Below are 111953 nucleotides of genomic sequence, written 5' to 3'. Positions count from 1 at the left end.
AGCCGCAGAAGCCGATCATCCACGACAACCGCAAGGTTGATCCGAAGACCGGCCAGGCCCGCCACCCGGACCAGGAGCGCCACGCCGCAGGGGACACAGGCTCCGGGGACGCCCTGTCCCAGGCGGAAGACATCCTCAACAGCGTTGAGGTGCCGGCCGCGGAGTCCGTGGCCCAGGGTGCGGACCCGGCCGAAGCGGAGGAGCTCAGGAACGACCTCCGCCGCCTGCAGGCCGAGTACGTCAACTACCGCAGGCGTGTCGAACGCGACCGCGCAGTGGCGGGGGAGATGGCCGTCATCGGCGTCCTGAACTCCCTGCTTCCGGTACTCGACGACGTCGACGCCGCCCGCCAGCACGGCGACCTGACGGACGGCCCGTTCGCCGCAATCGCAGCCAAGCTGGAGAACGCGGTGAAGACGTACGGCCTCGTGCGCATCGATGAGACCGGCGTGGAGTTCGACCCCACGATCCACGAAGCCCTCATCCAGCAGCCCGGCCCGGACGTCGAGATCGACACCGTCAGCCAGGTCCTGCGCTCGGGCTACAAGTCCGGCGACCGTGTGCTCCGCGCAGCACAGGTCATTGTGGCTGTACCGGCCTAGCATTACCTTCGGTGGTTGAGCCTGTCGAGACTTCGGCAGGCTCAACCACCGACCCATTACTTTTGAAAGGAACGCCATTGGCTAGCCAGGACTGGGTGGACAAGGACTTTTACAAGATCCTTGGCGTCGCCAAAGACGCTTCCGAGGCCGACATCAAGAAGGCCTACCGGAAGCTCGCGCGGCAACACCACCCGGACACCAACGCCGGGGATACCGCTTCCGAGAAGAAATTCAAGGACATCTCCGAGGCCTATTCCGTGCTTTCCGACGCCGATGAGCGCCAGCAGTACGACGCCATCCGGGCCATGGGAGGCGGCGCACGCTTCGCCCCCGGCGGAAGCGGCGGCGCCGGTGGCGGCGCAGGATTCGAGGACCTCTTCGGCGGTCTCTTCACCGGCAACGCCGGCCGCCATTCCGGCGGGTTCAGCACCTCCGGCGGCATCCCGCCCGAGTTCGCCGATTTGTTCGGCGGTGGCGGCGGCGGACAGTCGTTCCAGCGCGGTCCGCAGAAGGGCTCGGACCGCACCGCGTCCACGAGCATCTCCTTCGCAGGCTCCATCCGCGGCACCACCATCGGGCTGCGTGAACCGGACGGCGAAGTCATCGACGTCCGCATCCCGGCCGGCATCAAGGACGGGCAGAAGGTCCGCGTTCGCGGCAAGGGCCAGTACGGCCCGGCCGGCAACGGGGACCTTATGGTCACGGTCTCGGTGAAGACGCACGATTTCTACGTCCGCGACGGCGACAACCTGCGCATCCACGTTCCGGTCACCTTCCCGGAGGCTGCCCTGGGCGCCGACATCGAGGTCCCGACCATCGACGGCGACAAGGTCAAGGTCCGTGTTCCGGCCGGGACACCGTCGGGCCGCACGCTCCGGGTCAAGGGCCGCGGCGTCAAGCACACCAAGGCGACCGGCGACCTGCTGGTGACCATCGACGTCGCCGTTCCGCGGAAGCTGGGCAAGGAAGCGGAGGACGCCGTCAAGGCCTTCGCCGCCGCCACTGCCGGCGAGGACGTCCGCGCCGAACTGGCTGCCAAGGCAAGGCTCTAGGAACGGGCCCTGCCATGGCCATCGAGTTTGACTTCGACCAGCCGATCTTCGTCATCTCCGTCGCCGCGGAACTGGCGGACATGCACCCGCAGACGCTGCGGCAGTACGACCGGCTGGGTATCGTCTCGCCGAGCCGTGCGCCAGGCAAATCCCGGCGGTACTCGCAGCGGGATGTAAACATGCTCCGCGAGGTACAGCGGCTCTCGCAGGAGGGCGTCTCGCTCGAAGGCATCAAGCGGATCCTCCAGCTCGAGAACCAGGTGACCGCCCTGCAGCGCCGGGTTATTGAACTGACCGAGGAACTGCAGCGCCGGCCGCAGGCCCTGGACTCCCGCATATTCGCGGCCGGAACAGCCGGCGACGTGGTCAGCCTTGCCCGTGGAAAACGCCCCCGCGCCCGCTCCCAGGCCCTTGTGGTGTGGAAGCCGCGCGGGACGGGGTTCGAATTCCCGAAGGGCTGACCAATCCCTGCAACCTTTCCACGGGCCCGCAGCCCTGTCCACGTGGTTGCCGGCCGGGACTGAGTACTCCGCCGCGTTTGTCGAGTAGTCGCGTTCCAGAAAGACGGGTACCGCCGATCCGTGACTTCCGGAGGTCCAGGCCCGTTGAATTGGACGGGTAAGCACGTCTGATTGTCGGGGGGCAATGATGATTGGTTCAATGAAGCTGTACAGACCCGTCGCTGCGGTGCAGGCGGCTAAGCCATGAGCTCGGGACTGCAAACGGTCGCGGTCTTCGCGGGATCGCTGCCGGGTTCCATTCTGATGTCGCTCGGGCAGACCCTGGTGCTGGTCTGCGTCTGCTTCGACATGGTCCGTGTGGTGTCGGTGCCACGGTCCCGCCGCCGCTTTGTGGCCAACACCGTGTTCACGACACTCGCGTTGCCCTCGATCCTGGTCATGGCGGTCATCGTGCTGATCGATGCCGCGTCCGGGGCATGGCAGGACGTGGCCGCCGGCGTCTTCATCCTGGTAGCTGTAATTTTCCGCTGGCGCCACAACGGCGATGAAGACAGCTGGTGGACGGGGAAGGGCAAGAAACTTGCCCGCTGGCTCCGGAACCAGACGGCCGTACGGTCCGCGATCGCACCGGCCGCCGCCTGAGCCCCGCAACGCGGGGTCACTTCGAGCCCATCCCGAGGGGTTTTATGGGCGCGAAGTGACCCCGCGTTGCTGTGGTGGCCGTCAGTAGCTGGCGGGGGTGCCGATAGGCTCAACCACCGGGCCCGGCGGGATGTATTCTGCGGCGAGTGCCTCGGAGCCGCGGGCCAGCAGGGCCACATCGGCGCCCACCAGGAAAAAAGCTGCCCCGGCTGCGAGATAGGCGCGGGCCGTTGCCGGGTTGAAAGCGTTCACGCCAGCGGGTTTGCCGGCCGTTGTGGCGGCGGCGAGACAGTGTTCGACGGCGGCGCGCACCTGGGGGTGTTCCTGCTGGCCCAGTAGCCCCATGGAGGCGGCAAGGTCGGAGGGCCCCAGGAAGATCGCGTCCACGCCGTCTACGGAGAGGATGTTCTCCACTGAGGCAACGGCGGCAACGGACTCGATCTGGACGGTGACGCTGACGGTGTCGCTGGCCCTGGCCAGGTAATCGGGGATCCGGTTCCAGCGCGCGGCCCGGGCCAGGGCGGAACCGACGCCGCGGACGCCGTGCGGCGGGTAGCGGGTGGCGGCCACGGCGGCCTCCGCCTCGGCTGCCGAGTTCACCATGGGGATCAGCAGGTTCTGGACGCCCAGGTCCAGGTACTGCTTGATGAGCACGGTGTCGTTCACCGGCGGCCTGACCATCACCTGGACCGGATACCCGTTGACGGCTTGGAGCTGGGCGAGGATGGATTCGAGTCCGTTGGGGCTGTGCTCGGCGTCGATCAGGAGCCAGTCCAGGCCGGAGCCGGCGCAGAGTTCTGCCACCAGGGCGCTGCCGGCGCAGACCCACATTCCGGCAAGGGGGCGGCCGGCAGCGCCGGTTTGGTTGCGCAGGGCGTCCCGGAAGGTGGGGTCTGGTTCTACTCGAAGCGGCATGTGATGCTCCCTAGCGGTCCGTAGTCGGCGTGGACGGTATCGCCCTTGTACACCCAGAGGGGCCGGGTGAACGAGCCGGCGAGGATGATGTCGCCGGCCGACATGGCGTCGCCGTGGGCGGCGATCTTGTTGGCGAGCCAGTGCACGCCGTTGGCCGGGTGGTCCAGGACCCCTGCGGCCACGCCGGTTTCCTCCACGGTCTGGTTCTTGTAGAGGATGGCGGAGACCCAGCGGAGGTCCACGGCGTCGGGACGGACGGGGTTGCCGCCCACCACCATGGCGCCCATGGCCGCGTTGTCGGCGATGGTGTCCACGATGGTCCTGCCTTCCATTTCGATCCTGGAGTCCAGGATTTCGAGGGCCGGCACCACGTAGTCGGTGGCGTTCAGGACGTCGAAGATGGTGCAGCCGGGTCCGGACAGGTCCTTCTTCAGCACGAACGCCAGTTCCACCTCCACCCGGGGATGGGCGTAACGGTCCCACTCCACGGAGCAGCCGGTCTCGAGGACCATGTCATCGAAGATGGCGCCGTAGTCCGGTTCGGTGATGCCGGTGGCGGCCTGCATGGCCTTGGACGTGAGGCCGATCTTGCGGCCCACGAGCTGCCGGCCGGCGTCCTCATTGCGCCGCCGCCACAGCTGCTGCACGGCGTAGGAGTCCTCCACCGTCATATCCGGGTAGCGGGCAGTCAGGCGGGGGATCGGGGTCCGGCTGCGGCCGGCTTCCAGCAGTTCGTCTGCGATGGACTCGATCGTCTTGGCATCCAGCATGGCTACAGCTGCGCGCCGAGCTTGAACCCGGTCTTTTCCCCGGCGTGGCCATCCCCGTCCTTGCGGGTGTAGGAGAACCCGTCGGCCCCCACGGTCACGGCCATTTCGCTTTTTTCCTCGCGGATGATGACGGGCTGCGGGTTGCCGTCGAGGTCCAGGACCAGAGAGGCCTCGGTGTACCAGGAGGGGACGACGGCGTTGCCCCACCAGTCGCGGCGCTGGTTGTCGTGCACGTCCCAGGTGATGGTGGGGTTGTCCGGGTCGCCGGTGTAGTAGTCCTGGGTGTAGATCTCGATGCGGTGGCCGTCCGGGTCCAGGATGTAGAGGTAGAAGGCGTTGGAGACGCCGTGCCGGCCGGGGCCGCGTTCGATCCGGTCGCTGATGCGCAGGGCGCCCATCTTGTCGCAGATCTGGATGATGTTGTGCTTCTCATGGGTGGCGAACGCGACGTGATGCATCCGGGGGCCGTTGCCGCCGGTCAGGGCGGTGTCGTGGACGGTCTGCTTGCGGTGCATCCAGGCCGCGTAGGTGACGCCGTCGGAGTCCTTGATGTCCTCGGAAACGCGGAAGCCCAGGTCCTCGAGGTACTTGCGGCCGCGCGGGACGTCGGGGGTGACCTGGTTGAAGTGGTCCAGCCGGACGAGTTCGCCGGCGGAGTAGAGGTCGTAGCGCTGGGTGAGGCGTTCGACGTGCTCTGTCTCGTAGAAGAATTCGTAGGGGAAACCCAGCGGGTCCTCCACCCGGACGGAGTCGCCGATGCCCTTGGTGAATCCTTCCGTGCGGCGTTCGGTGCGGCAGCCCAGTTCCTTGTAGTAGGCCTCGGCGGCGTCGACTTCGGCGGGGGACTTCACCCGGTAGGCGAAGGCCGCGACGGCGGCGATGGGGCCCTTGCGGAGCACCAGGTTGTGGTGGATGAACTCCTCGAGGGAGCGCAGGTAGATGTTGTTCTCGTCTTCTTCGGTGACGTGCAGGCCCAGGAGGTCCACGTAGAACGCGCGGGACTTGGCGAGGTCGGTGACCACAATTTCCATGTAAGCGCAGCGGACGATGTCCGGAGCCGGGACGGTGGGGGTGGGGACGAAGTTTGTCATGAGGTTCTCTCTTCTTTGAGGTGGGGTCGCGTGGCGCTTAGGCGCCGAATTTGGGGGTGTGCACCGTGCCGAGGGTGATGTGCACGGCCTGCTGGTCGGTGTAGAAGTCGATGGAGCGGTAACCGCCCTCATGGCCCAGCCCGGAGGCCTTGACGCCGCCGAACGGTGTGCGGAGGTCACGGACGTTGTGGCTGTTGAGCCACACCATGCCGGCCTCGACGTTCTGCGAGAAGTTGTGGGCGCGGGTCAGGTTCTGGGTCCAGATGTAGGCGGCGAGGCCGTACCGGGTGTTGTTCGCCAGGGCGAGGGCTTCGTCGTCGTTGTCGAACGGGGTGATGGCAACCACCGGGCCGAAGATCTCCTCCTGGAAGATCCGGGCGTCCGGGGCGACGTCGGCGAACACGGTGGGGGCGATGTAGTTGCCCTCCGGGAGGTGGTCAGGGCGGCCGCCGCCGGCCAGCAGCCGGCCCTCGGACTTGCCGATCTCCACGTAGGAGGCCACCTTGGCATAGTGCTCCGGGTGGACCAGCGCGCCAACCTCGGTCTTGGGGTCGTGCGGGTCGCCGACCACGATCTTCTTGGCGCGGGCGGCGTATTTGGCGCAGAATTCCTCGTACACGGCCCGCTCCACCAGGATCCGGGAGCCGGCGGTGCAGCGTTCGCCGTTGAGCGAGAAGACCCCGAACAGGGCGGAATCGATCGCGGCGTCGAGGTCGGCGTCGGCGAACACGACGCACGGGGACTTGCCGCCAAGCTCCATGGACAGGCCCTTGAGGTTGGCCGCGGCGTTACGGAAGATTGTCTGGCCCGTGGTGGTTTCACCGGTGAAAGAGATCAGCGGGACGTCCGGGTGCTTGACCAGCGCGTCGCCGGCTTCCTCGCCGAGGCCGTTGACCAGGTTGAACACGCCGTCGGGCAGGCCGGCGTCCTTGAAGATCTGTGCCCAGAGCGAGGCGGAGAGCGGGGTGAATTCGGCCGGTTTCAGGACCACGGTGTTGCCGGTGGCGAGCGCGGGGGCGAGCTTCCAGGATTCCAGCATGAACGGCGTGTTCCAGGGCGTGATGAGGCCGGCGACGCCGATCGGCTTGCGGTTGACGTAGTTGATCTGGGCGCCGGGGACCTTCATGGCGTCGTCGAACTGGGCCACTATCAGGTCCGCGAAGAAGCGGAAGTTCTCGGCCGCGCGCAGTGCCTGGCCCTTGGCCTGGGTGATGGGCAGGCCGGTGTCGAAGGTCTCGAGCTCGGCGAGGCGTGCCTCCTGGGCTTCGACGGCGTCGGCGATCCGGTTCAGGATGCGGGCCCGTTCGCGGGGCTTCATCCGCGGCCACGGGCCGTTGACGAACGCCTCGCGGGCGGCGGCGACGGCGAGGTCGATGTCTTCCTTCTGGCCGGCCGCGGCGGTGGCGTAGTTGGTGTTGGACACCGGGTCCAGGACGTCGAAGGTTTTGCCGCCCACCGAATCAACGAATTCGCCGTTGATGTAATGCTGGATGTGGGTGGGAAGGCCCTGCGGAACGTAGTGGGTGGTGGTAACAGGAGCGGTAAACGTCATTGTTGTCTTCCTAACTGATATTGCAACGCGGGGTCACTTACGGCCCATGCGGGCCCCCTCAATGGGCGCTAAGTGACCCCGCGTTGCTTTGGGCAAGGTACGCGTCCAGGGTGGCGGAGCGGTGGAGGCGGGCGGCCTTTTCGATGTCATCGGTGCCGGCGCCGGTTTCGATGAGCTTCAGCAGCGCCTCGTGCTCGTCCACCGACTCGTGGGCGCGGCCGGGGACGAAGCGGAACGTTGAGGAGCGGAGGGACGCGAGCCGGTTCCAGCCCCGCTGGACGAGGTCCAGGATGTGCGGATTGGGACAGTGCTCGAACAGGATGCTGTGGAAGTCCTGGTTCAGCGCGGTGAAGCGGACCGGATCGAAGTGCTCCAGACACTCCCGCATCTCGGCGTTCACGGCGCGGGCGCGCGCAATGTCCGCCGCCCCCATCAACGGAGCCGACAGGGCCGTGGCGGCGCCCTCAATGATGCTCAGCGTCTGCATCGTGTACAGGTATTCGGTGGGGTCGATGCCGGCCACGGTGGCGCCCACATTCCGCTCGAACTTGACCAGGCCCTCAGCCTCGAGCCTGCGGATGGCTTCACGGACCGGCACCACGCTGACGCCCAGGTCCTCGGCGATCTTTGCCAGCACCAGCCGGTAGCCGGGGGAGTACGTCCCGTCGACGATGCGGGCTTTGACGGCGGCGTAGGCCTGCTCGGACTTGCTGGCTGTGTGCGCGGCAGCGTTTGTGCCTAGGTCAGCGGCTATGTCAGCCATTGGTTTTGCCGGCTTCCCATTCCTCGTAGCTTGCCCGCCATTTGGCGTTCAGCGGGTAGAGGCCATCCACGCTGTGGCCCTGCTGCACCATCTCGGCGATGAACGTTTCCTCACGCTCCTGGACGATGGAATCGTCCGCGAGCTCTTCGGCCAGCGCCGGGGGGATCACCAGGATGCCGTCCGAATCGGCCACGATGATGTCCCCGGGCTGCACGGTAGTGCCGCCGCAGGCGATGGTGATGTCCGTGTCCCACGGGATGTGCCGGCGTCCCAGGACGGCGGGGTGCGGGTTGGCGTAGTACGTGGGCATGTCCATGGCGGCCACGGCGGAGAAGTCACGTACGCCGCCGTCGGTGATGATGGCGGCGGCGCCGCGGACCTGGGCGCGGAGGGCCAGGATGTCGCCGAGGGTGCCGGTGCCCTTTTCGCCCCGGGCCTCCATAACGAGGATTTCGCCCTCGTTGACCGAATCGATGGCCTTCTTCTGGGCGTTGAAGCCGCCGCCGTGGGACTTGAAGAGGTCTTCGCGGTTAGGCACGTAGCGCAGGGTCCGCGCCAGGCCCACGATCCGCTTCTCCGGGCGGGTGGAGGTAAGGCCGTCGATGCTGACGTTGTTCAGGCCGCGCTTGCGCAGCTGGGAGGACAGCGTGGCGGTGCAGACGCTTTCCAGCTTCGCCTTCAGCTGCGGGGCCAGGACCGGGACCGGCGCCTCTGGTTCCAGGACATGCCCGACGGCCGCGAGCCCTGCCGCTTCACGAGAGCCGTAGGCTTCCTCCCGCTGGAGATCATCGGCCCTGGGCCCAGCACCGAAGTCAGCGAACGGCGTCGAGCCTTCCTCCACCCGGGTGGCCAGCCGGCCGCTGGAAAGGCCGGCGGCGCCGCCCGCCGTCGTGCTGTCAGCGCTGACTTCAACCTCGACGACGTCGCCCGGCTGGGCGACGGAGGCACCGGCCGGTGTGCCGGTCAGAATGATGTCACCCTCCTCGAGGGTGAGCAGCTGCGAGAGGTCCGCGATCAGGCGGGCGAACGGGAACAGCAGGTCCCCGGTGGTGTCGTCCTGGACCAGATCGCCGTTGTGCCAGGTGCGGATGCGGAGTTTGGCCGGGTCGACGGCGTCCGCGGCAATCAGGCCCGGGCCCACGGGTGTGAAGCCGTCGCCGCCCTTGGACCGGAGATTGGAGCCCTTGTCCGCGTAGCGGAGGTCGTAGACGCCGAGGTCGTTGCTGGCGGTGACCCACTCGACGTGGCGCCAGGCGTCCTCGATGCCCACGCGGCGGGCGGGTTTGCCGATGATCAGCGCGATCTCGCCCTCGTAGCCGAGGAGTTCGCAGCCGGCCGGGCGCTCCACCGTTGATCCGCTGAAGGCCAGGGAGGATGACGGCTTCAGGAAGTAGGAGGGCTGCTCGGGGGTACGGCCCCGCTGGGCCGCCCGGCTGGGGTAGTTGATATGCACCGCGATGACCTTGCGGGCCGCGGCCAGGATGTGGTCGGTGACCTGTTCCAAGAGTTACTCCTCATCGAGTACGAAATCGTATACGAAACACTATGTCCCGGGAACTGTCGAACGTCAACCCCTGTTCTTGGGAGTTTTCAAAGCGCTTGTAACGCACGTCATACCTGCCGTACAGTTGTGGATCGCAGCTAGATTTCGATTATCGAACACCTAGTTCTAATATCGAACACCAAAGACGGCGCCAGGCCGCCACACAACGAAGTGAGGAAAGCCCGTGCAGTTCCACCACCACGGTTACGTATCCGGTGACCCGCGAGTCCAGCCGGTCGCCGGCGTCGGCATCGATCGGCCCACGCAACTTCCTGACCAGGTCGACGTGCTCATTGTGGGCAGCGGGCCCGCGGGCATGCTCACGGCCGCGCAGCTGTCCCAGTTCCCGGGCGTCACGACGCGGATCGTGGAGCGCCGCGGCGGGAGGCTCGCCATCGGCCAGGCCGACGGCATCCAGGCCCGGAGCGTCGAGACCTTCCAGGCCTTCGGCTTCGCCGAGCGGATCATCGCCGAGGCGTACCGCATCACCGAAATGGCATTCTGGAAGCCGGACCCGGCGGACCCTTCCCGCATCGTCCGTGCCGCCCGCGCCGTCGACGACGCGACGGGCATCAGCGAATTCCCGCACCTGATCGTCAACCAGGCCCGCGTTCTGGACTACTTCGGCGAGTTCATGGCGAACTCGCCCACCCGCATGTCGCCCGACTACGGCTATGAGTTCCGCAGCCTGGAGGTCGCCGACGCGGGCGAGTACCCTGTCACGGTGACCCTCGTCCACACGGCCGGGCCCGACGAGGGTCAGGAGCGCACCGTCCGGGCGAAATACGTTGTCGGTGCCGATGGCGCGCGGAGCAAGGTTCGGGAGTCGATCGGCTGCACGCTCGCCGGCGACAAGGCAAACCACGCCTGGGGGGTCATGGACGTCCTCGCCGTCACGGATTTTCCGGACATCCGCACGAAGTGCGCGATACAATCCGGCACGGGCGGCAGTATCCTGCTGATTCCCCGCGAGGGCGGCCACCTCTTCCGCATGTACGTCGACCTTGGCGAGGTCCCGCCGGACGACGCCGGCGCAGTGCGCAGCACCACGATCGAGCAGATCATCGCCAAGGCGAACGACATTCTCCACCCCTACACGCTCGACGTGCGCAACGTCGCCTGGCACAGCGTGTACGAGGTTGGCCACCGCCTCACCGACCGGTTCGACGACGTACTCCCGGACCAGCGCGGCAACCGCACGCCGCGCGTATTCATCACCGGCGACGCGTGCCACACGCACAGCGCCAAGGCGGGCCAGGGCATGAACGTCTCCATGCAGGACGGCTTCAACCTGGCCTGGAAGCTCGGACACGTGCTGGAGGGCCGCAGCCCGGAGAGCCTGCTGTCAACGTATTCGGCCGAGCGCCAGGTCATCGCGAAGAACCTCATCGACTTCGACAAGGAGTGGTCGACGCTCATGGCGAAGAAGCCCGAGGAATTCAACAGCCCCTCCGAGCTCGAGGACTTCTACGTAAGCACCGCCGAGTTCCCCGCCGGCTTTATGACCCAGTACGCCTCCTCCATGCTCATCGCTGCGCCCGTCCACCAGGCGCTGGCCTCCGGCTTCACCATCGGCAAGCGCTTCAAATCCGCGCCTGTTGTGCGGGTCTGCGATACAAACCCGGTGCACCTCGGCCACCAAGCCGCCGCGGACGGCCGCTGGCGCATCTACGTCTTCGCCGACGCGGCCGCTCCCCAAACCGGGCAGCAGGGCACGGCGTTGCCGGTTGCCGACTTCGCCGAGTGGATTGCCAACTCGCCGGAATCCCCGCTCGCCGCCACCCCCGAAGGCGCCGACCGAGACGCCTGGTTCGACGTGAAGGTCATCTACCAGCAGGACCACACGAGTATCGACATCGGTGCCGTCCCGGCAGCGTTCAAGCCGCAGGTGGGGCCGTTCCGGCTCACCTGCCTGGAGAAGGTCTACGCCACCGATCCGGCGGCGGACATCTTCGAACTGCGCGGCCTCGACCGCGGGGGCGTAGTTGTGGTGGTGCGACCGGACCAGTACGTGGCCAACGTCCTGCCCCTTGCGGCGACGACCGAGCTCGGCGCGTTCTTTGCGCCCCTCCTACGGGCAGGCAACCGCGCCCCCGAATTCCAGGATCACGCGGGCTAAGCGGCGGTCCGGGCACCCTGCCGACGGCGTGGTGACGCTCCCGCCCAGTTGCTTCTGGCCGCACCTCTGCGCACCCTCGGAATCCCGCGGTTCCTGGGGTGGAGGCGGGGCCCGGCACCGAGTAACTGGGATGGAGCGTCGTCACCCGGGAAGCAGGGACGAATCCAGAAAGTCCCGCCCCGCCCCCGCCCAAATCCATTGCTCAGACCAATTCCGCTGCGGAAAACGTCCCATGACGCGCAAACGGTACAGCGCTGCGGGTATACCCGCAGCGCTGTAGCGCTTGCGCGTCACCAGCCCGGATCCGTAGCGAATTCAGCTCAACGCTGCGTCGAAGAAGGTGTTCGACGCCGGGAAGCCGCACTTTTTGTGCGCGGCGGAGCCCTCAGCTTGTGGCTGCTTGCCCGGTCCGGTAGTCGGCGGCGGCATGTGCCAGGCATATGGGGTGACCCGGAGGCCGGGGCGGACTGTCCCCCGGCCGCCGTCGTCGCAGGCTACTCCCGACCGGTCAGCCGTTGATCACCTGCGGAACGCCGAGGGCTTTGAGGCCTTCGACGCCGAACTCGAGACCGTAGCCTGACTGCTTGGCTCCGCCGAAGGGGATCCTCGGGTCCACGGCGCCGTGTTTGTTGATCCACACGGTGCCGGCTTCGAGGCGGGCCGCCACTTTCCGTGCTTCGGCCGGATCGGAGGACCAGACGGAGGCTCCGAGGCCGACGTCGAGCGCGTTCGCCATGGTGACTGCCTCGTCCACGGTGCGGTAGCGGATGATAGGCAGGGCGGGTCCGAACTGTTCCTCGGCGACGAGCGGGTTGTCATTGTCGATGTCCGCCACCAGGGTGGCGGGGTAGAAATGGCCGGGCCGGTCCGCATCCGGGTTGCCGCCGAGCAGGATCCTGGCCCCCGAATCGCGGGCGGCATCGACCAGCCGGGCCACGATGTCGTACTGCTGGCGGTTCTGCAGCGGGCCGAGGACATTGTTCTCGTCGAGGCCGTTGCCCATGGGCATGGCAGCGGCGACGGTGGTGAGTTCGGCGCAGACGGCGTCGTAGATGTCGCTGTGGACGTAGAGGCGCTTGAGGGCCGCGCAGGTCTGGCCGGTGTTGATGAAGGCGCCCCAGAACAGGCCCTCGGCGATCGCTTTCGGGTCGGCGTCGGGCAGGACGATGCCAGCGTCGTTGCCGCCGAGCTCCAGCGTGAGGCGTTTGACGGTGTCCGCGGAGGATTTGATGATGGCCTTGCCGGTGGCGGTGGAGCCGGTGAACATCACCTTGCCGATCGCGGGGTGCCCGGCCAGGGCTTCACCGACGTCGCGGCCGCCGCTGACCACAGTCAACAGGCCTTCGGGGAGCTCCTCGTTAAGGACCTTGGCCAGGGCCAGGACGGACAGCGGGGTGAATTCGGAGGGCTTGACCACCACGGCATTGCCCATCCGCAGGGCCGGGGCGATCTGCCAGACGGTGATCATCATGGGCCAGTTCCAGGGACCGATCGCCCCGACGACGCCGATGGGCCGGTAGCGCAGTTCGGCGCGGGTTTCGCCGTCGTCCACCACGGTTTCCGGTTCCAGCGGGGTGCCGGCGGCGGCGCGCAGCCAGGCGGCGCAGGCGCCGACCTCAAACCGCGCGTTGGGTCCGTTGAGGGGCTTGCCCTGCTCGCGGGAGAGCAGCCGGGCCAGTTCTTCGGCGGAGCGTTCGACGGCGTCGGCGGCCCTCAGCAGCGCGGCGCTCCGGGCGTCGTGGCCCAGCGCCGCCCACGCCGGCTGGGCAGCTGCGGCGGCGGCAACCGCCCGTGCGAGGTCCTGAACGGTGTGGACCGGCGCTTCGCCGACGACGGCACCGGTGGCGGGGTCAAAGACGGTCCGGGTTTCGCCGGCGTTCGGGGTGATCGAGGCCAGGAGGGCGTCGTAGGTTTCCAAGGGGGTACTCCACTTCGAGTAGGCAAGGCGCACCGGCCGGCATGGCCTGAGGCTATGCCTCGAGTCTGCCCGCCCGGCAGGAAGCCGTCTTGTGAATCCGCGAACGGCCCTTGGCCTGAGGCGCACAGTTGCGGCCTCTTCCGCGAGCCCGGGCCGACGCCTGCACTGGGCGTCACTGCGCTCAGGCACAACAACTGATCGCTGCAGGACAAGGCACGGCCCGCGACCGCTGGCATGCTGGATTTCAGGTGCCTGAAACCACTGCCCGGCACTATTTCCCCAGCGCTCATGACCGTTAAGAAGGATCCAATGAGTATTTCGAATTCCGAGTCCCGGACCACTGAAGCCGCTCCACGCAAGGAGCATTCAACCGCCCTCCGTGCCGGCAGCATCGGCGTGATGGGCATCCTGTTCTTTGTCCTGTCCGCCCAGGCGCCCCTCACCGGGATCGTCGGGGCGTCCCCCCTGGCGGCCGCGCTCGGCAACGGCGCCGGCGCTCCTGGCGCCTACCTGATTGTCGGCATCGTCATTGTGATCTTTGCAGTGGGATTTGTCGCCATGAGCCGGAAAATTCAGGCGAATGGCGCCTTCTACGCCTACGTGACCGCCGCGTTTGGGCGACAGGTCGGTGCCGGCGCGGCCTGGCTGGCCCTGCTGGCCTACAGTACGGTGCAGGCCGCCATGTATGGACTCTACGGTGCCGCCTTCGCCGGCCTGCTGGCCTCGGTCGGGGTCGGCATTCCCTGGTGGCTGCTGGCCCTGGTCACAATGGCCGGCGTGCAGGTGCTTGGTTCGCTGAACATCGAACTCGGCGCCCGGGTCCTGGCCGTGCTGGTGGGACTGGAAGTTGCCGTCCTGCTGATGTTCGGGTTCACCGTCCTTTTCCGCGGCGGCGGCCCCGAGGGGCTCAGCATCGCGGCGTCCTTCTCCCCGGAAGCCATCGCCAGCGGCGCCCCGGGCGTGGCCATCATGTTTGCCGTGGCCTCCATGTTCGGCTTCGAATCCACGGCAATCTATTCCGCCGAGGCCAAGGACGCCCACCGCACAGTGGCCCGGGCCACTTACGTGTCGGTCGGGGTCATTGCCGTGTTCTTCTCCTTCATCTCGTGGATGCTGGTCAGCTACTACGGCCCGTCCCGGGTGGTTGACGCGGCCGGTGCGGCCTTGGAGTCCGGGGACTCCACCGCTTTTGTCCTGGCTCCCATGGTGGAGTTGTTCGGACCGTGGGCGGGAATCACCACCGGCATCCTGCTGGTCACGTCCCTGCTGGCCGGAATCATCGCCTTCCACAACGGCATCAACCGCTACCTCCATTCACTGGCGCTCCGTGGCTCCCTGCCCGGCGTCCTGGCCCGGACCAACCGGCACCACGCGCCCGCCGCAGCCGCCTGGGTCCAGACCGCCACCGCCGTCGTCCTGGTGGCACCCTTCGCCGTACTGGCCCTGGACCCGGTACTGACCCTGTTCTCCTGGTTCAGCGGGCTGGCTGTCGCGGCGCTGCTGGTGCTGTACATGCTGTGCTCGGCCGCCGTCGTCGGGTTTTTCCGCCGGGAACGGGCGGACGGACAGCTCTGGCAGACCCTCATTGCCCCAACGCTCGCAGCCCTGCTTCTGGCGTGGGTCCTGTACCTGGTGGTCAGCAATTTCACGTCGCTGATCGGCGGCAGTGCCGAGACTGCCGTGGCGCTGCTGGCGGCGGTCCCGGTGGTGTTCGCAGCCGGCGTGCTGGCGGAGCGGCACGTGGAGAAGCGTGGGGCGCAGCTGGTGCCCTGAGGCCCTTTCGGCCCACCTGCCAGAGTTCATAAACGGAGCTGAGCCGGCACATCGGTTCGAACACGGATGTGCCGGCAGGCGACGGCGGCACGGCCGTCCCTCCGGCGCAGGGGCTGATGAAGCCGGTCCCCCACCGGGTCTCAGGCGCCGCGCCGCCAGTCGGTGGGTGATTCACCGAAGGCGTCCCGGAAGGTGCGGCTGAAGTGGGCCGCATCCAGGAAACCCCACCGGGCGGCGACGGCACCCACGGACTTTCCGGAGTGGAGCGGGTCCCGCAGTTCCCGGCGCGCGCCTTCCAGCCGCTGGCTCCGGATCCAGCTCGCAACGGTTGTCCCTGATTCGTGGAACACGTTGTGCAGGTGGCGGGTGGAGATGAAATGGGCCGCGGCGATGGTTGCCGGCGACAACAGGGGATCCGCCAGGTGTGCCTCGATGTACTCCCGGACGGAGACCGCCAGCAGCGCCTGGGGTTTCATCCGGTCCGGCGCGATATCCATTTCCGCATGCAGCATGGTGGAGACCAGGTCCAGGGCATTGGTGGCCAGCCGTGAACCGCTGGGGCCGCTAAGGACCTCAAGATTTTCCGCCAACTGCCCGATGAACTGTCCCACGATGCCGCTGAGTCCGGCTCCTCCGGCCAGCCTGACGGCCGAGAGCTGCCCGACGTATTCCGGCGGCAGCGAGAGCGTGTCGCAGGGGAACATGACCACCATCATCCGCGCCTGCTCCTCGAACGCGAGGGTGTAGGGGCGATTGGTGTCATAAATGGCCAGGTCGCCCGGGCGGAGGAGTGCCTCGCGGTTGTCCTGGATCAGCAGTCCGGTGCCTTGGAGTTGCAGGTTCAGCTTGAAGTAGCGCTGGCCGGACTGGGCGATCAGCGCCGCGGTGCGGTGGACCGCGTGGCCTGTTGCGGTGACTTCCACAATAGACATCCGGTCCAGCACCCGGGACCGCATCTTGCCCTGGAAGCCGTCGGCGTTGTCGGTGTCCGCCACGAGTGGCACGAACGATTCCGCCACCAGGTGCCGCCAGTGGTCGAAGGAGACGGCCTCGTTTGTGCGGAGGTCTTGCTGGGTGGTGGGTGCAGTCATCGACAATCCTGACGCCGGAAACAATCCAAGGACTGTGTCGCGGGACACAGTCCTTCGAGGATAGCTCCGCGGCGGTGCGGTTGTCATCTTTTTTCGACAGTCGGCGAAAAAAGATCCGGCGCCCTAGGAGGAGGGCGGCGCGATCAGCCGGAGGTAGTTCTCAATCTGGCCGGCCAGGGCGGAGTTGTCCTGGCCGGCCGGCGCCAGGGCTGCTGCAATCTGGGCGCCAAGCATCATGTTCAACAGCTGGTCGGCGATTGCTGCGTCGGTGATGGCTGCGCCGATCTCGCCAGCCGCCCGGGCGTCGGAGAGATAGCCCAGCATGGCTGCATGCCACTCGTCCATGGACGCCTGGTGGATGGCTGCCTTGGCGTCGTCGTTGATGGCCTTCTGCCAGAACGGGATGACGATCCGCGCTTCGTTGACCCGTTCTTCATCCAGCGGGAGAACTTCGTCGCAAAACGCCCGCAGTGCCGACAGTCCCGCTTTGCCTTCGGTGCCGTTGGCGATGCGCTGGTTGGTCCGGTTGAATACGTGGCTGAAGGCGAACTCCAGCAGGGTGTCCTTCGTGGGGAAGTACGGCTTGAGGGCCCCGTTGGCGAAGCCCGCCTCCAGGGCAATCTCGCGCATGGTGGCGCCTTCAATGCCCAGGCGGGCGATGATCCGCCACGTGGCATCCACCAGTTCCAGCCGGCGCTCGTTATGGTCAACAATCTTTGGCACGGCGGCCGCTCCCCGGAAATATTTTGCATCTGACTCTTGTGAGCCATCTTACGGACCGTTATTCTCTACAACTATAGAAAATAAAAAATCCCGACCGGCCACGGTCCCGGACAAAGGTCACCCATGACGCTTGCACCTGTTGACACAGCCACCCCGTACCGCCTGGCATCAGGCGCCGAAATCACCGAAGTGCAGGCGATCCTGCGCGCCGCCGGACACCTGGGTCCGGAGAAGCGCATCGCGTACCTGGGCCTGCTGGATCCGGTCCGCGGCGCTGCTGCCGCAGGCGCCACCGGCGCTGCCTCCGAAGCTGAGGACCGCCGGTTCCGCATCTTTGTCCATGACACCTCCGGCGGTGCGCCCACGGACGCAGTGGTCTCGTTGACCCGGCAGGAGGTGGTGTCCGCCGTCCAACTGGACACCGCCGTCACCGGCGAACTCCCGGTCCTGGAGGAAGAATTCGAGGTGGTGGAGGCGCTCCTCGCCGCGGACGAGCGCTGGCTCGAGGCGCTCGCAGCGCGGGGGCTCGACGTCGGAAAGGTCCGTGTCGCGCCACTGTCTGCCGGCGTCTTCGAGTACCCGGAAGAAAAGGGGCGCAGGATCCTGCGTGGCCTGGCCTTCGTACAGGATTTCCCCGAGGACAGCGCCTGGGCGCATCCCGTGGACGGTCTCGTGGCGTACGTCGACGTCGTCAGCAAGACGGTGACGCAGGTGCTGGACACCGGCGCAGTGCCGGTTCCCGCCGAACACGGCAACTACACGGACCCTGAACTGACAGGGCCACTCCGCACCACGCAGAAACCCATCAACATCACCCAGCCGGAAGGGCCCAGCTTCACCGTCACGGGCGGGAACCACATCGAGTGGGAGAAATGGAGCCTCGACGTCGGCTTCGATGTCCGCGAAGGGGTGGTGCTGTACAACATCGCCTTCCAGGACGGTGACCGCAAGCGGCCCGTCATCAACCGGGCGTCCATCGCCGAAATGGTGGTCCCGTACGGGGATCCCTCGCCGATCCGGTCCTGGCAGAACTACTTCGATACCGGTGAATACCTTGTGGGTCAGTACGCCAACTCCCTGGAACTTGGCTGCGACTGCCTCGGCGAGATCACCTACCTCAGTCCCGTCATCAGCGACGCTTTCGGCAACCCCCGGGAGATCCGCAACGGCATCTGCATGCACGAGGAAGACTGGGGAATCCTGGCCAAGCACAGCGACCTCTGGACGGGCATCAACTACACCCGCCGCAACCGCCGCCTGGTGATCTCCTTCTTCACCACCATCGGCAACTACGACTACGGCTTCTACTGGTACCTCTACCTCGACGGCACAATCGAGTTCGAGGCCAAGGCCACCGGCGTCGTCTTCACCTCCGCCTTCCCGGAGGGCGGATCGGACAACATCTCCCAGCTTGCCCCGGGCCTGGGCGCCCCCTTCCACCAGCACCTGTTCAGTGCCCGCCTGGACATGGCGATCGACGGCTTCACCAACCGGGTGGAGGAGGAGGACGTGGTCCGGCAGCCCATGGGGCAGGGCAACGAGCGCGGCAACGCCTTCTCCCGGAAACGCACGGTGATCGCCCGCGAATCCGAGGGCGCGCGCGAGGCCGACGCCCGCAACGGCCGGACCTGGGTCATCTCCAACCCGCAATCACGGAACCGCCTCGGGCAAGCCGTGGCCTACAAGCTCCATGCCGAAGGCCAACCCACACTGCTGGCAGACCCGGAGTCCTCCATCGCCCGGCGCGCCGCGTTTGCCACGAAGGACCTGTGGGTGACGCGGTTCGCCGCCGAGGAACGGTACCCGACGGGCGACTTCGTGAACCAGCATTCCGGCGGGGCGGGTCTGCCGGCCTATGTTGCGCAGGACCGGGACCTGGACGGCCAGGACATCGTTCTCTGGCACACCTTCGGACTGACCCACTTCCCGCGTCCCGAGGACTGGCCCATCATGCCGGTGGACACGGCCGGCTTCAAACTCCGGCCGGAAGGCTTCTTTGACCGCAGCCCCGTGCTGGATGTGCCCGCGAGTGCACAGCCGGCCGGCGGCCACTGCCACAGCTAGTCCGGCAGCCGTGACGGCCGCAGGAACATTGGGCCACCGGGCCGGGCTGGCCGGCCTCGTCTTCCATTCCCGGATCTGCGCCGCCGTGACGGCAGCGTCGTGCCTCGCGCACCTGTGGCTGGTCGCCGGGAAGCAGCACGGGATGTGGCTGAACCTGCTCATGCTTGCCATGGTGGCGGTGTGCCTGCCGTGCGCGGTGCATATCTGGCGTCACGGACGGGCCAGGTCCCTTCGCCAGGTCATGGCCTCGGCGCTGGCGATGACCGGGGTGCACGCGCTCCTGCTCCTCGGTGCGGGGTCCGGCGCCGGGGCATCGGGCCACATCCACCATGACACCGCTGCCGCGGCGGCCGCGGCAGCGGGAGCGGCAGCGGGAGCGGCGGAAGCGGGCGCCGGCGCGTTGCTGGCGGTCATCGTACTGGAAATGACGACGGCGCTTCTCGCCGCGACGGTCCTGGCCCGGCTCCGGGCGCAGCCCGGCCGCTGAATCGCGTCAGTCGTTGAAGAGCCCGGCCAGGTCATCCGCCGTCAGCGCGCCGCCGGCGCGGCATCCACCGGGGCGGCGTGGTGGATGTCGTGCGCCCGGACCAGTACGTGGCGAACGTCCTGCCGGTGCCGGCGACCGTGCCCCCGAATTTCAGGATCACGCGGGCTAAGCTTCGGCACGGGCACCCCTGCCGAAGGAGTGGCGACGCTCCTGCCCAGTTGCTTCCGACCGCACCTCCGCATGCCCGCGGAATCTCGCGATTCCCGGGCGCGGAGGTAGGGCCGGCGCCATGTAACTGGGATGGAGCGTCGCCACCCGCGAGCAGGAACAGCGCAGATGTCCCGCCTGGACCCCGCGTCCCCTCCGCTCAGACCAACTCCGCTGCGGAAAAAGTCCCACGACACGGCGCCGACCCAGCGCTACGGGTATACCGCAGCGCTGGGCCGGCGCCGTGTCACGAGCCCGGACGCGTAGCGAATTCGGCGTAACGCTGCCTCGAAGGAGGTGTTCGACGCCGGGAAGTAGTACTTCGGTGCACGGCGAGGGCTCTAGCCTTGGCTGCTTTCGCGGTCCGGTATTCGGCGGCGTCATAGACGGAGCCCAGCGCCCGGACCGCGTCAGTCGTTGAATAGCCCGGCCAGGTCATCCGCCGTCAGCGCGCTGCCGCTGAGGGCATCGCCTTCCATAACATCGGCGAACAGCTTTGACTTCCGGGCCTTGAGTGCCATGACCTTCTCCTCGATGGTGTCCTTGGCGACCAGCCGGTAGACCATCACATTGCGGGCCTGCCCGATCCGGTGCGTCCGGTCCACGGCCTGGGCCTCCGAGGCCGGGTTCCACCATGGATCCAGCAGGAACACGTAGTCCGCCTCCGTCAGGTTCAGCCCGAAACCGCCGGCCTTGAGGCTGATCAGGAACACCGGCGCCGCGCCGTTCTTGAACTCGTTGACGACGTCGGTGCGGTTGCGGGTGCTGCCGTCGAGGTAGCAGAACTCGATCTTTTCCTCGACGAGCCGTTCCCGGACCTTGCCCAGGAAACCGGTGAACTGGCTGAAGATCAGCGCCCGGTGCCCTTCCGCGACGAGGTCTTCCAGCTGCTCGAACAGCACATCGAGCTTGCTGGACCGCACCCCGGACAGGGACGGGTCGATCAGTGAGGGGTCCAGGCTGAGCTGCCGCAGCAGTGTCAGCGACTGGAAAATCGTGAAGCGGTTCTTGTTGACGTCATCGATCAAGCCCAGGATCTTCTGGCGCTCGCGCTGCAGGTGCGTCTGGTAGACCTTCTGATGCCGCGGATTCAGGACCACCTCCAGGATCTGCTCCTGCTTCGGCGGCAGATCGTGGATGACCTGCTCCTTGGTGCGGCGCATCATGAGGGGACGGACCCGGCGCCGGAGCTTGTCCAGCTGCGTCCTGTCCCCGTTCTTCTCCACCGGCTTCTGGTAGTACTCGGCGAACCGCTTGGGGCTGGAGAACAGCCCGGGCGCCACGATCGAGGTCAGCGCCCAGAATTCCATCAGGTTGTTCTCCAGCGGGGTGCCGGTGATGGCCAGTTTGAAGGGTGCGGGAAGCTTCCGCGCGCACTGGTAGGCCTTGGACTGGTGGTTCTTGACGAACTGGGCCTCGTCCAGGACCAGGCCGGCCCATTCCTTCGAGGCGTAGGCGTCGTAGTCGATCCGGAACAGGGCGTAGGAAGTGATGATGATGTCCGCGCCCGCCATCGCCTCGGCGGGATTCGAGCCGCTCTTTGCGAAGGTCTCGCCGATGGCGAGGACCGTCAGCCCGGGGGCGAACCGCGCGGTTTCTGCCTCCCAGTTGCCCACGACACTCGTGGGGGCGACCACGAGGAAAGGCGCAGCACCGGCACCGGTGCCGGCGGCAGCACCGGCATCGGACTCCATGCCGGCTTCGTGGGCGGTGTCAGTGCTCCCCGGGGCGGCGTCCTTGGCGGCTTCCTTGGCGGCGCAGATCAGCGCCAGCGCCTGGACGGTCTTGCCCAGGCCCATGTCATCGGCAAGGACACCGCCGAGTCCGTGGCGGTAGAGGAAGCTGAGCCAGTTGAAGCCTTCCAGCTGGTACGGGCGCAGCTCGGCGTTGAGCGTCGAGGGCAGCGGCAGCCCCTTCACCCCGCCCTCCAGCAGCCCGCCGACGGCGTCGCGCCAGGCCGCGGCCTGCTCGTCAACAATGCCGAGCTGCGCGAGCTCGTCCCAGAGACCGGCCTGGAAACGGCTGATCTGCAGCGGCGCATCCTTGTTGTCCTGCAGTTCCCGCGCCTCTTCAATCAGGGCCCGCAGCTGGTGCAGCTCGGGCAGGTCCAGGGAGAAGTAGGCCCCACTGGGGAGCAGCATCTTGGTCTGGCCGGCCGCCAGGGCGGAGAAAACGGCCGCGAAGGACACCGGCTGGCCCTCCAGAGAAATCTGGATGCCGAGGTCGAACCAGTCCCGCTGCTCCGTGGCCTTGGTGGAGATGGACACCACGGGCGCCTCGTCGGCCTCCCGGTAGTCGGCGATCTCGCCGGCGGTATCCACGGCGACCCCGGGGACCTCGCGGAGCACAGGGAGCAGCTCCTCGGTGAAGGCCAGTGTGTCCAGGCCGCTGAGTTCAGCCGAGCCCGCAAGCCGCGGTGTCCCCCAGCCGCCGGTTGCCGACTCGCCCAAGGCCGGCACAACATCCCACGGCTGCCCGACGGCCTCCAGGATGCGCGCCTCCGCCGGGTCGTCCCGGTAGCCGTGGTCACCCGGGTGGCGCCAGAGGGGCTGGGCCGTGACGAGGTTTCCGGACTTGTAGTGCCATTCCCAGTGCAGCCGGACGCGGTGGTCCGCGCCGTAGTTGGCGAGCAGGGACAGGGTGGGGACAGCCAGCTGCGGAAGCTCCACGGACTCGTCCGACGCCGTGACCCGGGCAGACTGCTTGAGCTTGGGGTAGAAGCCGGTCAGGAAGCGGCTCTCGTCCCGGGCCGGGATGTGCAGCGTGGTTCCCGCGGTGACGAAGGTCAGCAGTTCCTCACTCAGCCCGTTTTCCAGCGGAGCAAGCGTGATGACGGAGTCCGAGGGCGCGGCGCCGGGCAGGGTGTCTGCCCCGGAGGTCAGGAAGATCCCGTGGGCGGGGCGGCCGATGGTCCCGACCGAGGAAGGATCGACGACGAACCCCTCCACCGTGATGGTCGGGGCGAGCGACAGACCGCTGCTGCCGTCCCCGGCCGCGGCGGCAGGAGCTACGGAACCGGCGTCCCCGCCGGGAACGCCGTCCGCAGGAACCGGCGCGGCGCCGAAGCGGGCCAGGTTGAGTCCGACGGCGGCAGGTTCCTCCACGAGCCTCACCGGCTCCAGGCCGCGGCTGTGGACCAGCGCGACGCCGATCTTCTGCGCCTGGGCCAGCAGGCTCCACAGGTTCTTGCCTGCATAGGTATTCAGTCCCAGCCAGGGCGCGCTGCCGGTGTGCTGGCGGTTGGCCAGGACCGTGTGCGAGGCGAGGAACTCCTGCATCCACTCGACGTGGGCCTCGTTGCATTCGCGCCGGTAGTTCAGGTAGCTCAGGGTGTTCCACGAGACGTCGCCGCGGATCCACTTGCCTTTTGCGCCCATGATCACGGGCCGCGCCTTGAGCTGGCGGACGCTGCGGAGCGGATCCCGGCGGCCGGTGTAGGAGAAGTGCGGTGCGGGTTCCTCGACGTCGAACTGCAGCGCCAGCGGGATGCCGTTGGTGGACTGCGTGATGCCGGGGCGCGCAATGAGCGGGCTGAGGGCCTGCTCCCAGTCGGGAACATCCAGCGGCTCGGCCTGCCGTGCGAGCCGGGTGGCATCGGCGGGGGCCAGCAACCGGACGCGGGTGGCGGGGTTGTCCTCGGCCGCGAACAGCAGCGCGGCGACATGTTTGCAGTCTTTTCGAACCGGACAGCTGCAGACACCCACGGTGCAGCTCCAACCGCCTGCCTTGCGGACCAGCTTGGCGGTGGTCGAATAGGGCACGTCGGAGCCGCCGCGTACCTTGCCGAGCATGAGCCCGGTGGCGGCGTCGAAGGAGATTCCGGAAACGCGGCTCCCCATGGCGTAGGCCAATCCGGCCGCGAGGGAGCGGTCGTTAATTGCGGGTGTCTGTATTGCCAGTGCCGCACTATCGTCCGGATGGGATGGCATTGTGCGCACTACTTTCAGCAGTTGGTCATCTGATCCATCTTAGCGAGCCTGGACGGGTCCCTCGAACTTCGCCGGCAGCAGCCCGTGCCGCGCGGCCACCCCGGCCAGGCACGCCGGACGGCCGGAACACCCAAACTTCGTCTGACGTTCAGCTCCGGCTCAGCCGCGGGCCGGCCCGTGCAACATACCTTGGAGGGGTCCGGAGCGCCACCAGCCTTCAGCAGTGAGGAATTCCCATGAGCAACGGCCTTTCCACCACCGTTTCCAGCGCCACACCCGCCCCGGTCCTGACCAGGGAAAGCATCAGCGGCAGCGACGCTGACGCCGTCGACGCGAACGTAGACGTGGTCAACGCCATGTACGCGGAGCTGCTCGACATTGACGAGATCGCCCCGAACGCACTGCGAAGCTACTACGTGGACTTCTACCTGACCCAGTCGCTGGGCGGCGGGTTCGCCCAGTACGTGTTCACCGCGCCGGAACGCGAGGACATTGACGCCTACATCCGCGAAGGGCTCGAAGCGATGGGAGCGGCCGGGCATCTGGATCTCTTCAACCGCACCGCGGACGCCTTCGACTCACTCTCCGAGGAGGAAGCAGACGCCTATCTTGACGGCGATGCCGACACTGGGAACGGCGACCCGGATGGCGTGCAGGACGCCGTGCAGCCCCTGGAAGAACTTGACCGCGAGTTCGAGTCACTGCTGGAAACCGAGGACCTCATCCGGCTCAACGCGGTCTGGCTCCGGGGCCAGGCGGACCTCCTGGTCCTTGACGACGAGGAACTTGATCTCCACATCGCCGAGCGGGTGTCGCGGATCCCCAACCTCGCGGAACGCCAGGCCGAGGCCGCGGAGGACGATCTGCAGGACGCCCCGGAGTTTGAGCTGATCATCCGTGAACTATGCAACGTGGCGGGCCACACACTGGTGAAGATCACCATGGGTGACCCCAACTATGACCGCGACGGCCAGCCCGCCCTGGCCTGGCATTTCACCACGGACCAGGGCGAGTACCTCATGGTGGAAGACGACGATGAGGCCTTCATGATCCACCCGGACACCAAGGAAATTGTGGCCGCGGTCGAATTCGCGGACGACGACGACTAACCGGCGTCCGTCCGTCGTCAGCTAGGAACCGGCGGCCGTGGTGATCATTTCACCGGAGGGTGCCACGAGGTACCAGACGCTGTTGACGCCCTGGCCCAGGATGTCCCCGGCCGCCTTGTCCTTGGCGAAGTAGTAGACCGGCAACCCGTTGATCGTCAGCTGCATCTTGCCGTCAGGGGTGGTGATGGTGCCCACCTTGCCGGTGACGCCGTCGACCGTGGGTGTGGCAGAGGTGGTGACGACCGGCGGCCAGGCGGTGAGGCAGCCGCCGGTGCAGGTGCTCGTTCCCGAGTCCTTGACATCTTTCGTGTAGTAGTAGACGCTCATGCCCTTGCCGTCCACCACGATCTGCCCGAGCTTGGAGGATGCCACCTTGAGCTCCGCGGCCGCGGCTGCCGGAGAGGACGCCGGTGCCGAACTGGCGGCGGCGCTGGGGGACGTCGTCGCAGGCGCCGACGTCGTCGAGGTGCCGCTGCCCCCGGCACAGCCGGAAAGTAGTGCGGCAACGGCGAAAGCTGACAGGCCAATGCTGAGGTGCTTCTTCATCTGCTGCTCCTTGACTCGTGCCGGCCAACTCAGAGTCCGGCCCTAACCCATACGACGCCGCCGGGTGAACAATGGTTCAGGGCGGGGTGGTGAACTTTTCCGCCGCCCCGAACGTCGTACGGGGCAGAAGAGGGCAGAGGGCGGAGCAGGGAGGTAAGGGCATGTCGCTGGACGAGGACGTCGTCGCCGCGATTTACCGCGATCACGGGACCGCCCTTCGGCGATTCGTCCTCGGCGCCTCCCGCGATCCGCAACTGGCCGACGACGTCGTGCAGGAGACCGTGCTGCGCGTCTGGCAACAGGCACCGCAAATCACGGGGAGCCTGCGCAGCTACCTGTTCAGGACAGCCCGCAACATCATGATCGACAACTACCGCAAGGCCCAGCGGCGGCCGCATGAAGTGACCGAACGCGACATGGCCGATCCCGCCGACGGTGCCGAACGGGTGGACGAACTCCTCAACAGGATCCTGATGGAAGAGGCGCTGCTGCGGCTCAGCGCCGAGCACCGGGACGTCCTGATCGCGCTCCATTACCGCCGCTACACCGTCCAGGAGGCATCGGCCAAGTTGAACATTCCAAGCGGCACAGTGAAGTCCCGGGCGTTCTACGCCGTGCGGGCGCTCCGGACGATCCTTGACGAGATGGGGGTGCAGCGGTGAACCAGACGGAAGTCCACCAACTGCTCGGGGCCTATCTGCTCGGCGGGCTGGAAGCGGACGAGGCCGCTCTTTTCGAGCAGCATCTGGGCTCATGTTCGGACTGCCGGCTGGAGCTCGATGAACTGGCCAGCCTCCCGGCGCTGCTGGACGCGGTTCCGGTGCCCGACGCTCTCGCCCTTGGCGCCGCGGCGGGCCGCGAGCCGGCCGCCCCGGGCCCCGAGGCGGTTCCGGTGCCGCGGCGGCTCCTGGATGAGTTGTCCGCCCGGCGCCGGAACGTCCGACGCCGGTGGTCGGCGGCCGTGGTGGCCGTGGCCGCGGCGTGCCTCGCCGTCGGGGTCCTGGCCGGACCGGTGTTCAACCAGCCGGCTAAACCGGACGCCAGCTACTCGGTCCAGGCGGGCGACGGTCTGCAGTTCACGGTGGGGCTGGTCAAGAAGACGTGGGGTACCGAGCTCGCGGTCGACGGCCGGAGCTTGCCGGTGGACGGAACATTCTCACTCTGGGTGAAGGACCGCGACGGCGGTGAGGACCGCGCGTGCGCGTGGACGGCGACCCCCAGCGGCAAGGTCAAGATCACCGGCGCCACCCCCGTGCAGCTCGCCAGCATCGCCAGCGTCGAGGTGCGGAACGGGCAGCAGCAGACCGTGGCCGTGATCGCCGTTCCGCGGGCGTAGTGGGCGGCTCCAGTCTGAAAACCGCACCGCGGCTGGCGGAGCTTTACCGGTCCGGGGACCTCGTCCTCGCCCTGGCCGAGCAGGTCAACGCCAAGGGCGCGAGGCTCACCCTCTACCCGGGAGCCAGCTGGACGGTTGACCAGCCCCGGGTCTCCGCCAACCCCCTCGACACCGTGGACAGCCTCGTGACGGAAGGCGAAGTGGTGGTGGTGCGGTTCCTGCGGGAAAGCGGGGCCGTGGCCTTGTCATTGCTAGACGTCGACGACGACGACGACGCCGGCGCCGGCGTCGTGGAGGCGCCCGCGCTCCTGGCGGGCGGTACCCCCTGGCTGCGGCCCGGCCGGCACCTCACCGAGCAGCCCACCTCGGGCCGGACGTTCGACGCCGAAGCCGCGGGCGCCCCGGGGGCTCGAACCGAAGACGCGGCACACCGGACTTCCGGCGCCGCAGCCGGCCCGTCTCCCCGGCCGTCGGCTGCGCTGATGAGCACCCAGCTCCAGCTGGAAGCCGAGCGGAGGAAAGTCGCCCCCCTGCAAGAACTGGTCGCCGCTGCCAGCACGGCCGGGGCGGGACTCGTCAGCCTCCAACTGAAGCAGGACGCCCTCCGCCAGGAACTCGCGGCGGAACAACAGATCGCCGAGTCGGCCAGGGCGGCGGTGGAGGACGCGGAGGTCCGTCTCTCCCGGCGGCAGGAAGAACTCCTCGACCTCCGGGCCTACAAGCGCCGGACGCAGCCGGCGCTCAAACGTGCCATGGCCGGCGGTTCGGAGGCGCTCTTCGCGACAGCCGCAGAACGCGTGCGGCACGATGTGTACCTCGCCTGGGCCAGGAACGTTCCGGCGGTGGACAAGGCACGGCAGGCGCTGCCCGCGGACTGGACGGTCGGCCGGGAGTTTGCGGCGACCCTCTACGGCTTTACCGAGCCCGGGGTTGAGGCGAAGGCGCTGAAGGCAACGGTGGAGGTACTGACCGGGATGGCGGAGCGGAACGCGGCGCGGGAGGTCCATGCGCTGCGGTCGACCCCGGGCGGCGACTCTGCCCAGCTGGTGCGCGCGGACGGGGCCAGATGCTACCGGGCAGCGATCGAGCAGAAGGTGGCATCGGCCCGGCGGCTGCACTTCTGGCGTCTGCCGGACGGATCGATGGAGCTGTCGCGGGTCGTGGTCCACGACGACTTCAAGCCCTGAGGGATCCCGAATGGCGGCAGGGCGCCGGGGAACGCAGGACGCCCGGGAACATTGCCCGGATCCGTTGGCGGGCGGGTCAGCTTGCGGGACCGGTCAGGACCTGGCCCGCCCGCAGGACCGTGACCAGCCCGAAGTCGGCGTCCACCGCCACGATGTCGGCGCGCATGCCCGCCCGCAGGCTCCCGGTCTCACCGTCCAGGCCCAAAATCCGGGCCGGGACAAGCGTTGCCGCCTTCACGGCATCGGCGGGGCTCACCCCGGCCTCAATGGTCCGGCGGACGACGTCGAGGAGCGTTGCCGTGCCGCCGGCGAGGGCGCCGTTGCTCTGCAGGGCGGCCACGCCGGCGCGCACCACAACGGCCGAGGGCCCGAGCGCGTAGTCGCCGTCGGGCAGCCCGGCCGCCGCCATGGAATCGGTCACGAGGGCCACGTTGTCGGCACCGACCAGCTCGAAGACCATCCGGACCGTCTCAGGGTCGAGGTGGACGCCGTCGCCGATGAGTTCGACGGCGACGGCGCCGGCGGCGGCCAGCCGAAGGCAGGCCGCTACCGGTCCGGGGCTCCGGTGATGCAGGGGCGGCATACCGTTGAAGAGATGCGTCACCGTGGGGCGGGCAGCCGTCCCGAAGAGGCCGGTCCCGGGCTGGCCCGCCCCGCCTGCGCCGGAGTTCGCCGTGAGGAGGTCAGCCGCCTCCGTCAGGGATGCGGCGGTGGTGCGGGCGTCGGCGTCGGTATGACCCAGCGAGGGCGTGACGCCCTGCCCGGCGAGCATCTTGACCAGCTCGCGGGCCCCGGGAAGTTCCGGGGCATAGGTCATGGTCTTGAGGGCGCCGCCGGCCGCCTCAAGCAGTTGGCGGAGCAGCTCCGGATCGGGGTCCCGGAGCCAATCGGGGTTCTGCGCTCCGCAGCGCACGTGGGACAGGAAGGGGCCTTCGGAATGGACGCCGGCGATGAGCCCCTCGGATACCAGGGCCCGGAGCACACCGAGTCCCCGCAGGAGCTCGCCAGCCGAGGCGGTGACCAGGCTGGCCAGCAGGGTTGTGGTCCCGCTGCGGTGCAGGAAATCCACGGCGTCCCGGCAGGCCTGGCCGTCCGAGCTGGGGAAGCTGCCGCCGGCCGCGCCATGGCAGTGGAGGTCGATCAGCCCGGGAAGGATCCGGCTGCCGGGCGGGAGGGAGAGTTCCGCCGCACCATCCGGCGCCGCGCCGCCAAACGCCACGGCGTCAAAGCCGTTCCGGGGTCCGGCATACGCGATTCTGCCGTTGGCCACGGCCACGACGGAGTCAGCATAACTGGCACCGTGCGTCACCATAGCCCCGCGCAGGACGTAGTGCCCGGCCGCGGTGGCGTCTAGGGATTCCGGGCTGTTCATGGGTGCCTTTCAGGAGCGAAGCGCGGCGGTGACCCGCCACTGACGGCGGCCGGATGTGCGGCGGGCTTCCGGGAGGAGACTATGGCAGGGCGGCGGGAGCCCCGCCGTCGGGCGCTACATCTTGGCGAGTTTGGCGCGGACAACCATGAAGACGCCGTAGCAGATCAGGCCGATCCCGACGGCGGCCAGCATGTACATGCCGAACGGCTGCTCGCGCAGGCCCTTCAGCCCGCCGTCGAGCCCGGTTGATTCCTCGGGACGCACCTGCACCGTGGCGATGATGATCAGCAGCCCGGCCAGCAGCAGGGCGATGCCCTTTGCCGCATAGCCCGCCACGCCGAGGACCGTCACCGCGGTCCGTGCCTTGGCCGAGGCCGGAAGCCGGAGGTGTTTGGCGAAGGACTGCCGGAAGCCGCGGATGGCGTAGACGATTCCGGTGACCGCGACGGCAGCGCCGATGGCGAGCAGGAGTGCGTAGCCGCCGGGGGCCTTCATCACGGAGACCGTGAGGTCGCTCGTGGAGGAGCTGTGGTCCTTGCCGACGCCGCTGGCGAAGGACGCGAGCGTCACCGCGAGTCCGGCGTACACCACTGCCTGCAGGGCGGCCTTGAGCTTCTTCCCCAGCTTCTTCTTGGCGGGGAGATGCTCGAAATCGAAGATGGCATCGCTGGTCGCCCAGAGGGCCAGTGCCACGCACGCGGCGAAGGAACTCCACAGGAGCAGGGGCCCTGCCGGCTGGCTGGCCAACTGCTCGACTGCCCCGCTCACATCCGCCTTGCCCTCGCCACCCAGGGCGAGGCGGATCGCAACCAGGCCCACCAGGAAGTGCAGGACGCCGCTCACGGCAAACCCTGCCCGGGCCACCAGCTCGAGGGACCGCGAGTTGGTGATCTCTTCGGCCGCGTCGGCGGCGTCTTCTAGTTCTCTTTTGATGATCGGTCCTTAGGACGATTCGTCACTGGCGCCGCATATGACCTCCGGCGCAGTCATCTCCCGTAATCGTGCCACGGAAGAGTGCCCGCTGACAGCACTGAATAATCGGGTGGCTTCGACGTCGCCCCGCGGCGCCCCGCGGCGCTTAGCGGCGGCGGTAGCTGAGGTCGAAGATGAGGCGGCCGGCCTCGTGCGCCTTGTTCTCGAAGCTGGTCAGGATGCGGCCGTCGAATCGTGGCGCCCAGCCGCCGGCGTCGTCGGTGCCCTCGTTCGGACCGGTGTGTTCGGTGCTCACCGGTGCCCGGCCCTCCTTGACGGGGGCCCCGCCCACGAGGGATTCGACGCCGGATTCCCACACCCGGGTGAGGGGGCTTTCGGCGCCGCTGCGCTGGCCGTCGTGCAGGTTCTCGAAGTCAGGGGAGTCCGCCAGGACCCCGCGGACGTGGACGGCGTAGTTGGACCAGTCCGTCGCGATGCGCCAGATGCCGCCCGGTTTGAGGGCGCGCGAGGCAAGTTCGGCGAATTCCGGCTGGATGAGGCGGCGCTTGTGGTGCCGGGACTTGTGCCAGGGGTCCGGGAAGAAGATCCACAGTTCCGTCACGGAACCGGCGGGCAGCATGGTGGCGAGCACCTCGGGGGCATTCGCCTCCACGACGCGGACGTTGCCCAGGCCGCGGCTGTTGATCTTGATCAGGGTGTTGGCGAGCCCCGGTGTGTAGACCTCGACAGCCAGGAAGTCCGTGTCCGGGTTCTCCTCCGCCGCATGGCACACGGCGTCGCCGAGTCCCGAGCCGATCTCGACGATCAGGGGTGCCCTGCGGCCGAACTCGGCCTCGGCGTCGAAGACGTAATCCGGGTGCACCGAGGTATTGGCGATGTGGCGGGGGACCTCGACGGCCCAGCGGTCCGAATGCTCCTCCCAGGCGGCCTGACGCCGGCCCTGCAGGCGGGTTCCGCGGCGCACAAAGCTCACCGGCCGGCCGCCGTAGGTACCGAACGAGGCCTGGCTGCCGGGCGTCACCGGACGCGATGGCTCCGGCGTCTGGGGCGTCTGGGGGGATTCTGGGGATTCACTCATTCCTTCCAGAATAGTGGAGTTCCGGCAGGGCAGGGGAGCCCTGCCAGGGTGGGCGACGGGGCCGTTGCCGGTGTTCGTGGCAGGGGCGGCGGCCGACGGCCTGCCAGAATGGGGCGGTGACCGTACCAAAGAGCGCCCCGGAGTCCGCCGGCAGCAGCCCCGCCGCCGAAGAAAGCCGCAGCACGCTCGTCGACGCGGAAATCGACGATGTCCCCGCGGCCGGGCCCACCCGGGTCGGCAGCCGCCGCGCGCTGGCCTATCTGGGCGTGTGCCTGGTCCTGATCGGGCTGAACCTCCGCACCGTTTTTTCCAGCTTCTCCGCGGTACTCCCCGAGGTGACGGCCGACGCCGGGCTGCCGGGCTGGGCCGTCGTCGTGCTCACCACCGTGCCGGTGACTCTGCTGGGGGTATTCGCCCCGCTCGCCCCTGTCCTGGCCCGCCGCTTCGGCGCGGAACGGGTCCTGCTCGCAGCCATGGCGGTGCTGACCTCCGGCCTGCTGCTGCGGCCCCTGGACGCCGGTGGCGCCGGGCATCTTCCGGCGCTGTTTCTCGGAACGGCGGCCTGCGGTGCCGCGATCTCGCTCTGCAACGTGCTGCTCCCCGGCCTCGTGAAGCGCGACTTCCCGCACCGGCTCGGCCTGATGGGCGGCCTCTACACGACGGCGATCTGTGCCTCCGCGGCCCTCGGCGCCGGTTTCACCTACCCGGTCTTCAGTGCGACGGGGGAGTGGACGGCGGCGCTGTGGTTCTGGGCGCTCCCCGCCGGCGCCGTTCTTCTGCTGTTCCTGCCGCTGGCCATCCGGCAGCGGCACAGCCGGCACCAGCAGGCGGCCGACGGTGTCAACGTGTGGCGCTCGGGGATCGCCTGGCAGGTGACGATCTTTATGGTGCTGCAAGCGATGATGTCCTTCAGCGTTTTCGCCTGGCTGGCCCCGATCCTGCGCGAACGCGGGGTGGACGGCGCCACGGCGGGGCTGATCGTCTCGGCCTCGATCGTGCTTCAGATGCTGGGTTCCTTGTTCGCCCCGGCCCTGGCGGCACGGTTCCGGGACCAGCGGGCGATCAACACCGTGGTGGCGCTTATGACCGGCGGCGGCTTCGCGCTGAGTATCTTCGGCCCGCTGGAACTGATCTGGCTGTGGACCGGGCTCCTGGGCCTGGGCCAGGGCAGCCTGACCGCTGTGGCCCTGACCATGATCATGCTCCGCACCCGGGACGGCCACACTGCCGCGCACCTGTCCGGCATGATGCAGGGCGTCGGCTACGGGCTGGGCTCCACCGGCACCCTGCTGGTGGGCCAACTGCACCAGTCCACCGGGTCCTTTGCCGCGGCCGGGGTGCTCTTCCTCGTCGTCGGCTCGCTGGCCGCCGTGTTCGGTTACCGCGCCGGGCGGAACCGCTTCATCGCCTGACCCAACTAACTGGAAGCAGGGGCCGTTTTGAGCGCCCAAAGCGGCCCCTGCTGCCAGTCGCTTGAGGGGGGAGCGCGCGAGGGGCCAGGATCAGCCTCCTGGCCCAACCGGCTGTCAATTATTGTCGTCGTGCGGCCCCAAACGCTAACAACGGCGGGCTACTTGGCTGCGGCGACGGCCGCGGCCGCGGCTTCGACGCCAGCGAGCAACTGGTCCAGCACGTGCTCGTAGTGCGCGGCGCTGCCGTAGCCTGCCAGGGAGCCGGCGGCGGCGAGGCTCAGCGGATACTCCGGGGGAGCGGGGGGCAGCGGGGCCGAGGTGTGGTCGCCCCGGCTGCGTGCCAGCACGAACGATGACCAGCCGTAGTTCAAGGCGATGAGGCCGCTGAACGTCGCGACGGCGTCGTCCCCGGCGATGCCTCCGCGCCCGAGGATCATCAGGGCCGTTTCGCCGATGGGCAGTGCGTTCGGGCCGGGGTAGGGGTGGCCGATGAGGGCCCCGATCGCCCAGGGGTGGCTGCTCAGAAGCTCGCGGTGGTGCCGTGCAAAGGCGCGCAGCTCGTCGATCCAGCACTCCGACGCCGGCGGCGGGCTGAAGCGCCCGAGCACCCGGTTCAGCAACGCGTCCACCAGGTCGTCCTTGGTGCCGAAGTACCGGTAGAGCGCCATCGGGGAGGCCTCCAGCTCGGTGGCGACGGCGCGGATGGTCAGGTTTTCGAATCCCCGGGCGGCGACCCCTTCGGCCGCGTCGAGGATTGCCTCCACGGTGAGGGTGTTGCGGGGGCGGCGGGTGCTGCGGGGTGCTGCGCGGAGGTCATGCGGCATGGTCCAGCCTTCTTCGGTCAGCTCTTGTGTACATCGTACGTTATGGCTTAGTGTACAACGTATACAAACGAGCGTGTAGGAGGCTGACGATGTCATGGATCCGTTGGGCACTGACTTTCCTGGGATTCCCGCTGGGCGGCTGGCTGGCGGCCGTCCTGATCGGCCCGGTCCACGGGCCGGTCACGGCCGCCGGCGCCGGAGCAATCGCCGGCGCCGCCATCGGCCTGGCCCAATGGTGGGCCCTCCGGCCCCGTGTGGGATGGGACTGGCCCGCCGCCACCGCCGCCGCAATGGCGGGCGGAAGCGCCATTGCTGTTGTAGTGACCGGAGCCGCAACGACTCCCGGCGCGCTGGCGCTGGGCGGTCTGGTGTCCGGGGCTGTTGTGGGTGCGGCCCAGGGCATCGTCCTGCGCAAGGGGCCCCGTGTCGGCGTGATCTGGGCGGCCGCGGTAGGCCTGGGCTGGGCCGCGGGCTGGTTCGTCACGGCCAACGTCATCATTGATGCGGAACGGGGCTACGTCATCTTCGGATCAAGCGGCGCGGCGGTCGCCACCGTGCTGACAGGCCTCGTGCTCCGCCGGATCCTCGGTCCGGCCGGGAAGCCCGCCGTGCCGCCCGCTGCACCAGCCGCGGCGGGGTCCGTCTGATGAGTGCCGCCGTTACCGCCGCCGTGCTGCTGATCGCGTTGCCGGTTGCATTCAATGCAGCCTTCGCCTTGCTGGCCGCCAGGTTCGACTACCCGGATATCCTGCGCCGGCCCACTGCAGAGATTCTTGAACGCTTCCGCAAGGGCGGTTCCGGATTGGTGCTCCTCTGGTGGGCGTTTGCCATGACGGCCGTTCTGCTGGCGCCGCTGGCCGTTCTGCTGGCCGCCGCCCTCGACGGCGCCCACCCGGCCCTGCTCGGCGCCGGCGTCACGGTGGGGGTGCTGGCCGCCGTCGTACAGTTCCTGGGGCTGATCCGCTGGCCTTTCCTCGTCCCCTACCTCGCCCGGGCCGACGCCGAACCGGGTGCGACGGCCGCCCGCCGGGAAGCGATCGACGTCGTCTTCCAGTCCTTCAACAGATATCTGGGCGTAGCGGTCGGCGAGCATCTCGGGTTCCTCTTCACCGGAGCCTGGAGCATTCTTGTCGGCGCGGCCATCACCCAGGGCACTGCGGTGCCCGGCTGGCTCGGCCTGGTGGGAATCTCAGTCGGCGCCGTGCTGGTTCTCTGCTCACTCGAATTCGTGGGTGCCTTCGAGCTGCGGGGCTGGAAACTCGCCGGGACGCTGACGCCGGTCGCCTACGTGCTCTGGTCGCTTTGGCTCGCCGCCACCGGTGTGGCGCTACTGATCTGAGCAGCCACGGGTTGCTCTGCCGCCGTTTCCCAGCGCCGCGGTCCGGTGCCGCCGCCGCCCAGCCGGTCGTCGGGGTTTTGCAGCCGGCAGGTCTTGAGGCTCAGGCAGCCGCAACCGATGCAGCCCTCGAGGTCGTTGCGCAGGTGTTCGAGCGCCGCGATCCGGGCGTCGAGCTCGGACCGCCACCGCCGCGAGAGCCGCGCCCAGTCCCGCTTCGTCGGGGTCCGGCCCTTCGGCAGGGAATCCAGTGCGGTCCGGATGTCCTTCAAGGGGATCCCCACGCGCTGGGAGACGCGGATGAACGCTACCCGGCGCAGCACGTCCCGCCGGTACCGCCGCTGGTTCCCGGCGTTGCGCGCGGACGAGATCAGTCCGTTGCGTTCATAGAAATGCAGGGCCGACGGCGCCACACCGCTGCGCTGTGACACCTCGCCGATGCTCAGCGGGTGGTGCGCCCCGCCCGCCAGCTGTGGCATGCTTCCCCTTTAGCCAACGCTCACGTTTCCGCCGAAAAATCCCCGGCAGAACCTCCGGAGGACGGGCCTTGACCTCAACGTTAGTTGAGGTTCTACGGTTGCGTCCATGACTATTGATCAGGCCACGCCCTTGCCCAGTCCAGCGCCCGCTCCGTCCCTGGAGTCAACCGGCATTTTCCACCGCGACTACCTGCTGGTGACGCTGGGCGCCTGTGCCCTCGTGTTCCTGGCCGCCTTCGAATCCTTGGCGGTGACCACGATCATGCCGCTCGTCAGCCGTGTGCTGGACGGGGCGTCCCTCTATGCGCTGGCTTTCGCCGGCCCGCTCGCCACCGGTGTCATCGGCATGGTGGCCGCCGGAAACTGGTCCGACCGGCGCGGCCCGGTGGGGCCCCTGTACGCGTCCGTGGCCATGTTCGTGTTGGGCCTGCTGGTCGCGGGAACAGCTGGGAGTATGCCCGCGCTAGTGGCCGGCCGGCTGGTCCAGGGGCTGGGCGGCGGTGCCATGACGGTGGCGCTGTATGTGGTGATCGCCCGGGTCTATCCGCCGCAGCTGCACCCGAAGATCTTCGCCGCGTTTTCCGCAGCCTGGGTATTCCCCTCGCTGGTGGGCCCCTTCGCCGCCGGCCTCGTGGCGCAGCTGGTCAGCTGGCACTGGGTGTTCCTCGGCGTGGTGGGGCTCGTGGTGCCGGCCCTGCTGATGATTGTGCCGGCTCTGCGGGGACTGCGGGGCACGCCGGACGGTGCAGGCCCGGTGCGGGGAACCGGCCGCACCGCTCGGGAGGACATGTCCACTCCTGCTCCGCGCAAGGCCTGGGGCTATGGGAGGCTGGCCTGCGCCGTCCTCGCGGCCCTCGCCGTGCTCGGCCTGAACCTCTCCGCAGGGCTTCCGGCGGCCGGCGGCATCGTGGCCGTGGCGGCCGTCGTCGTGGCCCTCATCGCCGTCCGCCCTCTTGTGCCGCGCGGCACGCTGACCGCCCGCCGCGGCCTCCCCAGCGTCATCCTCACCCGCGGCCTGGCCTCTGCCGCGTTCTTCGGCGCTGAGGTCTACCTGCCGTACCTGCTGGTGGAACGCTACGTCTTCTCGCCCACGTTCGCCGGCCTGACCCTGACCGGCGGCGCCGTCGCCTGGGCTGCCGGCTCCGCGATCCAGGGCCGGCTCGGGGCGCGGCTGGATCACCGCCTCGCGGTCCGGATCGGTGCGGCCCTCGTGCTCGGCGCCGTCGTCCTGGTGCTGGTGACCACGGTGCTCAGCTGGCCGGCCGCCGTTGCGATCACCGCCTGGGTGTTCGCCGGAGGCGGCATGGGGCTGATGTATGCGCGCCTGAGCGTGATGACCCTGGCCCTGTCCAGCAAGGAAAACGAGGGCTTCAACAGTTCGGCGATGTCCATTTCCGACTCGCTCGGCGGGGCGCTGTCCCTCGCCACGACGGGAATCATCTTTGCCGCGGCCACGACGACGGCGGCGTCCTTCGGCGGGGTCTTCGCGCTCACCGCGGTGATCGGCGTCGCCGCCGTCGTGGTCGCCCCACGGGTGTCCGCGCCGAAGGCGTCCGGCTGACCCATCTGACTAGCAGCAGGGGCCGTTTTGAGCGCCCAGAACGGCCCCTGCTGCGAGTTAGTTGGGGAAGGGGGTGTTTTGGCGGGCGCTTCGCTCAGCGCGCTTCCAGCCGAGTGGCGCGCAGCACGGCGTCGGTCAGGGCGGCCGCAGCGCCGTCGGGACCGATGGCGCTGCGTTGCCGGGTATCCACAACGTCGAGGCTCCACTCGGGCGCCTCGATCCCCAGTTCTACCGCCAGTTCCTCGGCGGTATAGAACCGTTCCGGCGCATGATGCTGCCCCCACGGCGGCAGCCCGTCGGGGTGGTGGCCGACCACCAGCAGGGTGCCGCCCGTCCGCACCGCCGCGGCGGCCAACTGCAGGGCCTGCTGCCAGGGCATCACCGTGGAATGCAGGAACTGGGCCGTGACCAGGTCGAACAGTTGCGCCGGAACCCAGGTGGCCAGATCCTGCCGCACCCACTCGATGGTGGCGCCGTGTCCCTTTTCCTGCGCGTGGGCCGCAGCGCGTTCAAGGGCGACGGCGGAAACATCCAGCGCCGTGACCGTCCAGCCCCGGCTGGCGAGCCAGATGGCGTCGGCGCCCTCGCCGCAGCCCAGGTCGAGGGCCGTGCCCGGAGGAAGGTGCGCGGCCTCGGCGATCAGCTGCGGATTGGGCTGCCCGCTCCACACCCTGGGGCGGCCGCGGTACCTCTCATCCCATAGCTGGGCCGCGGTGGCCTTGCTCTCGCCGTCGTTGTGCTGGTTCTCCGTCACGGTTCTCCTTCGGATCGTTCACCTCATCATTGCAGGCGCGGGGCGGCCGGACACAGGAAGATCACCGCGCGGAAACGCTGCCGAAACCTGGGTGGGGAATGCTGGGGCCAGGACGCTGGGACGAGGGGAAGGAAAAGGTCATGAATGTCGAGGAAGCAGTTCAAATCCATGCCTGCGCGGAGCTCTCCGTCGGGGACGAGATCGAGGCCTGGCACAACGGGAGGCTGTTCCACCGCGGCCGGGTGAGCCAAACGATTGCCTCCCTGGACCTGTTCTGGATGGTCGATTCGAGGACGGGAGCGCGGAGGCTGCTCGACGTCGGGACGCTGGTGATCCTGCGGTCCGCGGTAACGGTGCCGGCCGACCCCCGCGGTGTCCTGTTCCATGCCCCTGATCTGCGCGATGCGGGCCGGACCGGCGTCGGATGGTAGGCTGGTGGAACTTGATGTGCAGTGATGCCCACTCTAGATTCGGTTGATCAGTCCTGATTGGCCGGTTCCCCTGCTGGATTCCTCCCGGAATCCGATCGCAAGGAGTGGGTTTTTTCATGTGAGAGGCACATCCTGCGTCGATGAACGCGTTCTATTTGGTCCCAGCCGCCGCTCCCGAGTGGCAGCCCGGTTGATCACCTGACTTTTCTTCGGCGAACCCCCAGGCCAACCGGCACCGGGGGCCGATATCCGCACGGATACCGCCTGAAAGACTTCTAACATATGACTACTTTTGCTGCCCTCGGCACGCCCAAGGCGCTTGCCGACACCCTGACCGCCCAGGGAATCCTGGAACCGTTCCCCATCCAGGTCAAGACCCTCCCGGACACCCTGGCCGGACGCGACGTCCTGGGCCGCGGCCGCACCGGCTCCGGCAAGACCATCGCTTTCGCCATCCCGCTTGTAGCACGACTCGCTGAGCGGGAGGCCAAGCATTTCCGCAAGCCGGGCCGTCCCATGGGCCTGGTCCTTGCCCCCACCCGTGAACTGGCCACCCAGATCAACGCCACCATCGAACCGATGGCCAAGGCCATGGGCCTGACCACCACCGTGATCTACGGCGGCATCTCCCAGGCCCGCCAGGAAAAGGCGCTGCGCGCCGGCGTCGACATCGTTATCGCCTGCCCGGGCCGGCTGGAGGACCTGATCCGCCAGCGCATCCTGACCCTCGAGGCCGTCGAGATCACAGTCCTGGACGAGGCCGACCACATGGCCGACCTCGGCTTCCTGCCGGTGGTCAAGAAGCTCATGGACATGACCCCCGCCCAGGGCCAGCGACTGCTCTTCTCCGCCACCCTGGACAACGGCGTGGACAAGATCGTCCAGCGTTACCTGTCCAACCCGCTGACCCACTCCGTGGACGATCCGCAGGCCGCGGTGACCACCATGGAACACCATGTGCTGGTCGTCAACGACCAGACCGTCAAGAAGCAGCTGATCGTCGAGCTCGCCTCGGGCGCCGGCCGCCGGATGCTCTTTATGCGCACCAAGCACCATGCCCGCAAGCTTGCCAAGACCCTGACCGACGCCGGCATCCCCGCCGTCGATCTCCACGGCAACCTCTCGCAGAACGCCCGTGACCGCAACCTGGCCGAGTTCTCCTCCGGTGACGTCCGCGTCCTGGTGGCCACCGACGTCGCCGCCCGCGGCGTCCACGTTGACGACGTCGAACTGGTCATCCACGTGGATCCCCCCACGGAACATAAGGCATACCTGCACCGCTCGGGCCGAACGGCACGCGCAGGCTCCGACGGCACCGTGGTCACGCTGACCCTGCCGGAGCAGCAGTCGGACGTCAAGAAGCTCATGAAGGCTGCCGGCGTCGAGGTCAACTTCGAGCGCGTTACCGCCAACTCCCCGCTGGTCGCCCAGCTGGTCGGCGAAATGGCAGACAAGATCGATCCGCGGACCCGCGCCGCGCTGCTGGCCGCCAAGTCTAACCAGGGCGGCGGCAGCTCCACCGGCGCGAACGCCGAGCGCAAGCGCGCCCGCCGCACCACCCAGGCTGCACCCACCGCGGGTGGCCGTGGCGGCCGTGGCGGACGCGGACGCGTCGGAGCCGAGGCTCCCCGCACCGATCTTCCCCGTGCCGAGCGCCGTGCCGTGGCTTACGAGGGCCAGGCAGCCGCCCGCAACGCTGCAGAGCGTGTCCTCGAGAAGAACGAAGACCGGATGGATGCCGAGCGCGCCGAACGCCGCAGCGCCCGGGGCCGCTCAACTTCCTATGGCACGCACCGCAACGATGTTCCGGCTGCAGGCGGCCGTGCCTCGGCCGGCCGCGGCTCGGACGGACGCGCCGCAGAAGGTCGCAGCGACGCCCGGGGCGCTTCGGCTCCCCGCAGCGGCGCACCCCGCAGCGGTGCACCGCGCACCGGCGGCGCTCCCCGTACGGGTGGCGCAACCGGCGGTGCGCGCGGCGGACGTCCGGCGACGGGCCAGCGTGCAGGTGCCGGCGCCAATTCCGCTGGAAGCAAGACCGGAACCAACTCGGCTGTCTGGTCCTCCAACACCGGCGGCACCTCGGGCGGTTCCTACGCAGGTGGCGGCAACGGCCGCTCAGGCGAAGGCCGTCCGGCACGCAGCGGCGGCCCCCGCCGCGCCTCCGCTCCGGCGTCGAACGAACGCCGCAGCCGCTAAGGCCCGGTTCCGCTACACAAAGTAACCGGCGCTACGCTAAATGCCGGTCGCTACGGGAATTCCCGCAGCGACCGGCATTATGCGCATCGCAGGCGGCGAAGCGCATCGCAGGCGACGAAGCGCAGCGCCGAGCTGCAGGCCTACCAGCCGCGGGCGCGCCACTCCGCCAGGTGCGGGCGTTCCGCACCCAGGGTGGTCGGCTTCCCATGGCCCGGGTGCACCACAGAGTCATCCGGGTACACGGCGAATAGCCGCTCGCCCACATCGGTGATGAGCTGGGCGAAGCGTTCGGGATCCTTCTGGGTGTTGCCGACACCTCCCGGGAACAGCGAGTCGCCGGCGAAGATGTGCGCCGGGCCCTCCGGGTCCTGGTACACCAGCGCGATTGAGCCGGGGGTATGGCCGCGCAGGTGCACCGCTGTCACGTCGAAGCCGTCGAAGTTGCCGACGTCCCCGTGGTCCAGCAGTACATCCACCGGAACGGGCAACTCCGGGGCGTCATCCGTCCCGGCCGCGGTCTTCACACCGGTGGCCGCCACCAGGCCCGGCAGCGCACGGACGTGATCCCAGTGCTGGTGGGTGGTGGCAACCAGCGCCAGCGTCGGCGTCGCGGAGGTATCCGCGGCGGCGTCCGCCAGCACCCCCTGGATGGCGGCCAGATCATCGGCCGCATCGATCAGGAGCTGCGCACCGGACGCCTTGGCCGTGAGCAGATACACGTTGTTGTCCATCTCGCTGACCGAAATCCGGCGGATGGTGATGTCACGTAACGAGTGAATGAGCGAGTCCATGGGCTTCAGTCTACGGATCCGCTATTCACGGCCCTGGGACACCCAGCTGGGGTCCGCCGAGCGGGAGCCGACGACGGCGTCCGCTGCGGCGTCGAGCTTCTCGAGTTGCGCTGCGGTGACGTCGAGCGTGAGGGCGCCCAGGTTCTCGTCGATCCGGTGCGCCCTGCGCGTGCCGGGGATGGGGACCACGGGCAGTCCCAGCTTCCGGCCCTGGGCCAGGAGCCAGGCGAGCGCCACCTGGGCAGGAGTTGCATCCTGCCCGGCGGCGGTAAGTTCAGCCGCGACTGCCTGCACGGCGGCCACCACAACCTGGTTGGCGTCGGCGGCGTGCGCGGCGAAGCGCGGGATGGTGCGGCGGAAGTCGTTGCTGCCCAGCGTGGATGCGTCCACGGTGCCGGTGAGGAATCCCCGGCCCAGCGGCGAATAGGGCACAAAGCCCACCCCGAGCTCGGCTGCAGCGGGAACCACGTTGCGTTCCACGTCGCGGCTCCAGATGGACCATTCACTCTGGACCGCGGCGATCGGGTGGATGCTGCTGGCTTCCCGCAGCTCCCCGGCCGTCACCTCAGACAGGCCAAGATGCCGCACCTTGCCGGCCTGCACAAGCCCCGCCATGGCCTCCACGGTTTCCACTATCGGAACGCGGAGGTCACGGCGGTGCATGTAGTAGAGGTCGATGGTGTCCGTGCCCAGCCGTTGCAGGCTGCGGTCCACGGCCTGCCGCACGTAGGCGGCGTCTCCCCGGATGTCCGTGTAGCCGGTTCCGGGCGTGCCCACGAGGCCAAATTTGGTGGCGAGCTGCACGTCGCCCCGACGCTCCTTGAGCAGCCGGGCAATCAACTCCTCGTTGCTGCCCCCGCCGTAGATGTCCGCCGTGTCGATGAAGCTGATGCCGGCATCCACCGCGTGGTGCAGGGTCTTGAGGGCCTCGGCCGGGTCCACTTCCCCGTACACCGGGGTCAGGGCCATGCCGCCGAACCCCACGGGACTCACCGCGAGGCCGTCGCCGAGCCGGACTGCTGCTGCATTCATCTTCGGTCTCCATTCGCTGGTTTTCCTGCGGACCTGCCGTCCCTGCCAAGAACTCCGCCCGGCTTGGGAGTATTCCAGCGCTCCTGCCCGGTTGCTTTCGGCGCACCCCCGTCATCCTCGCCGTGCCACGGCGTGTCGGCCCGGATAGAGTGTGTGGCCGCGGACTAACCGGGAGGGAGCGTCGGGGGAGCCCCAGATTCCCGGGCCGGCAGCAGCTTCAGTCCCACGGCGCAGCCCACGATTCCGGCGATGAACAGCAATTTCAGCGGACTGGCCGGTTCGACGCCGGTCGCCATGGCCCAGCCGACCGTCAGGGCCGCGCCGGCCCCCACCCAGACGGCGTAGGCCGTGCCAAGCGGGATGCTTTTCACGGCCAGACCCAGCCCTGCCAGGCTCAGGGACGCCGTCACCGCAAAAACCACCGTGGGCAGCGGCCGGGTGAAGCCGTCGGACAGGCCCAGTGCCGTGGCCCAGACCGCCTCCAGCACGGCGGAGGCGAGCAGGATGAGCCAGGCCAGGGTCGTACCCGGCGCCTTGGTTGCCAGTTTCGTCCTACGCTTCGCGGCCATGGTTACGCCACCAGCTTCAGGCCGGCAACGCAGGCGACGATCCCGCCGAGCAGCAGGATCCGCCCCGCCGTCGCGGGCTCAACTTTGGTGAACATGGCGTAGGCGGAGGTCAGCACCACGCCGACCCCCACCCACACGGCGTAGGCGGTACCGGTGGGGATGGACTGCATCGCGACGGCCAGCCCACCCGTGCTGGCCATTACGGAGACAAGGAAGAGAACGGCAGGCGCAATCCGGCGGCGGCCCTTGGCCTGCGAAGTCCGGTGCAGGGCTGCTGCCCAGACGGCTTCCAGCGACCCGGAAAGGATAAGAATGATCCACGGCATAACGGCTCCTGTGGCCAGTCTTGTCGCGTGCCGGGTACTGAACCGTCGTCCGGAGGCCCATAAGAAGGGGCCCTGAAACCCAGCTTAGCAACGCCCCAGCGGAGAGGCGAACGTCCCGTCTCCGGCGGCGATACAGGAAGGGCTACTCCGTGACCCGGTCGATGGAAACGACGGCGAGGAAACCGCGGCCCAGGATTTCCGGCGTCGCGGTGTCCGAGCCGACGACGGCGTCGTAACGGTTAAGTGTTCGGGGCTCGACGGCGGCAGCCGGCGCCGCGCCAGCGTCGGTCTCTGCGTCCTTTCCGGATCCGGTGCCTGCAGCGCCCGGGCTGGTGGTGGCCTGGCCCTGCAGCAGGATGCCGAGCTGGCCTTCGAATATGGGGTGCGCGCGCTTCTTGGAGAGTTCGATGATCGAGGTGTAGCCCTTGAACGCGTCGGTGCGGGTGATCACGAACAGACCGCGGATGTCGCCGGTGGGCAGGGCCGCGTCCGAGTCGGCGTCGCCGGAGAACCGGAATGGCCGGTACTTCTCCAGCGGGTGCTCGGCGCCGTCGACGGTCAGCAGCAGCAGGTCGCCGTCGATCACGGTGAGGACGCGGTCCATGCCGGGGAACGCGGAAAACGCGCCGGCCTTGGATACGTCGGCGATGCTCACCCGCCAGCCCCAGCCACCGTCCTGTTCGGACGCGTCCAAGGGATGGCTGGCCAGTTCGCGGCTCACCCCGCCGCCGTTTCGCCAGGGGTGGGCTTTCAGCTCGGCAAAGCGGATGATCTCCATGCCTCCAGCCTATCCGCCGGGCCGGTGACCTCCGGGCTGCGCCGCCGTGCCACGTCATCTCGGCGCCGGCCGCGCGGTCCCGCCAACGTCCTTGCTAACCTCGGAGGCAGATACGCTGCAGAAGGAGCCGAATGTTTGTCAAGGTATGCGGGCTCAGTACCCCCGAGTCGGTGCGAACCGCGGTGGAGGCGGGGGCGGACGCCGTCGGCTTCGTCCTGACCCGCAGCCCCCGGGAAGTGACCCCCGCGCAGGTCCGGGAGCTCCTGGCCCAGGTCCCCGCCGGAGTCTCCGCAGTGGGCGTCTTCCGGCACGAAGCCGCATCAGACGCCGTCGCGGTGGCCCGTGAGGCAGGCCTCGGATGGGTGCAGCTGCACGGCGACCGCACCGCGGCGGACGTGCAGACCGTGCACGACGCCGGCCTGAAGCTCATCCGCGCGGTCACCATGTCCGCCGCGCCCGGGGCGTTCGCCGGCTGGGGCGAGGAGATGTTGCTGATCGACGCCGCCGTGCCCGGCTCCGGCGAAGCCTGGGATTACGCCTCGGTCCGGGCCAGGGGCCTTGGGGGCCTGGCGGGGGTGGCGGGCCTTGGGGGCAGGAGTTGGCTGCTGGCCGGCGGGCTGGATCCCGTCAACGTCGCGGACGCCGCGGCGCGGGCCGGCGCCTGGGGCGTGGATGTCTCCTCCGGCGTCGAATCCTCCCGCGGGGTGAAGGACCTGGCCAAGATCCGCGACTTTGTGGCGGCAGCCAAGGCCTGACCTGGCTGTCCGGCCTGACCGGGTTGTCCGGAGGCGGTGGCCCGAAAAACACCGGCAGGAATGCGGCCGGGTCCGGCCGCGTTGGCCCAATCATGAAGCGCATCGGTTTTTTGTCCTTCGGGCATTGGGGCCCCGGCGAGGGCTCCCGCACCCGGACGGCCCGCGACGCCCTGCTGCAGGGCATCGAACTGGCCGTCGCCGCCGAGGAACTGGGCGTGGACGGAGCGTACTTCCGGGTGCACCACTTTGCCCGGCAGCAGGCGTCCCCGTTCCCGCTGCTGGCCGCCGTCGCCGCGCGGACCAGCAGGATCGAAATGGGAACCGGCGTGATCGACATGCGCTACGAGAACCCCCTGTATATGGCCGAGGAAGCAGCGGCGACGGACCTGATCAGCGGCGGCCGGCTGCAGCTCGGCATCAGCCGCGGATCACCCGAACCCGCCCGCGACGGCGCCGCCGTCTTCGGCCATGTGCCGGCGGACGGAGAGACGGCCGCGGACATGGCGCGCCGGCACGCGGCCGTGTTCCGCCGCGCCATCACCGGAGCAGGCATGGCGGAAGCGGAGCCTCGCTACGCGGGCGGCGGGTCCGGGCTGCTGCCGGTCCAGCCGCATTCGCCCGGGCTCAGCGAACGGATCTGGTGGGGCGCCGGCTCGCGGGCCACCGCCGTCTGGGCCGCGGAACAGGGCATGAACCTGATGAGCTCCACGCTGCTGACCGAAGACACCGGTGTGCCCTTCGACCAACTCCAGGCCGAGCAGATCAGCCTGTTCCGGCAGGCCTGGGCCGAGGCCGGCCACACACATGGGCCGCGGGTTTCGGTCAGCCGCAGTGTCCTGCCGATCGCGGACGGCGAGGACCGGCATTACTTTGCCCTCAGTGCGCTGCGGGAGGGGAGGGACCAGGTCGGCGTGATTGACGGACTCGTGGCCCGCTTCGGCAAGAGCTACGTCGGCGAGCCGGATGCCCTGGCCCAGGCGCTGGCTGCCGATGCTGCCGTCCAGGCCGCCGATACCTTGCTGCTCACGGTCCCCAACCAGCTCGGCGTGGACTTCAACGCCAAGCTGCTCGGCACCGTGGTCCGGCACATCGCCCCGGCGATCGGCTGGGCGCCGGCAGGGACGGCCGGGACAGCGAAAGGCTAGCCGGGCCGCGGCGCCGTGGCTAGCATGGCTCCTTGGGGGAGTACCCCGAAGATCGCGGCGGGTTGGGCCCGCCACCCGTTCGAAGGAGACCGTTGTGACTCTGCCCGAAGGTTTGACCGCCGGCATCTGGACACTGGACATGTCCCACAGCGAGGTCGGATTCAGCGTCCGCCATGCCGGCATCAGCAAGGTCCGCGGCCGCTTCAACGAGGCAACCGCGGAGGCGCGGGTGCGGGATTCGCTCGCGGATGCCAGCCTGCACGCGAGCATCAGGACCGCGAGCTTTGATTCCGGTGACGCCAACCGCGACGCGCACGTCCGCGGCGCCGACTTCTTCGACGTCGAAAAGTACCCGGAAATGACGTTCCGCGCCACGGGGATCCGGGGCGACGGCGAGGACTACGTGCTCACCGGAGACCTGACCATCCGCGACGTCACCAGGCCGGTGGAGCTCGAAGTCGAGTTCACCGGCGTCGCCGTGGACCCCTTCGGCGCCACCCGCGCGGGGTTCAGCGCGGAGGCGGATATCAGCCGCAAGGCGTTCGGCCTGACCTGGAACGCGGCCCTCGAAGCCGGCGGGCTGCTGGTCAGCGACAAGGTAAAGATCAACGTCGAGGCCGCCCTGGTGAAGCAGGCCTGACGGGCTGGCCCGTCAGGCGTTCAGAAGAGCAGCAGGACAAAGCCCCCGGCCGTGGAGATGATACCGACCCAGGTGAGGATCCAGCCGATGACCCAGGCGGCGTTGTCCGGCCTGGGCGGTGCCAGCCCCCACCGGGAGGGGTGGCACACATCGTAGAAGAGTACGACGTCGGCCCCCTCCACCAGCCCGTGCGACTCGGCGGCGGGGAGCAGGGAACGGTGGTCGGCGTCCTGGCCGTCCGTCCAGCGATAGCCCGTGAAACCCCCCGCGCTGAACACCTCCCCGGTGGTTTGGATCCATCGGCAGCGCCTCCGCATGACGATCCAGCCCCAGGCCAGAAGGGGCAGACCCAGGACGAAACCCACCCAGGTCATAACTTCCAGAATCGCGCCGAAAGCGCCTCCGCCCGTGGTCATCCGAAAGACCTGGTCCGCAGCGTCAGCGCGTGCTGAGCGCGCGGCGCAGGAAGAAAGCGATACCGGCGGCCACGAGGACCAGGAGGCCCACGTAGAGCAGGAACTGGACGGCTTTCACGGCCAGGCCAACGGCCAGCAGGATGGCGGCGACGATCAGGGCAAGCTTCAGGAATGCGGGCATGGTTCCAGTATTGTGCGGATCCGGGTCTGCGCAAAGCTCCGGGCACTGGAATGACGTCCTGGCACGCGAATTCAGGGAAGGTTCAGGGCCAACCCCTAGCCAGGATCTGTCCCCGGCGGGAGAGAATAGTGCCATGAAGACACTGCTTAACATCATCTGGCTGCTCTTTGGCGGCCTTTGGCTGGCGCTCGGGTATTTCGTGGCCGGGATTATCTGCTGCCTGCTGATCGTCACCATCCCGTGGGGGCTCGCGTCATTCCGCATCGCGTCCTACGCGCTCTGGCCCTTCGGCCGCACCGTTGTGGACCGCCCGGGCGGCACCGGATTGTTCTCGCTGCTGGGGAACGTCATCTGGCTGCTCGTGGCCGGCATCTGGATCGCGATCGGGCATGTGGTCACCGCGTTCGCCATGGCGGTCACCATCATCGGCATCCCGCTGGCCATTGCCAACCTCAAGCTCATCCCGGTGTCCCTGATGCCGCTGGGCAAGCAGATCGTCCCCAGCGACAGGCCGTTTGTGACGGGCTACAGCAAGGCCTACCGCTAACCCGAATCGAGGAGGAACACCGCAATGTCTGAGCATGCCGCCGCCGAACCTGCAATGCCTGCGCATGGAGTTTCCCGGGGGAGTGCCCCGGATGATGAGCTGACGCTGGTCATTACGCGCGAGTTCCAAGTATCGATCGCCAGCGTATGGTCCGCCCTGACCGACCCGGACGAGGCTCCGGCCTGGTGGGGTCCGCGCGGCTTCCACACCCCGCGTGAGAGTGTCGATGCCGATCTGGAGGTCGGCGGCCTCTACCGGGCCTGCATGATCCAGGACAGCACCGGGCAGGAGCACTGGTGGAGCGGCGTCCACACGGACATTGAACCGCCGAACCTCTTCGTGTTCACCCATGCGTGGGACAAGCCGGATGGCACACGCGGCCACGAGACCGAGGTGACGTTCGAGCTGGAGGAGATCGACGGCGGCACCCGGATGACCTTCCGGCAGGGCCCGTTCGACACCCTCGAAAACCGGGACGGCCAGGGCCAGGGCTGGCGGGAGTCCTTCGACCGCCTGGCCGAGCATCTCCGGCGGAGCGCCTAGAAACCAAGCAACGCGGGGTCACTTAGCGCCCATAATCCGGGCTTGGATGGGCGCTAAGTGACCCCGCGTTGCTGTTAGGGGGCTGTTGGCAGGGTGCGGCGGTGGCCGCTCACGCGAGCTCGCCGTTCAGGTTCCGGTGCGCCGACTCCTGCCACAGTGCCCGGCCCCGCGGGGTGTGGAAGAGCGGGTCCAGCTCTAAGAGCTGACGGACGACGACGGCGCGCCCGGCGGCGAAGTCGTCGTCGCCGATGTGCGCAAAATCCTGCCGGACGGCGGCCAGATACCGGGCGTAGGCGGCCGGCTCCCCGCCCAGTACGGACAGGTCCGCGTCGCTGAGCAGTGCGGCAGCCCCGTCGCCGGGCTTCGGGCGGTGGTCCGCGGTCATCCGCACCAGCCGGGCCACCTCGTCCACCTCGGCGCCGGGGAGCCCCGCATGGGCAAGCCGGTCCTCGGCCAGCCGCGCGGACTCCTCCTCGTCCTGGCCCGCAATGCCGCGGTAGACGGCGTCATGGAACCAGGCGGCGAGCAGCACAGTGCGGGGCGGATCGGAGGGCCCCGTCAGCAGATCCAGGGCCTCCAAAACCGCCAGCAGGTGCGTGCGGCCGTGGTACTTCCGGTGCTCCTCGCCCCAGCGGTCCAGCAGATCGAGGAAGAGCGCGTCGTGGCCCGGCAGCACCTTGTTCCACCGGGTCAGCAACGGGAGTTTCAGTGAGCCGCTGCGCCGCCGGGCCGGGATCCGCAGGCCGCTCGCGATCAGCTTGCGGACCAGGATCCGGCCTTCCACCGGGGCGGCGCCGGCCGCCACGAGGGTAGCGTACCGGGCCTCGGCGACGTCGTAGTGGTCGCCGTCGAACGCCCGCTCCGGGACGCCGGCCGCCGCCGCGAAGGCGTGCAGCTCCTCAAGGGAGGTGTCCGAGATCAGGTGCGAGAAGTGCGTCCCGTGCGCCGGCCAGAGCGGAGGGTCAAGGTAAATGGCCATGGAGGAAGCGTAGCCCGCGGATCAGCCCTGGCTGGCGTCGGTGGCGGCGGTATCGGACTGCTCTTCCTTCGGTGTCCGCGCACGGTGCGGTTTGGAGCGCACGCCTTCGCCCTTTTCATTCAGCCGCGTCTCGTGCTCGGCCTCCGCGATGGCCTCGGGAGTGATGCTCCCCCCTGAGTTCCAGGCCTTGATTGCGGCCCAGCCCACCGCCACGAGGGGAACGGCAAGGATGGCGCCGATGATGCCGGCGAGGATGGTGCCGGCGGTGAGGGCCAGCAGGATGACGAGGGCATGGACGTTGAGCGCCTGGCCCATCACAACGGGCTGCAGGAAGTTGCCCTCCAGTTGGTTGACGACGATCACCACGATGATGACGATCAGGGCCGCGAGTGGACCGTTGGCGACCAGCGCAACAAGCGCAGCGAGGACGCCGGCCAGGGTGGCGCCGATCAGCGGGATGAAAGCGCCGATGAACGTCAGCGCGGCGAGCGGCAGGGCGAGCGGCACCCCCATGAGCACAAGCGCCAGGCCAATGAAGAACGAATCCACCAGGGCCACGATGGAGGTTCCGCGCACATAGCCGCCGAGCACATTGAGGCTCCGCTCCCCGGCCCGGCGAGCCTTCACCAGGTTCTTACCCTTGAACGCCCGCAGCACAAAGGCCCAGATGCTCTCGCCGTCCTTCAGGAAGAAGAACAGAATCACCGCCATGAGCAGGGCGCCGGTGATGAAGTTGCCGGCCGCGCTGAGCCCGGAGATGGCGCCCGCGCCGACGGTGCTGCTCGTGGCGAAGTCGACGACGGCGTCGCGCGCCTGCTGGATCTGCCCGTCATCGACCGGAATGGGGCCGGTCCGCACGAAGGCATAGACCCGGTCGAAGCCCTCTGTGGCTTTACTGGCCAGTTCCCCGGCCTGACCGACGATGGCGAAGACGATGCCGGTGATGAGGCCGCCGAACGCCAGCAGGAGCACCAAGAACGAGAGTGTCGTGGCGGCGGTGCTGGGCCAGCCCCGGCGGCGCAGCCAGTGGACGAAGGGTGCGATCGCGGCGGCGAGGATCAGTGCCAGCAGCGCGGGAATCACCACGAGCCGCACCTGGATCAGGGCATAGACCACAACCACTGACAGGACCAGCAGCAGCAGGACCTGGGCGGTCCTGGTGCTGGCGCGGCCCAGGCTGTCGTTCCAAGGGGTTGTCTTTTCCGGACTGGCCATGCTGTTCTGTCTCCCACTGTCGGATGGTCATGTTGCTTACCAACCGTCTCACAGCCCGGGGGCGCACGGCCGGAGACAGGCCCACGGACGGCCCGTCCCGGTCGGCAACCAGCTGCCGGAATCCCGGGCCGGGCAGGTGCCGGGCCGACTCGATAGTGACGTCCCGCCCCTCCCCAAGATTTTAGGACCGAAGCGGCCGACGGGGCTACGGGAATCGCCCCCGATGCGGCAAACGCCCCACGGATGAATCGAATTTGCGGATACATTTCCGCCAGAAGTCCGCAGATGCGGGTTAGAGTTTCTGTATGCCTAATATTCGCGTTTCCGAGGCCGCACGGTTCCTGGGCGTCAGCGATGACACCATCCGCCGCTGGACCGAGAACGGAAGCCTGACTCCGCTCAAGGACGACGCCGGGCGGCTCGCCGTGGACGGTCTGGAGCTCGCCCGACTTGCCCGGGAACAGGCCCAGCTGCCGGATGACCCGGCCAGGACGGGTAGTTCGGCCCGGAACCGCTTTGTCGGGCTGGTCACCGCGATCACAGCGGACAAAGTGATGGCCCAGGTGGAACTGCAGTGCGGGCCCTTCCGGGTTGTATCGCTGATGAGCAGCGAGGCCGTGCGCGAGCTCGGCCTGGAGCTCGGCTCGGTGGCGACCGCCGTCGTCAAGGCCACCACGGTGATCATCGAGACGCCGAAAGGGAAGGGCATCGTATGACGCGCACCGGAAGGACCGCCGGACTGGCCCTTGCCCTGTCTGTGGCCGCGGCGCTCGCCGGCTGCGGCGGGCAGGGTTCGGCCGGGTCCGGTTCGGCCGGGTCCGGTCCGGGCGGCGCCGGCGAGACGCTCACCGTCTTCGCCGCTGCCTCGCTCAAGGCACCTTTCACCGCGCTCGCCGCCACGTTTGAGGAAACGCATCCGGGCACTAAGGTGCGGCTCAGCTTCGCCGGTTCCTCAGACCTGGCAGCCCAGCTCGGACAGGGAGCGCCGGCGGACGTGTTCGCCTCGGCTGATGCGAACACCATGGCCAAACTAAGCAGCACCGGCCTGGTGGACGGATCAGCCAGGGACTTCGCCAGCAACGTCCTGGCCATCGCCGTGCCGCCGTCAAACCCCGCGGCCATCCGGGGCCTCGCGGATCTGGCCGGCCCCGGCGTAAAGGTTGTCATCTGCGCGCCCCAGGTTCCCTGCGGCGCCGCCACGAAGATGGTCGAAAAGGCTGCCGGCGTCACCCTGAAGCCGGTCAGCGAGGAGTCGTCCGTGACCGATGTCCTGGGCAAGGTCACCTCGGGCGAGGCCGACGCCGGGCTGGTCTACGTCACGGATGTCCGGGCAGCCGGGGACAAGGTCACGGGAATCGCCTTCGCCGAGTCGGCCGGGGCCGTGAACGCCTACCCCATCGCCGTGCTGCGGAGCAGCAGGAACAAGGACCTCGCCGCAGCCTTCACCGCCCTGGTCACCGGCGCCGGGGGCAGGAAGATTCTCAGCGACGCCGGATTCGGTCCACCGTGAACGGTCGCGGCGCGGAAGGCCATGCGTACAGCGGGATCCCCCGCTGGGTGGTGGCCCTGGCCGCCGCCGGGGCGCTGTTTGTGCTGCTGCCGCTCGCGGCCATGGTGGCCAGGGTCAACTGGGCGCAGTTCATCCCGCTGCTCACTTCGGAGGCCTCCCTCACCGCCTTGGGACTGAGTCTCCGCACGGCAGCAGCGAGTACCGTCCTGTGTGTGCTGTTTGGCGTGCCGCTGGCCCTCGTGCTGGCCCGCGGCGACTTCCCCGGCCAGCGGCTGCTGCGCTCCTTCGTGCTGCTGCCGCTCGTGCTGCCTCCGGTCGTGGGCGGCATCGCTTTGCTGTACGCCTTCGGCCGGCAGGGGCTGCTGGGTAAGAGTCTCGAAGTGGCAGGAGTCCAGATAGCCTTCTCCACGACCGCGGTGGTGCTGGCCCAGACGTTCGTTGCCCTGCCGTTCCTCGTGGTCAGCCTCGAAGGTGCGCTCCGCACGGCCGGCAGCCGGTACGAGGCCGTCGCCGCCACGCTCGGTGCGCGCCCCTCCACGGTGCTGCGCCGGGTCACGTTGCCGCTGGTCCTGCCGGGACTCGCCTCCGGGGCCGTGCTTTCCTTCGCCCGCAGCCTCGGCGAATTCGGGGCCACGCTCACCTTCGCCGGCAGCCTCCAGGGAGTCACCCGCACGCTGCCGCTGGAAATCTACCTGCAGCGGGAAACCGACGCCGACGCCGCCGTCGCGCTCTCCCTGTTGCTTGTCACGGTGGCGGTGATCGTCGTCGGGCTCACGTACCGGAGCCCGGCACCGGCCGGGTCCCGCAGCACAGGATCCCGGCATGCGGTGGCCCGCGACGCCGGCCAGCGCGACCCGGTGACGCCATGACGTTCACTATCGACGCCGCCGTCGCCGACCGCCGCTTCGAGGTCGCGTTGAGCCTGGGGCCGGGCGAGACGGTCGCCGTGCTGGGGCCAAACGGGGCCGGCAAATCCACCCTGCTCTCGGTGGTCGCCGGGCTGCTTCGCCCGGACACCGGCCGGGCCGAGGTGGACGGCAAAGTCCTGTTCGACCTGGGCCCCGGGCGGAGGACCTGGACCGCACCGCACCGCCGCGGAACCGCTCTGCTGGCCCAGGAGCCGCTGTTGTTTCCGCACCTGAGTGCGCTCGAAAACGTGGCCTTCGGGCCCAGGAGCAAGGGAATTCCCAAAGCAGAAGCGCGGGAGACCGCCCGGCACTGGCTCGCCGAGGTCGACGCCGGCGAGCTCGCCGCCCGGCGGCCCGGCGAACTGTCCGGCGGCCAGGCCCAGCGTGTTGCGGTGGCCCGGGCCCTCGCCGCGAACCCGGAGCTGCTGCTGTTGGATGAGCCGATGGCGGCCCTGGACATCCATGCGGCCCCGCGGCTGCGCCGGCTGCTGAAACGGGTCCTCGCCGGGCGCCGGGCTATTGTCGTCACCCACGATGTCCTGGACGCCTACATGCTCGCGGACCGCGTGATCGTGATGGAGGGCGGCCGGATCGCCGAGGAGGGCCCCACCCGGGAGGTGCTCCGGCGCCCGCGGAGCAGCTTTGCCGCCGGACTGGCCGGGCTGAATCTTGTGTCCGGAACCGTGACGCCCGTCGGCATCCGGTCCGGCGGGGGCCTCGAGTTCGCCGGCCAGCACGACGGCCCGCTCGTCGCCGGGCAGGCAGGCGTGGCGGCGTTCCCGCCGTCGGCCGTGTCCGTCTTCCTGGCCGAGACGCACGGGAGTCCGCGGAACTCGTTCCCGGTGACCGTCACGGATCTGGAGCCGCACGGGGACCAAATCCGGGTCCGCGCCGGCGAGCTGTCCGCGGACGTAACCCCTGCTGCCTCCGCCGACCTCGGCCTTACTCCCGGCCTTGCGGTTTACTTCGTGGTCAAGGCCGCGGCGGTGTCCATCTATCCGGCGTGACGGCGGCTGGGCGGCGTTTGGAAGCGGCCGGCTGTGGCTGGCTACCCGCGGTCCTTGCGGACGGGATGCTGGCTGACGATTGAGACCCGGTTGAACGCGTTCATTGTGATCACGAGCCAGCTGATGGCGGAGAACTCCTCGTCCGTGAGGTGCCTGCGGGCCGCGGCGCCCTCGTGCTCGCGGGCGCGGGCGTCCGAGATGTTGGTGATGGCCTCCGCCAGGGTCAGGGCGGCACGTTCCTTCTCGGTGAACAGGGCTGTGTCACGCCAGGCCGGAAGCACGGTAAGGCGCTGGGCGGATTCGCCGTTCTTCACTGCATCGCCTACGTGGAGGTCCAGGCAGTAGGCGCAGCCGTTGATCTGCGAGATCCTGACGTTCAGCAGTTCGATCAGCGTCCGGTCCAGCCCCGCTTCTTCTGCTGCCTCCTTGGCCTTCAGCCCGAGCCCGTTGAGCGCACGCCAGGCCGCGGGGTGCTCCTTGTCCAAAAAAACGCTGCGGGTGGTGTGGTGCTGCGCTGCCGCTGTCTCATCCATGGTCAAAAGACTACCCATGGGAAACACCAAACGGTACGTGACAGATCTGTCACATGTGTGACAGGATGCATGAACAGTGAAATCCCCTGCAGGAGCGGTTCCCCCGGCCGCTCCACGGAGTTGGTCCCGACATCGCACCAGCCCCCATCATTCGGCGGTCGGCTCCTTGGGGGAGCCGACCGCCGAATGGGTTTAACGTGGTTTAGCGGGTTTAGCGGGGTTGGGGGGCTTGGGCCGGTTTGGCAGGCGGGGTTGACGGCGGCCCGGGCTCGGCGTACGCACCAGGCGATCCGTAGGGACATGCCCATTCCTGTGGTCCCATCCGTAGGGACATGCCCATTCCTGTGGTCCCATCCGTAGGGACATGCCCATTCCTGTGGTCCCATCCGTAGGGACATGCCCATTCCTGTGGTCCAATCCATAGGGACATGCCCATTCCTGGGCCCCGACGGTGGACATATTGGGACTATGTCCAGCGGCCCGGGCCTACGGGGGGCATGTCCCGCGGGTGTGCAGGCTGGCCCAGGGCTAGCCCTCGGATGCCCCGGGGGGACGTGCCCATTCCTGTGGCCCCATCCGTAGGGACATGCCCATTCCTGGGCCCCGACAGTGGACATATTGGGACTATGTCCAGCGTTTCCGGTCAGCGGAGGGCATGTCCCGTGGTGCACGCGAGGTCCGCGCCGGCGGCAGCCATCGCCGCCGCGTCGCCGGCGACGAAGATGCCGGCAAAGTGGTCGGCATAGTCACCCAGATCGGGGTCGATGGAACCGACGACGGCGTAGACGGGTACCGCCGTGCATCGGGCCAGGATGGCCGCGATGATTTTGCCCTGACCCGTCTGGGAGTCCAGCCGGCCCTCGCCCACGACGACGGCGCTGCAGGCCGACAGCCGGGCATCGAAGTCGAGCAGGTCCAGGACGAAATCCGCGCCGGAGACCAGAGTGGCCCCGTAGCGCGCCCACATTCCTCCGGAGAAGCCGCCGGCCGCACCGGTGCGGTCCACCGGGCGCGGATCGCGGCCGAAGTCGCGGGCAAAGCCCTCTGCCTGCAGTTCGAGCCGCCGGGCCAGCACCGCGACGGTGTCCGCATCCGCGCCCTTCTGCGGCCCGAAGACCCGTGCGGCGTCGGAGAAGCGCGTGGTGACATCGCTGAGAATCACCACCTCCGCGCCGTGGAGCCCGCCGCGGTCCTCAATCGCCGCGCTAGCGCCGGAGCCGCCGTCGCTCGTGGCGGAACCGCCGGCCGCCACCAGGATCCGGTTGGCCCCCAACCGGGCGGCTTCGGCCATCAGCACGCCTGTTCCGTAGGTGCCGGCGGTCAGCGGGTTCCGCTCCCGGCTTGAGGGTAGGTTGAGCCCGCTGGCGAAGGCGAGCTCGACGACGGCGGTGCCGTCCGCGGTCAGGCCGATCGCCGCGTCAATGGCGTCACCCCACGGACCTTCGGTGCCGACCAGATGTTGCCGGGCGCCCAGCCCCCGGACCAGCACGTCAAAGGTCCCCTCGCCGCCGTCGGCCACGGGCAGCTCGATGGCCTCGCCGCCGGCGGCGCGGATCCCGGCCGCAATATGTCCGGAAACCTCGACGGCGGTAAACGTCCCCTTGAAGCTGTCCGGGGCAACCAGGATGCTCATTCGCTCAGAAACCAACCTTGTCGCGGCCCTTGAGCTGCAGCATTTGCCGGGCCTCGTCCGGGGTGGCGATCTCGAAGTTAAGGGCTTCGAGGATGGCGCGGATCCGGGTGACCTGCTGGGCGTTGGACGTTGCCAGCTGTCCGGGGCCGATCCAGAGCGAGTCCTCCAGCCCCACCCGGACGTGGGAGCCCATGGCTGCGCCGATCGTGGCCAGCGGCATCTGGTTCTTCCCGGCGCCCAGGATGGACCACTGGTAGGCGTCGCCGAGGAGCCGGTCCGCGGTGCGGCGCATGTGCATGAGGTCCTCGGGGTGCGCGCCGATCCCGCCGAGCAGGCCGAAGACCGACTGGACGAATAACGGGCCCCTGGCCAGGCCGCGGGCGTGGAAGTGGGCCAGGTTGTTCAGGTGCGAAATGTCGTAGCACTCGAACTCGAAGCGGGTGCCGTTTTCGTTGCCGATGCCCAGGATGGTCTCGATGTCCTGGAAGGTGTTCTTGAAGACAAGGTCGCGGCTCTTTTCGAGTCCTTCCCGCTCCCAGTCGTGGCCGAACTCGGTGAATCGGTACAGCATCGGGTACAGCCCGAAGTTCATCGAACCCATGTTGAGGGACGCCAGTTCGGGCTTGAACAAGGCCGCCGGCTGCATGCGCTCCTCGACCGTCATATGGGGCGAGCCGCCGGTGGTGATGTTGATGACGGCGTCGGTGTTGCGCTTGAGTTTGTCCAGGATCGGGGCGAAGTGCTCCGGGTCCTGCGACGGCCGGCCGTCGCGGGGATCGCGGGCGTGCATGTGCACGATTGCGGCGCCCGCCTCGGCGGCACCGATGGCGGCGTCGGCGATCTCATCCGGGGAGACCGGCAGGTATTTGGACATGGACGGGGTGTGGATGGCGCCGGTGACGGCGCTCGTGATGATCACTTTGCGTGCAGCAGCCATGGGAAGGCCTCCTTTGGGTGGGCGAAATTTTCCGGGTGGAGTCCGGGCGGACCGGTTCAGTAGAGTTTTTCGGTGTTCCCGTCGACGGCGAGTGCCTGGCCGTTGACATTGCGGGCCAGGTCGCTGGCAGCGAAGGCAGCCATATTGGCGATGTCCTCGGCCTCGATCAGGCGTCCCAGCGAGGACTGGCCGAGATACAGCGCGGACACCTCATCCTCCGGCAGTTCGAGCATGCGGGCCTTGGCAGCGATGACCGCGTCGATGCGCGGGCCGTTGACGGCGCCGGGGCAGATGGCGTTGACCCGGATCCTGTCCGGTCCCAGTTCGATCGCGAGGGTCTTGGTCAGCCCGATGACGGCCCACTTCGACGCCGAATAGGCGCTCCGGCCGGCCATGCCCAGCCGCCCGGCGGCTGAGGAGAGGTTCACGATCGAGGCGTTCCGGCTCTGCCTCAGCATCGGCAGGGCATGCTTGATGCAGAAGAACTGGCCATGGATGTTGACGTCGAAGGTCGCCTTCCACGCCGCGCTGTCCAGAGTTTCCAGCGGACCGGTGGGGCCGGCGATGCCCGCGTTGTTGATGAGGATGTCGAGGCCGCCCAGTTCCTCGTTGACCGTCGCCATGAGCTCGCGGACCTGGTCTTCGTCGGAGACGTCGCTGACGGCCGCGGAGAGGCCGTTGACGCGGGCCTTCCCGACGGCGTCGAGATCGATGTCGGTGACGAAGACGGTGGCGCCGAGTTCGTGGAACTTGTTGGCGATGGCCAGGCCGATGCCGTTGGCCCCGGCGGTGACCAGGACTCGTTGTGAGCTGAAATCCATGAGTATTCCTTGCATTGGTGTGGCTGGCGGGACCGTGCGTCAGCGCGACGGGTCAGTGCGATGGGTCAGTGCGCGGCCGGGGCGGCCAGGGGCTTTTCGGCGCCCCGCTTGAGCAGCAGCGAGAGCAGGGCGCCGATGATGCACATACCGACGATGAACCAGAGTCCGGAGAGCTTGGAGCCCGTGACGTCCTGCATGAGGCCCATGACGTACGGGCCGAGGAAGCCGCCGCAGAGGCCGATGGTGTTGACAAAGGCGATGCCGCCGGCGAGGGCGGCGCCGGTGAGGCGGGTGGCGGGGTAGGTGAAGAGGATCGGCTGCAGGGCGAAGAAGTTGAAGGCCGCGAGGCAGAATCCGATCATGCCAAGCACGGGGCCGCCGATGGCGCCGAGCGCGAAGCCGGCGATGATGCCGATCATCGTGCCGGTGACCAGCAGCCGGGAGCGCCGGCCGTCGGTGGCGAAACGGGGGACCAGCAGTGCGCCGGCGGCGGAGAAGATCCACGGAATGGCGGTGAGCAGGCCGATCTGCAGCGGGGTGAGCTTGCCGTAGGTGCCGATGATGGAGGGCAGGAAGTAGGACAGGGCGTAGACGGCGATCTGGTGGGTGAAGTAGATGCCGACCACCAGGAGGATCTGCCGGTCCTTGAGGACATCGCGGAGGCGGTGGTTGCCGGAGGCTTCCGCGCCCGCCTTCTCTTCGGCAGCGATGCGGGCTTCGAGATCCGTGGCTTCCTCCCGGCTGAGGAACGTGGCCTGGGTGGGTCGGTCCGGGAGCTTCTTCCACACAACATAGGCCAGGAGGCAGGCGGGCAGGCCTTCGACGATGAACATCCACTGCCAGCCGTGGAGCCCGGCGAAGCCGTCCATCGTGAGCAGGAGTCCGCCCAGAGGGGCGCCGACGATGTTGGCGATGGAGACGCCGAGCAGGAACATGCCGTTGGCCTTCGCACGGTCCTTCACCACGAACCACTGCGTCAGGAAGTACATAACGCCGGGGAACAGGCCGGCCTCGGCCACGCCGAGCAGCATCCGCATGATGTAGAAGGACCACTCGCCCTGGACGAAGGCCATGCCTGCGGAGATGATGCCCCAGGTGATCATGATCCGCATGATCCAGAAGCGTGCGCCCACCTTGTGCATGATCAGGTTGGACGGGATCTCGGAGAGGGCGTAGGTCAGGAAGAACAGGCCGGCGCCGATTCCGAAGGCCGTGGCGGAGAGGCCGAGGTCGATCTCCAGGCGGTCCTTGGCCATGCCGATATTCGTGCGGTCCAGGAACGCCATGATGTAGGCGCCGATCAGCAGCGGCATAACCTTGCGGATGATCACGCCGTTTATTTCCTGCGGTGTACGCATCTTCGTTGGTGCGGATACAACTGACATGGGTCTTCGTCCTTGAATTGGGGGCCAGTGTTCGTGGCTGGAGCGGTCAGGATGGATGGGCAGGGGGAAGGCGGTGCAGCCCCGCGGAAACCAGGTCGGCTGGCCGGCGGCGGAATGCGCGGGGTGAGGGCTAGCTGGCGGCCGGTGTGCAGCCGCAGGTCCGGCCGATATGCAGGCGGTGCAGGCACACTTTCGAGGTGTACGTGCGGGAGGGGGCTTCGATGCGTTTGAGCAGCATGGTGAAGGCCTCGTGTGCCATTTCCTGCTGCGGCTGGACAATGCTGGTCAGATTGATGAGCCCGGAGCGGCTGTGCGGAAGGCCGTCGCAGCCGGCGACGGCGACGTCTTCCGGAATGCGAAGTCCGCGGGCCAAGGCGTACTCCATCACGCCGATAGCCAGTTCGTCGCTCCCGCACACCACGGCCTGCGGCGGTGTGCCCGCGGAGAACAGGCGCTCGGCAGCAAGCCGCCCGCCTTCGTTGTTGACTCTCGTGCTGATCTTGCGGTCACCGCTGATAGCGACGCCGGCTGCGGCCGCGGTACGGACAAAAGCCTGTTCACGGGCCAGCGACGCGGTGGAGAAGCGCGGGCCGATCACGGTGGCGATCTCTGTGAAGCCGTGGCTCAGCATGTGCTGCATCAACGCCGTCGCCGCGGCGTCGTCGTCGATTCCGACAAAGTCGGAGTCCAGGAAGTCGGCACGGCGCGAGAGGCAGACATAGGGTATCCGGGCCGCCCTGAGGGTGCGGAGGGCCGTAGCATCATCCCTGAGCGACGCCGCCAGGATGATGCCGTCCACGTTGCGGTGGGCGAGCGTCGCGGTGACCTGGGCGAGCACTTCCGGATCGTCCTGGGTCGTGGCGACGAATACTTCATAGCCGGACTCGGCGGCGGCCGAAATGATGCCCTGGGCCCAGCGCGGAAACATCGGGTTGATGATGTTCGGCAGGATGAGGCCGATCACGCGCGTCCGCTGGATGTCGGTCGTGTGTGAGGAATTGCGGGGCCTGAATCCCAGCTCGTTCGCCACATGGATGATGTGACGGCGGGTTTCCGGTGAGACGCCACCCTTGCCGTTAAGGACGTAGGACACTGCCGCGGAGGAAACCCCCGCGGTCCGGGCCACCGCGGCGGCAGACACTGGCGGGGCCGGGCGGCCGGCGGCGCTTTTAGCGTACTCGCTCATGTCCTGCTCTCCTTTGCATCATTACCGGCCCCTGTGACCTCAGTTACATTAGGAGTAGTACAAGTGTTAAGCAACGTTAAGTGAATCCGAACCACCCCGGCCCAGCCCGGCACTGGTCCGCAGGGGGGCATGCTCATTCTTCCGGTCCAATCTGAAGGGACATGTCCACTCCTGGGTCCGGAGAGGGGACATATTGGGACTATGTCCATTGGCCCGGGTGTGCAGAGGGCATGTCCATTCCTGCGGCCCGGGCGTGGGAGGGCATGCCCGTTCCAGGGCCCGGCACCGGTCCGCAGGGGGGACATGCTCATTCTTCCGGTCCAATCTGTAGGGACATGTCCACTCCTGGGTCCGGAGAGGGGACATATTGGGACTATGTCCATTGGCCCGGGCGTGCAGGGGGCATGTCCCCTGGGTGCGCCTGGCGCCCGGGGCCGTCCGCCCCTAGACAGTCGTTTCGCTGTGGGCAAACATGGAGCCGAAGGACCACAACGCAAAGTTGAGCGGAGTAGACTCAACTTTGATATCAACATCAGCTCGAAAGGAGCTCTCTTTGGACGCCAAATTCACCACCAAGAGCCAGGAGGCTCTTTCGGCAGCAGCCATGAACGCCTCGACGGCAGGGAACCCGCAACTCGAACCTGCCCATCTGCTCAAGGCGCTGATGGACCAGCGGGAAGGTGTCGCCGTCGCGCTTCTCCGCGCCACCGGCACCGATCCGGATGCGGTCAGCGTCCAGGCGAGCACCGCCATCAAGGCCCTACCCTCGACGTCGGGCGGCTCCGTGCAGCAGGCGCAGCTGTCCCGGAACGCGATGCAGTCGATCAAGAACGCCCAGAATGAGGCTGAGCGGCTCGGCGACAGCTTCGTCTCCACCGAGCACCTGCTGCTGGGCCTGTCCGCCGGGAGCGACAACGTTGGCAAGCTGATGCGCGATGCCGGTGCCTCCCACGAGGCCCTTCTCGCCGCGCTGCCGGGCGTCCGCGGGGACCGCAAGGTGGATAGCGCGGACCCCGAGAATACCTTTCAGGCGCTGGAGAAGTTCGGCACCGACCTCACCGCGGTTGCCCGCTCCGGAAAACTGGATCCGGTGATCGGACGCGACGCCGAGATCCGCCGGATCATCCAGGTCCTGAGCCGCCGCACCAAGAACAATCCCGTCATCATCGGCGAGCCCGGCGTCGGCAAGACCGCCGTCGTCGAAGGACTCGCCCAGCGGATCGTGGCCGGCGACGTGCCCGAAAGCCTGCGCGGCAAGACCCTGATCGCCCTGGACCTCGCGTCCATGGTGGCCGGCGCCAAGTACCGCGGCGAATTCGAGGAACGGCTCAAGGCCGTCCTGGAGGAAATCAAGGGTTCGGAAGGGCAGATTGTCACCTTCATCGACGAGATCCACACGGTGGTGGGCGCGGGCGCTTCGGGGGACAGCTCCATGGACGCCGGCAACATGCTCAAGCCCATGCTGGCCCGCGGCGAACTCCGCCTGATCGGCGCCACCACGCTGGACGAGTACCGCGAAAACATCGAGAAGGACCCCGCCCTGGAACGCCGCTTCCAGCAGGTCTTTGTCGGCGAGCCGAGCGTGGATGACACCATCGGCATCCTGCGCGGACTCAAGGAACGCTACGAGGCCCATCACAAGGTGGCCATCGCCGACTCCGCCCTCGTCGCGGCCGCCACGCTGTCCAACCGCTACATCTCCGGCCGGCAGCTGCCGGACAAAGCGATCGACCTCGTGGACGAGGCCGCGTCCCGGCTGCGCATGGAGATCGACTCCGCCCCGGAGGAAATCGACCAGCTGCGCCGCGCCGTGGACCGCCTGACCATGGAGGAGCTTGCCCTGGCCAATGAAAAAGACGCAGCATCCGTGGAACGGCTCGCCGCCCTCCGCGCGGACATGGCGGACAAGAAGGAAGAGCTGGCCGCCCTCAACGCCCGCTGGGAAGCCGAGAAGGCGGGCCTGAACCACGTGGGCGATCTCAAGGCCCGGATCGATGAGCTGCGCTCCGCCGCCGAGAAGTACCAGCGCGAAGGTGACCTCGAGGCCGCCTCCCGCATCCTCTACGGCGAACTCCCCGCCCTCGAACGGGAACTGAACGCGGCCGCCGAGGAAGAATCCGCCCGGGTGGCCGGCGGCGGCGCGAAGCAGGATCTTATGGTGGCCGACGAGGTCACCGCGGACGATATCGCCGAGGTGATTTCGGCCTGGACCGGCATCCCCGCCGGGCGTATGCTGCAAGGCGAAAGCCAGAAGCTGCTGGAGATGGAGCATGTGCTGGGGGAGCGCCTGATCGGCCAGTCCACGGCTGTCACCGCGGTCTCCGACGCCGTGCGCCGGGCCCGCGCGGGGATCAGCGATCCCAACCGCCCCACCGGCTCCTTTCTGTTCCTGGGCCCCACAGGCGTCGGCAAGACCGAGCTCGCGAAGGCCCTCGCGGACTTCCTGTTCGACGACGAACGCGCCATGGTGCGGATCGACATGTCCGAGTACTCGGAGAAGCACTCCGTCGCCCGCCTGGTGGGCGCCCCTCCCGGCTACGTGGGATACGGGGAAGGTGGCCAGCTGACCGAGGCCGTCCGCCGTCGTCCGTACTCCGTGGTGCTGCTGGACGAGGTCGAGAAGGCCCACCCGGAGGTATTCGACATCCTCCTGCAGGTGCTCGACGACGGCCGTCTCACCGATGGCCAGGGCCGCACCGTGGACTTCCGCAACGTGATCCTGGTCCTGACGTCCAACCTGGGCAGCCAGTTCCTGGTGGACCAGACCCTGGCTGCCAATACCAAGCGCGAAGCCGTCATGGCCGCCGTCCATGCCTCCTTCAAGCCGGAGTTCCTGAACCGGCTCGATGAAGTGGTGCTGTTCGATCCGCTCAACGTCGAGGAACTGTCCCGGATCGTGGAACTGCAGGTCAAGGAACTGGGCGAGCGGCTGAAGGGCCGCAGGCTCAACCTCGAAGTCACCGAGGGCGCCCGCGCCTGGCTCGCGGTGACCGGTTTCGACCCGGCCTACGGCGCCCGGCCGCTGCGCCGGCTGGTGCAGCGGGAGATCGGCGACCGGCTGGCCAGGGCCATCCTGTCCGGCGAGATCGCCGACGGGGACTCGGTGCTGGTGGATACCGCCCCGGACCTGCAGGAACTCACCATGGGCGGTGCGCAGGCGTCAGACCGGCCCGACGGCGGCGCGGCCACCGGCAGCGGGCTCTCGGTCCGCCGCAAGGAGTAAAGCCCGTTAGGGGCGCAGCGACTCCATGATGACGTTTCCGGTGGAAGCGGTGACGTAGCAGTCCACGCGCCGGTCGCCCTTGTCCCAGCTGGTGGAGCTCGGGTAGGCGGTGCGCTGCATTAGCTCGTAGCTGGTGGCGGCCGCCGTCAGTTGCGCCCCACGGCAGGTCTCGCGGCCCTTGTCCTTCAGAGCCGTCAGGCCGGGATACGAATCCGAGGCCTGGTAGTGCTCGATTGCGATGAGCTGGGCCGAGTGGCCTACCGAGCAGTCCACGACGGTGGACGTCGGGGCGTCCGGGTCGAAGTCCTTGAAGCAGTCGCCGAGCTGGAAGTCCAGGGCGCCGATGCCTTCCAGCGGGAGCGGGCCACGGCTCGCCGGAGCGGAGGACGAGGTTCCGGCGGCGGCGGGGGAATTGGCCGCGGCGGGCTGCTTCGTTCCGGCGCCAAGGGAGGCCAGCCACCAGATGATCAGCCCCAGCACCGCGAGAGCGGCCACAGCGGCGCCTACTTTCGCGAGACCCTGGCGTTGAACCCAGCCGCCAAGCTGGGATGCCCGCTCCGAGACCAGCTTGCCCGCGCCGGCGACGGCGGTTCCGGCACCGCGGGCGCCCCGTCCACGCCTGCGGACGCTCTCCCTGCTGACCGGCGGCACGGACCGGCGGACAGGGGCAGGGGCAATGGGAGCGAACGGGGGCTCGGAGGGCAGGGGAGCCGACGGCGGCACGGCAGGCGGCACCACCGGCGTCGCGGACGTCGGCGGCATCGAGGGCCGGGGAGGTACCCCGGGCGGTGCCGCGGGGGTGGACCGCTGGCCGGATTCACCGGCACGGGGAACTTCAGGCAGCCCGGCGTCGCCGTGCCTTGCGTTCTCTTCGGTCACTGAGAATTCACCACTTCCGTGCGTCTTTGCCGCGGCTGGACGCCCGGCGGTGGGGCCGGTTTCCGGGAGCCCACTACGGAACTCTATCTAAGATGCCCGGCGGCCTGCATGCCGACGGGGGACCGTCCGGAGTCGGGGCGCGCGCAACGCCGTCCGCGGCGGCCGGCCCGGGGAGCAGTTACCGCTGAAAGCATGTAATCTAGGTGTACGACAAATTGACCAAACATTCCGGGGCCTCACTAACGCCAATGGTGACCACCTCCGGTCCGAGTACAAAAGGGGGTCACGCCATGGGGCGCGGCCGTCAAAAGGCAAAAGCTACCAAGCAGGCTCGGGATATTAAGTACTACTCCCCGAACACTGACTACTCTGCTCTTCAGCGTGAGCTCAAGAGCACTGAGGGTCATGCACCGAGTCGATTCCCGAGTGAGCCTGTTGAGCCGGATTATTCGGCCTATGTGGATAAGTACGCGGACGATGTGGAAGAGGACGACGACGAGGTAGATTCCCGTCGGATAGGTTAGTCGACACTTCTTTCCGGCATGCCCTTCCGTTAGCGGATTGCCGACCACACGATTCAGGCCCGCCGGCCACTCCCAGCTCGGGTGTGGACGGCGGGTTTTCTGCTGCCCGGATCTTTCCGCCGGCCACGTGCCGCGCAGTTGTCCCTGCAAGGCCCCCAGGCTAGGTTGAAGCTGCCGGTTCCACCCGGCCCCGCACCACGATTGTTCCAGAAGGACCGTCATGACCACGCGCACGGGGTTTGCCGGAGGCGATCTCTGCTGGACGGACCTCCAGACCAGGGACGTGGAGGCGACGAAGGCCTTCTACGCGGCGGTCTTCGGCTGGCGGTACGAGGATCTGCCCATTCCCGACGGGCGCAGCAACGCGAACGCATTCGTAGGCGACGGCCTGGTAGCCGTGGACGCCCCGCAAAATCCCCGGCAGGAAGCCGCCCGGCGGCGGCACATACACCACGGCCTGGTGGACGGCACGGAAGTGGCCGGAATCGCCGCGCTCCGGGAGCACGCGATGCCGGGCAGGCGGGTCAGGCGTAGGCGTTGACCAGCCGGACGGCGCCGCCGTCGACGCCCTTGGCGCCCTGCACGTAGTCCGGGCCGGTCTTGATGATGGAGTCCGAATTTTCTTCGACGGTTCCCATGATCCAGGCCGGCAGGCCGCGGTCGTTGAGGCGGTTCACCGCGGCGTCGGCGACGTCGGCCGAGACGATCGCGACCATGCCCACGCCCAGGTTCAGGGTGCGTTCGAGGTCCGCCAGCGGGACGTTGCCCAGCTCGGAGACCAGCTTGAAGATGGCCGGCAGTTCCCACGTGGCGCGGTCCACGGTGGCCAGCAGCCCCTGCGGCAGGACACGGGCCAGGTTGGCGGCCAGACCGCCGCCGGTGACGTGGCTGAAGCCGTGCACACCGTGGGCCGAGTTCACCGGGAAGGTGCGGGCCAGGTCCAGGCAGTCCGCGGCGTAGACGCGGGTCGGCTCCAGGAGTTCCTCGCCCAGGGTGCGGCCGAGCTCGGAAACCTGGCGGTCCAGAGCCCAGCCGGCGTGGTTGATGACGCGGCGGACCAGCGAGTAGCCGTTGGAGTGCAGGCCGGAGGAGGCCATCCCGATCACAACGTCGCCGGCGCGGACGCGGTCCGGGCCGAGCAGATCGGCGGCCTCGACAACGCCGGTGGCGGCACCGGCGACGTCGTACTCATGCTCACCCAGCAGGCCCGGATGCTCGGCGGTTTCGCCGCCCACCAGGGCGGTGCCGGCGACGGAGCAGGCGGCGGCGATGCCGCGGACGATGTCCGCGATGCGCTCCGGGACAACCTTGCCGCAGGCGATGTAGTCGGTCATGAACAGCGGCTCGGCGCCCACCACCACGATGTCATCGACCACCATCCCGACAAGGTCGAAGCCGATGGTGTCGTGGATGTCCATGGCCTGCGCAATGGCCACTTTGGTGCCGACGCCGTCGGTGGAGGTGGCCAGCAGCGGGCGCTTGAAGGTGAGCAGTCGTGAGACGTCGTAAAGGCCGGCGAAACCGCCCACCCCGCCGATCACCGAGGAGTTGTGGGTCGCCTTAACGGCACCCTTCATAAGTTCGACGGCGCGGTCACCCGCTTCGACGTCGACGCCGGCGGAGGCGTAAGTGATGCCGGCGGCGTTCTGGGCGGCGTTCATGTCGGCGGCCGGGGAGGCGGAAGTCATACGGGCTCTTTCTTGTCGGCGGCAAGCCTGTCGGCGTCACGGTGTGGTGCGACGGCACGGTCGGCGGTGGTGACGCGGTCGGCGTCGGTGAGCAGTTCCTCGAACTCGGCGTCCGGGCCCGGATCGCAGCCGGTGGCGCCGGCTTTCCCGGCCGGATCCTCGTCGGTCGTGATACCGGCGGCGGCTTCGGCGGCGGTTTCCGGCGCTGCGGCGCCGAGGGCGGCGTCTCCGGCCGCGGGAAGGCCGCCGAGGTCGGTGCGTTCCAGCAGGTTCTTGCCCAGCTTGTCCGAGCCCGGGAGCGCGATGGGGTACTTGCCGGTAAAGCACGCGGTGCAGAGGCGTTCACGCGGCTGCTGGGTGGCGCCGATCATGCCGTCTTCGGAGATGTAGGCCAGGGAGTCGGCGCCGATGGCCTGGGTGATTTCCTCGACGGTGGCGCCGTTGGCGATCAGCTCGGCGCGGGAGGCGAAGTCGATGCCGTAGAAGCACGGCCACTTCACCGGCGGGGAGGAGATCTTGATGTGGACGCTTGCTGCGCCCGCTTCCCGGAGCATCCGGACGATCGCGCGCTGGGTGTTGCCGCGGACGATCGAGTCGTCCACCACCACCACGCGCTTGCCGCGGATGACGGATTCCAGGGCGTTGAGCTTGAGCCGGATGCCGAGCTGGCGCAGGGTCTGCGAGGGCTGGATGAACGTGCGGCCAACGTAGGAGTTCTTGACGAAGCCGTGCGCGAAGGGGATGCCGGATTCCTCGGCGTAGCCCACCGCCGCGGGGGTGCCGGACTCCGGAACGGGGATGACGATGTCCGCTTCCTGGGTGTTTTCGCGGGCCAGCTGGCGGCCCATTTCTACCCGGGATTCGTACACCGAGCGGCCCGCAATGGAGGCGTCCGGGCGGGCGAGGTAGACGTACTCGAACACACAGCCGGCCGGCGTCGCCTCCGCGAAGCGCTGCGAGCGGACGCCGTCCTCGTCGATCGCGATGAACTCGCCGGGCTCGATCTCTCGGATGAAGCTCGCGCCGACGGTGGCGAGGGCGGACTGTTCGGAGGCGACAACCCAGCCGCGTTCCAGCCGGCCCAGGCACAGCGGGCGGATGCCATAGGTGTCGCGGGCCGCGTACAGGGTGCCTTCATCCATAAAGACAAAGCAGAAGCCGCCCTTGATCTTGGGCAGCAGTTCCATGGCGGTCTGTTCGAGGGACTTGCCCTCTTCGCCCTCCAGCAGAGCGGTGACCAGGGCGGTGTCCGAGGTGTTGCCCTGCTTCATTTCGCCGCTGACGTGGCCGCCGTTGCGGTCCATGATCATGGCGTTGAGCTCGGCGGTGTTGGTCAGGTTCCCGTTGTGGGCCAGGGCCACGGTGCCCGTGGCGGTTGCGCCCAGGGTGGGCTGGGCGTTGGCCCAGTGGCTGGCGCCGGTCGTGGAATAGCGGCAGTGGCCGACGGCCAGGTGCCCGGTCAGGGTGTTCAGCGTGGTCTCGTCGAAGACCTGGGAAACAAGGCCCATGTCCTTATAGACGTTGATCCGCTTGCCGTCGCTGGTTGCTATGCCAGCCGACTCCTGACCGCGGTGCTGCAGTGCATACAGCCCGTAATAGGTGAGTTTTGCAACCTCTTCACCGGGAGCCCAGACCCCGAAGACGCCGCAAGCGTCCTGAGGGCCTTTTTCGCCAGGGAGAAGATCATGAGAAAGTTTTCCATCGCCGCGTGCCACTGGTTGATTATCTCACGTCGTGCGCCGGGTCTTTCCCGGCGGCCGGTTTATGACCTGAGCCCGGTGCTGTACGCCGTCTCACGGCCCGGTGTGGTCCTCGGATTCGGGCACGGACTCGACGACGGCGTGCTCGGCGCGGCGGACGCTCAGGCGGTCGAGGATGAGGGCGGCGACGGCGCCAAGGACAGCGCCGCCGGCGGCACACAGGATCAGGAAGAAGCCGAAGACGGCGTTGCGATCCCAGCTTTCATCGCCCGGGAGGCCGTAGGCCAGGAAGGCCGCGGCAGCGACGCCCGCAAGGGAGCCCAGGATCAGGAACGGCACGTATTTCGGCGCACGGCGGACGGTCACCTCGCGCCGTTCGGGGACGTGCTGCTCGCCTGCGGTGCCGGGGACTTCGGGGGTAGACATGCCGTTAAGCCTACTGCCACGGCAGGCATTGCTCCGGCCGGGGCCCTGGGGCCACACTAAGGGTGGGGGAGGGCAAGGATGAGCCAAGGAAGCGCCATGTCAGCCTCAGCCGAGCAGATCCGGAACCAACAACGCGGCATCTGGGATGAGTTCTCCGCCGGCTGGCGGAAATGGGACGCGGAAGTGCTTGGCTGGCATGCACCCTTCGGTGACGCCCTCATCGAAGAGGTCCGGCTCCGCCCGAATTCCAGAGTGATTGACGTCGCCTCCGGCACCGGTGAGCCGGGCCTGACCGCGGCCTCCCTCGTTCCGGACGGCAGCGTGACCCTGACCGACCTGTCGGAGGGTATGCTCCGGGTAGCGGGAGAGAAGGCCGCGGCCAGGGGGCTGGACAACGTGCGCACCGCCGTCTGCGATGTCGCCGCCCTGCCGTTCGAGGACGGCAGCTTCGATGCGGTCCTCTGCCGCTTCGGCTTTATGTTCTTCCCGAGCCTGTCCGGCGCCCTGCGCGAGATGGCACGTACGGCCGGACCGGGCGCACGGATCAGCGCCGCCGTCTGGAGCCGGGCAGCGGAAAACCCGTGGGCCGGCCTGATCCTGGGCACGATCGCCCGGCACACCGAACTTCCGGTGCCCCCTGCCGGAGCGCCGGGGCTGTTCCGCTGCGCTGCCCAGGGATACATGACGCGGGTCTTCGAGGATGCCGGCCTCCGCGACGTGACCGAACGGAAAATCAGCACCGACATGGTGCACGCGTCCCCGGAGGTCTACTGGGAATTTATGACCGACGTAGCCGCTCCCGTCGTGCTGGGCCTCGCCAACGCGGATAAGGCGTCCCGGGAGCTGATCCGCAGCGACGTCTTCCAGATGTTGTCCCGCTATGAGTACGACGGCGCCATCCGGCTCCGCTCGACGGCGACCATCGTGGCAGGGACTCGGGCGTAGCGGCCGGGCGAACATGCCGGCCCGGCCGGACGCGGCTAGATGCCGAGCGCGTCCTTCAGCGCCGCGACGTGCCCCTGGGCCTTGACCTGGTACTGGGCCAGCGTCACCTTGCCCCCGGCGTCGAGCACCACGGTGGAGCGGACGATGCCTTCGGCGATCTCGCCCCGGACCAGTTTCTCGCCCCACGCGCCGTAGGCCAGCGCCACCGCGTGGTCCTCATCGGCGAGCAGCGGGAACGTCAGGGCGAAGTCGCCGGTGAATTGGGCCAGGGCTTCCGGGGCATCGGGGGAGATGCCGAGCACCTCATAGCCGGATCCCTGCAGGGCGGCCAGGCTGTCGCGGAAATCGCAGGCTTCGGTGGTGCAGCCCGGGGTGGCGGCCTCCGGGTAGAAATACACAATGACGTTCTTGCCGCGGTAGGCGGCCAGCGAGATCTGCTTCCCCTCTGCGTCCGGCAGCGTGAATTCCGGTGCGGGAGTTCCGGGCTGGAGCTTGACGGTGACATTGGTGCTCATCGAGTGTCCTTCTGGAGATGGATGTTGGGGGTTTTTGTACACAACACCGGTGGCTGGTGCCGTATTCCGGAGCGTCTTCCGGGAGCCCAGGGTACGGGCCGGGGCGGCTTTGGGGCCGCCGGCGTCGAAAGGTACGACGGCGGCCGGCGTTTCGTGTCGAAGTGTCCCGGCTAAGGGACGTCGGCGAGCCAGCTGAACGCCGTGGCCGCGGGTTCCCGGTATTCGAGCGAGATATAGCCCGTGTAGCCGAGTTCGCGGCTGCGGGCGATCCAGGCGCGGAGCGGGAGGGTTCCGGTGCCCGGGGCGCCGCGGCCGGGGTCGTCGCCGATCTGGATGTGGCCGAAGTCCCGGGCATGGCGCTCGATCACTGCCGCGACGTCGTCGCCGTTCACCGACAGGTGATAGAAATCGGCGAGGAGCCTTAGGTTCTCCGCGCCGGCTTGTTCCCTGACCCGCGCGATCACCGTGAGGGCGTCCTCGGCGGTGCGGAGCGGGTATTTCGGGGCGCCGCTGACCGGCTCCAGCAGGACGGTCCCGCCGAACCGCCCGACGCCGGCCGCGGCGGCCGCGAGGTTCTGCACGGCGAGCTCGTCCTGCCTGCCCGAGGATTCGCCGTCGATCCGGTTGCCGTACAGGGCGTTGAAGGCCCGGCAGCCGAGGCGTTCGCCGATCCCGGCGGCGGCGTCGACGTTGTCCAGGAACTCCGTGGAGCGGGCGGGCCAGGAGGCCAGGCCGCGGTCGCCGCCGGGCATGTTCCCGGCGTTGAAGTTAAGCCCCGTCAGCTGCACGCCGGCGTCGGTGATGGCGCGCTCGAAGGCGGTGGTTTCCGCGTCGGCGGGGACGGACGACCCGAATGGCCACCAGAACTCGATCGCGTCGAATCCCGCCGCCTTCGCCGCAGCCGGCCGCTCGAGGAGGGGCAGTTCGGTCAGCAGGATGGAGCAGTTGACTGAATACGTCACAGTGGGTTCCTTCCGGAGTGGGCGGGAACTGCATCCAGCGGGGAGCCGCCGCATTCTTCGGGAACATCGACGGTGCCGGCGAACGGCATCCCTACCGCTTCGTAGGGTCCTTCCGGGCAGCCAGCCCCACCAGCGCACCGACGCCCAGGCCGATCAACAGACCCGTGAACGGCTTATCGGCGCTGGCAACTCCGATGACGAGGCCGAGGGCCGCGCCAAGGAGCATTCCGATCCACAAGGACTCGTACTTCACAGCCTCAGGTTAGCAAGCATCGCCGAACGCACAAGGAGTCCGCAGTGTCGGAAGGTGGTGTACCCGGATTGCTACGGAGGGCGAGTAGGCGGCCCACGTCGGACTGCGGTCCGGGGGCACATTGCCACGGGCCGGCGTCGAATGGACGACGCCGGCCCGGCGATTCGTGTCGAAGTGCCCCCGTTCTGCACCCGCAGTCTCCCCGGCGGCTTGCTGGCCAGGCGGAGCCGGGCCGGGGCCTACGTGCCGAGGAACCCCAGCAGCACCTCGTTGACCTCGGCGGCGTGCGTCCACAACATGCCGTGCGGGGCGCCGTCGATCTCCACGTACTCGGCACTGGGCAGGGCCTTGGCGAAGCGGCGGCCTGTGGCGTCGATCGGGAGGATGTTGTCCGCCGTGCCGTGGACGATCAGCGCGGGGACGTCGATCTTGGGGATGTCGGCGCGGAAGTCGGTCAGCCAGGTGGGCTGCGCGGCCACGGACGCCGTCGGGCCGCCCGAGGTCGCGAGGTTCCAGCCGGCCCGCATCACTTCCTCGCTGAGCCGCGGGGTGCCCAGGAAGGTGTCGCTGTTGTAGAAGTTCTTGAAGAACTCGGTGAAGAAGGCGTAGCGGTCTGCGGTCACAGCCTCCAGCAGGCCGTCGAAAACCGACTGCGGGACGCCCCCGGGGTTGTCCTCCGCCTGCAGCAGGTACGGCTCCAGCGAGCCGAGGAACACGGCCTTCGCCACCCGGGCCGAACCGTACGTGCCGAGGTAGCGGCCCACTTCGCCGGTCCCCATCGAGAAGCCCACCAGCACCGCGTCTGTCAGGTCCAGGGATGTCAGTAGGGCGTTGAGGTCTGCGGCGAAGGTGTCGTAGTCGTAGCCGTCGGTGGGCTGGCTGGACTTGCCGAAGCCGCGGCGGTCGTAGGTGATGACGCGGTAGCCGGCGCCGAGAAGGGCTGTGGTCTGCTTCTCCCAGGAGGAGCCGTCCAGCGGGTAGCCGTGGATCAGGACCACCGGCTGCCCGGCCCCGTGGTCTTCGTAGTAGAGCTCGACGTCGGTGCTGTTCTCTGTTCCAACCTTGATGTAAGCCATGTCAGCGGTCCTCTCGGTGCGTTTCGGTCCGGTGTGAAGCCAATGCGTGCGGGTGCCCGGCGCTGGCTACCACTGTAGGGAACCAACGCCCCCGCGGAACAGGGTGTTCCCGGTCAGGATTTCAATTTCAGATACCCCTAGGGGTATATTGGAGCGATAGACCTACCAAAGGAGATCCAGATGTGCCGACAGGTTGAATGCAAGAAGTGCGCAAAAACCACATGGGCCGGCTGTGGCCAGCACGTTGACCAGGTCATGCGGGGCGTCAAGAGTGCGGACCGGTGCAAGGGCCACGAAGGCGAAGCCAGCACCAAGACGGGCTTCTTTGCCAGGCTCTTCGGCCGCTGACCCCGGGCTCCCGGGCTCCCGGGCTCCCCGGCTGACAGGCAGGGCCCCGGTGCAGACATGCAGGCAGTTTCAAGGGGGACGTGCCAGTTGAACAGCGTTACTCGAACAGCGCTCCGGTGACCGCGCCCGTCAGCTTATGGATGGCGTCCAGCCTCGCCTGGCTTTCGCCGTCCTGCCCGCCCCAGGTATAGATCGCCAGCACGTAGGAGCGCTCGCCGGAACTCAGGATCGCGGCGTCATGGACGTAGCCGTCCACCACTCCGTACTTGTGCTGCACGGTGATGTCCGGGCCCACGGCGGCCGGGATGAGCCGGTCATTGTTGGTCTGCTGCATGTAGCCCAGCAGTTCCTCCGTGTGTTCAGTGGTGAGCAGTTTTCCGGTGGAAAGCTGCTTCAGGAGCGACGTCATCTCGGCCGGCGTCAGCAGGTTCTCCTCCGGGTCATAGCTGATGCCGATGGACGCGGCATACTCGATGAGCCTCGGGTAGCCGATATCCTGCATCAGCAGCAGCCAGGAATCGTCACTGCTGTTGTTGACCATGGCCTTGACCTGGAACGCGGCGTCGAAGCTGCCCAGCGGCACATCCAGGGATTTCTCGCCGGTTTCCACCAGATGGTAATAGGCGGCGGCGGTGATGATCTTGGCGGTGCTGGCTGCAGCGTACTCGGACACGTCGCCGTATGACTTCGGGTCCCCGCCGCGGGTGTCCACAAGTACGACGCCGATCCGGTAGCCCGCGTTTTCGGCGAGGATCCGCTTGATCTCCGCATCAAGATCGACGGCGGCCCGCGGAGCCTTCGGTGCCGGACCGGCCGGGTCCGCCTGCGCCTGGCTGGCCAGCGAGGCGTAGAAATCGGTCCGCGGGGTGCCGGTGCGGGCGACGGCCAGGCTGACGGTGGCCAGCAGGACGACGAACAGGGCTGTCCACACGAGGAGCATGTTCCGGCGGGCGGCGGCCGAGGCGGCGGCCGGACGCCGCGGTCCCGGTGAGTTCATAGTGCAGGGCCTTCCGGATCAAGCGGGGAGCGGGGTTTCCTGCAATTTATGCCTCCGGCGCGGCGAAGTCCACGAACCGCGCGGGACTCCCGGCGATGTGGTCAAACTCCCACGCGGCACCCAGCCGGCGGCCATAGACTGTCCCTCGCTTCTACCGCCGCCGTGCCCTGCCCAGCTGCTCGGCTCAGGTGCTCGGCTCAGGTGTTCTGCAGGGCGGGGGCCCCGGAACCCAGGGACCGGACGGCACCGGTTCCCCAGGGTGGGCGGAAGGTGTACATGCAGGCGAGGCGGAGCCGCGTGCCGGCCACATGGGCAGCGAACCGCTCCGGGCTGACCTGCAGCGCCTTCGCGGTGGCCAGAATCTGGCCGTGGGCCATCCTGTAGCGCGGCGCGGTGAGGAGATGCTGGCGGCGGCGCAGTTCCAGATGGACATCGAGGTTCGCGAGGTCCATGGCGGCCTCCGCCTGGCAGCTTTCGTCGAAGTCCAGCAGCCCCGGTGTGCCCGTGCCGGCGGTACCCAGCAGTTGTTTGTCATGCAGGTCCCCGTGGGCCCATCCCTGCGGGTCGGGGCGGGAGGAGAGCAGTCTGCCGAGTGCCTCCGCGAGCTGCGCCTGCAGCCCGGACCGCGCCGCGCCGGCGTCGGCGATGCCCTCACTGTGGGCCAGCCAGAGGCCGGCCCAGCGGCGGAGTTCGACCGCCTGAACCTCAGGTGGGTGCAGGGGCAGGCTGTCCAGCACACCGCGGAAGGCCGCGCTTCGGGATGCCTGCACGGCCGCGGCCCAGGCCCGCGCCCAGCCATGCCAGATGACGGCAAAATCGGCGTCGCTGAGGGTGATGCGGTCCTGTCCGAGTTCGTAGAACGAGCGGCCGGCAAGGCTGCTGAAGGCGACCACATCGGGGCTGGCCCGGAGCAGTTGCGGGGTGTCGAAGAATCCTCCGGCCAGGGCGGTGGCGCCCGTGTGGCGTTCCGCGACGTGGGTTGCCCGGCGCTTCCGGAGCACCTTAATGTACTGTCCGCCGGCCTGGACTACCGCGCGCTGGTGGGCGCGGTGCACAATCACGTTGCCTTTGGACGCCTCCTCGGCCAGCGAGGGAAGCCTGGGATCAGCCAGCGGTACTTCCTCAAACACGCCGTGCCGCAAGTGGCCGGCGCGGACGCCCTGCACGTCATTCCCCGCGGCCGCGTGGACTTCCAGGATGTACTCGCCGGCGGCCTTGTCCGGCCACGACCGCCGGACCTGCCAGGTTGCTCCGGCCGCGTCCGTAATCGCTGACGGGATGTCCGGATGCCAGTTCACGTGATCAGCTCCGCGGCGCGGTCGATATGCCGGGCCATATCGGCGGCCCACTCCGGGGTCCGGTCCCGGAAGGGGTCCATGCAGCTGCAGAACATCCGGAACGCCGCCCAGGTGTCCAGCGCGGCCGGCGAGAACCGCCCCCCGGCGTGAATGTAGCCCTCCATCAGGCCTTCCGTGTGCCGGCCGCGCGTGATGCCCGCGGGCCTGCGCCATTCACTCATTTCCTCGACGGCGGCGAAGGAGCCCAGATCCTCCTCGCGGATCCCGTAGTGTGCGCGGTCGAAGTCGATCAGGCGGACTTCGTCACCGGAAACCAGCACCTGGTCGGCGGAAAAATCCCCGTGGACCAAGGCCCCGGTCCGGTGTCCAGGCCTGTCCTCTAGCTGCCGGCGGATCCTTGCGGCCACCCTGGCTGCCGGCGCGTCGAGGGCGGGTAGGAGGGCCTTGACCATGGTGTGGGTGGACTTCAACTGGTTCAGGGGGCCCTCGAACCGGGGGGCCGGGCCGGAGTCGGCCTGGACCGGGATGCCGTGGAGCCTGGCCAGAGCCTCGCCAGCCCGCTGCGCAGCGTCATGATCGCCGCTCGCGAGCAGGTCCCCGTCGCCCCACGCCGGGCTGGCGCTGATCCCGTGCCGCGAGAACGCTGAGCCGCCAAGCCGGGGGAGCACCGGAACCCCATGCAACTGCAGCCGTTGGTGGAAGAGCAACTCCAGCTCTTCGTGGACGGGCTGCGTGGCGACCTTGATCACGATCGGCCCCCGCGGAGTTGGCTCCATCAGGACCAGCCGACGCTCCGGTTTGTAGCGCAGCACCCGGGCGGTGTTGCCGAGGACCCCCGGCCCGCGTGACGGCACGGCGCCCAGCTGTTCCAGGCCGCTCCTGCCGAGCCAGCGCAGGTTCTTGCGCAGGGCCCAGTCATCCTCGAAACCGCCGACGGCGACGATCGCCTCCGGATTGCCTAGGTCCGGGCGGAAGAGCCGCATGCCGCCGCCATGGGTGGCCGATTCGTGGGCACGGCCGTAGAGCTTGACGTTGCCGTCCGGGGTTCGGGTGAGGGCCCAGCCGAAGTCCTCGTGGCCGTTGCGGGTGCGGACGAACGCCACCAGCGCGGAGGTGCGCGGCTTGTACCGCACCCGGGTGATGCGGAGCTGTTCGCCGGCCAGTTCGGACAGCCGGTCGTCGTCGAGCACGGTGGCCAGGCAGGGAAGGGCGTCGTCGCGGGCCGCGAGCGCCAGATCGGCGTCATTCGGCCGGGTCTGCAGCGTGGTCACGTCGGCACCTCCAGTTCCCGAACCGTCAGGTCCTCATGGGCGGGCGGGCCGGGCGGTCCGCCCATCCACCGGCAGAAGTGGCTATCCGGGTCCTGCAGCAGCTCCAGCGGACGCCCCTCTTCGATGATGCGGCCATCCTCAAGCCAGATGATCCGGTCACACGCGCGGGCGGCGAAGGCGTCATGGGTAATCGTGATCGACGTCCTGCCGCGGGTCAGCACCTCCAGGGCGTCCAGGATCGAATCGCGGGACGCGGGGTCCAGCCCGGCTGTCGCCTCGTCGAGGATAACGATCGGCGCCTGCCGGAGGATGGCGCGGGCAATGGCGAGCCGCTGCCGCTGGCCGCCGGAGAGGTCCTTGGCGGCCTCTCCCAGTACGGTGTCGTAGCCGTTGGGGAGGGCACGGATGAAGTCGTCGGCCTGGGCCAGTGCCGCCGCGGTTTCGATCTCCCCGTCGGTGGCGTCGAGGCGGCCGAACCTGATGTTTTCCCGGACGGTGGTGCCGAACAGCACGGAGTCCTGGAGCAGGATGGAGACGTGGGAGCGCACGGATGCGATCTGGAGCTCCCGCAGGTCCTCGCCGCCCACCCGGACGGTGCCTGAGCTCGGGTCGATCATGCGCAGCACGAGGCTGGCCAGCGTGGATTTCCCTGCCCCGGAGGGCCCCAGGATGGCCAGGTGCTCGCCGGAAGGAATGCGCAGGTTGATCCCGTGCAGCACGGCGGTTCCTTCGCCGTGGCCGGCGACGACGTCCTCGAAGTCGATGTCCGGGTTCCGGGTGGCCAGGGGGCGTGCACCGGGGGCCTCGGGCAGGTCGGTCTGTGCCTCGAGCAGGTCCGCCACGCGTTCCCCGGACGCCGTGGCCCGGGCGATCCTGCCGGTCTGCTTGGCAAGGTCCTTCAGCGGTTTCATTCCGGTCTTCAAATACATCAGGAAGACGACGAGGTCCCCGGGGGTGATGGCGTTCTGCATCACCCGCCAGCCGCCCCCGGCCAGCACGACGGCGGTGGCGACGCCGATCAGCACGTCGGTGCGGCGCTCCAGGCTTGCGGCCAGCCGCAGCGCGACGACGCCTGTGCCCAGGGCGGCTTTGTTGCTGTTGCCGAAACTGGAGCTGATGGTGTCTTCGAGCCCGTAGGCCTGGACTTCCCGCATGGCGCTGAGGGTCTGTCCCGCGGTGGTGGCCAGGGCCCCTTCACCCTTGCGGGATCTGCCGGCCGCCGCGGTAATCGGCCCGGAACTCCGGCGCGAAAGGAGGGCGAAGATCCCGGCCGCCACAAACACCACCAGCGCAAGGAGCGGGTCCAGCCACAGCATGACGATGGTCATGGCCACGAGGGTGACCATGTTGCCCAGCAGCGGCAGGCCGGCGGTGACGGCGACTTCCTGCAGCCGGCCGACGTCGCTGACCAGGCGCTGCACCGTGTCCCCGGAGGACGCCCGGGTGTGGTGTCGCATCGACAGGCCCTGCACATGGCGGAAGGTGCGGGCCCGCAGGTCCGCGGCGACCCGGGATCCCACCAGGGCGAAGGACACCGCGGACCAGTAGTTGGCGATGGCGCGGACGGCGCTGATGACCACGATCGCCCCGCCGCAGAGCAGCATCGTCTCGACGCTGGCATCCATGGTGGGGCGGCCCGGCTTCGCAATCGCGGCTCCCAGCGAGCGCGACACCGCGTCGATGACCAGCTTCACGGGCCACGGCTCCAGCAGGCGGAGCAGCACATCCGCCGCGAGTGCGAGGAACCCGCCGGCCATCAGGAACCGATGCTCGCGAAGATGCGGGCGGACACAGCGCAGGGTGCGGCGGAGCCCAGACTCCGGCTTGACGGGGCGGCGCTTCCGCCGCCACGGCCGCCCGGGCTTGGGGGACGCGTGCCGGGAGCCGGTGGTCCTGGACGAAGAGCTCATTGCACGGACACCCTCCGGGCGGGCGGCATGGCCGCAGTGATGCGGGACAGCACGGCAGTCCAGCTGAAGCGCTCCACCGCCGTCGCCCGGGCCTGCCGCCCGAGCCGTTCCCGCAGGTCCGGGTCATCGGCAAGGCGGGTGAGGGCGTCGGCAAGGTACGCCGGTTTGCCCGGCGGCACCAGGATCCCGCTGCGGCCATCCGCCAGGATGGAGGGAATCTGGCCCACGGCGCTCGCGATGATGGGCATCGCGGCCGCCATGTACTCATACACCTTCAACGGCGAGAAATAGTCGTCGCGGCCGGGCTGTTCCGGGGGATAAGGGGCCGCCGCCGCGTCGCACTCGTTCAGGAGGGCCGGAACGGCAGCGGGCGGCACCGCGCCGGTGAAGTCCGTGTCGACGCCCAGCGTGGCGGCAAAGCGTTCGAGGTCCTCCCGGCCTGGCCCGTCCCCGATGACCCGCACCTGCCAGCGGCGGTCCGGCGCGGCGGCCTGCTCGTTGGCCAGCGCCACGGCGTGGATCAGGCCAGGGACTCCGTGCCAGGGCTTGAGCGTTCCCACGAAGGCTACGGTGAGGTAGCCGGGATGCCTTCGGCCCGGGTGGCGCGGCGTGATGCGGTCGACGTTGACGCCGTTCGGTGCCAGCAGGGCCTTGGCGGTCGGAACCCGGTCCCGCACCCAGCGGACCACGGGCTCGGAAACGCAGGCCACCACATCGGCGGTTCCGGCGTTGCGGCGCAGCACGGTCTCGGCCTTCTTCACGTCCAGCAGTTCGCGGTACCGCTGTTGTTCCTCGATCAGCGGGGCGTTGACCTCAAGCACGGAGGGAACATCGAGGACCGGTGCGACCACCGAGAGGGCGGGGCTGAAAAGCGAGTAGCGCTCGTAGACCAGGTTGCAGCCGCGGTGAAGGACTTCGTCCACGAGGGCCAGGGCCGCCTCCTGCACGGCCTGTTCGCGGGCCGGGCCGGAGGCGTCGGCGGGCCGGAATTCGACGACGTCGAGATCGGCCAGGTCGGCGGGGCGGTCCGTTCCCTTGCGGACGCAGTAGACGGTGACCGCGGCGCCGGTCCCGCGCCAGGCCCGGACGATTTCCTGAACATGCACCGAGGAGCCCTTGGTCCCGAAAATAGGCACCCCGGGATCTGCGCAAAGATAGGCCACGCGCATCACGCCACCTGCAGTTCCGAGCGGGAGAGGGAGCGCAGGATTTCCGCCTGGCGGCGGGCGTCGTAGTCTTCCTCGATCAGGGCGCGGGCATTGCGGGCCAGGGCCACCCTGTTGGTGCCGGGGGCGCTGATCCGCTGGACGGCCCGGGTGAGCGCGTGCGGACTTCCCGGCCTTGCCAGGAGCCCGGTGGATCCGGTGCGGACCACTTCCGGAATCCCGGTCACGGCCGTGCTGATGCAGGGGACCCCGGTGGCCATGGCCTCGAGCAGCACGGTGGGCATGCCGTCGGCGTTTCCGTCGGCGCCCACCACGCACGGGGCGATGAAGATGTCGGCGGAATTGAGCAGCTCATGGATCTGGTCCTGGGTCTGCGGTCCGATCAGCCGGACATGCTCCTCCAGCCCGAGCCGTTCGATGCCGGCCGCCAGCTCTTCGGCCAGGACCCCGGCGCCGGCGATGCGCAGTTCAAGCTTGAGTCCCTGCGCCAGCAGTTCGGCGGCGGCCGGCAGCAAGTACTGGAACCCCTTTTTTTCCACCAGCCGGCCGACGGCGGCGATCCGCACCGTGGCGCCGAGCGGCCGCGGGTCGCGGTAGGGGAAACGTTCCAGTTCCAGGCCGTTTCGGACCAGATGGAGGCGGGAGGTGGACGTGGGGAAGCTGCGCCGCAGGTAGCGCAGGTTGTACTGGCTGATGGTGATGGCGTGGTGCGCCTGTTCGAGTTTGAGCCGGAGGTCATCGCTGCGGACCGAGCCGGCAAAGATGTCGACGGCATGGGCGGTGAAGGAGTACGGAATGCCGGTGATGGCCGAGGCCAGCCGGGCGACGCTGGTCGCGGCGGAGGCGAAGTGGACGTGCATGTGCCGGATGTTCCGGTGCTGCAGGGCGGCGGCGAGGTTGATGGCCTGGACCGCGTCGTCCGGTTCGGCGCCGGCCAGGGCCGCGAAGTTGAGGGCCAGGGCGGCCGTGAGCCCGGCGGCCTCGGCGGCCCGGAAGCATTCCCAGACCTCAATTGTTTTGGGCGCCCGCTCGATGTAGGTCACCGGCGCCTGGACCCGGGCGAGTTCGGGGTGGAACCGGGGGTCGTTGGGCGGGCGGAGGGAGAAGATTTCGATCCGGTCGCCGGCTGCTTCGCGGGCCAGGATCTCGGAAACGATGAACGTTTCCGAGAAGCGCGGATACATCTTGAGGACGTAGGCAATCCCCGGTTCAGACGGCAACACGGGCGGCACCGTCCTTCGCGGCGGCGGCCTCGACGCCGGCCGCCTGGAAGACAGGCCGCAGCAGTTCGGCGGCCAGTTGGGGAACGCGGATCAGCCCGTCCAGGACCGCCCGGCGCCTGTCCACCGTGGTGCCGAGCCGTGCGGCCAGCCAGCCGGAGAGGAACTCCGGGGTCAGCGTGGCGATGTCGTGCTGGTCCAGGTAGCCGGCCCTGGCCAGGCCCCTGGCCCGGATGCGCTGCTCGGCGCGGGACTGGTTCCGGGGCACGATCAGGGCAGGGACGTTGGTGCTCATGATTTCACAGACCGTGTTGTAGCCGCCCATCGCGATGACGGCGGACGCGTGGCGGATGTGGAAAACAATGTCATCGACGGCGGAGACCACCGTGACGCCGGGCCCGGCATGCTGCAGGAGATCGCTGAGCTGCTCGGACGGCATCTGCGGGCCGGCCACAACGAGGTGCTCCAGCCCGGCGGGCACGGGGGCGGCAACAGCAACGCGTGCCAGGGCATACCCGTCCGAGCCGCCGCCCACCGTGGTCATAAAATACGGGCCCGGCATGCAGTTCGTCCCGGAAACGGCGGGCCGGCCGGCCGCGAGATAGCCGGTGTAGCTGATGAGCTTCCGTAGGGAGAACGGGATCTCACCGGACGCTACCGGGTCATGCACGGCGGGGTCGCCGTAGACCCAGATCGCGTCGAACAGGTCCTGGACCACCCGGGGTCCGCCGCAGCGGGCCCATTCGGTGAAGGCAGTATCGGGCGAGTCCAGGACTTCACGGAGCCCCAGCACCACCCGCACCGGGCCGGCGGAGCGGGCATGCCGGAGGGCGGCTTCCAGCTCACGGTGTACCCCGGTGGCATGGCGGTCCACGATCATCAGATCGGGGCGGAACCCGGACAGCACGCCTTGCAGCAGTCTGGCGCGCAGGGCCACCAGCTCGGCCATGGGCAGGGAAAGATTGCGGGGCTGGTAGCCTTCGGGGCTTTTCCCGATGCCGGGTAGGAGCACCCAGTCCCAGCCCTCCGGGGCCGCAAAGGCGGGGGCGTGCGAGGTGCCGGTAATGAGGATGCCAGTGACCTGGCGCCCGGTGAGCCCGGGGAGCTGATTGCTGAGTGCGTGGGCAAGGGCCAGGTTTCGGCGCACGTGCCCCAGACCCACTGAATCATGTGAGTAAAGCACTATTCTCATAGGCTCCACAGCAATCCTCCCCCGGCTCCGCGCTTTGGTCTTTGGACCCAGAGTGCGCCGGAAGAGTGAGGAATTTATGAGGCGGGCATGAAGGAATTCTCATGAAGGAATTCTCATAAAGGGGGATGCGACGTCGGCCTTCGGGTCAGAGCCGGGCGCCGGCATGCTGAAGCGGGAGCCGGATGATGAAAGACGCCCCCTGGCCATAGTCGGACTCGACGCTGGCCGCGCCCCCGTGCGCTTCGGCGATGGCCGAAACGATCGCCAGGCCGAGTCCCGAGCCCTCCTGCCCGCGGCCGGGGTGGGCCCGGCCGAAGCGCTCGAAGATCCGTTGCTGGTCCTCCGCCGCGATACCGGGGCCGGTGTCCCGGACCCACAGCAGCAGGGTGTCCGAATCCGGCAACCGGGAGCCGTCCATCGCCGTCGAACTTTCGATCCTGCAACCCAGCGCGATCGTGGCGGAGGGCTCGGTGTACTTGACGGCGTTGGCGGCCAACTGGGCCAGGGCCTGGGTGAGCCGCTGTGGATCGGCGTCCACGGTGAAATCGGCGGTTTCATCGATGACCCAGTACCGGTCCGCGAGGACATGGACCTTTTCCATCACCTGGCGGAGGAAATCGGGCATCCGGATGGGTTCCTTGCGGAGGAAATCCGGGTGGCCGGCGTTGGCCAGCAGCAGCAGGTCATCGACGAGGCGCTGCATCCGGTCCACTTCCTCGAGGAGCATGTCCCTGGTGGCCGAAACATCCTCGGGGTCATCGACGGATACGAGCTCCAGGTGTCCGCGGAGAATGGTCAGGGGCGTGCGCAGTTCATGGCCGGCGTCATCCAGGAAGCGTTGCTGTTGCTGGGCGCCCTCATCGAGTCTTTCCAGCATGGTGTTGAACGTTTTGGCCAGCAGCGTCACGTCGTCTGTGCCGTCGCGCACTTCCACGCGCTGGGTGAGGTCTTCATGGCTGACCACCTGCGTGGCTTCGCGCAGGCGTCGAAGAGGGTACAGCAGACGGCCGGCCACCACGCTTCCGAGCACCGCGGCGGCGAGCAGCGTTCCTGCTGCCACGAGTGCATAGGTGTTGATCGAGGACACGAGGTGATCCCGCAGGTCACTGGTGTCCCGGCCGACCAGCAGGTACGTCGCGACCCTTTCGGAGGGTCCCTTCACCGGCATAACGACCGTCCTGAAGGGGCGCCCGTTGGCCGTCAGGTCGCCGAAGACGGCGCCGGAACTACTCCGCAGCCCGATGGCCCCGGGGTACATGGCTTTGTCGAGGAGGTTCTGCTCGGGGCTTCCATCCACGGTCCAATCGATCCTGCCGTCGATGATGCCTGCCATCACTTCGTTGCTGCGGGGTTCGATGTCCTCGGCGGCCTTGTGGAGTCCCTTGTCGAAGGCTTCCTCGTCCATCCTGCTGGTGATCGGCACGAGCTTGACCACTGCATTGGCCTTGTCCAGGAGGGCCTGGTCCACTCGGGCGTCGGATTCCTGGAACTGGACCGCGAAGGTGATCAGTCCGGCCGTGACGAGCCCGGCCAACATCATGACCAGCATGGCGGCCACCACACGGAAGCGCACCGAATGGACCCTGGCGCTCCAGCCGGACCGGTCCGCCTCGCCGCTGGAGGCAGCGGGGGCCGACGACTGGACCTGGCCGACTTCGCGGATGGGACTAACGGTGGAAGTCACGGTGTCACCTTCCTAGCTCAGGCGGTATCCGGCGCCGCGAGCTGTCACGATGTGGTCCGCGCCGATCTTCTGGCGCAACTGACGGACATACACGTCCACGACGTTGGAGGTGCCGTCGAAGTCGTAGCCCCACACGTGGCTGAGGAGTTGCTGCCGGCTCAGGACCTGGCCCGGATGGTGCAGGAACATTTCCGCCAGGGAGAACTCGCGGGCCGAGAGATCCACGGTTTTCTCGCCCACCCTGAGGGTGCGGGTGTGCAGGTTCAGTTCCAGGCTGCCGTACCGGACGATGCTGCCCTGGGGCGGATCGCCGTTTTCTCCGGGGCGCAGCCGGAGCCGGATGCGGGCCACGAGTTCCTCGAAGCGGAACGGCTTGACCATGTAATCGTCCGCGCCGCCCTCCAGCGCGGCCACCGTGTCCGCGGCCGACCCGCGGGCCGTGAGGAAGATGACCGGAATGTTCACGTGGCCCTGGCGCAACACTGACAGGACGGTGAAGCCGTCCAGCCGGGGGAGCCCGACGTCGAGCAGCAGCAGATCGAACTCGCCGCTGGACGCGTAGTCCACGGCGGTGACTCCGTCCGCAACGACGGTGGGGGCATAGCCAGCCGCGCGCAGGCCCTTTTCGATGAACCGGGAGATGCGTTCTTCGTCTTCGGCAATGAGAATGCGGATCACGGGAGCCCTCAGGGGATGTCCTGCTTGGGGCCGGTTCTGCGGCGTCTCCTGCATGGTTGCCGGGAGGAAACCCGAGGCCCCAGCAACCTCGATCCGCCCGGGATGCGGGCGGTGTGCGGCCCCGCCGTGGGGGCCTGCGGTGGTGCGGTCAGATCCCGCCGGGCTTCAGGGCGGTCTGATTTGCGGTGCAGGCCTGGCGGTCTCCTCTCCCGCGGGGCCAACTCCGTTTCTTGTTCGACTGGACATATAGTGCTCCTGCAATGGCGGCCCTACCGTGCTTTCTTGCGGGGGCTGCGTTCCGGCGTCGTAGGCACGTGGCGATGGACCCGGTCAACTCCCATCCTGCCCCTGCTTTGACGGCGGCGCCACCCTTAATTGCAAGGTTTCCGGGATTAACTTTCTGGGAACTTTCGACGCCGGCCGGCCGCCCGGTCCGGCCGGGGTCCGGCCGCCGGAACAACCTCCAGCATCCGGACGTAAACTGACCTCCGAATCACCAAGCGGGAACAGACCGTGAAGTGGAGTACGTATGCTCTGGAAACTGCTCGTCGAATACCTGCGGCCGCACCGGCGGCTGCTGCTCGCCGTCGTCGTCCTGCAGCTGGCGCAGTCCATCGCCTCGCTGTACCTGCCCACCCTGAACGCGGACATCATCGATGAAGGCGTCGCGAAGGGGGACACGGACTACATCCTGGGTACGGGCGGCGTGATGCTGTTGGTCACCCTGCTGCAGATTGCCTGTGCCATCGCCGCGGTGTACTTCGGGGCGAAGGCGGCGATGGCCGTGGGCCGGGACCTGCGCGGGGCGGTCTTCAGCCGGGTTGCGGCATTCTCTGAGCAGGAAGTCACCCGTTTCGGCGCCCCGAGCCTCATCACCCGCTCCACCAACGATGTCCAGCAGGTCCAGCAGCTGGTGCTGATGTCCGCCACGATGATGGTCGCTGCCCCCATGCTCAGCATCGGCGGGGTGATCATGGCCATCCGGCAGGACGTGCAGCTTTCCTGGCTCATCGCCGTCAGCGTGCCCGTGCTGCTGATCGCCGTCGGGCTGATCATCATCCGGATGGTCCCGCTGTTCCGGCTCATGCAGACCCGGATCGACACCGTCAACCGGGTGCTCCGCGAACAGCTCACCGGCATCCGCGTGGTCCGAGCCTTCGTCCGCGAGGACATCGAGACCGCCCGCTTCGGGAAGGCCAACGCGGACGTCACGGACACGGCCCTGCGCGCCGGGCGGCTGATGGCGCTCGCCTTCCCCATCGTGATGCTGGTGCTCAACGTCTCCAGCGTGGCCGTGATCTGGTTCGGCTCGTTCCGGATCCAGGACGGCTCCATGCAGGTGGGCACCCTGATCGCGTTCCTGAGCTACCTCATGCAGATCCTGATGTCCGTCATGATGGCCACGTTCATGGCGATCATGATCCCGCGGGCGGCGGTCTCCGCGGACCGGATCGGCGAGGTGCTGGGCACCGAATCCAGCGTCCGGCCGCCGGAGTACCCGGTCGGTTTTTCCGGCCGCACCGGTCGCGGCGAGCTTCAGATGCGCGACGTCGGGTTCGCCTACCCGGGTGCCGAGGCCCCGGTCCTCGCCGGGATCAGCTTCACCGCCCGCGCTGGGGAGACGACGGCGATCATCGGCGCCACCGGCTCCGGCAAGACCACCCTGGTGAACCTGATGCCTCGGCTCTTCGACGCCACGTCCGGGTCGGTGCTGATCGACGGCGTGGACGTCCGTGAATTGCATCCGGACCTGCTCTGGGGGCATATCGGCCTGGTCCCGCAGCGGCCGTACCTGTTCTCCGGTACGGTGCGCAGCAACCTGCTCTACGGCAAACCCGACGCCACGGAGGAGGAATGCTGGCGGGCGCTGTCCATTGCGCAGGCGGAGGACTTCGTCCGGGAGATGGAGGGCGGGCTGGACGCGCCCGTCTCGCAGGGCGGCACCAACGTCTCCGGCGGGCAGCGGCAGCGGATCGCGATTGCGCGGGCGCTGGTGAAACGGCCCGAGCTCTATATCTTCGATGATTCATTTTCCTCGCTGGACACCGCCACGGACGCCCGGCTGCGGCAGGCGCTCAAGCAGCACACCGCCGGGGCCACCCTGGTGATCATCGCCCAGCGCGTGTCCAGCATTGTGGATGCGGACCGGATCCTGGTGGTCGACGGCGGCCGGGTCGTCGCGCACGGCACGCACGATCAGCTGCTGGAGACCTCCGAGACGTACCGGGAGATAGTGAACTCCCAGCTCGCGGCGGAGGAGGCGGCATGAGCAAGGTCGAGTCTCAGACGCCGCCGGCGGGAGCTTCGGGCGGCGGTGCCGGTGCCGGCGCCGCCAAGGAGGCCCCGCTGCGGATTCCCCGTCCGGCCGGCGGCCCGGGCCGCGGTGGCCCGTTCGCAGGAATGAACATCCCCGCGGAGAAGGCCATGAACTTCGGCCCGTCCGCGAAGCGGCTGCTGGGCCAGCTGCGGCCGGAGCGGCTGTGGCTGGTGCTGGTCCTGATGCTCGCGGTGGTGAGTGTGACGTTCTCGGTGATCGGGCCGCGGCTGCTGGGCGAGGGCACCAACCTGATCTTCGCCGGCGTCGTGTCCAAAGACCTGCCGGCGGGGATGAGCCAGGAGCAGCTGATCGCGCAGCTGCGCGCGGAGGGGCAGGACCAGCAGGCGGACATGCTCAGTGCCATGACGCTGACGCCGGGGGCGGGGATCGACTTCGCGGCGCTGGCCAACGTGCTGCTGTGGGCGCTGGCGCTGTACGTGCTGGCCTCGGGATTCATGTGGATGCAGGCCTATATCCTCAACGGCGTGGTGCAGCGGACGGTGTTCCGGCTGCGCGAGCGGATCGAGGCGAAGATCAACCGGCTGCCGCTGCGCTACTTCGACTCGATCCAGCGCGGCGAGCTGCTGAGCCGGGTCACGAACGACGTGGACAACATCTCGCAGAGCCTGCAGCAGTCCATCAGCCAGGCGGTCACGTCGCTGCTGACGGTGCTGGGCGTGCTGGTGATGATGTTCATCCTCTCGCCCACCCTCGCGCTGATCGCGCTGGTCACCGTGCCGCTGACGCTCGTGACGACGGCGCTGATCGCCAAGCGCTCGCAGAAGCTGTTCGTGGCCCAGTGGAAGCACACCGGGGAGCTGAACGGGCAGATCGAGGAGACGTACACGGGGCACGCGCTGGTGAAGGTGTTCGGCCGGCAGCGGGAGGTGGAGGAGCGGTTCCGGCAGAAGAACGCGGAGCTGTATGAGGCCAGCTTCGGCGCGCAGTTCGTGTCCGGGCTGATCATGCCGGCCATGACGTTCATCGGGAACCTGGTCTATGTGGGGATCGCCGTGGTGGGCGGGCTGCAGGTGGCGGCCGGGGCGATGCAGCTGGGCGATGTGCAGGCGTTCATCCAGTACTCGCGGCAGTTCACCCAGCCGCTGGCCCAGCTGGGTTCGATGGCGAACATGCTGCAGTCCGGCGTGGCGTCGGCCGAGCGGGTGTTCGAGCTGCTGGATGAGGACGAGCAGTCGGCGGACCCCGTGCCTGCGGTGGCGCCGAACGGCGGCAGGGGCCGGCTGGTGTTTGAGAACGTGTCCTTTGCCTACTCGCCGGACAAGCCGCTGATCACGGACCTGAGCCTGGTGGCCGAGCCGGGGCAGACCGTGGCGATCGTCGGCCCCACCGGGGCGGGCAAGACCACGCTGGTGAACCTGATGATGCGCTTCTACGAGCTCGACGCCGGGCGGATCACGCTCGACGGCGTGGACGTCACCGCGATGACCCGCGACGGGCTGCGCTCGCGGATGGGCATGGTGCTGCAGGACACCTGGCTGTTCGGCGGAACCATCCGGGACAACATCGCCTACGGCCGGCCCGGCGCTTCGGAGGACGAGATCCTCGAGGCCGCGCGGGCGACGTACGTGGACCGGTTCGTCCGGTCCCTGCCGGAGGGCTACGACACCGTGCTCGAGGACGAGGGTTCTAATGTCTCCGCGGGGGAGAAGCAGTTGCTGACGATCGCCCGGGCGTTCCTGGCCCGTCCGTCGGTGCTGATCCTGGACGAGGCGACTTCTTCGGTGGATACCCGGACCGAGGTGCTGGTGCAGAAGGCGATGAGCGCGCTGCGGTCGGACCGGACGTCGTTTGTGATTGCCCACCGGCTCTCCACCATCCGCGACGCCGACCTCATCCTGGTGATGGAAGCCGGCCAGATCGTGGAGCAGGGGACGCATACGTCCTTGTTGGCGGCCGGCGGGGCGTACGCTGCGCTTTATGCGGCGCAGTTCGCGGCTCCGGTGGCGGAGGTTTAGGACCCGCGACGTTGTTAGGCGGCCGGTTTAGACATCGCGCAGGTACAGTATTCCGTTCACGCCGGTCTGGTTGAGTACATCGGTGCAGAGCAGGTGAATATCCGCTTTGAGCTCTCCCAATGTTCCGGTTCGGAGGTAAGCGTCGATGGGTGTGAACCGACGGATGCGTTCGGGGTGCGAAACGTGGTGCCATCGGTCGTAAGACATGTACATCTCCAGCGGAAGACGGTCCGCAGTATCCGCTTCCCAAGTCATTCCGGCGCGGACTTCGTAACCGCGGTCGTGGCCCGTTTGTTCTGCTACTGCAGATAAGAAGCTGGCAAGCACGCCCATGGAGAATTCGACGGCCATGCTAGTCGTTCTGGGCTTCCATTCTTCAGTAGCGGCCCGGCCGGCCTCGGACGTGGCATCAAGAAACTGGCCATCGACGTCGAACACTAGCGCGATCGACCCGTCCTTATGAAATTCCAGCAGATGATTGCTTGCGCCGTCTGCAGCTCTGTCCAGCCAGCGCCATCTCCGCAGTCCGATCATTGGTGACAGAGAGAAGTCGCGGAAAATCGCGTGGTCGGAGCGCACGAAGTCGTCTACCCGGCGAAGAGCAGCATAGTAGGTATCCATTGCACCCGCGCTCTCCGTCGGGAAGCCGTCAGGACTTCCTCCACCGGCGGGCGGGATAGCGACTGCGACAACGCAAGCCCGCCGACTTTGCGCAACATGAGCCAGGGCTTCGTCATAGAAATTTGAAAGGTCAGCCCTCCGTCTTCTACGACCATCGAAGCGTTCAGAGTATGCCTGCTCGATTTGTCGCTCGTCCATCCACCGCGTGTCCGAACCGTGCCGGACCGGCGCAAGGAAAGAGTCTTGCTTCCAATAAATGTGCGGGACATCGGTGCTCGGTGCCACAACCATTGCAAGTACGCCAAGCCCGGGTCGATCAGGATCCAAGATTTTAACGGGTCGCACGTCCATTAGCGGGGGATGCACTTGATTGTAGGCCACCAGAGTCAGCGCACGAACGTCGTGTTCTTTGACTTCGAAATGTTCGATGCTTTTGGCGGTACCCCGTCCGCGTTCCTCAGCAACCCCATAGAGAACGACGCCTCCTCCGGAATTGGCCATGGCAGCGAAATCCTTAGCTACTTCTTCCCGCCAGGAGTCCCTTCCAATGGGCAGTTCCTTCTTGAAATCGAGGTCTGCTGCCTCATCGACCTGCTGTTCTACGAGCTGCTCCACCATCTGCCATGTCAAAGCGCCCGGCGCTGTGCCCAAGGTTCTGTGGATGGAAGTGCACATAGTGCCATCCTATTGCAGCTCCAACAAGGGCGTGTTCGAGATCGGGATTTCCAGCAACCCTGGAGACGTTTCTCACCGTGTCCCGGCGAGAACTTCCGGCAGTCACCGGTATTGTGCTTCTGTTAGTCGAGGAGCGGCCAGGCGTACTGCCGGCCAATGGGGGAGCGTGCAAATGATAAAGAAATTTGAGTCCATAAATTCATCCGGAATCTTTAGTGACTTCCGATGGTCTTCTTCGACACCAGAGTTTGCAAGAATCAATGTGCTCTTTGGAAGTAATGGGAGCGGTAAAACCTCTCTATCTTCCGCTTTCGAACGGGCGAAGCATGAGATTTCACGGCAGCACTTGATATCACTAGCCGTGGACGAAAACGGTGCTACGCGCTCAACCGAGGGTAAACCGGACGCCGTTTACGATCGTATCTACGTGTTCAACGAAGATTACGTCAAGAAGGCGCACAGATTCTCCGAGAGCAACCCGAGTGTGGCGGCGGTCCTTACCGTCGGCGAACGGTCGGTGGAAGCGGAAGCGGAGCTAGAGGTCTTGCGAGCCGAGCTTCCAGTGCTAGTTAATCAGCAAACTGCCCTCGAGAAAGGTCTTGCTACAGCTACCGCAGACCTTCAGAAGATTTACGAGCGTGTATCCAAAGCTGTCGTAGACGACTTGACAACGTTGGGCGGCCCTTATCAGTCGCGGAGCAAGTACTCCAAGGCTGTCGTTGAGAAAAAATACGAGGCCCTCAAGCTTCGCGGGGCCGCTTTGGTGGCCACCCAACTTCAGGCAGACAAGCAGCTGGTACTAGCCGATCGTGCTGACCCCATTCCACCCGCGCTCTACTCGGTCCAGGTAAGGGATGGGCTCGCTCGCGAGGCCTCAAGCCTTCTCGAACTCACTCCTACAACGATTGTCCTAGATTCCCTTGCCGCGCATCCGACGGCCGCCCAGTGGGTCCGCGAAGGCCGCGCACATCATCATGGTCTGGATCAATGTATCTTTTGCGGTTCTGAGCTGACTCGGGAGCGGAAAGCGGCTATCGATGCGCACTTCTCCGGAGCCGTCGCTGCGGCAGAATCTAATCTCCGGGACCTCATCGGTGAACTTCGAGGAATAGACAGCGCAGCCGGCCAGGCGCGAGTCAAAATTCCCTCAAAGTCCGCCTTCTACAAGGACCTCCGAGATGGCTTCACCGCTGTAACCCGTGCTTACGAGCAGGATCTCGATGGCCTGTCCAAATGGACGCAAGGCCTTGTAGAACGTCTTAGCCACAAGCTAAACAATGTCCTCACGGGAGTCGATGATACGGCTGTCGAACAGCGCGCTTCAATTTCGGGCGGCGCCTTGGAAGCCCTGATAAAGAAACATGATGAACGTGTTACCAAGCACGACGAGATGGTCGAGCAAGCCGCAAGTCGAATTGAGTACCATCACCTAAGTTCACAAGAGCTTGAGGTCCGCAACAGCAAAGAGACGGTTGTCCAGGCGACTAAGACACTTGAGATGGCCAGAACGGCGGTGCGTGATTCGCGCAATCGAGTCGCCGCCCTTGAGAACGTCGAAGGCGACCCTATGCCGTCCATCGATGTGCTCAACAACGAGGTCGCAAGGCTGCTTGGACGAGCCGATCTCATGTTTGAGGAACATGAGGGACGGTACAGCGTTGTTCGGAACGGCATGCCGGCCGTAGGACTCAGTGAAGGCGAGCGGACTGCCATCACCTTGATCCACTTTATGGAAGTTGTTGCCAGGCATGACACGGCAGGCGGGAAGCCGATTGTCATCATTGATGATCCAGTATCTAGCCTCGATAGCAACGTATTCATGGGGGTGTCGACCTACATCTGGACCGAGTGTGTCTCGAAAGAACACGTCGGCCAGCTGTTTCTGATGACACATAACTTTGAGCTTTTCAGGCAGTGGGATGTACAGATTGAGGCGCTCCACAAGGGCGCTGGAATGAAGAAGCTACACCCCGCCGAACTCTATGAAATCGTCTCGAAGCATATAGCCACTCGGGGTCGAACGAGTCGGCGCCCGAACCTCACATCGTGGCCTCCTTCCGAAGCCATGAGAAAGAAGGTTCGTTCGACTTATCATCACGCATTCCTGGCCGTGGTCGCGGCCAAGGACCGAATCGAAGACGACGATAGTCTTGAACATCGGCTGGATGCGCAGTTGCTTTTTCCGAATGTCATCCGGCGCATGCTGGAAACCTTCTTGGGCTTCAAACGCCCGGAAGGAGTAGGAGACTTCACTAAGATGATGCGTGACACCGCGGACCTATTGAAAGCGTCCGACTACGCTGGAGACGCCGATGCTCTCCGTCAGCAGCTCACGCGCTACGCACACGCCTACTCGCACAGCGAGACGCCCGACACAACAATGACGATCAATCCGGATGAAATAGCACCGGCGATTTCGGCCGTCTTCACATTTATGCATCAATTGGACCCGGGCCACTTTAATGGCCTCTGCTCAGTGATAGGCCGGTCCCCGGACGATCTCCTGAATGTGAAGAAAGCACACATTCAGGAGCCCGCGTAGTAACAGAATCCAATTCCATAGACGCGCTGTACACGCCCAGTCTTGCTTCTTCCCTGTCAAGTGCTTGGGGCGTAGATGTAGGGAGGCGGTTCGTTCCATTGCTCGGCTCAAACCGACACCAGGCCTATGGCGCGCCCAGCATCGTCGTGTGGCGCTCTGTGTCCACCTTCACGTCGCACTGCCTTACGGCAATTCCGCTTCTCCTGAGCAACGACCAGCACCGCTCTCGCCTAGTGCCGGAGCGCGCCTAGCCTTAGCACTAGGGGGCGGCAGGCGCTTACACGAGCGGCCATGGGTAACGCATGCCGGTGCGGTCAACCGGCAGGACCCGGGCGATCAGCAAGCGCTGGACGCGGTGCTGCAGGGCGGCGATCTCGTCCTCATCAAGGAGTTCGGCCACCTCGCGCGGTGCGGCCTCTGCGAGCGGGGCGATGTCCGCCAGCAGCGACTCGGGGATGGGGTCCCCGGCGAAGTCCCAGATCACGGTGCGCAGTTTGAACGCTGCCGAGAAGCACAGCCCGTGGTCGATGCCCCAGATCCGGCCGTCGTCGCCGCGGAGCACATGGCCGCTCTTACGGTCCGTGTTGTTGGCGACGTAGTCGAACAGGGCGATCCTGGCCAGCTCGCGGTGGGTCTCGGGGGCATCCTCGAACAGGGTGAAGTAATGCTCCTGGAAGTCGCACTCGACGAACCACTGCAGGGACCCGACGCCCAGGGGAGCCTCCTCGCGGATCACCGTCGCCGGCACGAGCCCCCAGCCCAGAGACTCGCTGAGCAGGTAGGCCGCGCGTTCTCGCTTGTACAGCCCGGGCTCGAAATCGGACAGCGGCCGTTCCCCGGCCTCCGGCTTGTAGACCGCGTACCCCTCGTCCTCGCCGCAGGTGACCTGGACGAGGAACGTCTGGTTGCTGCTGCGCGGGATGCGTCCGAGCAGCTCGATGCTGCCCTCGGTGAGCAGTGTCAGCTCCCGGCCGGACACCGGCTGCCCCATTTCACGATCCCCTCATTCCGCTGAGCGGTTCCGAGGTCGAATTCACGATCAGCACCGCGGGGTCCTGGCCCTCCACAAACGAGATGGCCGACACCGAGCCCGGGCTGATGACGATGCGCTGGAAGAAGTCCAGTGGCGTGCCCCGGGCGTGGGCGACGGCAGCCTTAATGGGATCGGCGGCGTGGGCAGCACACTGTGCTTCCATCGCTCCGACGATCCGCGCCTGCATCACCGGAAAGCTCTCGCCGCCCGGGAAGCGGAACTCGGACGGGCTGTGCTGCACGGTCTGCCATTCCGGCAGGGCCGCCAGGTCCGAGATCGCGGCGCCGGTCCAGACGCCGAAATCACACTCAAGCAGCCCGTCGTCGTGGTTCACTTCCAGCCCAGTGCGGACCGAAGTCGGCTCCGCCGTCTCAACGGCGCGCTCCAGCGGCGAGGCGTAGATGGCATCGATGGACAAACCCTCCAGCCGTTCCGAGATCCGCTCGGCCTGGGCGCGGCCCCGATCGGAAAGATGCAGTCCCGGGGCGCGCCCCGGCAGCACCGTGCCCGTCGTCGGAGTCTCCCCGTGGCGCACCAGAAGCAGGAGCGTGCCCTGCCGCTCAGGTGAGGTTGCGGGTGCCGGCGATTCCGTCGGCGTTGCTGCAGTCATCAGGATCCAGCGTATGACGCACCAGGGCCCAGTGAGCAGGAATCTCAAAGAATCCCTCGATTCCCCGCACAGCAGAGGTCTACGGTGGAGGGGTGAGTGATCGCCCCGATATCTTCACTGTTGGTGAACTGCGTGCCTCCGGCCACGTTCACAAGGACCTGCGCCGCGAAATCCGAGACAACCTGCTCGCCGCGCTCGCCGCCGGCCGCGACCCCTGGCCCGGGATGTTCGGCTTCAGCCGCACCGTCCTGCCCCAGCTCGAGCGGGCCCTGCTCGCCGGGCACGACGTCGTCCTGCTCGGCGAACGCGGGCAGGGCAAGACCCGGCTCCTGCGCACCCTGGCCGGGCTGCTGGACGAGTGGTCGCCGGTGATCGAGGACTCGGAACTGAACGAACACCCCTACGAGCCCATCACCGAGCACTCCCGCGCCCGTGCCCTCACCGAGGGGGACCGGCTGCGGGTGGCGTGGCGCCACCGCTCGGAACGGTACGTCGAGAAGCTCGCGACGCCGGACACCTCCGTCGCGGACCTGATCGGCGACGTCGACCCCATGCGGGTGGCCGAGGGCCGCCGCCTGGGCGACCCGGAAACCATCCACTACGGCCTGGTGCCGCGCTCCAACCGGGGCATTATCGCCATCAACGAGCTCCCCGACCTCGCCGAGCGGATCCAGGTCTCCATGCTCAACGTGATGGAGGAACGCGACATCCAGATCCGCGGCTACGTGCTGCGGCTCCCGCTGGACGTCCTGGTAGTCGCGTCCGCCAACCCGGAGGACTACACGAACCGCGGCCGGATCATCACGCCGCTGCGGGACCGCTTCGGCGCCGAGATCCGCACCCACTACCCGATAGAGCTCGACGACGAAGTGGCCGTCATCCGGCAGGAGGGTCACCTGGTGGCCGGCGTCCCGCCCGTCATCCTCGAGATCCTGGCCCGCTACACCCGGGCGCTGCGGCAGTCCCCGGCGGTCAACCAGACCTCCGGGGTGTCCGCCCGGTTCGCCATCGCCGGCGCCGAAACCGTGGCCGCAGCCGCCCTGCGCCGGGCCAGCGTGCGCGGCGAGGACGAGGCCGTCGCCCGGATCATCGACCTGGACGCCGCCGTGGAAGTCCTCGCCGGGAAGATCGAGTTCGAATCCGGGGAGGAGGGCCGGGAACAGGACATCCTGGACCACCTCCTGCGCGTGGCCACCGCGGAAGCCGTGCGGGCGCACTTCCACGGCATCGACATGGGTGAACTCGTGGCCGCGCTCGACGGCCACACCACGGTGACCACCGGGGAGCTGGTGACGGCGCGGGAATTCCTCGAAAACCTCCCGTCGCTTAACGGATCACGCCTCTACGACGACATCAGTGAGCGACTGGGCGCGACGAACGACGGGCAGCGCGCCGCCGCCGTCGAACTGGCACTGGAAGGGCTCTACCTCGCCCGGCGGATCGCCAAGGAGTCCGACGACGAGGCGACGGTCTACGGCTAAGGAGGCCTCATGGCCGCACACCACCGATCCCGGTACAGCCGCTACGCGGGCGGGCCCGATCCGCTCGCGCCGCCGGTGGACCTGGCGGAGGCGCTGGACGCCGTCGCCGAGGACGTGATGGCCGGCTACTCGCCCCGGCACGCCCTGCAGGAGTACCTGCGCCGCGGCGGCCGCAACCGCGAAGGGCTCGACGACCTCGCCGGCCGCGTCCAGCAGCGGCGCAAGGACCTGCTGGGCCAGCACCGGCTGGACGGCACCCTCAACGAGGTTCAGAATCTGCTGGACACCGCGGTGCTGGAGGAGCGCAAACAGCTGGCCCGCGACGTCCGGATGGACAACACGGACCGTGCGTTCCGGGAGATGCAGCTGCAGAACCTGCCCAAGTCCACGGCGGCGGCGGTCAACGAAATCGCCTCCTATGACTGGCAGTCCAGCACCGCCCGGGAGGCCTACGAGCGGATCAAGGACCTGCTGGGCCGCGAGATCCTGGACCAGCGGTTCGCCGGGATGAAGCAGGCGCTCGAGGGCGCCACGGAGGAGGACCGCGCGGCCGTGGCCGAGATGCTGCAGGACCTTAACGAGCTGCTCGACAAGCACCGCCGCGGCGAGGACACGGACGCAGACTTCCAGGCGTTCATGGCCAAGCACGGCCAGTATTTCCCGGAGAACCCGCAGTCGGTCGAGGAGCTGGTGGATGCCCTGGCCCAGCGCGCGGCCGCCGCCCAGCGGCTCCTGCAGTCCATGTCCGCCGAGCAGCGCGAGGAGCTGATGCGGCTCTCCGCCCAGGCGTTCGGCTCGCCCGACCTTATGGCACAGCTGGGCCAACTCGATGCCAACCTGCAGGCTTTGCGCCCCGGCGAGGACTGGACCGGCTCCGAACGCTTCGAGGGTGAGGAAGGGCTGGGGCTCGGCGACGGCACCGGCGTGCTGCAGGACCTCGCCGAGCTGGACGAGCTGGCCGAGCAGCTGTCCCAGTCCTACAACGGCTCGCGCCTGAACGACCTGGACGCCCTGGCCCGCCAGCTCGGGCAGGACGCTGCGGTGTCGGCGCGGACCTTGGCGGAGATCGAGCGGGCCATGCACGACGGCGGCTTCCTCCAGCGCGGTGCCGACGGCGACCTGAAGCTCTCGCCGCAGGCCATGCGGCGGCTCGGGAGGTCGCTGCTGCGGGACACCGCCAATCAGCTCTCCGGCCGGCACGGCCGCCGGGACACTCGAGTTTCCGGGGCAGCGGGGGAGCAGACCGGCTCCAGCCGGCCGTGGGAGTTCGGCGACGCCGAACCGTGGGACGTCACCCGGACCATCACCAACGCGATCCGCCGCACGATCGCCGACGGCGGAGACCCGCGGCACGGCTTGCGCCTGGCCATGGATGACATCGAGGTGACCGAGACGGAGGCGCGCACGCAGGCCGCCGTCGCCCTGCTGGTGGACGTGTCCTTTTCGATGGCCGCGGAGGGGCGCTGGGTGCCGATGAAACGCACCGCGCTCGCCCTGCACCACCTTGTGTCCACCAAGTTCCGCGGCGACCGCCTGCAGCTGATCACCTTTGGCCGCTACGCGCAGTCCAGAGACATCGGCGAGCTCACGGCCCTGCCATCCGTGCGGGAGCAGGGCACCAACCTGCACCACGGGCTGCTGCTGGCCGGCCGGTTCTTCCGCCAGCACCCGTCCATGCAGCCGGTCCTGCTGGTGGTGACCGACGGCGAGCCCACCGCGCACCTGCTGGCCGACGGCGACTCGTGGTTCGCGTACCCGCCGGATCCCGAGACCATCCGCGTGACCGTCGCCGAGCTTGACCGTCTAGGCCGGACCGGCACGCAGGCCACGTTCTTCCGGCTGGGTGACGACCCGGGCCTGGAACGTTTCGTCGCCCGGATGGCCCGCCGGATCGACGGCCGCGTCGTGGCGCCCGATACCGGGGACCTGGGCGCTGCCGTGGTGGGGGAGTACCTCCGCGCGCACTTCCGCGGCCGCCCCTACGACGACGCCGACTGGGTCCAGTAGCCGATTAAGACATCGTCGGAGGAACGCCGCCGCGACCAGCTGTCTGCCTGGTCCGGGTCACATGGATCCGTTGCGTGTCGAGTGAAGCCGCCAGACACGCGCCGTCCCGCGGCGCAGAGTGCGGGCTGAAGCTTGCTAACGTTTGGGTGGCCCAAGTGGGGCCAAAATTCAAGCGTGTTCGGAAGGTAAGTCCCATGGCAATTGATCTCGATTGTTCCACCTGCCACACCGACGAACACATCGTCCTGGTCGAGATGCTGTCGGGGACGCAACGGAAGCTTAGGTGCGAGCACTGCGGACACGAGTGGCTCCGCGGGGAGCCTGCGCGGCAGCCGATCCCCCGGCCAACGCTCGAGGACATCAAGAAGCGGTTCCCGAAGCCCGGGGACGTCGATCCCGTCAAGCTCGCACGGGCCAACGAACTCAAGGCCGAGTTTCTCAAGCAGGAGCCCGAGCCTGAGCCGAACGTCGCCCCGTACTGGGCCAAGTACCAGCACGTGTTCAGCGCCGAGGGCATGCCGAAGGCGAACCCCCTGGATCTCAAGGGCTTCGCCAACTCAAACGTTGGCGCCAACCCAGGGAACATGTCTGTCTTCAATGGGGCCTGGAATGAAATGGGGGCCGAGGCTGGCGCGACACAGGTTCGCAAGGCAGTCGAGTATCTGCTTCGCGGCACATCACCCGCCGATCTGGAGGACCGCCTCACCGCCCTCATCAAGGACACCACACCCTTCGCGATGAAGGGCTTCAAGGAGTCCCTCCTGACAAAGGTTCTGTGCGTCGTCGACCCCGAGAGGTACCTGACGATCCTCGTGTACACCGGCGTGGCCGGCAAGCGGGAGATCGCACGGTCGCTCTGGGGTCTCGAACTGCCCGACCCCGAAAAGGTCAACTGGACTATTGGACGCGTCATCCTGTGGAGCAACGACTTGCTGATTGCCCTTCTCGGCGAGGGATTCCGGAATCAGCAGCACGCTGCCGAGTTCCTGTGGTGGGCCAAGGACAAGGCCTAGACCGAATGGTTTCGCCGGCAGCAGCGGTGACGTCCGGTGGAGGGATCCACCTCCGGGAGCTCAAGGCTGCCACGTCTAACATCACCCGGTTAGGGCCTACACTCAGGGCTGTGAGCACATATGAACCTGCCGAACTCGCTCGGGAACTCGGTTACACCAACGAGCACCGACCGGGGAAGGTCGTCCGGGACTATCTTCGGAAAAAATACCCAGAGCACCCGAAGTACCAGAGGTGGGTGCTCGATGAAGCCCAGGCCGCCGACGTTCGCGTCAACGTCCCTCGGAAGCGCTGACTCGTCGCACGCCGTAAACGGAACTGCAAACCGCCATTTCAAGTGCGACCTAACCGCCAGTCCCGGCCCACCATCATGTTGCGGCTCAGCAGCGACGGCGCCAAAGTCTGTTAGCCGACAGAATCTTCGGGAGGGTGGTGGCCGACCTCGATCATGGCGTTGAACCGCTCCGGGTCTTCCAGATAGTTGAGGGATGAGACTTCGCCGGTTTTCTTGTCGACAAGTGTGGAACCTCGGCCCATGAGCTGGCAACTGTAGTCACCGTCGATGACGAGCCGGCGGCCACCATCCACGAGGCACCAAGCGCGGTCGTCTTCGAAACCGTAGTCGGCAACGACGTATTCGCCGCAATCGTCCGTTACCCATGTGGGACCGATCGTGTCGAGGGCGATCTGCCGCGCCCGTTCGAAAGTAATCATGCTCCGGAGCCTAGTGCGTCCGGTGCGGGGACCGCGTCCAGAGGCAAGCCGGTGCCCAGGCCGAAGCGCGTCGAACTGTTTCAATAGAAGCTTGTTCGAGGGGCAACCCGACCACCTAATCCACCTCTGCGGGGAGCCTGGAGACGGAGTTCCATCATCTCCAATTTCCCGGCCGGGGACGTGAACTAAATTCGGACCAAGGGAAGGGCCGGATTGTTTTGCAGGACACGGAAGGCGGAGCTCTGAATGGCGGGAATGCCCCCAGCCACGATGGAAGTGAATGACGCCGTCGTCCAGTGCCTCGTCCGGGACCAGCGGCCCGATCTCGCCGAGCGTCCTCTGGTGCGGGTCACGAATGGCTGGGACAACGCGACCTTCCGGCTCGGCGACGACAGGGCCGTCCGGCTGCCGCGCAGGGCGGAGGCCGTGCCGCTGATACTTCATGAGCAGCGCTACCTTCCCGACATAGCCCGCCGCTCCCCGGTGGCGGTTCCTGTCCCCGTCCATGCCGGCCGGCCGACGTCGGACTTTCCCTACCCATGGAGCATCGTGCGGTGGGTCCCCGGAGCCGCCGCGGCCGACGTCGGCCCCGCAGGCCGTGGGCCGGCCGCTGAAGGTCTGGCCGATTTCCTCCGCTCCCTGCACGTGGCCGCCGAAACCGGCGTCCCGGTGAATCCTTTCCGCGGCGTGCCGCTGCTGGATCGTGACGCTGCGGTGGTGGAACGGTTCCGGGACCGCGAACGCTACCCGCAGGCAGGAGCGCTGAGAGCGGTGTGGGCGCAGGCCTGTGCCGCTCAAGCCTGGGACGGTCCGCCGATGATGCTCCACGGGGACCTTCACCCGGGCAATGTCCTGCTGACGGACGACGGCTCGCTGGCCGGCGTCATCGATTTCGGCGACGTCGGGGCAGGGGACCCGGCTGTCGATCTTGCGGTGGGATGGCTGATGTTCGACGCCGACGCACGCCACCGCTTTATGGACGCCTTTGGCCCCGCAGTGGAAGGGGACACCTGGCTGAGGGCCCGGGGCTGGGCTCTCATCCTGTCCACCGCCCTGCTGAGCAACTCCGACGACAATCCGCGGATGTTCTCCGTGGGAGAGTTCGGGATCAGGCAGATCCTGGAAGGCTGACTTAGGGAACCACTGGCAGGGCCTCACTCAGCCCCACGACGCCAATGATCCTTCCCAGTTCACCCAGCAGCCACCAACAGGCCCTCCAGCGTTCTCCCGCAACCAGCAGTCTTTTCACGCCCCCTTTTGCCCGGCACGTCCCCCTGTGCCGGGCGGAGAATCCCCTGCATTCAAGGAGTACTCCGTGTTTGTGAAAAGCACCCTCGCCGCCGTCGCCGTACTGGCCTCCCTGGCCGGGACAGCAGCAGCCCCTGCCCAGGCGGAGGCAACCAAGCCGGCTCCCGTCGTCGTCGGCCAGCCGCTGGCCCAGGCGCATGCGCACAACGACTATGAGCATGACCGCCCCCTGTTCGACGCGCTGGAGCATGGCTTCACCAGCGTGGAAGCGGACGTGTGGCTGGTGGACGGCGAGTTGCTGGTTGCCCACGACCGGGAGGATGTCCAGCCCGGCGTGACGCTCGAGAGCCTCTACCTCGATCCGCTCCAGGACCTGGTCCGCGGCCAGGGCCAGGGCGTCTACCCGGAGTGGGACGGCAGCCTGCAGCTTCTGATCGACATCAAGAGCGACGGCGAATCCACCTACGCCGCAATCGAGCAGGAACTGGCCGAGCACCGCGACATCATGAGCCGTTACAGCCACGGCACCACCAAGACCGGCCCGGTCACCGCGGTCATCAGCGGAAACCGCCCGCTGGCCACCATGCAGGCACAGGAGAAGCGCTTCAGCTTCTACGATGGCCGCTCCGCAGACCTCACCTCCGGAAAGCCCGCCGGCCTCATGCCGCTGGTCAGCGACAACTGGACCAAGCTCTTCACCTGGCAGGGCGTAGGCCCCATGCCGGAGGCCGAGCGCGTCAAACTGCGCGCCTACGTGGCCGACGCGCACGCCGATGGCCACCGCGTCCGCTTCTGGGCCACCCCGGACGTGCCCGGCACCGCACGCGAGGCCGTCTGGAACGAACTCTTCGACGCCGGCGTGGACCACATCAACACCGACGACCTCGCCGCGCTGCAGCAGTTCCTGACCGCCCGCGGGGCCTGAGCCGCACACCCCAACCCTGCAACGAAGAGGAACACCGTCATGCCTTCAAAGACCATCACAACGACGACGGCGGCAGCGGTCCTGGCGCTCGGCCTCCTTGCGTCCCAGCCCGCCACCGCCGCCGACAACACTGCCGACAGCACCGCCGAAAGTCAGGCGTTCACGTTCGGCGTGATCGGCGACATCCCCTACGGCGAGGCCGAAATCGCGAAGTTCCCCGCCCGCATCCAGGACATCAACGCCGACAGCGCGCTGAAGTTCGTCACCCACGTGGGCGACATCAAGAACGGCTCCTCGGTCTGCTCGGACGAGTACTTTGAGAACATCCGCACGCAGTTCGACACCTTCGAGCACCCGCTGGTCGTCACCCCGGGCGACAACGAGTGGGTGGACTGCCACCGCACCAACAACGGCGCCTACAACCCGCTGGAACGGCTCGACAAGCTGCGGGATGTCTTCTTTGACGAGCCCGGCAAGACCCTGGGCGCCACGATGCCGGTCAAGACCCAGGCGGACCTCGGGCTGCCGGAAAACGTCCGCTTCACCCAGAACCGGGTGGCGTTTTCCGTGCTGAATATCCAGGGCAGCAACAACTCGCTGCAGCCGTGGACCGGCCTGGGCGAAACCACAGCCACGCCCGATCAGGTGGCCGAAGTGGAGCACCGGACGGACGCTGTTCTTGCCCAGATCCGGGATACCTTCGCTGCCGCCGAACGCCGCAACGACCGTGCCGTTGTCCTGATGACCCAGGCCGACATGTTCGACCCGTCCCTGCTCGCCGCCGCGACCGCCAACCCGGACACCATGTCCGGGTTCCGCGAAATCGTGCAGGCCATCATCGACGAAACCAACAGCTTCGACGCCCCGGTTTACCTCATCAACGGCGACAGCCACGTCTTCGCCGAGAACCAGCCGCTCGCGGAGGGCTCACCCTGGCTGGATATCTACGGCCAGCCCGCCGCCGATGACCTGCAGCGCATCACCGTGGACGGATCCGCCAACGCCACCAACTACGTCAGGTTCACCGTCGCGGGCAACAGTGCCGACGGCGCGGACGTTCTGGCCTGGGAAAAGGTCCCCTTCAGCCAGTAGGCACCGGACGGAAGCGGACGACGGCGGGAGGTCCCGCCGTCGTCCGCTTCGCAGTTTCAGTCCTTGGTGCTGAGCTGCCATGGACTCGGAGCCTAAGGCTCGACGAGCGTCAGGATTGTTTCCGGCCGGACGCCGTCGAATTTCATCGCTTCGGCTGCCTCTTCTGACTCCATAATCCGCTGGAAAGTGTCCATGTCGGGAACTTGGACGATCAGGCCTACCCGGTTGCTCTTTGCCGGGTCGATGAACGTTCGAACCGTGATGCCCAGAGGCCCGAATACCTCTTCCCTCTTGGGTGAGTTGAGCCAGTGCTCAACGTCGTCGACCTCGTGGAAAATCATCAGTGTCGGCATCATTGCCTCTACTTTCTGGGGGTTGCGCCAGGAGCCGGGCTGGATAGGAGCCACGTGAGGACATCCTGATCACGCTGAACGTACCACGGCCCCGAATGCGGTGGTAGCAGTAAAAATTGTCCGGCAGCCCGGCGCCGCGTGCCTTCGCCGTCTCAGGCGGAGGTGGGCACGATGTTGTGGTTGAGGCGGAACAGGTTGTGCGGGTCGAAACGGTTCTTCAGTGCCACCAGCCGGTCATAGGTATCCGGCCCGTAGGCTTCACGTGCGGCCTCGATGATGTCTTGTCCGATTTCTGCGCCGAGGAAGTTGACGTACTGGCCGTGCTCGCCGAACGGCTGCATGAGGGTGTGGGCCTTCCGGGCGAATGCGCTCAGCCGCTCGTCCTCCGCTGGGTCCTGCCAGAAGCCATAGATGTTCAGCCAGTACTTCGCCGAGCGGTTGGGAAACGCTGTGGCCTCCTCCGGCACCCGCCCGAAGGCCCCTTCCATGTGGTGGATATCGATGCCGGTCCCGAACCAGGTCACCTCAGAGGCGAAACCGACCAGTACGTCGACGGCAGCATCGTCCAGCCGGGAGAACGACAAGTTCTTCCAGTACCCCCGGGAGCCCTTGGGGAAGAGGCTGTCCATGGCGGACTGCCACGCCGGCCAGGCGGTCGGCGCGACTTCCTCCTCGTCCGGGGGCGCCGCGGCGCGCAGCTGCTCGATCAGCTCGAGCCCGGGCTGGTGGTCCTCCGAAGCCCACGCAAAGCCGATGGTCATCCACGGCTCGTCCCCCATCTCGAAGTCGGGCGGGAGGACCAGGAAGGAGACGATCGGGTTCATCTCCTCGGGCAGATCCTGCGTCCACCGGCCGAACGCGCTCAGTGCGCTCTTCCAGCGGGGCGGGCGGTAGAAGAAGTTTCCACCCAGCACGGCAGCCGGCAGCGGCCGGGCGCGGAAAGTAAAGGACGTGACCACCCCGAAGTTCCCGCCTCCGCCGCGCAACCCCCAGAACAGCTCGGGGTTATCCTGTTCGCTGGCGTGCAGGTGCTCGCCGGTGGCAGTGATGACGTCGGCGGAGGCCAGGTTGTCCAGGCTCAGCCCGTTGGACCGGGTCAACCAGCCCACCCCGCCGCCGAGGGTCAGTCCCGCGACCCCTGTGGCACTGATCACCCCAAGCGGCACGGCCAGTCCGTGCGCGGCGGTGGCCCGGTCCACGTCGGCGAGGGTTGCCCCGGGTTCGACGGTCACGAGCCGGTTTTTCACATCGACCTGCACACCGCGCAACTGGCCCAGATCCAGCACGAGGCCGCCTTCGACAGTGCCGTGGCCGGCGATGTTGTGCCCACCCCCGCGGACGGCCAGCGGCAGGCCGGTGCGCCTGGCCGTGTGAAGGACGGGATCAATGTCTCCGACGGCACCTGCCCGGATGACAGCCCGCGGATGCACATCGATCATGCCGTTCCATACCGCCCGGGCCTCGTCGTACACCGGATCCTGCGGTTCGATCACCGATCCCGCCAAGCGCCCGCGCAAATCCTCCAGGGCGCGGTCCTCTTTGCCGCCCTGTCCTTCCTGATGCATTGTGCTCATCGGTCTGCTGCTTCCGTGCCATCGGGTTGGTACCCCTGGTCCAATAGTGGAATTCATCTCGCCGGAGTCGGCGCTGCAGGGCGATACTTCCAGCCGTCAAGGCACTGGAACAGTTCGCGGTGTCCACAGTATAGATTCGCCTGCGGCGCCGGACAACGGACAACGTGAAGTGCCCGTCTGATGGCGGACGACGCGGCCGCAGTGCTGCGAGGTCTCATCAGCCCTCGGCGCATGGCGCGGGGTTCTCCGGCGGCAGCATCATGGCCCAGGAGCTTGCTCTCCGGCACCCAAAGCTAGTACGAAGCCTGGTGCTGCAGAGCACATGGCTTGCGGGCGCCAGCCCTTCCAGGAGATTCCGGACGATTGGAATGTGCGGGTGGTCGAGTTCTGGCTGGAGGCCGAGAGGCTGCACGCGGATACGCCGCGAAGCTGACCCGGTATTCAAGCGCCGTAGTGTTCCCCCCGCGCTGACGTGGCAGCGGGTAGCTAACCGTCATGCCACCAAACTATCGTTTTTGCGGGTGCCTGCCGGTATTGCGCCCACTACCGTCCGATTCATTATCTTGACGATATCTTCACTTTGGCGGACGATCGTGGAATGGAGAATCACGGCGGCCACCCCGGCGCAGGACTGGAATTGCCCGGCGTGGGGGATCAGGCCGAGCGCGCGATGACAGCCGTGGGGGCGCTGGTCCTGCACCTGCGGCGCGAGGCCGGGCACAGCCTCGGAAGCCTGGCCGCAGCGGCCGGCCTCAGCCCGGGCCTGCTCAGCCAGATCGAGCGCGGCCAGGGGAACCCGTCACTGACCACGCTGATCAAGCTGTCGCAGGCGCTGAAAGTGCCCGTGGGGCGCTTTTTTGACACCAAGGATCAGGGCGGGGCGCTGGTGCGGCGGGATGACAGGCGGCGCCTCGAAGTTGCCGAGGACAACCTCATCTATGAGCTCCTGACACCCCACATGAGCGGCCAGCTGGGCATGCTCCGGGCTCAAATCGCGGCCGGATGGGACAACGAGGATGCCCCCTTCAAGCATGCAGGCGAGGAGTGCGTGACCATGGTGCAGGGCCGGCTCCACGTCTGCGTCAACGGCGTGGGGTACGACCTGGAGGAAGGCGATTCGCTGACCTACGACTCCTCGCTGCCGCACTGGTACCGTAACTCAACCTCGAAAGACGCGGTGTTGATCGGGGCCATGACGCCGCCGTCGTTCTAAGGGTCAGCGTTCGCCGGGCGTTCAATTAAATGAATAAATCGCGTTCAAAGTGTTGACATGGACGGTGGGCCGGCCAAATACTGATGGGGCGAGTGGAGCCAGCTGGCAGCCAACGCCTGCCGCAGCCGGCCACTCAGCCCCAGCCGCCCACCACTCAAGGAACCTGCCCATGACGTCCATCACCGCCCCGGCAACGGCCGTTCCAACCACCGCAGCCCCCAGCGCCGCCTCGCTTGCCTGGGCCAAGAAGCTGGTCGCCTTCGACACCACCAGCCGCAATTCCAACCTTGCGATGGTTCACAGCATGGCGGACGAGCTCACGGCCCACGGCATCACCCCGGTGATCGTCCCCAGCCCGGATGGCAGCAAGGCCAACCTTTTCGCCACGATTCCGGCCCATGACGGCACCGTCACCGGCGGCATCATGCTCGCCGGTCACACCGACGTCGTACCCGTCGACGGCCAGGCATGGGAAAGCGAACCGTTCGCACCCGAGGTCCGCGAGGGGCGGCTCTACGGCCGCGGCACCACGGACATGAAGGCCTTCAGCGGCGCAATTCTGGGCCTCCTGCCCGAGTTCCTGTCCCGTCCGCTGGCGGAACCGCTGCACTTCGCCTGGACCTACGACGAAGAGGTGGGGTGCCACGGCGCCGTCGTCCTGCTGGCCGAACTCGCTGCCCGCGGGATTCACCCTCGGATGGGTTTCGTTGGGGAGCCTACCAGCATGCGCCCCGTCTCAGCGCACAAGAGCAGCCAGCTCTACCGCGTCAGTGTCAGCGGGATTGCCGCCCACTCCTCAATGACCTCCACCGGCGTCAACGCCATCGAATACGCGGCCAGGTCCATTGCCTTTATCCGCTCCCTCGCCGACGAGCACCGGCTGTCCGGCCCGTTCGACGCGAGCTTTGAGGTGCCTTACACCACCGCCAATGTCGGCGTCGTCAGCGGAGGGGCAGCCGTGAATACCGTTGCTGAAAAGTGCGACTTTGAGTTTGAGTTCAGGACCATTCCGGGCGTCGATCCGGAGGCGGTGATATCCCGCATCGAGGACAACCTGGCCGAGCTGCGGGCCGCAATCCAGCAGGAGAACCCCTCCGCGGATATCCGCATGGTCCCGCTGGGCAAGGTCCCGGGACTCAGCCCTGAGAGCCCGCGCGTCGCCCTGGAACTGGCCCAAGACCTCACTGGCCAGGCTGTCGAAGAATCCGTGGTCTACGCCACCGAGGCCGGTCTCTTCCAGCGGGCCGGAATCGACACCGTGGTGTGCGGGCCCGGCAGCATGGACCAGGGCCACACGGCCAACGAATATATCGAACTGACCCAGATCGCTGCCTGCGAGGAATTTCTCCACGCTCTCGCTGCCCACCTCTCCTCTACTGAACGGATCGCGTAGTCATGAGCCACGAAGCAGTCACCAGCGTTGAGTCAAGTAGCAGCGTTAGGGATTCCCTACCGTCCGATGTCCTTGCGCAGGAACGCAGCAACGCCCGGAAAGCCGTCGTCGCGGCTTCCGTGGGCAACGGTCTTGAGTGGTTCGACCTCATCGTCTACGGCACTTTCGCTGTCACCATTTCCAAGCTGTTCTTCCCGACCACCAATGAAACGGCGTCACTGCTCTTGGCCTTCGCGTCATTCGGTGTCTCGTTCATCATGCGCCCGCTTGGTGGCATCATCATCGGCCGCTACGCAGACAGGGCCGGCCGTAAGGCGGGGATGTTGGTATCCATCCTCGTCATGTTCGTCGGAACCCTGATTATTGTTGTTGCTCCCACTGCTGCCGTCATAGGCGTCACAGCGAGCATCCTGGTGCTGGTCGCCCGGCTGTTGCAGGGATTCGCCACCGGCGGGGAATTCGGCACGGCAACGGCGTACCTGATCGAGTACGCACCCGACCGGAAGGCCTTTTACGGAAGCTGGCAGGTGGCTACCCAGGGCGGGGGCATTCTGCTGGCCGGAATCTTCGGTTTCGTACTGAATACCTATCTCAGCACGCAGTCCCTGGAATCCTGGGGCTGGCGGCTTCCGTTTATTTTCGCACTGGCACTCGGACCCGTGGGCTGGTACATCCGGTCCAAGATGCAGGAGACCCCGGAGTTCCTGTCCATGGAACGGTCGAAAGCTCCCCTGAAAGAAACGTTCATCGGCAATGGCGGCCGGCTATGGGCCATCGTCGGCGTCGTCTCGCTTGGATCCGTGGGCGTATACATTGCCCTCTTCATGCCGACCTACGCGATTGTGAACCTCGGGATGCCGAAAACCGCGGCGTTCCTATCCACCCTGCTCTTCGGGCTGGTCATGAGTATCGGCTCCCCGTTCATCGGCATGCTTGCCGACAAGGCCGGGCCCGCCCGGGTCATGACCTGGGCTGCCGCTGGAACCATGATCATCGGCATTCCGGCGTTTCTGCTGCTCATTGCAGTGCCGACACTGCCCACCATGATTGTTGTGGAACTTGTTCTGGCGGTGCTGGCCACCGCCTACTTCGCACCGCTTCCGGCCATCATGTCCTCGATGTTCCCGGCCCGCATCCGCTCAACGGGACTCTCCTTGGGTTACAACATCGGAGTCACCGTCTTCGGCGGTTTTGCTCCCTTTATCCTCACCTGGCTGATCGGAAGCACCGGCTCTCTACTGGTGCCGGGCTACTACCTTGTTGCCGTCGCGGTGATCGCCTCGGTCAGCCTCACCGTTTCCCGGAAGGTATACCGCCAGGCCTGATCCCAGCATGGCTGCGCTCCCGATCCTAAAAGGGCGGGAGCGCAGCCTCTGCGGAATACTAGGGATATGGCGCCTTTCGGCCTCAGCTGGCAGGGCCAGTTCATGAGCGTCCCCTGCGCGTCCGGGCGATCGTCAGGCGCCCGGTGCCTCTTGGCCCCCTGTCAGAAGGATGCCCAGCGGGTGTTGTTCTCGGCGACGGGGCCCTCTGCAGCCGCTGGTAAAGCGGTGCGTGCGGCCGCAACCGTAGCCGTGGTGTACTGATCGCTCAGCAGATGCTGTCGCGGCCGCCGCTTTGTTGATATCTCAAGGCGTTCCGGCAGAGTGCGTCCGTGCGCCATCAGATTTGGCGGGTTCTGGTCCGGCATGAGATTTCCTGGCCGATGTGTTCGTACAGGGTGAGCATTGCCGAGACGTCGGTACCTGGGCACCCGTTCGCGTCGTCGAGCCAAGCGAAGAGGAAGTCGCTGGCGGTCAGCAGGTCAGCTTTTGTGAGATCATCCAGGCGGGCAGGGCGCAAGGTGATGCCGGAAAGAGCGTGCCGCGACGTTACTGCGCTGTCGGGTGAGCGTGTTTCGAGAGACACACGTCCTTGGCCACGCCGTCCGTCGGCCAGGCCAACGGTGGCTTCCAGATCCGTCCGGAGCCCGGCGAGGGCAGCCGACTCCACGAACGCGGCGCTGCCCAGGTGCACGTGGATGCGTGAGCTGGCCCGCAGCTTCGGGATTCTTTCAGTGACTTCGAGCAGGGACGCCCGGGTAACGAGGGTGAGGTTTCCGTCGATGTCGACGTGGACGGTGTCCCGGGGTACATCGAGGCTGATGATTGCTTGGAGTTGGTGGTCCACGGCTTCGCTCAATGTCGGTTCTTGCTTGGCGGGGTCCATGAAGGTTGCCACTGCCGCCGGGATGTTGGGGCCAGATGGCGACCGGGTTCCGGTGCCACCGACCTGATTGCTTGCCCTACTTGACGCCTCCTGTACGACGACGCGCGCCACTGAACCGATGAGAAGGCGGTGCCGGCGGATCGGATTCTCAGCGGGATGCTCCGATCCGGGTGTCGGCCGGCTACGCAGGTTCAAGTTGCGTCCTAAGTCTCTGGAGACCGTCCCTGATTCGGGATTTGATCGTGGGCAGGGGTACAGAGAGCTTGACGGAGATCTCCCTGTAGGTTAGCGATCCGAAATAGGCAAGGACAATGGATTCGCGCTGCAGCGCCGACAGGCATGCCAGCGAGGTGATGAGAGTCCCGGCGTCCATTTTGTCTGCCACGGCGTCGAGGACTCCGTCGTAGGCGCTCGGCGTGGCAGATGCCCATCGTTCGTCGCGATTTCGGCTGCTTTGGTTCGATCGGACTTTGTCTACTGCCCGTCGGTGCGCGATGGTCATCAGCCAGGCCGTGGGGCTGCCGATAGCTGCCTGGTATTTCGCTGCATCCTGCCAGACAACGATGAATACTTCCTGGACGACCTCTTCGCTGAGTTCACGGTCGATGACGACCCGCCGGACCAGTCCTGCGACCTGCCTTGACGTGTGGCGGTAGAACTCGCTGAATGACTGATGATCGCCTTGTGCCGTGCGTTGCAGTAGTCCGGTGAGGAAGTCCCGGGCTGCCTCGGACCCTGGCGGTACGAGCTGCTGTTCTAAACGGTTCATGGTGCCTTCAGATATTGGAATCGACAGTCACAGGCGCAATGCCGACGTTGCGCACGGGCCCCACGTCTTAGAGCCCTGTTCTCGGTAATGACGGTCACGAAAGCCATAGGGCGGGTAGCTCCAACCGCCCGTAGAACGCTCGTTCTCGCATTGTTGCTTTAGAATAGAGAACGATCGTTATCTATGCAAGCGGAGAGACAGGGGAGGTGTTGGCGGTGACGACAGCAGAGAGCGCTGGCGCCCCGCGTCGGCTCGCCGAAAGGCCCGATGACGTTGCGTCCAGGGAGTTGGTCCTTGCAGCGGCCGGTCAGCTTTTTTATGCCCGGGGCTTCACCGCTGTGGGGATGGATGAGCTCCGGAGCGAATCGGGCATTCCACTCAAGCGCCTATACCGCTTGTTTCCGTCCAAAGAGGCCATCGTGGAGGAAGTGCTGTTCGCCTGGCAGCGTATGTGGACCGCCGGGGTGACCGCCCAGGTTGAATCAACCCAGGTGCCACGCGAGAGGCTGCTCGCTGTCTACGATTTCCTGGCCGGCTGGTTCACTTCCGACGGATTCCGGGGGTGCGCCTTCATCAACTCCTTCGGGGAAGTGGGCGGCGCTTCAGGAACCATCACCGACATCGTGAGGGAACACAAAAGGCATTTCCAGACGTATTTGGCGCGGCTGGCGGACGAGGCTGGTGCTCCCGAATCGCTGGCTCCGCAGCTCGCAATCCTTGCCGAAGGCGCAATAACAACCGCGGCGATAGCCGCCAGCGCCGAGCCCGCGCGCCAAGCGCGGGCAGCGGCGGAAATCCTGATCGACGTCGCGCTGCAGAACAGCGCACGCGGTAATAGCCCCCATCAAAGTCACGTCTGACCGCACGGGGGCATCAGGCGCCTGTCGGGTCCCGGGCAAGAAGGCCCTGGTGCCGCCAAACTCTTCATCGACCTCTCGTTCTACGCCTTCGGTCAGTTTAAGTCCGGGCCCGGCCGGACCGCGACCTTGGCCGGCTTCTTACTGGGCACCGTGTCGGGTTCCGGAGTCGCCACCACCGTGACATGGGCGGCATCTCCTGGCCGCTGCTGCGCAAGGCAGGCTACCCGAAGGAACTTGGTGGCGCCATCCTGGCGGCCGCCGGTATCGGCGCTAGGTCCAGGAAGCCGAGACGCTGATAGAACCGGTGCGCTGCTCTGAGGGCCAACGTCGAGCACTTAGCCGAACAGGCTCAGCACGGCTTGCGCGAACGCATCCGGGTTCTCTTGCGGAACGTTGTGTCCGATACCCGGAAGGACGCTTTGGGTGTAGGGGCCTGTGAAGTAGTCTCTGCCTGCCATCGCCGCGGGGCCGCCGACGCCGTCGTCCCCGCTTTCGAGCACCACCGTCGGTACGGTGATGCGCGGCTCCCTGGCGATCAGGTCCTCGAACGGCTGGTACCGGGCGTCGCCGTCGGCCAGTCCGTAACGGTGGCGGTAGGAGTGGATGACGACGTCGACGAAGTTCGGGTTGTGCAGGCTCGGGGCGCTGGCGGGAAACGCCTGACGTGCGCCATCCCAGGTGGGCGACCAGGTGCGCCAAAGGAGCTCGCACAGTTCGTCACGGTTTCGTTCCAGCCCGCGGCGGCCTCGCTCCGAGTGGAAGTAGTACTGGTACCAGTAACTTCGCTCCCATTCCGGGCTGGCAGGCTCGCCGGAACGGGCGAGGTTGTGCATGTTGTAGCCGCCGACGGAGACGAGGCCGGTGACGCGTCCGGGGTCCAGTGCCGCCACGATGCACGCCGCCCGGCCGCCCCAGTCATAGCCCGCAACGACTGCTTGCTCGATGTTGAGGGCATCCATGAAGTCGATGAGATCCTGCCCGAGGGCGGCCTGTTGTCCTGAGCGGATCGTCGAGTGATCGAGGAAACGCGTCGGGCCGAAGCCGCGAAGGTACGGCGCAAGCACCAAAGCGCCCTGGCCGGCGAGGACCGGAGCGACGTCGTCGAAGGCCCGAACGTCATACGGGAACCCGTGCAGGAGGATGACCGGGGTCCCGCCCGGATCGCCCGCGGACTCGTATCCGATGTCCAGGACTGGGGTAACTGCACGGCCGAAGGATGTGAAGCTCATACTGCCGGGATCCTCTCTGTTGACGCGCTGCAGCCTACCGGCTGCTCACCTGAC

106 protein-coding genes and 1 riboswitch (2 of these 107 only partly in view) are annotated in these 111953 nt (G+C 67.5%); of the genes, 47 read left to right on the top strand and 59 right to left on the bottom strand.

The features are described 5' to 3' along the window. The 4 genes from ACZYZE_RS10905 to ACZYZE_RS10890 form a co-directional block, all read left to right on the top strand. Positions 1–602 carry the 3' portion of a nucleotide exchange factor GrpE gene (locus ACZYZE_RS10905; RefSeq protein ID WP_459319395.1) on the top strand. Its footprint begins 73 nt before the window's first position, so 602 of the gene's 675 nt are visible here — the last part of the coding sequence; the start codon falls outside the window, past its left edge; it ends in the stop codon at positions 600–602. Between the two features lie 77 nt (positions 603–679). Further along, positions 680–1654, top strand: coding sequence for a DnaJ C-terminal domain-containing protein (locus ACZYZE_RS10900; RefSeq protein WP_459319394.1), 975 nt, complete (start codon positions 680–682; stop codon positions 1652–1654). Positions 1655–1668: 14 nt separating this feature from the next. Then, positions 1669–2115: a heat shock protein transcriptional repressor HspR gene (locus ACZYZE_RS10895; RefSeq protein WP_459319393.1), complete on the top strand. Its 447-nt coding sequence runs from the start codon at positions 1669–1671 to the stop codon at positions 2113–2115. Between the two features lie 243 nt (positions 2116–2358). Beyond that, positions 2359–2757, top strand: a complete 399-nt coding sequence (locus ACZYZE_RS10890; protein ID WP_459319392.1) for a hypothetical protein — start codon at positions 2359–2361, stop codon at positions 2755–2757. An 81-nt stretch (positions 2758–2838) separates the two neighbouring features. Here the strand turns inward: ACZYZE_RS10890 and ACZYZE_RS10885 are convergent, their stop codons facing one another. From ACZYZE_RS10885 to ACZYZE_RS10860, 6 genes are read right to left on the bottom strand one after another with little or no spacing between them, the layout of a single operon-like run. Next, positions 2839–3672, bottom strand: coding sequence for an HpcH/HpaI aldolase family protein (locus tag ACZYZE_RS10885; RefSeq protein ID WP_459319391.1), 834 nt, complete (start codon positions 3670–3672; stop codon positions 2839–2841). Beyond that, complete coding sequence (hpaH, locus tag ACZYZE_RS10880) at positions 3657–4442, bottom strand: 2-oxo-hept-4-ene-1,7-dioate hydratase (RefSeq protein WP_463907631.1); 786 nt, start codon at positions 4440–4442, stop codon at positions 3657–3659. The genes ACZYZE_RS10885 and hpaH overlap by 16 nt, the downstream gene beginning before the upstream one ends. 2 nt (positions 4443–4444) lie before the next feature. Further along, positions 4445–5533, bottom strand: a complete 1089-nt coding sequence (gene hpaD, locus ACZYZE_RS10875; protein ID WP_463907629.1) for a 3,4-dihydroxyphenylacetate 2,3-dioxygenase — start codon at positions 5531–5533, stop codon at positions 4445–4447. 37 nt (positions 5534–5570) lie between these two features. Then, positions 5571–7085 (bottom strand): 5-carboxymethyl-2-hydroxymuconate semialdehyde dehydrogenase, encoded by a 1515-nt coding sequence (gene hpaE / locus ACZYZE_RS10870; RefSeq protein WP_463907627.1) that lies wholly within the window; start codon positions 7083–7085, stop codon positions 5571–5573. Between the two features lie 58 nt (positions 7086–7143). Further along, positions 7144–7848: a GntR family transcriptional regulator gene (locus ACZYZE_RS10865; RefSeq protein ID WP_463907625.1), complete on the bottom strand. Its 705-nt coding sequence runs from the start codon at positions 7846–7848 to the stop codon at positions 7144–7146. Then, positions 7841–9352, bottom strand: a complete 1512-nt coding sequence (locus tag ACZYZE_RS10860; RefSeq protein ID WP_463907623.1) for a fumarylacetoacetate hydrolase family protein — start codon at positions 9350–9352, stop codon at positions 7841–7843. Before ACZYZE_RS10860 ends, ACZYZE_RS10865 begins: the two co-directional genes overlap by 8 nt. Before the next feature lie 223 nt (positions 9353–9575). Here ACZYZE_RS10860 and ACZYZE_RS10855 point away from each other — a divergent pair, with 223 nt between their 5' ends. Then, on the top strand, positions 9576–11510 hold the full coding sequence (locus ACZYZE_RS10855; protein ID WP_463907622.1) for an FAD-binding monooxygenase: 1935 nt from the start codon (positions 9576–9578) through the stop codon (positions 11508–11510). A 508-nt stretch (positions 11511–12018) separates the two neighbouring features. Here the strand turns inward: ACZYZE_RS10855 and ACZYZE_RS10850 are convergent. Beyond that, positions 12019–13428, bottom strand: coding sequence for an aldehyde dehydrogenase family protein (locus tag ACZYZE_RS10850; protein WP_463907620.1), 1410 nt, complete (start codon positions 13426–13428; stop codon positions 12019–12021). A 309-nt stretch (positions 13429–13737) separates the two neighbouring features. On the opposite strand from ACZYZE_RS10850, the gene ACZYZE_RS10845 reads away from it, so the two are divergent. Continuing rightward, positions 13738–15201: an APC family permease gene (locus ACZYZE_RS10845; RefSeq protein ID WP_463907619.1), complete on the top strand. Its 1464-nt coding sequence runs from the start codon at positions 13738–13740 to the stop codon at positions 15199–15201. A 140-nt stretch (positions 15202–15341) separates the two neighbouring features. Here the strand turns inward: ACZYZE_RS10845 and ACZYZE_RS10840 are convergent, their stop codons facing one another. Together ACZYZE_RS10840 and ACZYZE_RS10835 are read right to left on the bottom strand one after the other, a co-directional pair. Continuing rightward, positions 15342–16292 carry an AraC-like ligand-binding domain-containing protein gene (locus tag ACZYZE_RS10840; protein WP_463907617.1) on the bottom strand — a complete coding sequence of 317 codons (951 nt, stop codon included), beginning with the start codon at positions 16290–16292 and terminating at the stop codon, positions 15342–15344. Positions 16293–16415: 123 nt separating this feature from the next. Continuing rightward, entirely contained in the window at positions 16416–17015 is a 600-nt protein-coding gene (locus ACZYZE_RS10835; protein ID WP_463907616.1) for a TetR/AcrR family transcriptional regulator, read from the bottom strand. Between the two features lie 123 nt (positions 17016–17138). On the opposite strand from ACZYZE_RS10835, the gene ACZYZE_RS10830 reads away from it, so the two are divergent. Together ACZYZE_RS10830 and ACZYZE_RS10825 are read left to right on the top strand one after the other, a co-directional pair. Further along, entirely contained in the window at positions 17139–19079 is a 1941-nt protein-coding gene (locus ACZYZE_RS10830; RefSeq protein ID WP_463907614.1) for a primary-amine oxidase, read from the top strand. Between the two features lie 10 nt (positions 19080–19089). After that, on the top strand, positions 19090–19566 hold the full coding sequence (locus ACZYZE_RS10825) for a hypothetical protein (protein WP_463907612.1): 477 nt from the start codon (positions 19090–19092) through the stop codon (positions 19564–19566). A 617-nt stretch (positions 19567–20183) separates the two neighbouring features. Here ACZYZE_RS10825 and ACZYZE_RS10820 read toward each other — a convergent pair. Continuing rightward, positions 20184–23702, bottom strand: coding sequence for a DEAD/DEAH box helicase (locus ACZYZE_RS10820; protein ID WP_463907610.1), 3519 nt, complete (start codon positions 23700–23702; stop codon positions 20184–20186). A 236-nt stretch (positions 23703–23938) separates the two neighbouring features. On the opposite strand from ACZYZE_RS10820, the gene ACZYZE_RS10815 reads away from it, so the two are divergent. Then, a complete protein-coding gene (locus ACZYZE_RS10815) occupies positions 23939–24811 on the top strand; it encodes a DMP19 family protein (protein WP_463907608.1) in 873 nt (290 codons plus the stop codon). A gap of 21 nt (positions 24812–24832) precedes the next feature. On the opposite strand, the gene ACZYZE_RS10810 is transcribed toward ACZYZE_RS10815, so the two are convergent. Continuing rightward, on the bottom strand, positions 24833–25357 hold the full coding sequence (locus ACZYZE_RS10810) for a COG4315 family predicted lipoprotein (RefSeq protein WP_459318944.1): 525 nt from the start codon (positions 25355–25357) through the stop codon (positions 24833–24835). A 161-nt stretch (positions 25358–25518) separates the two neighbouring features. Between ACZYZE_RS10810 and ACZYZE_RS10805 the strand changes: the two genes are divergently transcribed. The 3 genes from ACZYZE_RS10805 to ACZYZE_RS10795 are packed head-to-tail and all read left to right on the top strand — an operon-like array spanning position 25519 to position 27880. Then, a complete protein-coding gene (locus ACZYZE_RS10805; RefSeq protein ID WP_459318945.1) occupies positions 25519–26019 on the top strand; it encodes a sigma-70 family RNA polymerase sigma factor in 501 nt (166 codons plus the stop codon). Continuing rightward, positions 26016–26693 carry a zf-HC2 domain-containing protein gene (locus tag ACZYZE_RS10800; RefSeq protein WP_463907605.1) on the top strand — a complete coding sequence of 226 codons (678 nt, stop codon included), beginning with the start codon at positions 26016–26018 and terminating at the stop codon, positions 26691–26693. Before ACZYZE_RS10805 ends, ACZYZE_RS10800 begins: the two co-directional genes overlap by 4 nt. After that, positions 26693–27880, top strand: a complete 1188-nt coding sequence (locus ACZYZE_RS10795; protein ID WP_463907604.1) for a hypothetical protein — start codon at positions 26693–26695, stop codon at positions 27878–27880. Before ACZYZE_RS10800 ends, ACZYZE_RS10795 begins: the two co-directional genes overlap by 1 nt. Positions 27881–27956: 76 nt before the next feature. Here ACZYZE_RS10795 and ACZYZE_RS10790 read toward each other — a convergent pair whose 3' ends face one another. From ACZYZE_RS10790 to trmB, 3 genes are all read right to left on the bottom strand, one after another. Then, complete coding sequence (locus tag ACZYZE_RS10790; RefSeq protein WP_463907603.1) at positions 27957–29252, bottom strand: N-acetylglucosamine-6-phosphate deacetylase; 1296 nt, start codon at positions 29250–29252, stop codon at positions 27957–27959. Positions 29253–29366: 114 nt separating this feature from the next. Continuing rightward, entirely contained in the window at positions 29367–30188 is an 822-nt protein-coding gene (locus ACZYZE_RS10785) for a DUF1206 domain-containing protein (protein WP_459319024.1), read from the bottom strand. Between the two features lie 142 nt (positions 30189–30330). Beyond that, complete coding sequence (gene trmB / locus ACZYZE_RS10780; RefSeq protein ID WP_463907602.1) at positions 30331–31263, bottom strand: tRNA (guanosine(46)-N7)-methyltransferase TrmB; 933 nt, start codon at positions 31261–31263, stop codon at positions 30331–30333. A 200-nt stretch (positions 31264–31463) separates the two neighbouring features. Here trmB and ACZYZE_RS10775 point away from each other — a divergent pair, with 200 nt between their 5' ends. Continuing rightward, positions 31464–32675 (top strand): MFS transporter, encoded by a 1212-nt coding sequence (locus ACZYZE_RS10775; RefSeq protein WP_463907741.1) that lies wholly within the window; start codon positions 31464–31466, stop codon positions 32673–32675. Positions 32676–32833: 158 nt separating this feature from the next. On the opposite strand, the gene ACZYZE_RS10770 is transcribed toward ACZYZE_RS10775, so the two are convergent. Continuing rightward, positions 32834–33499: a TetR/AcrR family transcriptional regulator gene (locus tag ACZYZE_RS10770; protein ID WP_463907601.1), complete on the bottom strand. Its 666-nt coding sequence runs from the start codon at positions 33497–33499 to the stop codon at positions 32834–32836. Positions 33500–33588: 89 nt separating this feature from the next. On the opposite strand from ACZYZE_RS10770, the gene ACZYZE_RS10765 reads away from it, so the two are divergent. Beyond that, positions 33589–34146: a hypothetical protein gene (locus ACZYZE_RS10765; RefSeq protein WP_463907600.1), complete on the top strand. Its 558-nt coding sequence runs from the start codon at positions 33589–33591 to the stop codon at positions 34144–34146. Further along, positions 34146–34838, top strand: a complete 693-nt coding sequence (locus ACZYZE_RS10760; protein ID WP_463907599.1) for a DUF4386 domain-containing protein — start codon at positions 34146–34148, stop codon at positions 34836–34838. Before ACZYZE_RS10765 ends, ACZYZE_RS10760 begins: the two co-directional genes overlap by 1 nt. Here ACZYZE_RS10760 and soxR read toward each other — a convergent pair. Continuing rightward, on the bottom strand, positions 34784–35314 hold the full coding sequence (soxR, locus tag ACZYZE_RS10755) for a redox-sensitive transcriptional activator SoxR (protein WP_463907598.1): 531 nt from the start codon (positions 35312–35314) through the stop codon (positions 34784–34786). The two genes, ACZYZE_RS10760 and soxR, sit on opposite strands and share 55 nt — an antisense overlap. A 106-nt stretch (positions 35315–35420) precedes the next feature. Between soxR and ACZYZE_RS10750 the strand changes: the two genes are divergently transcribed. After that, entirely contained in the window at positions 35421–36875 is a 1455-nt protein-coding gene (locus ACZYZE_RS10750; protein WP_463907597.1) for an MFS transporter, read from the top strand. 94 nt (positions 36876–36969) lie between these two features. Here the strand turns inward: ACZYZE_RS10750 and ACZYZE_RS10745 are convergent, their stop codons facing one another. Beyond that, positions 36970–37629 (bottom strand): class I SAM-dependent methyltransferase, encoded by a 660-nt coding sequence (locus tag ACZYZE_RS10745; RefSeq protein ID WP_463907596.1) that lies wholly within the window; start codon positions 37627–37629, stop codon positions 36970–36972. Between the two features lie 140 nt (positions 37630–37769). On the opposite strand from ACZYZE_RS10745, the gene ACZYZE_RS10740 reads away from it, so the two are divergent. Next, a complete protein-coding gene (locus ACZYZE_RS10740; RefSeq protein ID WP_463907595.1) occupies positions 37770–38060 on the top strand; it encodes a hypothetical protein in 291 nt (96 codons plus the stop codon). A gap of 282 nt (positions 38061–38342) precedes the next feature. Beyond that, positions 38343–40256, top strand: a complete 1914-nt coding sequence (locus tag ACZYZE_RS10735; protein ID WP_463907594.1) for a DEAD/DEAH box helicase — start codon at positions 38343–38345, stop codon at positions 40254–40256. A gap of 140 nt (positions 40257–40396) precedes the next feature. Here the strand turns inward: ACZYZE_RS10735 and ACZYZE_RS10730 are convergent, their stop codons facing one another. From ACZYZE_RS10730 to ACZYZE_RS10710, 5 genes are all read right to left on the bottom strand, one after another. Beyond that, positions 40397–41047, bottom strand: a complete 651-nt coding sequence (locus tag ACZYZE_RS10730) for an MBL fold metallo-hydrolase (protein WP_463907593.1) — start codon at positions 41045–41047, stop codon at positions 40397–40399. Positions 41048–41068: 21 nt separating this feature from the next. Next, the gene (locus tag ACZYZE_RS10725; protein ID WP_463907592.1) at positions 41069–42079 is read right to left on the bottom strand and encodes an aldo/keto reductase; all 1011 of its coding nucleotides are present in this window, start codon (positions 42077–42079) and stop codon (positions 41069–41071) included. A 164-nt stretch (positions 42080–42243) separates the two neighbouring features. Continuing rightward, a complete protein-coding gene (locus ACZYZE_RS10720; protein ID WP_463907591.1) occupies positions 42244–42648 on the bottom strand; it encodes a DMT family transporter in 405 nt (134 codons plus the stop codon). A gap of 2 nt (positions 42649–42650) precedes the next feature. After that, complete coding sequence (locus ACZYZE_RS10715; RefSeq protein WP_459318961.1) at positions 42651–42974, bottom strand: DMT family transporter; 324 nt, start codon at positions 42972–42974, stop codon at positions 42651–42653. Between the two features lie 9 nt (positions 42975–42983). Further along, positions 42984–43050, bottom strand: a riboswitch (guanidine-III (ykkC-III) riboswitch). 66 nt (positions 43051–43116) lie between these two features. Then, positions 43117–43752 carry a HutD/Ves family protein gene (locus ACZYZE_RS10710; protein WP_463907590.1) on the bottom strand — a complete coding sequence of 212 codons (636 nt, stop codon included), beginning with the start codon at positions 43750–43752 and terminating at the stop codon, positions 43117–43119. A gap of 131 nt (positions 43753–43883) precedes the next feature. Between ACZYZE_RS10710 and ACZYZE_RS10705 the strand changes: the two genes are divergently transcribed. From ACZYZE_RS10705 to ACZYZE_RS10695, 3 genes are all read left to right on the top strand, one after another. Continuing rightward, positions 43884–44507, top strand: coding sequence for a phosphoribosylanthranilate isomerase (locus tag ACZYZE_RS10705; RefSeq protein WP_463907589.1), 624 nt, complete (start codon positions 43884–43886; stop codon positions 44505–44507). Positions 44508–44599: 92 nt separating this feature from the next. After that, entirely contained in the window at positions 44600–45652 is a 1053-nt protein-coding gene (locus ACZYZE_RS10700) for an LLM class flavin-dependent oxidoreductase (protein ID WP_463907588.1), read from the top strand. 94 nt (positions 45653–45746) lie between these two features. Then, positions 45747–46292: a YceI family protein gene (locus ACZYZE_RS10695; RefSeq protein WP_463907587.1), complete on the top strand. Its 546-nt coding sequence runs from the start codon at positions 45747–45749 to the stop codon at positions 46290–46292. Between the two features lie 20 nt (positions 46293–46312). Here ACZYZE_RS10695 and ACZYZE_RS10690 read toward each other — a convergent pair whose 3' ends face one another. After that, a complete protein-coding gene (locus tag ACZYZE_RS10690) occupies positions 46313–46708 on the bottom strand; it encodes a hypothetical protein (RefSeq protein WP_459318966.1) in 396 nt (131 codons plus the stop codon). A 22-nt stretch (positions 46709–46730) separates the two neighbouring features. Continuing rightward, complete coding sequence (locus ACZYZE_RS10685; protein WP_459318967.1) at positions 46731–46889, bottom strand: hypothetical protein; 159 nt, start codon at positions 46887–46889, stop codon at positions 46731–46733. Between the two features lie 133 nt (positions 46890–47022). On the opposite strand from ACZYZE_RS10685, the gene ACZYZE_RS10680 reads away from it, so the two are divergent. Further along, positions 47023–47436 carry a YccF domain-containing protein gene (locus ACZYZE_RS10680; RefSeq protein ID WP_459318968.1) on the top strand — a complete coding sequence of 138 codons (414 nt, stop codon included), beginning with the start codon at positions 47023–47025 and terminating at the stop codon, positions 47434–47436. Positions 47437–47460: 24 nt separating this feature from the next. Then, on the top strand, positions 47461–47979 hold the full coding sequence (locus ACZYZE_RS10675; RefSeq protein ID WP_463907586.1) for an SRPBCC family protein: 519 nt from the start codon (positions 47461–47463) through the stop codon (positions 47977–47979). Between the two features lie 109 nt (positions 47980–48088). Here ACZYZE_RS10675 and ACZYZE_RS10670 read toward each other — a convergent pair whose 3' ends face one another. Next, positions 48089–48958, bottom strand: coding sequence for a DUF4031 domain-containing protein (locus tag ACZYZE_RS10670; RefSeq protein WP_463907585.1), 870 nt, complete (start codon positions 48956–48958; stop codon positions 48089–48091). A 21-nt stretch (positions 48959–48979) separates the two neighbouring features. Then, on the bottom strand, positions 48980–50173 hold the full coding sequence (locus ACZYZE_RS10665) for an AI-2E family transporter (protein ID WP_463907584.1): 1194 nt from the start codon (positions 50171–50173) through the stop codon (positions 48980–48982). A 305-nt stretch (positions 50174–50478) separates the two neighbouring features. Between ACZYZE_RS10665 and ACZYZE_RS10660 the strand changes: the two genes are divergently transcribed. The 4 genes from ACZYZE_RS10660 to ACZYZE_RS10645 are packed head-to-tail and all read left to right on the top strand — an operon-like array spanning position 50479 to position 53598. Continuing rightward, positions 50479–50889, top strand: a complete 411-nt coding sequence (locus ACZYZE_RS10660) for a TOBE domain-containing protein (RefSeq protein ID WP_459318972.1) — start codon at positions 50479–50481, stop codon at positions 50887–50889. Continuing rightward, a complete protein-coding gene (modA, locus tag ACZYZE_RS10655; protein WP_463907583.1) occupies positions 50886–51683 on the top strand; it encodes a molybdate ABC transporter substrate-binding protein in 798 nt (265 codons plus the stop codon). The genes ACZYZE_RS10660 and modA overlap by 4 nt, the downstream gene beginning before the upstream one ends. Further along, positions 51680–52552, top strand: a complete 873-nt coding sequence (locus ACZYZE_RS10650; protein WP_463907582.1) for an ABC transporter permease — start codon at positions 51680–51682, stop codon at positions 52550–52552. The genes modA and ACZYZE_RS10650 overlap by 4 nt, the downstream gene beginning before the upstream one ends. Further along, a complete protein-coding gene (locus ACZYZE_RS10645; RefSeq protein WP_459318975.1) occupies positions 52549–53598 on the top strand; it encodes a sulfate/molybdate ABC transporter ATP-binding protein in 1050 nt (349 codons plus the stop codon). The genes ACZYZE_RS10650 and ACZYZE_RS10645 overlap by 4 nt, the downstream gene beginning before the upstream one ends. Positions 53599–53639: 41 nt before the next feature. Here the strand turns inward: ACZYZE_RS10645 and ACZYZE_RS10640 are convergent, their stop codons facing one another. From ACZYZE_RS10640 to ACZYZE_RS10615, 6 genes are all read right to left on the bottom strand, one after another. Next, positions 53640–54131, bottom strand: coding sequence for a carboxymuconolactone decarboxylase family protein (locus ACZYZE_RS10640; RefSeq protein ID WP_463907581.1), 492 nt, complete (start codon positions 54129–54131; stop codon positions 53640–53642). 643 nt (positions 54132–54774) lie between these two features. Further along, positions 54775–55764 (bottom strand): glycerate kinase, encoded by a 990-nt coding sequence (locus ACZYZE_RS10635; protein WP_463907580.1) that lies wholly within the window; start codon positions 55762–55764, stop codon positions 54775–54777. 4 nt (positions 55765–55768) lie between these two features. Then, positions 55769–56701 (bottom strand): 3,5-dioxohexanoate:acetyl-CoA acetone transferase, encoded by a 933-nt coding sequence (gene kce / locus ACZYZE_RS10630; protein WP_463907579.1) that lies wholly within the window; start codon positions 56699–56701, stop codon positions 55769–55771. 56 nt (positions 56702–56757) lie between these two features. Beyond that, entirely contained in the window at positions 56758–57522 is a 765-nt protein-coding gene (locus tag ACZYZE_RS10625) for an SDR family oxidoreductase (protein ID WP_463907578.1), read from the bottom strand. Positions 57523–57587: 65 nt separating this feature from the next. Further along, positions 57588–58907 (bottom strand): MFS transporter, encoded by a 1320-nt coding sequence (locus tag ACZYZE_RS10620; protein ID WP_463907577.1) that lies wholly within the window; start codon positions 58905–58907, stop codon positions 57588–57590. Positions 58908–59037: 130 nt separating this feature from the next. After that, positions 59038–60093: a LacI family DNA-binding transcriptional regulator gene (locus tag ACZYZE_RS10615; RefSeq protein ID WP_463907576.1), complete on the bottom strand. Its 1056-nt coding sequence runs from the start codon at positions 60091–60093 to the stop codon at positions 59038–59040. Positions 60094–60646: 553 nt separating this feature from the next. Here ACZYZE_RS10615 and clpB point away from each other — a divergent pair. Then, complete coding sequence (gene clpB, locus ACZYZE_RS10610; RefSeq protein WP_463907575.1) at positions 60647–63316, top strand: ATP-dependent chaperone ClpB; 2670 nt, start codon at positions 60647–60649, stop codon at positions 63314–63316. 6 nt (positions 63317–63322) lie between these two features. Here clpB and ACZYZE_RS10605 read toward each other — a convergent pair whose 3' ends face one another. Further along, positions 63323–64195: a septum formation family protein gene (locus tag ACZYZE_RS10605; protein ID WP_463907574.1), complete on the bottom strand. Its 873-nt coding sequence runs from the start codon at positions 64193–64195 to the stop codon at positions 63323–63325. Positions 64196–64485: 290 nt separating this feature from the next. Here ACZYZE_RS10605 and ACZYZE_RS10600 point away from each other — a divergent pair, with 290 nt between their 5' ends. Together ACZYZE_RS10600 and ACZYZE_RS10595 are read left to right on the top strand one after the other, a co-directional pair. Further along, on the top strand, positions 64486–64719 hold the full coding sequence (locus ACZYZE_RS10600; RefSeq protein ID WP_459319027.1) for a DUF3073 domain-containing protein: 234 nt from the start codon (positions 64486–64488) through the stop codon (positions 64717–64719). Between the two features lie 220 nt (positions 64720–64939). Continuing rightward, positions 64940–65260, top strand: a complete 321-nt coding sequence (locus ACZYZE_RS10595) for a VOC family protein (RefSeq protein ID WP_463907573.1) — start codon at positions 64940–64942, stop codon at positions 65258–65260. Here the strand turns inward: ACZYZE_RS10595 and purM are convergent. The 3 genes from purM to ACZYZE_RS10580 form a co-directional block, all read right to left on the bottom strand. Beyond that, positions 65244–66407: a phosphoribosylformylglycinamidine cyclo-ligase gene (gene purM / locus ACZYZE_RS10590; RefSeq protein ID WP_459318980.1), complete on the bottom strand. Its 1164-nt coding sequence runs from the start codon at positions 66405–66407 to the stop codon at positions 65244–65246. The genes ACZYZE_RS10595 and purM overlap by 17 nt on opposite strands. Next, on the bottom strand, positions 66404–68122 hold the full coding sequence (purF, locus tag ACZYZE_RS10585) for an amidophosphoribosyltransferase (RefSeq protein ID WP_463907572.1): 1719 nt from the start codon (positions 68120–68122) through the stop codon (positions 66404–66406). Before purF ends, purM begins: the two co-directional genes overlap by 4 nt. Before the next feature lie 78 nt (positions 68123–68200). After that, positions 68201–68533, bottom strand: a complete 333-nt coding sequence (locus ACZYZE_RS10580) for a hypothetical protein (RefSeq protein ID WP_459318982.1) — start codon at positions 68531–68533, stop codon at positions 68201–68203. A gap of 96 nt (positions 68534–68629) precedes the next feature. Between ACZYZE_RS10580 and ACZYZE_RS10575 the strand changes: the two genes are divergently transcribed. Then, positions 68630–69478, top strand: coding sequence for a class I SAM-dependent methyltransferase (locus ACZYZE_RS10575; protein ID WP_459318983.1), 849 nt, complete (start codon positions 68630–68632; stop codon positions 69476–69478). 35 nt (positions 69479–69513) lie between these two features. On the opposite strand, the gene bcp is transcribed toward ACZYZE_RS10575, so the two are convergent. From bcp to ACZYZE_RS10555, 4 genes are all read right to left on the bottom strand, one after another. Beyond that, on the bottom strand, positions 69514–69993 hold the full coding sequence (gene bcp / locus ACZYZE_RS10570) for a thioredoxin-dependent thiol peroxidase (RefSeq protein WP_459318984.1): 480 nt from the start codon (positions 69991–69993) through the stop codon (positions 69514–69516). A gap of 170 nt (positions 69994–70163) precedes the next feature. Further along, the gene (locus ACZYZE_RS10565; RefSeq protein ID WP_463907571.1) at positions 70164–70955 is read right to left on the bottom strand and encodes a hydroxypyruvate isomerase family protein; all 792 of its coding nucleotides are present in this window, start codon (positions 70953–70955) and stop codon (positions 70164–70166) included. A 91-nt stretch (positions 70956–71046) separates the two neighbouring features. Beyond that, positions 71047–71208, bottom strand: coding sequence for a hypothetical protein (locus ACZYZE_RS10560; protein ID WP_459318986.1), 162 nt, complete (start codon positions 71206–71208; stop codon positions 71047–71049). A 239-nt stretch (positions 71209–71447) separates the two neighbouring features. Then, the gene (locus ACZYZE_RS10555; RefSeq protein ID WP_463907570.1) at positions 71448–72284 is read right to left on the bottom strand and encodes an alpha/beta fold hydrolase; all 837 of its coding nucleotides are present in this window, start codon (positions 72282–72284) and stop codon (positions 71448–71450) included. A 180-nt stretch (positions 72285–72464) separates the two neighbouring features. Here ACZYZE_RS10555 and ACZYZE_RS18905 point away from each other — a divergent pair, with 180 nt between their 5' ends. Then, positions 72465–72632 (top strand): DUF8730 family Cys-rich protein, encoded by a 168-nt coding sequence (locus ACZYZE_RS18905; protein ID WP_498049664.1) that lies wholly within the window; start codon positions 72465–72467, stop codon positions 72630–72632. Positions 72633–72729: 97 nt separating this feature from the next. Here ACZYZE_RS18905 and ACZYZE_RS10550 read toward each other — a convergent pair whose 3' ends face one another. From ACZYZE_RS10550 to ACZYZE_RS10510, 9 genes are all read right to left on the bottom strand, one after another. Continuing rightward, positions 72730–73629 carry a serine hydrolase gene (locus ACZYZE_RS10550; RefSeq protein ID WP_463907569.1) on the bottom strand — a complete coding sequence of 300 codons (900 nt, stop codon included), beginning with the start codon at positions 73627–73629 and terminating at the stop codon, positions 72730–72732. A 197-nt stretch (positions 73630–73826) separates the two neighbouring features. Beyond that, entirely contained in the window at positions 73827–74927 is a 1101-nt protein-coding gene (locus ACZYZE_RS10545; RefSeq protein WP_463907568.1) for a phosphotransferase, read from the bottom strand. After that, positions 74924–76198, bottom strand: coding sequence for a phosphotransferase family protein (locus ACZYZE_RS10540; protein ID WP_463907567.1), 1275 nt, complete (start codon positions 76196–76198; stop codon positions 74924–74926). Before ACZYZE_RS10540 ends, ACZYZE_RS10545 begins: the two co-directional genes overlap by 4 nt. Continuing rightward, a complete protein-coding gene (locus ACZYZE_RS10535; protein ID WP_463907566.1) occupies positions 76195–78108 on the bottom strand; it encodes an ABC transporter ATP-binding protein in 1914 nt (637 codons plus the stop codon). The genes ACZYZE_RS10540 and ACZYZE_RS10535 overlap by 4 nt, the downstream gene beginning before the upstream one ends. Beyond that, the gene (locus ACZYZE_RS10530; RefSeq protein WP_463907565.1) at positions 78105–79244 is read right to left on the bottom strand and encodes a glycosyltransferase family 4 protein; all 1140 of its coding nucleotides are present in this window, start codon (positions 79242–79244) and stop codon (positions 78105–78107) included. Before ACZYZE_RS10530 ends, ACZYZE_RS10535 begins: the two co-directional genes overlap by 4 nt. Before the next feature lie 32 nt (positions 79245–79276). Beyond that, positions 79277–80497, bottom strand: coding sequence for a glycosyltransferase (locus tag ACZYZE_RS10525; RefSeq protein WP_463907564.1), 1221 nt, complete (start codon positions 80495–80497; stop codon positions 79277–79279). Continuing rightward, positions 80484–81656: a glycosyltransferase family protein gene (locus ACZYZE_RS10520; RefSeq protein ID WP_463907563.1), complete on the bottom strand. Its 1173-nt coding sequence runs from the start codon at positions 81654–81656 to the stop codon at positions 80484–80486. The genes ACZYZE_RS10525 and ACZYZE_RS10520 overlap by 14 nt, the downstream gene beginning before the upstream one ends. A gap of 175 nt (positions 81657–81831) precedes the next feature. Next, positions 81832–83370 (bottom strand): sensor histidine kinase, encoded by a 1539-nt coding sequence (locus ACZYZE_RS10515; protein WP_463907562.1) that lies wholly within the window; start codon positions 83368–83370, stop codon positions 81832–81834. A 12-nt stretch (positions 83371–83382) separates the two neighbouring features. Then, positions 83383–84048, bottom strand: a complete 666-nt coding sequence (locus tag ACZYZE_RS10510; RefSeq protein WP_459318996.1) for a response regulator transcription factor — start codon at positions 84046–84048, stop codon at positions 83383–83385. A gap of 529 nt (positions 84049–84577) precedes the next feature. Here ACZYZE_RS10510 and ACZYZE_RS10505 point away from each other — a divergent pair. Both ACZYZE_RS10505 and ACZYZE_RS10500 read left to right on the top strand, forming a co-directional pair. Continuing rightward, entirely contained in the window at positions 84578–86317 is a 1740-nt protein-coding gene (locus ACZYZE_RS10505) for an ABC transporter ATP-binding protein (protein ID WP_463907561.1), read from the top strand. Further along, positions 86314–88341, top strand: coding sequence for an ABC transporter ATP-binding protein (locus ACZYZE_RS10500; RefSeq protein WP_463907560.1), 2028 nt, complete (start codon positions 86314–86316; stop codon positions 88339–88341). The genes ACZYZE_RS10505 and ACZYZE_RS10500 overlap by 4 nt, the downstream gene beginning before the upstream one ends. Before the next feature lie 27 nt (positions 88342–88368). Here the strand turns inward: ACZYZE_RS10500 and ACZYZE_RS10495 are convergent, their stop codons facing one another. Further along, complete coding sequence (locus ACZYZE_RS10495) at positions 88369–89580, bottom strand: AlbA family DNA-binding domain-containing protein (protein WP_463907559.1); 1212 nt, start codon at positions 89578–89580, stop codon at positions 88369–88371. A 229-nt stretch (positions 89581–89809) separates the two neighbouring features. Here ACZYZE_RS10495 and ACZYZE_RS10490 point away from each other — a divergent pair, with 229 nt between their 5' ends. Beyond that, positions 89810–92179 (top strand): AAA family ATPase, encoded by a 2370-nt coding sequence (locus tag ACZYZE_RS10490; protein WP_463907558.1) that lies wholly within the window; start codon positions 89810–89812, stop codon positions 92177–92179. A 277-nt stretch (positions 92180–92456) separates the two neighbouring features. Here the strand turns inward: ACZYZE_RS10490 and ACZYZE_RS10485 are convergent, their stop codons facing one another. Together ACZYZE_RS10485 and ACZYZE_RS10480 are read right to left on the bottom strand one after the other, a co-directional pair. Next, on the bottom strand, positions 92457–93170 hold the full coding sequence (locus ACZYZE_RS10485; RefSeq protein ID WP_463907557.1) for an SCO1664 family protein: 714 nt from the start codon (positions 93168–93170) through the stop codon (positions 92457–92459). A 1-nt stretch (position 93171) separates the two neighbouring features. Continuing rightward, positions 93172–93822, bottom strand: a complete 651-nt coding sequence (locus ACZYZE_RS10480) for a histidine phosphatase family protein (protein WP_463907556.1) — start codon at positions 93820–93822, stop codon at positions 93172–93174. A 92-nt stretch (positions 93823–93914) separates the two neighbouring features. On the opposite strand from ACZYZE_RS10480, the gene ACZYZE_RS10475 reads away from it, so the two are divergent. The 4 genes from ACZYZE_RS10475 (at position 93915) to ACZYZE_RS10460 (ending at position 98616) form a co-directional block, all read left to right on the top strand. Then, the gene (locus ACZYZE_RS10475; RefSeq protein WP_463907555.1) at positions 93915–95303 is read left to right on the top strand and encodes a sigma 54-interacting transcriptional regulator; all 1389 of its coding nucleotides are present in this window, start codon (positions 93915–93917) and stop codon (positions 95301–95303) included. Positions 95304–95312: 9 nt separating this feature from the next. Beyond that, positions 95313–97310: a vWA domain-containing protein gene (locus ACZYZE_RS10470; RefSeq protein ID WP_463907554.1), complete on the top strand. Its 1998-nt coding sequence runs from the start codon at positions 95313–95315 to the stop codon at positions 97308–97310. A 194-nt stretch (positions 97311–97504) separates the two neighbouring features. Next, the gene (locus ACZYZE_RS10465; protein ID WP_463907553.1) at positions 97505–98323 is read left to right on the top strand and encodes a hypothetical protein; all 819 of its coding nucleotides are present in this window, start codon (positions 97505–97507) and stop codon (positions 98321–98323) included. 110 nt (positions 98324–98433) lie between these two features. Continuing rightward, entirely contained in the window at positions 98434–98616 is a 183-nt protein-coding gene (locus ACZYZE_RS10460; protein ID WP_463907552.1) for a hypothetical protein, read from the top strand. Positions 98617–98726: 110 nt separating this feature from the next. On the opposite strand, the gene ACZYZE_RS10455 is transcribed toward ACZYZE_RS10460, so the two are convergent. After that, positions 98727–99035 carry a hypothetical protein gene (locus ACZYZE_RS10455; protein WP_459319020.1) on the bottom strand — a complete coding sequence of 103 codons (309 nt, stop codon included), beginning with the start codon at positions 99033–99035 and terminating at the stop codon, positions 98727–98729. A 255-nt stretch (positions 99036–99290) separates the two neighbouring features. Here ACZYZE_RS10455 and ACZYZE_RS10450 point away from each other — a divergent pair, with 255 nt between their 5' ends. From ACZYZE_RS10450 to ACZYZE_RS10440, 3 genes are all read left to right on the top strand, one after another. Next, positions 99291–100166, top strand: coding sequence for an aminoglycoside phosphotransferase family protein (locus ACZYZE_RS10450; protein ID WP_463907551.1), 876 nt, complete (start codon positions 99291–99293; stop codon positions 100164–100166). Between the two features lie 184 nt (positions 100167–100350). Beyond that, entirely contained in the window at positions 100351–101208 is an 858-nt protein-coding gene (locus ACZYZE_RS10445; RefSeq protein WP_463907550.1) for a phosphatidylinositol-specific phospholipase C/glycerophosphodiester phosphodiesterase family protein, read from the top strand. Between the two features lie 39 nt (positions 101209–101247). Then, positions 101248–102300, top strand: coding sequence for a metallophosphoesterase family protein (locus tag ACZYZE_RS10440; protein ID WP_463907549.1), 1053 nt, complete (start codon positions 101248–101250; stop codon positions 102298–102300). Between the two features lie 92 nt (positions 102301–102392). Here ACZYZE_RS10440 and ACZYZE_RS10435 read toward each other — a convergent pair whose 3' ends face one another. Together ACZYZE_RS10435 and ACZYZE_RS10430 are read right to left on the bottom strand one after the other, a co-directional pair. After that, positions 102393–102707, bottom strand: coding sequence for a hypothetical protein (locus tag ACZYZE_RS10435; protein ID WP_459317307.1), 315 nt, complete (start codon positions 102705–102707; stop codon positions 102393–102395). A gap of 98 nt (positions 102708–102805) precedes the next feature. Further along, a complete protein-coding gene (locus ACZYZE_RS10430) occupies positions 102806–104227 on the bottom strand; it encodes an FAD-binding oxidoreductase (RefSeq protein ID WP_459317308.1) in 1422 nt (473 codons plus the stop codon). A gap of 598 nt (positions 104228–104825) precedes the next feature. Between ACZYZE_RS10430 and ACZYZE_RS10425 the strand changes: the two genes are divergently transcribed. From ACZYZE_RS10425 to ACZYZE_RS10415, 3 genes are all read left to right on the top strand, one after another. Beyond that, positions 104826–105440, top strand: a complete 615-nt coding sequence (locus ACZYZE_RS10425; protein WP_459317309.1) for a helix-turn-helix domain-containing protein — start codon at positions 104826–104828, stop codon at positions 105438–105440. A 169-nt stretch (positions 105441–105609) separates the two neighbouring features. After that, positions 105610–106833, top strand: a complete 1224-nt coding sequence (argE, locus tag ACZYZE_RS10420; RefSeq protein WP_459317310.1) for an acetylornithine deacetylase — start codon at positions 105610–105612, stop codon at positions 106831–106833. A gap of 2 nt (positions 106834–106835) precedes the next feature. Next, the gene (locus tag ACZYZE_RS10415; RefSeq protein WP_459317311.1) at positions 106836–108158 is read left to right on the top strand and encodes an MFS transporter; all 1323 of its coding nucleotides are present in this window, start codon (positions 106836–106838) and stop codon (positions 108156–108158) included. A gap of 337 nt (positions 108159–108495) precedes the next feature. Here ACZYZE_RS10415 and ACZYZE_RS10410 read toward each other — a convergent pair whose 3' ends face one another. Both ACZYZE_RS10410 and ACZYZE_RS10405 read right to left on the bottom strand, forming a co-directional pair. Continuing rightward, a complete protein-coding gene (locus ACZYZE_RS10410) occupies positions 108496–109014 on the bottom strand; it encodes a hypothetical protein (RefSeq protein WP_459317312.1) in 519 nt (172 codons plus the stop codon). Between the two features lie 208 nt (positions 109015–109222). Then, entirely contained in the window at positions 109223–109810 is a 588-nt protein-coding gene (locus ACZYZE_RS10405; RefSeq protein WP_459317313.1) for a sigma-70 family RNA polymerase sigma factor, read from the bottom strand. 206 nt (positions 109811–110016) lie between these two features. Between ACZYZE_RS10405 and ACZYZE_RS10400 the strand changes: the two genes are divergently transcribed. Together ACZYZE_RS10400 and ACZYZE_RS10395 are read left to right on the top strand one after the other, a co-directional pair. Beyond that, positions 110017–110670, top strand: a complete 654-nt coding sequence (locus tag ACZYZE_RS10400; RefSeq protein ID WP_463907548.1) for a TetR/AcrR family transcriptional regulator — start codon at positions 110017–110019, stop codon at positions 110668–110670. A 12-nt stretch (positions 110671–110682) separates the two neighbouring features. Continuing rightward, positions 110683–110988, top strand: coding sequence for a TRAP transporter large permease subunit (locus tag ACZYZE_RS10395; protein WP_463907739.1), 306 nt, complete (start codon positions 110683–110685; stop codon positions 110986–110988). A 17-nt stretch (positions 110989–111005) separates the two neighbouring features. Here the strand turns inward: ACZYZE_RS10395 and ACZYZE_RS10390 are convergent, their stop codons facing one another. Continuing rightward, entirely contained in the window at positions 111006–111899 is an 894-nt protein-coding gene (locus ACZYZE_RS10390; RefSeq protein ID WP_459317316.1) for an alpha/beta fold hydrolase, read from the bottom strand. A 34-nt stretch (positions 111900–111933) separates the two neighbouring features. Continuing rightward, positions 111934–111953, bottom strand: the final stretch of a protein-coding gene (locus tag ACZYZE_RS10385; RefSeq protein WP_463907547.1) for a cytochrome b/b6 domain-containing protein. The gene runs 1012 nt beyond the window's last position; 20 of the gene's 1032 nt are visible here — the last part of the coding sequence; the start codon falls outside the window, past its right edge; it ends in the stop codon at positions 111934–111936.

Source organism: Pseudarthrobacter woesei, from assembly GCF_055412745.1.
This window is presented reverse-complemented; position numbering and strand designations above follow the sequence as displayed.

What these genes read in the sequence shown, in the direction of transcription:
- ACZYZE_RS10895 (WP_459319393.1), top strand. Translation starts at nt 1,669, where the DNA reads ATGGCCATCGAGTTTGACTTCGACCAGCCGATCTTCGTCATCTCCGTC.
- ACZYZE_RS10890 (WP_459319392.1), top strand. Translation starts at nt 2,359, where the DNA reads ATGAGCTCGGGACTGCAAACGGTCGCGGTCTTCGCGGGATCGCTGCCG.
- ACZYZE_RS10885 (WP_459319391.1), bottom strand. Translation starts at nt 3,672, where the DNA reads ATGCCGCTTCGAGTAGAACCAGACCCCACCTTCCGGGACGCCCTGCGC.
- hpaH (WP_463907631.1), bottom strand. Translation starts at nt 4,442, where the DNA reads ATGCTGGATGCCAAGACGATCGAGTCCATCGCAGACGAACTGCTGGAA.
- hpaD (WP_463907629.1), bottom strand. Translation starts at nt 5,533, where the DNA reads ATGACAAACTTCGTCCCCACCCCCACCGTCCCGGCTCCGGACATCGTC.
- hpaE (WP_463907627.1), bottom strand. Translation starts at nt 7,085, where the DNA reads ATGACGTTTACCGCTCCTGTTACCACCACCCACTACGTTCCGCAGGGC.
- ACZYZE_RS10865 (WP_463907625.1), bottom strand. Translation starts at nt 7,848, where the DNA reads ATGGCTGACATAGCCGCTGACCTAGGCACAAACGCTGCCGCGCACACA.
- ACZYZE_RS10845 (WP_463907619.1), top strand. Translation starts at nt 13,738, where the DNA reads ATGAGTATTTCGAATTCCGAGTCCCGGACCACTGAAGCCGCTCCACGC.
- ACZYZE_RS10840 (WP_463907617.1), bottom strand. Translation starts at nt 16,292, where the DNA reads ATGACTGCACCCACCACCCAGCAAGACCTCCGCACAAACGAGGCCGTC.
- ACZYZE_RS10830 (WP_463907614.1), top strand. Translation starts at nt 17,139, where the DNA reads ATGACGCTTGCACCTGTTGACACAGCCACCCCGTACCGCCTGGCATCA.
- ACZYZE_RS10820 (WP_463907610.1), bottom strand. Translation starts at nt 23,702, where the DNA reads ATGCCATCCCATCCGGACGATAGTGCGGCACTGGCAATACAGACACCC.
- ACZYZE_RS10815 (WP_463907608.1), top strand. Translation starts at nt 23,939, where the DNA reads ATGAGCAACGGCCTTTCCACCACCGTTTCCAGCGCCACACCCGCCCCG.
- ACZYZE_RS10810 (WP_459318944.1), bottom strand. Translation starts at nt 25,357, where the DNA reads ATGAAGAAGCACCTCAGCATTGGCCTGTCAGCTTTCGCCGTTGCCGCA.
- ACZYZE_RS10805 (WP_459318945.1), top strand. Translation starts at nt 25,519, where the DNA reads ATGTCGCTGGACGAGGACGTCGTCGCCGCGATTTACCGCGATCACGGG.
- ACZYZE_RS10790 (WP_463907603.1), bottom strand. Translation starts at nt 29,252, where the DNA reads ATGAACAGCCCGGAATCCCTAGACGCCACCGCGGCCGGGCACTACGTC.
- trmB (WP_463907602.1), bottom strand. Translation starts at nt 31,263, where the DNA reads ATGAGTGAATCCCCAGAATCCCCCCAGACGCCCCAGACGCCGGAGCCA.
- ACZYZE_RS10770 (WP_463907601.1), bottom strand. Translation starts at nt 33,499, where the DNA reads ATGCCGCATGACCTCCGCGCAGCACCCCGCAGCACCCGCCGCCCCCGC.
- ACZYZE_RS10765 (WP_463907600.1), top strand. Translation starts at nt 33,589, where the DNA reads ATGTCATGGATCCGTTGGGCACTGACTTTCCTGGGATTCCCGCTGGGC.
- ACZYZE_RS10760 (WP_463907599.1), top strand. Translation starts at nt 34,146, where the DNA reads ATGAGTGCCGCCGTTACCGCCGCCGTGCTGCTGATCGCGTTGCCGGTT.
- soxR (WP_463907598.1), bottom strand. Translation starts at nt 35,314, where the DNA reads ATGCCACAGCTGGCGGGCGGGGCGCACCACCCGCTGAGCATCGGCGAG.
- ACZYZE_RS10750 (WP_463907597.1), top strand. Translation starts at nt 35,421, where the DNA reads ATGACTATTGATCAGGCCACGCCCTTGCCCAGTCCAGCGCCCGCTCCG.
- ACZYZE_RS10740 (WP_463907595.1), top strand. Translation starts at nt 37,770, where the DNA reads ATGAATGTCGAGGAAGCAGTTCAAATCCATGCCTGCGCGGAGCTCTCC.
- ACZYZE_RS10735 (WP_463907594.1), top strand. Translation starts at nt 38,343, where the DNA reads ATGACTACTTTTGCTGCCCTCGGCACGCCCAAGGCGCTTGCCGACACC.
- ACZYZE_RS10730 (WP_463907593.1), bottom strand. Translation starts at nt 41,047, where the DNA reads ATGGACTCGCTCATTCACTCGTTACGTGACATCACCATCCGCCGGATT.
- ACZYZE_RS10725 (WP_463907592.1), bottom strand. Translation starts at nt 42,079, where the DNA reads ATGAATGCAGCAGCAGTCCGGCTCGGCGACGGCCTCGCGGTGAGTCCC.
- ACZYZE_RS10720 (WP_463907591.1), bottom strand. Translation starts at nt 42,648, where the DNA reads ATGGCCGCGAAGCGTAGGACGAAACTGGCAACCAAGGCGCCGGGTACG.
- ACZYZE_RS10715 (WP_459318961.1), bottom strand. Translation starts at nt 42,974, where the DNA reads ATGCCGTGGATCATTCTTATCCTTTCCGGGTCGCTGGAAGCCGTCTGG.
- ACZYZE_RS10710 (WP_463907590.1), bottom strand. Translation starts at nt 43,752, where the DNA reads ATGGAGATCATCCGCTTTGCCGAGCTGAAAGCCCACCCCTGGCGAAAC.
- ACZYZE_RS10705 (WP_463907589.1), top strand. Translation starts at nt 43,884, where the DNA reads ATGTTTGTCAAGGTATGCGGGCTCAGTACCCCCGAGTCGGTGCGAACC.
- ACZYZE_RS10700 (WP_463907588.1), top strand. Translation starts at nt 44,600, where the DNA reads ATGAAGCGCATCGGTTTTTTGTCCTTCGGGCATTGGGGCCCCGGCGAG.
- ACZYZE_RS10690 (WP_459318966.1), bottom strand. Translation starts at nt 46,708, where the DNA reads ATGACCACGGGCGGAGGCGCTTTCGGCGCGATTCTGGAAGTTATGACC.
- ACZYZE_RS10685 (WP_459318967.1), bottom strand. Translation starts at nt 46,889, where the DNA reads ATGCCCGCATTCCTGAAGCTTGCCCTGATCGTCGCCGCCATCCTGCTG.
- ACZYZE_RS10680 (WP_459318968.1), top strand. Translation starts at nt 47,023, where the DNA reads ATGAAGACACTGCTTAACATCATCTGGCTGCTCTTTGGCGGCCTTTGG.
- ACZYZE_RS10675 (WP_463907586.1), top strand. Translation starts at nt 47,461, where the DNA reads ATGTCTGAGCATGCCGCCGCCGAACCTGCAATGCCTGCGCATGGAGTT.
- ACZYZE_RS10670 (WP_463907585.1), bottom strand. Translation starts at nt 48,958, where the DNA reads ATGGCCATTTACCTTGACCCTCCGCTCTGGCCGGCGCACGGGACGCAC.
- ACZYZE_RS10665 (WP_463907584.1), bottom strand. Translation starts at nt 50,173, where the DNA reads ATGGCCAGTCCGGAAAAGACAACCCCTTGGAACGACAGCCTGGGCCGC.
- ACZYZE_RS10660 (WP_459318972.1), top strand. Translation starts at nt 50,479, where the DNA reads ATGCCTAATATTCGCGTTTCCGAGGCCGCACGGTTCCTGGGCGTCAGC.
- modA (WP_463907583.1), top strand. Translation starts at nt 50,886, where the DNA reads ATGACGCGCACCGGAAGGACCGCCGGACTGGCCCTTGCCCTGTCTGTG.
- ACZYZE_RS10645 (WP_459318975.1), top strand. Translation starts at nt 52,549, where the DNA reads ATGACGTTCACTATCGACGCCGCCGTCGCCGACCGCCGCTTCGAGGTC.
- ACZYZE_RS10640 (WP_463907581.1), bottom strand. Translation starts at nt 54,131, where the DNA reads ATGGATGAGACAGCGGCAGCGCAGCACCACACCACCCGCAGCGTTTTT.
- ACZYZE_RS10635 (WP_463907580.1), bottom strand. Translation starts at nt 55,764, where the DNA reads ATGAGCATCCTGGTTGCCCCGGACAGCTTCAAGGGGACGTTTACCGCC.
- kce (WP_463907579.1), bottom strand. Translation starts at nt 56,701, where the DNA reads ATGGCTGCTGCACGCAAAGTGATCATCACGAGCGCCGTCACCGGCGCC.
- ACZYZE_RS10625 (WP_463907578.1), bottom strand. Translation starts at nt 57,522, where the DNA reads ATGGATTTCAGCTCACAACGAGTCCTGGTCACCGCCGGGGCCAACGGC.
- ACZYZE_RS10620 (WP_463907577.1), bottom strand. Translation starts at nt 58,907, where the DNA reads ATGTCAGTTGTATCCGCACCAACGAAGATGCGTACACCGCAGGAAATA.
- ACZYZE_RS10615 (WP_463907576.1), bottom strand. Translation starts at nt 60,093, where the DNA reads ATGAGCGAGTACGCTAAAAGCGCCGCCGGCCGCCCGGCCCCGCCAGTG.
- ACZYZE_RS10600 (WP_459319027.1), top strand. Translation starts at nt 64,486, where the DNA reads ATGGGGCGCGGCCGTCAAAAGGCAAAAGCTACCAAGCAGGCTCGGGAT.
- ACZYZE_RS10595 (WP_463907573.1), top strand. Translation starts at nt 64,940, where the DNA reads ATGACCACGCGCACGGGGTTTGCCGGAGGCGATCTCTGCTGGACGGAC.
- purM (WP_459318980.1), bottom strand. Translation starts at nt 66,407, where the DNA reads ATGACTTCCGCCTCCCCGGCCGCCGACATGAACGCCGCCCAGAACGCC.
- ACZYZE_RS10580 (WP_459318982.1), bottom strand. Translation starts at nt 68,533, where the DNA reads ATGTCTACCCCCGAAGTCCCCGGCACCGCAGGCGAGCAGCACGTCCCC.
- ACZYZE_RS10575 (WP_459318983.1), top strand. Translation starts at nt 68,630, where the DNA reads ATGTCAGCCTCAGCCGAGCAGATCCGGAACCAACAACGCGGCATCTGG.
- bcp (WP_459318984.1), bottom strand. Translation starts at nt 69,993, where the DNA reads ATGAGCACCAATGTCACCGTCAAGCTCCAGCCCGGAACTCCCGCACCG.
- ACZYZE_RS10555 (WP_463907570.1), bottom strand. Translation starts at nt 72,284, where the DNA reads ATGGCTTACATCAAGGTTGGAACAGAGAACAGCACCGACGTCGAGCTC.
- ACZYZE_RS18905 (WP_498049664.1), top strand. Translation starts at nt 72,465, where the DNA reads ATGTGCCGACAGGTTGAATGCAAGAAGTGCGCAAAAACCACATGGGCC.
- ACZYZE_RS10550 (WP_463907569.1), bottom strand. Translation starts at nt 73,629, where the DNA reads ATGAACTCACCGGGACCGCGGCGTCCGGCCGCCGCCTCGGCCGCCGCC.
- ACZYZE_RS10535 (WP_463907566.1), bottom strand. Translation starts at nt 78,108, where the DNA reads ATGAGCTCTTCGTCCAGGACCACCGGCTCCCGGCACGCGTCCCCCAAG.
- ACZYZE_RS10505 (WP_463907561.1), top strand. Translation starts at nt 84,578, where the DNA reads ATGCTCTGGAAACTGCTCGTCGAATACCTGCGGCCGCACCGGCGGCTG.
- ACZYZE_RS10500 (WP_463907560.1), top strand. Translation starts at nt 86,314, where the DNA reads ATGAGCAAGGTCGAGTCTCAGACGCCGCCGGCGGGAGCTTCGGGCGGC.
- ACZYZE_RS10495 (WP_463907559.1), bottom strand. Translation starts at nt 89,580, where the DNA reads ATGGTGGAGCAGCTCGTAGAACAGCAGGTCGATGAGGCAGCAGACCTC.
- ACZYZE_RS10490 (WP_463907558.1), top strand. Translation starts at nt 89,810, where the DNA reads ATGATAAAGAAATTTGAGTCCATAAATTCATCCGGAATCTTTAGTGAC.
- ACZYZE_RS10485 (WP_463907557.1), bottom strand. Translation starts at nt 93,170, where the DNA reads ATGGGGCAGCCGGTGTCCGGCCGGGAGCTGACACTGCTCACCGAGGGC.
- ACZYZE_RS10480 (WP_463907556.1), bottom strand. Translation starts at nt 93,822, where the DNA reads ATGACTGCAGCAACGCCGACGGAATCGCCGGCACCCGCAACCTCACCT.
- ACZYZE_RS10470 (WP_463907554.1), top strand. Translation starts at nt 95,313, where the DNA reads ATGGCCGCACACCACCGATCCCGGTACAGCCGCTACGCGGGCGGGCCC.
- ACZYZE_RS10465 (WP_463907553.1), top strand. Translation starts at nt 97,505, where the DNA reads ATGGCAATTGATCTCGATTGTTCCACCTGCCACACCGACGAACACATC.
- ACZYZE_RS10455 (WP_459319020.1), bottom strand. Translation starts at nt 99,035, where the DNA reads ATGATTACTTTCGAACGGGCGCGGCAGATCGCCCTCGACACGATCGGT.
- ACZYZE_RS10450 (WP_463907551.1), top strand. Translation starts at nt 99,291, where the DNA reads ATGCCCCCAGCCACGATGGAAGTGAATGACGCCGTCGTCCAGTGCCTC.
- ACZYZE_RS10440 (WP_463907549.1), top strand. Translation starts at nt 101,248, where the DNA reads ATGCCTTCAAAGACCATCACAACGACGACGGCGGCAGCGGTCCTGGCG.
- ACZYZE_RS10430 (WP_459317308.1), bottom strand. Translation starts at nt 104,227, where the DNA reads ATGAGCACAATGCATCAGGAAGGACAGGGCGGCAAAGAGGACCGCGCC.
- ACZYZE_RS10425 (WP_459317309.1), top strand. Translation starts at nt 104,826, where the DNA reads ATGGAGAATCACGGCGGCCACCCCGGCGCAGGACTGGAATTGCCCGGC.
- argE (WP_459317310.1), top strand. Translation starts at nt 105,610, where the DNA reads ATGACGTCCATCACCGCCCCGGCAACGGCCGTTCCAACCACCGCAGCC.
- ACZYZE_RS10415 (WP_459317311.1), top strand. Translation starts at nt 106,836, where the DNA reads ATGAGCCACGAAGCAGTCACCAGCGTTGAGTCAAGTAGCAGCGTTAGG.
- ACZYZE_RS10405 (WP_459317313.1), bottom strand. Translation starts at nt 109,810, where the DNA reads ATGAACCGTTTAGAACAGCAGCTCGTACCGCCAGGGTCCGAGGCAGCC.
- ACZYZE_RS10390 (WP_459317316.1), bottom strand. Translation starts at nt 111,899, where the DNA reads ATGAGCTTCACATCCTTCGGCCGTGCAGTTACCCCAGTCCTGGACATC.